This is a genomic window from Stenotrophomonas sp. YJH_SMC_36, from assembly GCF_059369935.1.
In genome coordinates, this window is sequence record NZ_JCAFTD010000007.1 from 1 (window position 1) to 110,340 (window position 110,340).

At 66.2% G+C, this 110,340-nt stretch carries 112 protein-coding genes, 13 tRNA genes and 1 other RNA gene; 91 read left to right on the top strand and 35 right to left on the bottom strand.

Annotation, left to right across the window (positions count from 1 at the left end):
- The 29 genes from AC5P76_RS13925 to AC5P76_RS14065 all read left to right on the top strand — a co-directional run.
- On the top strand, window positions 1-141 hold a 141-nt coding region (locus AC5P76_RS13925), incomplete at its 5' end, for an EF-Tu C-terminal domain-related protein (protein WP_495206049.1).
- Between the two features lie 333 nt (window positions 142-474).
- Window positions 475-786: a 30S ribosomal protein S10 gene (gene rpsJ / locus AC5P76_RS13930; RefSeq protein WP_005408208.1), complete on the top strand. Its 312-nt coding sequence runs from the start codon at window positions 475-477 to the stop codon at window positions 784-786.
- Between the two features lie 11 nt (window positions 787-797).
- Window positions 798-1,448, top strand: a complete 651-nt coding sequence (gene rplC, locus AC5P76_RS13935) for a 50S ribosomal protein L3 (RefSeq protein ID WP_004145336.1) — start codon at window positions 798-800, stop codon at window positions 1,446-1,448.
- Window positions 1,449-1,460: 12 nt separating this feature from the next.
- Window positions 1,461-2,066 (top strand): 50S ribosomal protein L4, encoded by a 606-nt coding sequence (rplD, locus tag AC5P76_RS13940; RefSeq protein WP_053519740.1) that lies wholly within the window; start codon window positions 1,461-1,463, stop codon window positions 2,064-2,066.
- Complete coding sequence (gene rplW, locus AC5P76_RS13945; protein ID WP_004145338.1) at window positions 2,063-2,362, top strand: 50S ribosomal protein L23; 300 nt, start codon at window positions 2,063-2,065, stop codon at window positions 2,360-2,362. Before rplD ends, rplW begins: the two co-directional genes overlap by 4 nt.
- A gap of 10 nt (window positions 2,363-2,372) precedes the next feature.
- Window positions 2,373-3,200: a 50S ribosomal protein L2 gene (gene rplB / locus AC5P76_RS13950; RefSeq protein ID WP_053519741.1), complete on the top strand. Its 828-nt coding sequence runs from the start codon at window positions 2,373-2,375 to the stop codon at window positions 3,198-3,200.
- Between the two features lie 6 nt (window positions 3,201-3,206).
- Window positions 3,207-3,476 carry a 30S ribosomal protein S19 gene (gene rpsS, locus AC5P76_RS13955; RefSeq protein ID WP_005415413.1) on the top strand — a complete coding sequence of 90 codons (270 nt, stop codon included), beginning with the start codon at window positions 3,207-3,209 and terminating at the stop codon, window positions 3,474-3,476.
- A gap of 12 nt (window positions 3,477-3,488) precedes the next feature.
- Complete coding sequence (gene rplV / locus AC5P76_RS13960; RefSeq protein ID WP_080375339.1) at window positions 3,489-3,824, top strand: 50S ribosomal protein L22; 336 nt, start codon at window positions 3,489-3,491, stop codon at window positions 3,822-3,824.
- 18 nt (window positions 3,825-3,842) lie between these two features.
- Entirely contained in the window at window positions 3,843-4,577 is a 735-nt protein-coding gene (gene rpsC / locus AC5P76_RS13965; RefSeq protein ID WP_004145350.1) for a 30S ribosomal protein S3, read from the top strand.
- A gap of 5 nt (window positions 4,578-4,582) precedes the next feature.
- Window positions 4,583-4,996 carry a 50S ribosomal protein L16 gene (rplP, locus tag AC5P76_RS13970; RefSeq protein WP_053519743.1) on the top strand — a complete coding sequence of 138 codons (414 nt, stop codon included), beginning with the start codon at window positions 4,583-4,585 and terminating at the stop codon, window positions 4,994-4,996.
- Window positions 4,996-5,181, top strand: a complete 186-nt coding sequence (rpmC, locus tag AC5P76_RS13975) for a 50S ribosomal protein L29 (protein ID WP_004154487.1) — start codon at window positions 4,996-4,998, stop codon at window positions 5,179-5,181. The genes rplP and rpmC overlap by 1 nt, the downstream gene beginning before the upstream one ends.
- An 11-nt stretch (window positions 5,182-5,192) precedes the next feature.
- Window positions 5,193-5,462: a 30S ribosomal protein S17 gene (gene rpsQ, locus AC5P76_RS13980; RefSeq protein WP_053519744.1), complete on the top strand. Its 270-nt coding sequence runs from the start codon at window positions 5,193-5,195 to the stop codon at window positions 5,460-5,462.
- 12 nt (window positions 5,463-5,474) lie between these two features.
- A complete protein-coding gene (gene rplN / locus AC5P76_RS13985; protein WP_010483978.1) occupies window positions 5,475-5,843 on the top strand; it encodes a 50S ribosomal protein L14 in 369 nt (122 codons plus the stop codon).
- A 16-nt stretch (window positions 5,844-5,859) separates the two neighbouring features.
- Window positions 5,860-6,177, top strand: coding sequence for a 50S ribosomal protein L24 (rplX, locus tag AC5P76_RS13990; protein WP_053519745.1), 318 nt, complete (start codon window positions 5,860-5,862; stop codon window positions 6,175-6,177).
- 11 nt (window positions 6,178-6,188) lie between these two features.
- Window positions 6,189-6,731 carry a 50S ribosomal protein L5 gene (gene rplE / locus AC5P76_RS13995; protein WP_053519746.1) on the top strand — a complete coding sequence of 181 codons (543 nt, stop codon included), beginning with the start codon at window positions 6,189-6,191 and terminating at the stop codon, window positions 6,729-6,731.
- Window positions 6,732-6,749: 18 nt separating this feature from the next.
- On the top strand, window positions 6,750-7,055 hold the full coding sequence (gene rpsN / locus AC5P76_RS14000) for a 30S ribosomal protein S14 (RefSeq protein ID WP_053519747.1): 306 nt from the start codon (window positions 6,750-6,752) through the stop codon (window positions 7,053-7,055).
- 257 nt (window positions 7,056-7,312) lie between these two features.
- Window positions 7,313-7,711 carry a 30S ribosomal protein S8 gene (rpsH, locus tag AC5P76_RS14005; protein WP_005415417.1) on the top strand — a complete coding sequence of 133 codons (399 nt, stop codon included), beginning with the start codon at window positions 7,313-7,315 and terminating at the stop codon, window positions 7,709-7,711.
- Window positions 7,712-7,729: 18 nt separating this feature from the next.
- A complete protein-coding gene (gene rplF / locus AC5P76_RS14010) occupies window positions 7,730-8,254 on the top strand; it encodes a 50S ribosomal protein L6 (protein WP_053519748.1) in 525 nt (174 codons plus the stop codon).
- 31 nt (window positions 8,255-8,285) lie between these two features.
- Window positions 8,286-8,639: a 50S ribosomal protein L18 gene (gene rplR / locus AC5P76_RS14015; RefSeq protein ID WP_053519749.1), complete on the top strand. Its 354-nt coding sequence runs from the start codon at window positions 8,286-8,288 to the stop codon at window positions 8,637-8,639.
- A 160-nt stretch (window positions 8,640-8,799) separates the two neighbouring features.
- Window positions 8,800-9,342 (top strand): 30S ribosomal protein S5, encoded by a 543-nt coding sequence (rpsE, locus tag AC5P76_RS14020; protein WP_005408213.1) that lies wholly within the window; start codon window positions 8,800-8,802, stop codon window positions 9,340-9,342.
- Entirely contained in the window at window positions 9,335-9,526 is a 192-nt protein-coding gene (gene rpmD / locus AC5P76_RS14025) for a 50S ribosomal protein L30 (RefSeq protein WP_004145412.1), read from the top strand. The genes rpsE and rpmD overlap by 8 nt, the downstream gene beginning before the upstream one ends.
- 6 nt (window positions 9,527-9,532) lie before the next feature.
- A complete protein-coding gene (gene rplO, locus AC5P76_RS14030; protein WP_053519751.1) occupies window positions 9,533-9,976 on the top strand; it encodes a 50S ribosomal protein L15 in 444 nt (147 codons plus the stop codon).
- A gap of 7 nt (window positions 9,977-9,983) precedes the next feature.
- Entirely contained in the window at window positions 9,984-11,351 is a 1,368-nt protein-coding gene (secY, locus tag AC5P76_RS14035; protein WP_005415420.1) for a preprotein translocase subunit SecY, read from the top strand.
- Window positions 11,352-11,698: 347 nt separating this feature from the next.
- Window positions 11,699-12,055, top strand: coding sequence for a 30S ribosomal protein S13 (rpsM, locus tag AC5P76_RS14040; RefSeq protein ID WP_004154500.1), 357 nt, complete (start codon window positions 11,699-11,701; stop codon window positions 12,053-12,055).
- A gap of 11 nt (window positions 12,056-12,066) precedes the next feature.
- Window positions 12,067-12,456 (top strand): 30S ribosomal protein S11, encoded by a 390-nt coding sequence (gene rpsK / locus AC5P76_RS14045; protein ID WP_004145443.1) that lies wholly within the window; start codon window positions 12,067-12,069, stop codon window positions 12,454-12,456.
- A 15-nt stretch (window positions 12,457-12,471) separates the two neighbouring features.
- Window positions 12,472-13,101, top strand: coding sequence for a 30S ribosomal protein S4 (gene rpsD / locus AC5P76_RS14050; protein ID WP_004145446.1), 630 nt, complete (start codon window positions 12,472-12,474; stop codon window positions 13,099-13,101).
- Window positions 13,102-13,156: 55 nt separating this feature from the next.
- Window positions 13,157-14,155 (top strand): DNA-directed RNA polymerase subunit alpha, encoded by a 999-nt coding sequence (locus AC5P76_RS14055; protein ID WP_004145453.1) that lies wholly within the window; start codon window positions 13,157-13,159, stop codon window positions 14,153-14,155.
- Between the two features lie 191 nt (window positions 14,156-14,346).
- Complete coding sequence (gene rplQ / locus AC5P76_RS14060) at window positions 14,347-14,730, top strand: 50S ribosomal protein L17 (RefSeq protein ID WP_053519752.1); 384 nt, start codon at window positions 14,347-14,349, stop codon at window positions 14,728-14,730.
- 231 nt (window positions 14,731-14,961) lie between these two features.
- Entirely contained in the window at window positions 14,962-15,468 is a 507-nt protein-coding gene (locus tag AC5P76_RS14065) for a disulfide bond formation protein B (RefSeq protein ID WP_053519753.1), read from the top strand.
- A 63-nt stretch (window positions 15,469-15,531) separates the two neighbouring features.
- Here the strand turns inward: AC5P76_RS14065 and AC5P76_RS14070 are convergent, their stop codons facing one another.
- Complete coding sequence (locus AC5P76_RS14070; protein ID WP_253118857.1) at window positions 15,532-17,658, bottom strand: TonB-dependent receptor; 2,127 nt, start codon at window positions 17,656-17,658, stop codon at window positions 15,532-15,534.
- Window positions 17,659-17,877: 219 nt separating this feature from the next.
- Here AC5P76_RS14070 and AC5P76_RS14075 point away from each other — a divergent pair, with 219 nt between their 5' ends.
- Entirely contained in the window at window positions 17,878-19,269 is a 1,392-nt protein-coding gene (locus AC5P76_RS14075) for a class II 3-deoxy-7-phosphoheptulonate synthase (RefSeq protein WP_053519755.1), read from the top strand.
- Window positions 19,270-19,779: 510 nt separating this feature from the next.
- Entirely contained in the window at window positions 19,780-20,922 is a 1,143-nt protein-coding gene (locus tag AC5P76_RS14080; protein ID WP_053520335.1) for a mechanosensitive ion channel family protein, read from the top strand.
- A gap of 61 nt (window positions 20,923-20,983) precedes the next feature.
- On the opposite strand, the gene AC5P76_RS14085 is transcribed toward AC5P76_RS14080, so the two are convergent.
- The 3 genes from AC5P76_RS14085 to typA are packed head-to-tail and all read right to left on the bottom strand — an operon-like array spanning window position 20,984 to window position 24,971.
- Window positions 20,984-22,606: an amidase gene (locus AC5P76_RS14085; protein ID WP_065176005.1), complete on the bottom strand. Its 1,623-nt coding sequence runs from the start codon at window positions 22,604-22,606 to the stop codon at window positions 20,984-20,986.
- Between the two features lie 41 nt (window positions 22,607-22,647).
- Complete coding sequence (locus tag AC5P76_RS14090; RefSeq protein ID WP_065176006.1) at window positions 22,648-23,115, bottom strand: DUF2127 domain-containing protein; 468 nt, start codon at window positions 23,113-23,115, stop codon at window positions 22,648-22,650.
- 8 nt (window positions 23,116-23,123) lie between these two features.
- Complete coding sequence (gene typA, locus AC5P76_RS14095; RefSeq protein WP_053520332.1) at window positions 23,124-24,971, bottom strand: translational GTPase TypA; 1,848 nt, start codon at window positions 24,969-24,971, stop codon at window positions 23,124-23,126.
- Window positions 24,972-25,220: 249 nt separating this feature from the next.
- On the opposite strand from typA, the gene AC5P76_RS14100 reads away from it, so the two are divergent.
- The 6 genes from AC5P76_RS14100 to AC5P76_RS14125 all read left to right on the top strand — a co-directional run bounded on the left by AC5P76_RS14100 (window position 25,221) and on the right by AC5P76_RS14125 (window position 31,728).
- Window positions 25,221-25,712 carry a peptidylprolyl isomerase gene (locus AC5P76_RS14100; protein WP_053520333.1) on the top strand — a complete coding sequence of 164 codons (492 nt, stop codon included), beginning with the start codon at window positions 25,221-25,223 and terminating at the stop codon, window positions 25,710-25,712.
- 118 nt (window positions 25,713-25,830) lie between these two features.
- Window positions 25,831-26,817, top strand: a complete 987-nt coding sequence (locus AC5P76_RS14105; protein ID WP_005415428.1) for a malate dehydrogenase — start codon at window positions 25,831-25,833, stop codon at window positions 26,815-26,817.
- A gap of 90 nt (window positions 26,818-26,907) precedes the next feature.
- Window positions 26,908-27,522 (top strand): RluA family pseudouridine synthase, encoded by a 615-nt coding sequence (locus AC5P76_RS14110; RefSeq protein WP_053520334.1) that lies wholly within the window; start codon window positions 26,908-26,910, stop codon window positions 27,520-27,522.
- A gap of 561 nt (window positions 27,523-28,083) precedes the next feature.
- Window positions 28,084-29,964 (top strand): propionate--CoA ligase, encoded by a 1,881-nt coding sequence (prpE, locus tag AC5P76_RS14115; protein WP_065182872.1) that lies wholly within the window; start codon window positions 28,084-28,086, stop codon window positions 29,962-29,964.
- 159 nt (window positions 29,965-30,123) lie between these two features.
- On the top strand, window positions 30,124-30,627 hold the full coding sequence (locus tag AC5P76_RS14120) for a hypothetical protein (protein WP_053520034.1): 504 nt from the start codon (window positions 30,124-30,126) through the stop codon (window positions 30,625-30,627).
- 45 nt (window positions 30,628-30,672) lie between these two features.
- On the top strand, window positions 30,673-31,728 hold the full coding sequence (locus tag AC5P76_RS14125; protein WP_065176008.1) for a suppressor of fused domain protein: 1,056 nt from the start codon (window positions 30,673-30,675) through the stop codon (window positions 31,726-31,728).
- 88 nt (window positions 31,729-31,816) lie between these two features.
- On the opposite strand, the gene AC5P76_RS14130 is transcribed toward AC5P76_RS14125, so the two are convergent.
- The 5 genes from AC5P76_RS14130 to AC5P76_RS14150 all read right to left on the bottom strand — a co-directional run bounded on the left by AC5P76_RS14130 (window position 31,817) and on the right by AC5P76_RS14150 (window position 37,170).
- Window positions 31,817-32,428, bottom strand: coding sequence for a glutathione S-transferase N-terminal domain-containing protein (locus AC5P76_RS14130; protein WP_053520032.1), 612 nt, complete (start codon window positions 32,426-32,428; stop codon window positions 31,817-31,819).
- 85 nt (window positions 32,429-32,513) lie between these two features.
- Window positions 32,514-32,972: a cell wall hydrolase gene (locus tag AC5P76_RS14135; protein WP_053520031.1), complete on the bottom strand. Its 459-nt coding sequence runs from the start codon at window positions 32,970-32,972 to the stop codon at window positions 32,514-32,516.
- Window positions 32,973-33,273: 301 nt separating this feature from the next.
- Window positions 33,274-35,304 (bottom strand): NADPH-dependent 2,4-dienoyl-CoA reductase, encoded by a 2,031-nt coding sequence (locus AC5P76_RS14140; protein WP_253118858.1) that lies wholly within the window; start codon window positions 35,302-35,304, stop codon window positions 33,274-33,276.
- 102 nt (window positions 35,305-35,406) lie between these two features.
- Window positions 35,407-36,051: a membrane protein YczE gene (yczE, locus tag AC5P76_RS14145; protein WP_065182876.1), complete on the bottom strand. Its 645-nt coding sequence runs from the start codon at window positions 36,049-36,051 to the stop codon at window positions 35,407-35,409.
- A gap of 99 nt (window positions 36,052-36,150) precedes the next feature.
- Complete coding sequence (locus AC5P76_RS14150) at window positions 36,151-37,170, bottom strand: zinc-binding alcohol dehydrogenase family protein (protein WP_253118859.1); 1,020 nt, start codon at window positions 37,168-37,170, stop codon at window positions 36,151-36,153.
- 357 nt (window positions 37,171-37,527) lie between these two features.
- Here AC5P76_RS14150 and AC5P76_RS14155 point away from each other — a divergent pair, with 357 nt between their 5' ends.
- The 4 genes from AC5P76_RS14155 to AC5P76_RS14170 all read left to right on the top strand — a co-directional run bounded on the left by AC5P76_RS14155 (window position 37,528) and on the right by AC5P76_RS14170 (window position 40,598).
- On the top strand, window positions 37,528-38,619 hold the full coding sequence (locus tag AC5P76_RS14155; protein ID WP_053520027.1) for an OmpA family protein: 1,092 nt from the start codon (window positions 37,528-37,530) through the stop codon (window positions 38,617-38,619).
- Between the two features lie 220 nt (window positions 38,620-38,839).
- Window positions 38,840-39,346: a hypothetical protein gene (locus tag AC5P76_RS14160; protein WP_065182879.1), complete on the top strand. Its 507-nt coding sequence runs from the start codon at window positions 38,840-38,842 to the stop codon at window positions 39,344-39,346.
- Between the two features lie 20 nt (window positions 39,347-39,366).
- A complete protein-coding gene (locus AC5P76_RS14165) occupies window positions 39,367-40,173 on the top strand; it encodes a pseudouridine synthase (RefSeq protein ID WP_414488243.1) in 807 nt (268 codons plus the stop codon).
- Between the two features lie 86 nt (window positions 40,174-40,259).
- Window positions 40,260-40,598 (top strand): hypothetical protein, encoded by a 339-nt coding sequence (locus tag AC5P76_RS14170; RefSeq protein WP_253118860.1) that lies wholly within the window; start codon window positions 40,260-40,262, stop codon window positions 40,596-40,598.
- Between the two features lie 109 nt (window positions 40,599-40,707).
- On the opposite strand, the gene kbl is transcribed toward AC5P76_RS14170, so the two are convergent.
- Window positions 40,708-41,916, bottom strand: a complete 1,209-nt coding sequence (kbl, locus tag AC5P76_RS14175; protein ID WP_065175932.1) for a glycine C-acetyltransferase — start codon at window positions 41,914-41,916, stop codon at window positions 40,708-40,710.
- A 199-nt stretch (window positions 41,917-42,115) separates the two neighbouring features.
- On the opposite strand from kbl, the gene AC5P76_RS14180 reads away from it, so the two are divergent.
- Complete coding sequence (locus AC5P76_RS14180) at window positions 42,116-42,808, top strand: TorF family putative porin (protein WP_053520023.1); 693 nt, start codon at window positions 42,116-42,118, stop codon at window positions 42,806-42,808.
- 169 nt (window positions 42,809-42,977) lie between these two features.
- On the opposite strand, the gene tdh is transcribed toward AC5P76_RS14180, so the two are convergent.
- Window positions 42,978-44,000 carry an L-threonine 3-dehydrogenase gene (tdh, locus tag AC5P76_RS14185; protein WP_053520036.1) on the bottom strand — a complete coding sequence of 341 codons (1,023 nt, stop codon included), beginning with the start codon at window positions 43,998-44,000 and terminating at the stop codon, window positions 42,978-42,980.
- Window positions 44,001-44,335: 335 nt separating this feature from the next.
- Between tdh and AC5P76_RS14190 the strand changes: the two genes are divergently transcribed.
- The 7 genes from AC5P76_RS14190 to AC5P76_RS14220 all read left to right on the top strand — a co-directional run bounded on the left by AC5P76_RS14190 (window position 44,336) and on the right by AC5P76_RS14220 (window position 52,882).
- Window positions 44,336-46,498: a S46 family peptidase gene (locus AC5P76_RS14190; RefSeq protein WP_253118861.1), complete on the top strand. Its 2,163-nt coding sequence runs from the start codon at window positions 44,336-44,338 to the stop codon at window positions 46,496-46,498.
- Window positions 46,499-46,691: 193 nt separating this feature from the next.
- Window positions 46,692-47,336, top strand: a complete 645-nt coding sequence (locus AC5P76_RS14195; protein ID WP_053519451.1) for a histidine phosphatase family protein — start codon at window positions 46,692-46,694, stop codon at window positions 47,334-47,336.
- A 45-nt stretch (window positions 47,337-47,381) separates the two neighbouring features.
- Entirely contained in the window at window positions 47,382-48,653 is a 1,272-nt protein-coding gene (gene folC / locus AC5P76_RS14200; protein WP_253118862.1) for a bifunctional tetrahydrofolate synthase/dihydrofolate synthase, read from the top strand.
- A gap of 81 nt (window positions 48,654-48,734) precedes the next feature.
- Window positions 48,735-49,745 carry an SPOR domain-containing protein gene (locus tag AC5P76_RS14205; protein ID WP_253118863.1) on the top strand — a complete coding sequence of 337 codons (1,011 nt, stop codon included), beginning with the start codon at window positions 48,735-48,737 and terminating at the stop codon, window positions 49,743-49,745.
- 43 nt (window positions 49,746-49,788) lie between these two features.
- On the top strand, window positions 49,789-50,550 hold the full coding sequence (locus tag AC5P76_RS14210) for a CvpA family protein (protein ID WP_053519448.1): 762 nt from the start codon (window positions 49,789-49,791) through the stop codon (window positions 50,548-50,550).
- 30 nt (window positions 50,551-50,580) lie between these two features.
- Window positions 50,581-52,047, top strand: coding sequence for an amidophosphoribosyltransferase (gene purF, locus AC5P76_RS14215; protein ID WP_065175938.1), 1,467 nt, complete (start codon window positions 50,581-50,583; stop codon window positions 52,045-52,047).
- Between the two features lie 10 nt (window positions 52,048-52,057).
- The gene (locus AC5P76_RS14220; protein WP_180875754.1) at window positions 52,058-52,882 is read left to right on the top strand and encodes a ferritin-like domain-containing protein; all 825 of its coding nucleotides are present in this window, start codon (window positions 52,058-52,060) and stop codon (window positions 52,880-52,882) included.
- A gap of 42 nt (window positions 52,883-52,924) precedes the next feature.
- Here the strand turns inward: AC5P76_RS14220 and AC5P76_RS14225 are convergent, their stop codons facing one another.
- Window positions 52,925-54,382 (bottom strand): T6SS phospholipase effector Tle1-like catalytic domain-containing protein, encoded by a 1,458-nt coding sequence (locus AC5P76_RS14225; protein ID WP_253118864.1) that lies wholly within the window; start codon window positions 54,380-54,382, stop codon window positions 52,925-52,927.
- Between the two features lie 225 nt (window positions 54,383-54,607).
- Between AC5P76_RS14225 and AC5P76_RS14230 the strand changes: the two genes are divergently transcribed.
- A complete protein-coding gene (locus AC5P76_RS14230) occupies window positions 54,608-55,861 on the top strand; it encodes a M12 family metallo-peptidase (RefSeq protein WP_053519444.1) in 1,254 nt (417 codons plus the stop codon).
- 54 nt (window positions 55,862-55,915) lie between these two features.
- Here the strand turns inward: AC5P76_RS14230 and lpxH are convergent, their stop codons facing one another.
- The 9 genes from lpxH to AC5P76_RS14275 all read right to left on the bottom strand — a co-directional run bounded on the left by lpxH (window position 55,916) and on the right by AC5P76_RS14275 (window position 69,642).
- The gene (gene lpxH, locus AC5P76_RS14235) at window positions 55,916-56,656 is read right to left on the bottom strand and encodes a UDP-2,3-diacylglucosamine diphosphatase (RefSeq protein WP_053519443.1); all 741 of its coding nucleotides are present in this window, start codon (window positions 56,654-56,656) and stop codon (window positions 55,916-55,918) included.
- Window positions 56,657-56,714: 58 nt separating this feature from the next.
- Complete coding sequence (locus AC5P76_RS14240; protein WP_053519442.1) at window positions 56,715-57,254, bottom strand: phosphatase PAP2 family protein; 540 nt, start codon at window positions 57,252-57,254, stop codon at window positions 56,715-56,717.
- Entirely contained in the window at window positions 57,235-58,380 is a 1,146-nt protein-coding gene (locus AC5P76_RS14245; protein ID WP_065182471.1) for a glycosyltransferase family 4 protein, read from the bottom strand. The genes AC5P76_RS14240 and AC5P76_RS14245 overlap by 20 nt, the downstream gene beginning before the upstream one ends.
- A 166-nt stretch (window positions 58,381-58,546) precedes the next feature.
- Window positions 58,547-61,477: a TonB-dependent receptor domain-containing protein gene (locus AC5P76_RS14250; protein WP_111186885.1), complete on the bottom strand. Its 2,931-nt coding sequence runs from the start codon at window positions 61,475-61,477 to the stop codon at window positions 58,547-58,549.
- Window positions 61,478-61,771: 294 nt separating this feature from the next.
- Window positions 61,772-63,298 carry an exopolyphosphatase gene (ppx, locus tag AC5P76_RS14255; protein ID WP_053519439.1) on the bottom strand — a complete coding sequence of 509 codons (1,527 nt, stop codon included), beginning with the start codon at window positions 63,296-63,298 and terminating at the stop codon, window positions 61,772-61,774.
- A 364-nt stretch (window positions 63,299-63,662) separates the two neighbouring features.
- Complete coding sequence (ppk1, locus tag AC5P76_RS14260) at window positions 63,663-65,750, bottom strand: polyphosphate kinase 1 (RefSeq protein ID WP_253118865.1); 2,088 nt, start codon at window positions 65,748-65,750, stop codon at window positions 63,663-63,665.
- Window positions 65,751-65,754: 4 nt separating this feature from the next.
- A complete protein-coding gene (gene phoR / locus AC5P76_RS14265) occupies window positions 65,755-67,083 on the bottom strand; it encodes a phosphate regulon sensor histidine kinase PhoR (protein ID WP_053519437.1) in 1,329 nt (442 codons plus the stop codon).
- Between the two features lie 106 nt (window positions 67,084-67,189).
- On the bottom strand, window positions 67,190-67,879 hold the full coding sequence (gene phoB, locus AC5P76_RS14270; RefSeq protein WP_053519436.1) for a phosphate regulon transcriptional regulator PhoB: 690 nt from the start codon (window positions 67,877-67,879) through the stop codon (window positions 67,190-67,192).
- Between the two features lie 116 nt (window positions 67,880-67,995).
- Window positions 67,996-69,642 carry a M48 family metalloprotease gene (locus AC5P76_RS14275; RefSeq protein WP_459062702.1) on the bottom strand — a complete coding sequence of 549 codons (1,647 nt, stop codon included), beginning with the start codon at window positions 69,640-69,642 and terminating at the stop codon, window positions 67,996-67,998.
- Between the two features lie 142 nt (window positions 69,643-69,784).
- Between AC5P76_RS14275 and grxC the strand changes: the two genes are divergently transcribed.
- The 4 genes from grxC (at window position 69,785) to AC5P76_RS14295 (ending at window position 72,655) form a co-directional block, all read left to right on the top strand.
- The gene (gene grxC, locus AC5P76_RS14280; RefSeq protein WP_253118867.1) at window positions 69,785-70,075 is read left to right on the top strand and encodes a glutaredoxin 3; all 291 of its coding nucleotides are present in this window, start codon (window positions 69,785-69,787) and stop codon (window positions 70,073-70,075) included.
- Window positions 70,072-70,464, top strand: coding sequence for a carboxymuconolactone decarboxylase family protein (locus AC5P76_RS14285; protein ID WP_053519434.1), 393 nt, complete (start codon window positions 70,072-70,074; stop codon window positions 70,462-70,464). The genes grxC and AC5P76_RS14285 overlap by 4 nt, the downstream gene beginning before the upstream one ends.
- Before the next feature lie 227 nt (window positions 70,465-70,691).
- Window positions 70,692-71,696 carry an isocitrate dehydrogenase gene (locus AC5P76_RS14290; RefSeq protein WP_053520418.1) on the top strand — a complete coding sequence of 335 codons (1,005 nt, stop codon included), beginning with the start codon at window positions 70,692-70,694 and terminating at the stop codon, window positions 71,694-71,696.
- Window positions 71,697-71,893: 197 nt separating this feature from the next.
- Window positions 71,894-72,655, top strand: a complete 762-nt coding sequence (locus AC5P76_RS14295; protein ID WP_053520419.1) for a sulfite exporter TauE/SafE family protein — start codon at window positions 71,894-71,896, stop codon at window positions 72,653-72,655.
- 3 nt (window positions 72,656-72,658) lie between these two features.
- Here AC5P76_RS14295 and AC5P76_RS14300 read toward each other — a convergent pair whose 3' ends face one another.
- Window positions 72,659-73,279 (bottom strand): flavin reductase family protein, encoded by a 621-nt coding sequence (locus AC5P76_RS14300; RefSeq protein ID WP_253118868.1) that lies wholly within the window; start codon window positions 73,277-73,279, stop codon window positions 72,659-72,661.
- A gap of 75 nt (window positions 73,280-73,354) precedes the next feature.
- Window positions 73,355-74,110, bottom strand: a complete 756-nt coding sequence (locus tag AC5P76_RS14305) for a Bax inhibitor-1/YccA family protein (RefSeq protein ID WP_053520416.1) — start codon at window positions 74,108-74,110, stop codon at window positions 73,355-73,357.
- Window positions 74,111-74,291: 181 nt separating this feature from the next.
- Here AC5P76_RS14305 and AC5P76_RS14310 point away from each other — a divergent pair.
- The 5 genes from AC5P76_RS14310 (at window position 74,292) to AC5P76_RS14330 (ending at window position 75,129) form a co-directional block, all read left to right on the top strand.
- A tRNA-Pro gene (locus AC5P76_RS14310) sits at window positions 74,292-74,368 on the top strand.
- Window positions 74,369-74,407: 39 nt separating this feature from the next.
- A tRNA-Arg gene (locus AC5P76_RS14315) sits at window positions 74,408-74,484 on the top strand.
- A gap of 173 nt (window positions 74,485-74,657) precedes the next feature.
- Window positions 74,658-74,734 (top strand) — tRNA-His (locus tag AC5P76_RS14320).
- Between the two features lie 79 nt (window positions 74,735-74,813).
- Window positions 74,814-74,889, top strand: a tRNA-Lys gene (locus AC5P76_RS14325).
- Between the two features lie 164 nt (window positions 74,890-75,053).
- A tRNA-Lys gene (locus AC5P76_RS14330) sits at window positions 75,054-75,129 on the top strand.
- Window positions 75,130-75,173: 44 nt separating this feature from the next.
- Here AC5P76_RS14330 and AC5P76_RS14335 read toward each other — a convergent pair.
- Window positions 75,174-75,833 (bottom strand): DUF2306 domain-containing protein, encoded by a 660-nt coding sequence (locus tag AC5P76_RS14335; RefSeq protein WP_080375359.1) that lies wholly within the window; start codon window positions 75,831-75,833, stop codon window positions 75,174-75,176.
- A 144-nt stretch (window positions 75,834-75,977) separates the two neighbouring features.
- Between AC5P76_RS14335 and AC5P76_RS14340 the strand changes: the two genes are divergently transcribed.
- The 12 genes from AC5P76_RS14340 to AC5P76_RS14395 all read left to right on the top strand — a co-directional run bounded on the left by AC5P76_RS14340 (window position 75,978) and on the right by AC5P76_RS14395 (window position 85,533).
- A tRNA-Leu gene (locus tag AC5P76_RS14340) sits at window positions 75,978-76,062 on the top strand.
- A gap of 189 nt (window positions 76,063-76,251) precedes the next feature.
- A complete protein-coding gene (gene tig / locus AC5P76_RS14345; RefSeq protein WP_053520350.1) occupies window positions 76,252-77,547 on the top strand; it encodes a trigger factor in 1,296 nt (431 codons plus the stop codon).
- A gap of 76 nt (window positions 77,548-77,623) precedes the next feature.
- A complete protein-coding gene (gene clpP, locus AC5P76_RS14350; protein WP_053520351.1) occupies window positions 77,624-78,250 on the top strand; it encodes an ATP-dependent Clp endopeptidase proteolytic subunit ClpP in 627 nt (208 codons plus the stop codon).
- A 126-nt stretch (window positions 78,251-78,376) separates the two neighbouring features.
- Window positions 78,377-79,666 (top strand): ATP-dependent Clp protease ATP-binding subunit ClpX, encoded by a 1,290-nt coding sequence (clpX, locus tag AC5P76_RS14355; protein ID WP_053520352.1) that lies wholly within the window; start codon window positions 78,377-78,379, stop codon window positions 79,664-79,666.
- Window positions 79,667-79,808: 142 nt separating this feature from the next.
- On the top strand, window positions 79,809-82,259 hold the full coding sequence (gene lon / locus AC5P76_RS14360; RefSeq protein WP_053520353.1) for an endopeptidase La: 2,451 nt from the start codon (window positions 79,809-79,811) through the stop codon (window positions 82,257-82,259).
- Window positions 82,260-82,476: 217 nt separating this feature from the next.
- A complete protein-coding gene (locus AC5P76_RS14365) occupies window positions 82,477-82,749 on the top strand; it encodes an HU family DNA-binding protein (protein ID WP_005408270.1) in 273 nt (90 codons plus the stop codon).
- Window positions 82,750-82,760: 11 nt separating this feature from the next.
- Window positions 82,761-82,835: transfer RNA gene (locus tag AC5P76_RS14370), tRNA-Val, on the top strand.
- A 26-nt stretch (window positions 82,836-82,861) separates the two neighbouring features.
- Window positions 82,862-82,938 (top strand) — tRNA-Asp (locus tag AC5P76_RS14375).
- Between the two features lie 84 nt (window positions 82,939-83,022).
- A tRNA-Asp gene (locus tag AC5P76_RS14380) sits at window positions 83,023-83,099 on the top strand.
- Between the two features lie 87 nt (window positions 83,100-83,186).
- Window positions 83,187-83,263: transfer RNA gene (locus AC5P76_RS14385), tRNA-Asp, on the top strand.
- Between the two features lie 107 nt (window positions 83,264-83,370).
- A tRNA-Asp gene (locus tag AC5P76_RS14390) sits at window positions 83,371-83,447 on the top strand.
- A 130-nt stretch (window positions 83,448-83,577) separates the two neighbouring features.
- Window positions 83,578-85,533, top strand: a complete 1,956-nt coding sequence (locus AC5P76_RS14395; protein ID WP_253118869.1) for a peptidyl-prolyl cis-trans isomerase — start codon at window positions 83,578-83,580, stop codon at window positions 85,531-85,533.
- 99 nt (window positions 85,534-85,632) lie between these two features.
- Here the strand turns inward: AC5P76_RS14395 and AC5P76_RS14400 are convergent, their stop codons facing one another.
- The gene (locus tag AC5P76_RS14400) at window positions 85,633-86,838 is read right to left on the bottom strand and encodes a lytic transglycosylase domain-containing protein (RefSeq protein ID WP_111187163.1); all 1,206 of its coding nucleotides are present in this window, start codon (window positions 86,836-86,838) and stop codon (window positions 85,633-85,635) included.
- Window positions 86,835-87,599, bottom strand: a complete 765-nt coding sequence (gloB, locus tag AC5P76_RS14405) for a hydroxyacylglutathione hydrolase (protein ID WP_053519052.1) — start codon at window positions 87,597-87,599, stop codon at window positions 86,835-86,837. Before gloB ends, AC5P76_RS14400 begins: the two co-directional genes overlap by 4 nt.
- An 11-nt stretch (window positions 87,600-87,610) precedes the next feature.
- Here gloB and AC5P76_RS14410 point away from each other — a divergent pair, with 11 nt between their 5' ends.
- Genes AC5P76_RS14410 through dnaQ form a run of 3 tightly spaced genes read left to right on the top strand, consistent with a single transcriptional unit; the run spans window position 87,611 to window position 89,457 of the window.
- A complete protein-coding gene (locus AC5P76_RS14410; RefSeq protein WP_053519054.1) occupies window positions 87,611-88,255 on the top strand; it encodes a methyltransferase domain-containing protein in 645 nt (214 codons plus the stop codon).
- A 13-nt stretch (window positions 88,256-88,268) separates the two neighbouring features.
- Window positions 88,269-88,721 carry a ribonuclease HI gene (rnhA, locus tag AC5P76_RS14415; protein ID WP_053519056.1) on the top strand — a complete coding sequence of 151 codons (453 nt, stop codon included), beginning with the start codon at window positions 88,269-88,271 and terminating at the stop codon, window positions 88,719-88,721.
- A gap of 4 nt (window positions 88,722-88,725) precedes the next feature.
- Window positions 88,726-89,457, top strand: coding sequence for a DNA polymerase III subunit epsilon (gene dnaQ / locus AC5P76_RS14420; protein ID WP_053519058.1), 732 nt, complete (start codon window positions 88,726-88,728; stop codon window positions 89,455-89,457).
- Window positions 89,458-89,492: 35 nt separating this feature from the next.
- Here the strand turns inward: dnaQ and AC5P76_RS14425 are convergent, their stop codons facing one another.
- Entirely contained in the window at window positions 89,493-90,197 is a 705-nt protein-coding gene (locus AC5P76_RS14425) for a PP2C family protein-serine/threonine phosphatase (RefSeq protein WP_053519060.1), read from the bottom strand.
- Window positions 90,198-90,359: 162 nt separating this feature from the next.
- Here AC5P76_RS14425 and AC5P76_RS14430 point away from each other — a divergent pair.
- Both AC5P76_RS14430 and AC5P76_RS14435 read left to right on the top strand, forming a co-directional pair.
- A tRNA-Ser gene (locus AC5P76_RS14430) sits at window positions 90,360-90,450 on the top strand.
- A 133-nt stretch (window positions 90,451-90,583) separates the two neighbouring features.
- Window positions 90,584-90,988: a DUF6165 family protein gene (locus AC5P76_RS14435; RefSeq protein ID WP_053519062.1), complete on the top strand. Its 405-nt coding sequence runs from the start codon at window positions 90,584-90,586 to the stop codon at window positions 90,986-90,988.
- Between the two features lie 46 nt (window positions 90,989-91,034).
- Here AC5P76_RS14435 and AC5P76_RS14440 read toward each other — a convergent pair whose 3' ends face one another.
- On the bottom strand, window positions 91,035-92,081 hold the full coding sequence (locus AC5P76_RS14440; protein WP_111187162.1) for a glycosyltransferase family 9 protein: 1,047 nt from the start codon (window positions 92,079-92,081) through the stop codon (window positions 91,035-91,037).
- A gap of 20 nt (window positions 92,082-92,101) precedes the next feature.
- Here AC5P76_RS14440 and AC5P76_RS14445 point away from each other — a divergent pair, with 20 nt between their 5' ends.
- Genes AC5P76_RS14445 through AC5P76_RS14455 form a run of 3 tightly spaced genes read left to right on the top strand, consistent with a single transcriptional unit; the run spans window position 92,102 to window position 94,004 of the window.
- Window positions 92,102-92,851, top strand: coding sequence for a 3-deoxy-D-manno-octulosonic acid kinase (locus tag AC5P76_RS14445; protein ID WP_053519066.1), 750 nt, complete (start codon window positions 92,102-92,104; stop codon window positions 92,849-92,851).
- A complete protein-coding gene (locus AC5P76_RS14450) occupies window positions 92,851-93,618 on the top strand; it encodes an MBL fold metallo-hydrolase (RefSeq protein WP_253118870.1) in 768 nt (255 codons plus the stop codon). Before AC5P76_RS14445 ends, AC5P76_RS14450 begins: the two co-directional genes overlap by 1 nt.
- Window positions 93,615-94,004 (top strand): nuclear transport factor 2 family protein, encoded by a 390-nt coding sequence (locus AC5P76_RS14455; RefSeq protein ID WP_053519070.1) that lies wholly within the window; start codon window positions 93,615-93,617, stop codon window positions 94,002-94,004. The genes AC5P76_RS14450 and AC5P76_RS14455 overlap by 4 nt, the downstream gene beginning before the upstream one ends.
- Window positions 94,005-94,079: 75 nt before the next feature.
- On the opposite strand, the gene ffs is transcribed toward AC5P76_RS14455, so the two are convergent.
- Window positions 94,080-94,176: signal recognition particle sRNA small type (gene ffs / locus AC5P76_RS14460), an RNA gene on the bottom strand.
- Between the two features lie 300 nt (window positions 94,177-94,476).
- On the opposite strand from ffs, the gene AC5P76_RS14465 reads away from it, so the two are divergent.
- Window positions 94,477-94,794: a DMT family transporter gene (locus AC5P76_RS14465; protein ID WP_053519073.1), complete on the top strand. Its 318-nt coding sequence runs from the start codon at window positions 94,477-94,479 to the stop codon at window positions 94,792-94,794.
- A 77-nt stretch (window positions 94,795-94,871) separates the two neighbouring features.
- On the opposite strand, the gene AC5P76_RS14470 is transcribed toward AC5P76_RS14465, so the two are convergent.
- Window positions 94,872-94,964, bottom strand: a tRNA-Ser gene (locus AC5P76_RS14470).
- 132 nt (window positions 94,965-95,096) lie between these two features.
- On the opposite strand from AC5P76_RS14470, the gene dnaX reads away from it, so the two are divergent.
- The 4 genes from dnaX (at window position 95,097) to AC5P76_RS14490 (ending at window position 98,523) form a co-directional block, all read left to right on the top strand.
- Window positions 95,097-97,112, top strand: a complete 2,016-nt coding sequence (dnaX, locus tag AC5P76_RS14475) for a DNA polymerase III subunit gamma/tau (protein WP_253118871.1) — start codon at window positions 95,097-95,099, stop codon at window positions 97,110-97,112.
- Window positions 97,113-97,118: 6 nt separating this feature from the next.
- Entirely contained in the window at window positions 97,119-97,439 is a 321-nt protein-coding gene (locus AC5P76_RS14480; protein ID WP_010483846.1) for a YbaB/EbfC family nucleoid-associated protein, read from the top strand.
- 60 nt (window positions 97,440-97,499) lie between these two features.
- A complete protein-coding gene (gene recR / locus AC5P76_RS14485; RefSeq protein ID WP_053519077.1) occupies window positions 97,500-98,099 on the top strand; it encodes a recombination mediator RecR in 600 nt (199 codons plus the stop codon).
- A 64-nt stretch (window positions 98,100-98,163) separates the two neighbouring features.
- Window positions 98,164-98,523: a histidine triad nucleotide-binding protein gene (locus AC5P76_RS14490; RefSeq protein WP_053519079.1), complete on the top strand. Its 360-nt coding sequence runs from the start codon at window positions 98,164-98,166 to the stop codon at window positions 98,521-98,523.
- A gap of 78 nt (window positions 98,524-98,601) precedes the next feature.
- Here AC5P76_RS14490 and AC5P76_RS14495 read toward each other — a convergent pair whose 3' ends face one another.
- Genes AC5P76_RS14495 through AC5P76_RS14510 form a run of 4 tightly spaced genes read right to left on the bottom strand, consistent with a single transcriptional unit; the run spans window position 98,602 to window position 102,965 of the window.
- A complete protein-coding gene (locus AC5P76_RS14495; protein ID WP_065175952.1) occupies window positions 98,602-99,126 on the bottom strand; it encodes a Slp family lipoprotein in 525 nt (174 codons plus the stop codon).
- Entirely contained in the window at window positions 99,123-101,072 is a 1,950-nt protein-coding gene (locus AC5P76_RS14500) for a transglutaminase TgpA family protein (RefSeq protein WP_253118872.1), read from the bottom strand. The genes AC5P76_RS14495 and AC5P76_RS14500 overlap by 4 nt, the downstream gene beginning before the upstream one ends.
- A complete protein-coding gene (locus AC5P76_RS14505; RefSeq protein WP_253118873.1) occupies window positions 101,065-102,009 on the bottom strand; it encodes a DUF58 domain-containing protein in 945 nt (314 codons plus the stop codon). The genes AC5P76_RS14500 and AC5P76_RS14505 overlap by 8 nt, the downstream gene beginning before the upstream one ends.
- Window positions 102,010-102,011: 2 nt before the next feature.
- Window positions 102,012-102,965 carry an AAA family ATPase gene (locus AC5P76_RS14510; RefSeq protein ID WP_065175954.1) on the bottom strand — a complete coding sequence of 318 codons (954 nt, stop codon included), beginning with the start codon at window positions 102,963-102,965 and terminating at the stop codon, window positions 102,012-102,014.
- Between the two features lie 42 nt (window positions 102,966-103,007).
- Here AC5P76_RS14510 and AC5P76_RS14515 point away from each other — a divergent pair, with 42 nt between their 5' ends.
- The gene (locus tag AC5P76_RS14515; protein ID WP_253118874.1) at window positions 103,008-104,849 is read left to right on the top strand and encodes a glycosyltransferase family 39 protein; all 1,842 of its coding nucleotides are present in this window, start codon (window positions 103,008-103,010) and stop codon (window positions 104,847-104,849) included.
- Window positions 104,850-104,865: 16 nt separating this feature from the next.
- On the opposite strand, the gene AC5P76_RS14520 is transcribed toward AC5P76_RS14515, so the two are convergent.
- Window positions 104,866-105,435 (bottom strand): Maf family protein, encoded by a 570-nt coding sequence (locus AC5P76_RS14520; protein ID WP_253118875.1) that lies wholly within the window; start codon window positions 105,433-105,435, stop codon window positions 104,866-104,868.
- A gap of 113 nt (window positions 105,436-105,548) precedes the next feature.
- Between AC5P76_RS14520 and AC5P76_RS14525 the strand changes: the two genes are divergently transcribed.
- The 6 genes from AC5P76_RS14525 to fabG all read left to right on the top strand — a co-directional run bounded on the left by AC5P76_RS14525 (window position 105,549) and on the right by fabG (window position 110,215).
- On the top strand, window positions 105,549-106,058 hold the full coding sequence (locus tag AC5P76_RS14525; RefSeq protein WP_049404889.1) for a YceD family protein: 510 nt from the start codon (window positions 105,549-105,551) through the stop codon (window positions 106,056-106,058).
- A 107-nt stretch (window positions 106,059-106,165) separates the two neighbouring features.
- On the top strand, window positions 106,166-106,360 hold the full coding sequence (gene rpmF, locus AC5P76_RS14530) for a 50S ribosomal protein L32 (RefSeq protein ID WP_005408308.1): 195 nt from the start codon (window positions 106,166-106,168) through the stop codon (window positions 106,358-106,360).
- Window positions 106,361-106,453: 93 nt separating this feature from the next.
- Window positions 106,454-107,431, top strand: coding sequence for a beta-ketoacyl-ACP synthase III (locus tag AC5P76_RS14535; RefSeq protein ID WP_053519093.1), 978 nt, complete (start codon window positions 106,454-106,456; stop codon window positions 107,429-107,431).
- Window positions 107,432-107,506: 75 nt separating this feature from the next.
- Window positions 107,507-108,289, top strand: coding sequence for a BUD32 family EKC/KEOPS complex subunit (locus AC5P76_RS14540; protein ID WP_065182460.1), 783 nt, complete (start codon window positions 107,507-107,509; stop codon window positions 108,287-108,289).
- Window positions 108,290-108,444: 155 nt separating this feature from the next.
- Window positions 108,445-109,389, top strand: a complete 945-nt coding sequence (gene fabD, locus AC5P76_RS14545; RefSeq protein ID WP_053519097.1) for an ACP S-malonyltransferase — start codon at window positions 108,445-108,447, stop codon at window positions 109,387-109,389.
- Window positions 109,390-109,471: 82 nt separating this feature from the next.
- A complete protein-coding gene (fabG, locus tag AC5P76_RS14550; protein ID WP_053519099.1) occupies window positions 109,472-110,215 on the top strand; it encodes a 3-oxoacyl-ACP reductase FabG in 744 nt (247 codons plus the stop codon).
- The last annotated feature ends 125 nt before the right edge of the window (window positions 110,216-110,340 follow it).

Below are 110,340 nucleotides of genomic sequence, written 5' to 3' on the forward strand. Positions count from 1 at the left end.
GAAATGGTGATGCCGGGTGACAACGTCAAGATGACCGTGACCCTGATCAACCCGGTCGCGATGGACGAAGGCCTGCGCTTCGCCATCCGCGAAGGTGGCCGCACCGTCGGCGCCGGCGTGGTCTCGAAGATCATCAAGTAATCTGTTAGACTCTGCGCCCCGATGTTGCCTGGGTAGGGCATCGGGGCGTATCAAAATGGGAAAGCAGGCACAGGATGTGCCTTGTGTTCCCCGGACCAGGAAGGGTCAAGGCCATTCAGGCGGCGTCAACAGGAGACTGTTGACAGCTGCCTGGCGTGCCATTATGCTTCTACGTCTGGGCAGGCCGGGAGACTGGTCTGCCTACGTTTTTGAGGTCTACGGATTGACCTTGTCGGCCTGCAGGAGTGCGGGCCGTCCGTATGCAGGAATTTCATGGGGCAAAGCAACCCAGAGGCTTTGTCTGTCGCTCTTTTAACGAAGGAACCTACCGCCATGGCGGACCAAAAGATCCGGATCCGGCTGAAAGCGTTCGATCATCGTCTGATCGACCGTTCGGCCAGCGAGATCGTTGAAACGGCAAAGCGGACCGGCGCGCAAGTGCGTGGCCCGATCCCGCTGCCGACCAAGATCGAGCGTTACACCGTTCTCGTTTCCCCGCACGTCGACAAGGACGCGCGTGACCAGTACGAGACCCGCACGCACAAGCGCGTGCTCGATATCGTTGACCCGAATGACAAGACCGTGGACGCGCTGATGAAGCTCGAACTGGCTGCCGGCGTCGACGTTCAGATCAAGCTGACCTGAGGACTACGACCATGACGAAGAAGTATTCGTTGGGCTTCGTGGGCCGCAAGGCCGGCATGAGCCGCGTGTTCACCGAAGATGGTCGTTCCATCCCGGTGACCCTGATCGAAGCCACCCCGAACCGCATCGCGCAGATCAAGACCGTCGAAACCGACGGCTACAGCGCCGTGCAGGTGACCGTCGGCGCGCGTCGCGCTGCCCTGGTCAACAAGCCGGAAGCCGGCCACTTCGCCAAGGCGAAGGTGGAAGCGGGTCGTGGCCTGTGGGAATTCCGCGTTGAAGACGCGCAGCTCGGCGATTTCGCCGTTGGCGGCGAAGTCAAGGCGGACATCTTCGAAGTCGGCCAGATCGTCGACGTCCAGGGTGTCACCAAGGGTAAGGGTTTCCAGGGCACCATCAAGCGCCACAACTTCCGTATGGGCGATGCAACCCACGGTAACTCGCTGTCGCATCGCGCGCCGGGTTCGCTGGGTCAGCGCCAGACCCCGGGTCGCGTTTTCCCGGGCAAGAAGATGTCGGGCCACATGGGCGCGGTGCAGCAGAGCACCCAGAACCTGGAAGTGGTCAAGGTCGACGTCGAGCGCGGTCTGATTGCGGTTCGCGGCGCCGTTCCTGGCGCGGCGGGTGGCGATGTGATCGTCCGTCCGGCGAGCAAGGCATAAGGAGAGATGACGATGGAACTCGTTATCACGGGTAGCAACAACAAGGTCTCGGTCTCCGACGCCGTGTTCGGTCGCGATTTCAGCGAAGATCTGGTCCACCAGGTCGTCGTTGCTTACCGCAACGCCGGTCGCGCCGGCACCAAGGCACAGAAGACTCGCTCCGAAGTGGCTGGTACCACCAAGAAGTCGAAGAAGCAGAAGGGCGGCGGCGCGCGTCATGGCGCACTGACGGCTCCGATCTTCGTCGGCGGCGGTGTCACCTTCGCGGCCAAGCCGCGCAGCTTCGAGCAGAAGGTCAATCGTAAGCAGTACCGTGCCGCCATGTGCGCGATCCTGTCCGAGCTGAACCGTCAGGGCCGTCTGACCATCGTGGAGGCCTTCGATGTCGAAGCGACCAGCACGAAGGGTCTGATCGCCAAGCTGGCCGGCCTGGAAGTGGGCAAGCGCCCGCTGATCGTCACCGAGGAAGCCTCCGAGCACCTGTACCTGTCCGCCCGCAATCTGCCGTACGTGCAGGTGCGTGACGTGCAGGGCCTGGACCCGGTGTCGCTGGTCGGTGCCGACACGGTCGTCATCACCGCTGACGCGGTCAAGAAGGTCGAGGAGTGGCTGGCATGAACAGCAACGAAAAAATCTTCAGCGTGCTGCGTGCCCCGCGTGTCTCCGAAAAGACCGCGCGCCTGCAGGAACTCTCCAACCAGTATGTCTTCGAAGTTTCGAACGAAGCCACCAAGGCCGATGTAAAGGCCGCGGTTGAGCAGCTGTTCGACGTCAAGGTCGAAGCCGTCAACGTGGTCAACGTCAAGGGCAAGAACAAGTCCTTCCGTAACCGTGCTGGCCGCCGCGGCGATTGGCGCAAGGCGTACGTTCGCCTGGCCGATGGCCAGTCGATCGATGTAACGGCCAAGGCCTGAGGTACATCCCATGCCATTGATGAAATTCAAGCCCACTTCCCCCGGCCGCCGTTCGGCCGTGCGCGTGGTTACGCCCGACCTGCACAAGGGTGCTCCGCACGCTGCGCTGGTCGAGTCGCAGAGCCGCTCGGGTGGTCGTAACCACCACGGCCGCATCACCACCCGTCACGTCGGTGGTGGCCACAAGCAGCACTACCGCATCATCGACTTCAAGCGCAACAAGCTGGGCATCCCGGCGCGCGTGGAACGCATCGAATACGATCCGAACCGCACCGCCCATATCGCCCTGCTGTGCTACGTCGACGGCGAGCGTCGCTACATCATCGCCCCGAAGGGCCTGAAGGCCGGTGATCAGGTGATCGCTGGTTCGGATGCCCCGATCAAGGCGGGCAACACCCTGCCGCTGCGCAACATCCCGGTCGGTACCACCATCCACTGCATCGAGCTGAAGCCGGGCAAGGGCGCTCAGATCGCCCGCGCTGCAGGTGCTGCCGTGCAGCTGGTCGCCCGCGAAGGCATCTACGCCACCCTGCGCCTGCGCTCGGGTGAAATGCGTAAGGTTCCGGTCGAGTGCTGCGCCACCATCGGCGAAGTCGGCAACGACGAGCACAGCCTGGAAAAGCTGGGCAAGGCCGGTGCCAAGCGCTGGCGCGGCGTCCGCCCGACCGTTCGTGGTGCTGCCATGAACCCGGTTGACCACCCGCACGGTGGTGGTGAGGCCAAGGCCGGCCAGGGTAACCCGCATCCGGTCACCCCGTGGGGTGTCCCGACCAAGGGTTACAAGACGCGCCATAACAAGCGCACTCAGCAGTTCATCGTCCGCGATCGTAGGGGCTAATCGACCATGGCACGTTCACTCAAGAAGGGCCCGTTCGTCGATCACCACCTCGTCAAGAAGGTGGAGGCCGCTGCGGGCAGCAAGAAGCCGATCAAGACCTGGTCGCGCCGTTCGATGATCCTGCCTGACATGGTAGGCATCACCATTGCCGTGCATAACGGCAAGAACCACATCCCGGTTCTCGTCAACGAGAACATGGTCGGCCACAAGCTCGGCGAATTTGCCATCACCCGGACCTTCAAGGGTCACGGTGGTGACAAGAAGTCGGGCAAGTAAGGAGAGATGACAATGGAAGCGAAAGCCATCCTGCGCACTGCGCGCATCTCCCCGCAGAAGGCTCGCCTGGTCGCTGACCAGGTGCGCGGTCTGCCGGCCGAACGTGCGGTCAATCTGCTGAAGTTCTCGGACAAGAAGGCTGCCCACCTGATCAAGAAGGTGGTGGAGTCGGCTATTGCCAACGCTGAGAACAACCAGGGCGCCGACGTCGACGAGCTGAAGGTTCAGACCATCATGGTTGATGAAGGTCCGACCCTGAAGCGTTTCATGGCGCGGGCGAAAGGCCGCGGTACCCGCATCCTCAAGCGCACCAGCCACATCACTGTGGTTGTGGGCGCCGGCAAGTAAGCGGATAAGGAAAAGACCATGGGTCATAAAGTTCATCCGATTGGTATCCGTCTCGGTATTTCCAAGGACTGGAACTCCAAGTGGTACGCCAACAAGGCCGAGTTCGCTGGTTACCTGGCAGCCGACCTGAAAGTTCGCGAAATGCTGCGCAAGAAGCTGGCTCAGGCCGGCATCAGCAAGATCCTGATCGAGCGTCCGGCCAAGACCGCGCGCGTGACGATCCACACCGCCCGTCCGGGCGTGGTGATCGGCAAGCGTGGTGAGGACATCGAGAAGCTGCGCAAGGAAGTGAGCGAGATGATGGGCGTTCCGGCGCACATCAACGTCACCGAAGTGCGCAAGCCGGAACTGGACGCGCAGCTCGTTGCCGAGTCGATCGCCCAGCAGCTGGAGCGTCGCATCATGTTCCGCCGCGCAATGAAGCGCTCGGTGGGCAACGCGATGCGCCTGGGTGCCCTGGGCATCAAGGTCAACGTGGGTGGCCGCCTCAACGGTGCTGAAATCGCCCGTTCGGAGTGGTACCGCGAAGGCCGCGTGCCGCTGCACACCCTGCGTGCCGACATCGACTATGGCTTCGCTGAAGCCAAGACGACCTACGGCATCATCGGCATCAAGGTCTGGATCTACAAGGGCGAGGTCTTCGATTTCTCCCAGGTTGGCCAGGAAAAGCAGGACGACACCCCGTCGCGCAACGATCGTCACGATCGCGGCGACCGTGGTGACCGTCAGCGCCCGGCCCGTGAAGCGAGGTAACGACAATGTTGCAACCCAAGCGAACCAAGTACCGCAAGGTACACAAGGGCCGTAACGAAGGCCTGAGCTGGAGCGCCAACGCTGTCAGCTTCGGCGAATACGGCCTGAAGGCAACCGCACACGGTCAGCTGACCGCGCGTCAGATCGAAGCGGCTCGCCGCTCGATCAGCCGCTACGTCAAGCGCGGCGGCAAGATGTGGATCCGCGTGTTCCCCGACAAGCCCATCACCAAGAAGCCCATCGAAGTTCGAATGGGTTCGGGTAAGGGTAACGTGGAATACTGGGTGGCCCAGATCCAGCCCGGCCGCATGATCTATGAAATCGAGGGTGTTTCCGAGGAAGTGGCTCGCGAGGCGTTCCGTCTGGCCGCCGCCAAGCTCTCGGTCACCACCACTTTCGTGACCCGTACGGTGCGCTGATGGATATCAAAACTCTCCGTGAAAAGTCGGCTGACGAACTCAAGGCCCACCTGATCGACCTGCGTAAGGAACAGTTCTCTGTCCGTATGCAGCAGGTCACCGGCCAGCTGCCGAAGACCCACGACATCCGCCGGGTCCGTCGCGAGATTGCTCGCGTCAAGACCCTGCTCGGCAGCACGAAGTAAGGATGGCCGCTATGAGCGACAATACTGAAAACAAGACGCTGCGCACGGTCGAAGGCCGTGTCGTCAGCAACAAGATGGACAAGACGGTTACCGTCCTGGTTGAGCGTCAGGTCAAGCACGCACTGTACGGCAAGTACATCAAGCGCTCGACGAAGCTGCACGCCCACGATGCCGACAACGCCTGCAAGGAAGGCGATGTCGTCCGCGTGACCGAGATTGCTCCGATGTCCAAGACCAAGAACTGGCGCGTGGTGGAAGTCATCACGCGTGCGGCTGAATAAGGAGTCTGAATCATGATCCAGATGCAGAGCTACCTTGACGTCGCGGACAATTCGGGTGCCAAGCAGGTGATGTGCTTCAAGGTGCTGGGTGGTTCCAAGCGCCGTTACGCCGGCATCGGCGACATCATCAAGGTCACCGTGAAGGATGCGATTCCGCGCGGCAAGGTCAAGAAGGGTGAAGTGTATGACGCCGTCGTGGTGCGTACCCGCAAGGGTGTGCGTCGCGCCGACGGCTCGCTGATCCGCTTCGACGGCAACGCTGCCGTCCTGCTGAACAACAAGCAGGAGCCGATCGGTACCCGTATCTTCGGGCCGGTGACCCGTGAACTTCGTTCGGAGAAGTTCATGAAGATCGTCTCGCTCGCTCCCGAAGTGCTGTGAGCGACAGGAGATAATCATGGCTAACCGTATCAAGAAGGGCGACCAGGTCGTCGTCAACACCGGCAAGGACAAGGGCAAGCAGGGCGAAGTCGTCCGCGTCGACGGCGACCGTGTGGTCGTCGCCAACGTGAACATCGTCAAGCGCCACACCAAGCCGAACCCGCAGGCAGGCGTTGCCGGCGGCGTGGTCGAGCGTGAAGCTTCGATCCATATCTCCAACGTGAATGTGCTGAACCCGGCTTCGGGCAAGGGCGAACGCGTTGGCTTCAAGGTGCTGGAGGATGGACGCAAACTGCGTGTGTTCCGCTCCAGCGGTGAGGCGCTCGACGCCTGAGGAATGAGAAGATGACTTCCCGTCTCGAAAAGTTCTACAAGGACGAAGTGGTGCCGGCGCTGATGAAGCAGTTCGGCTACACCAATCCGATGGAAGTGCCGAAGCTCGTCAAGGTCACCCTGAACATGGGTGTCGGCGAAGCGGCCACCAACAAGAAGATCCTGGAAAACGCCGTCGGCGACATGACCAAGATTTCCGGCCAGAAGCCGGTTGTCACCAAGTCGCGTATTTCGGTTGCGTCGTTCAAGATCCGTGATGGTTGGCCGATCGGCTGCAAGACCACGCTGCGTCGCCACAAGATGTACGAGTTCCTGGATCGCCTGATCAACATCTCGCTGCCGCGCGTGCGCGACTTCCGTGGTGTCTCTGGTCGTTCCTTCGACGGTCGCGGCAACTTCAACATGGGTGTGAAGGAACAGATCATCTTCCCGGAAATCGACTTCGACGCTGTCGACGCGATCCGCGGTATGGATATCGCCATCACCACCACTGCGAAGACCGACGCGGAAGCGAAGGCGCTGCTGGCAGCGTTCAAGTTCCCGTTCCGTAACTGATCCGTCGAGGAAACCGAAATGGCAAAGACCTCCATGGTCAACCGCGACATCAAGCGGGAAAAGCTGGCCAAGAAGTACGCTGAGAAGCGTGCTGCTCTGAAGAAGATCGTGTCCTCGGTGGACGCGAGCTACGACGAGAAGATCGAAGCTGCTGCCAAGCTGGCCAAGCTGCCGCGCGATTCGTCGCCGAGCCGCCAGCGCAACCGCTGCGAACTGTCCGGCCGTCCGCGTGGCGTCTACAGCAAGTTCGGCCTGGGCCGCAACAAGCTGCGTGAAGCCACCATGCGTGGCGACGTCCCGGGTCTGCGCAAGGCCAGCTGGTAATCGCAGCCGGTCCTGCGATCAGGCGCCCCTCCGGGGGTTCCTGAACCGGGGAGGGGAGGCATTCAGCCTCCCTTTCGCAAAAAACCCGAAGAGCCCGACGCAAGTCGGGCTCTTTTGGCGTATACTCCCGCGTCTTGCCCTGTGCAGACGGGGTTGTAGGGCGGGCCACAGGTCCGCTGCATCAAGGGACCTGGCCCGTTTCCAGGAGACAACAGATTTTCGCGAAAGCGGATATCGGTGCACTCAAAGGTACTCATATGAGCATGACTGATCCCATCGCCGACCTGCTGGTCCGCATCAAGAATGCGGCCGCGGTTGGCAAGCAGACGGTGAAAGCCCCGTCGTCCAAGATCAAGGTTGCGATCGCCCAGGTCCTGAAGGACGAGGGTTACATCACCGACCTGCGCGTTACCCAGCTGGAGAACAACAAGGCCGAGCTGGAAATCGTGCTGAAGTATTTCGAAGGCAAGCCGGTCATCGCGACCCTGAAGCGCTTCTCGCGTTCGGGCCTGCGCCAGTACCGCGGCAAGAGCGAGCTGCCGAAGGTCATGAACGGCCTGGGCATCTCCATCATTTCCACCTCCAAGGGCATCATGACTGATGCGCAGGCGCGCCAGCTGGGCGTCGGCGGCGAAGTCCTGTGCTTCGTGGCCTAAGGCGAAAGGAGTAGAACTATGTCCCGCGTAGCCAAGAAGCCGATCGACCTGGGTAAGGTTGAACTGAACGTCCAGTCGGAAAGCGTCACCGCCAAGGGCCCGAAGGGCACCCTGTCGCTGGCCAAGCCGGCCGGTATTGCCATCAACGTCGACAACGGCGTTGCCACCCTGAGCACCGAGAACGTCGAACTGGTCGCACTGACCGGTACCGTGCGTGCGATCCTGGCCAACATGGTCAAGGGCGTGTCCGAAGGCTTCGAGCGCAAGCTGGAGCTGGTCGGCGTGGGTTACCGCGCTGCCATGCAGGGCAAGGACCTGAGCCTGTCGCTGGGCTTCTCGCACCCGGTCGTGTTCGTGGCGCCGGAAGGCATCACGCTGTCCACTCCGACCCAGACCGAGATCCTGGTCCAGGGCGCGGACAAGCAGGCCGTCGGTGAAGTTGCCGCCAAGATCCGTGCGTTCCGCAAGCCGGAGCCGTACAAGGGCAAGGGCGTGAAGTACTCCGACGAAGTCATCATCCGTAAGGAAGCCAAGAAGGCCTAATAGGCGCTTCCGCTTTCATAGGAAAAACATCATGAACAAGAACATCGCCCGCCTGCGTCGCGCCAAGTCGACCCGCGCCCACATCCGTGAGCTCGGCGTCGCCCGCCTGTCGGTGCTGCGCACCGGCCAGCACCTGTATGCCCAGGTCTTCACCGCCGACGGTTCCAAGGTGCTGGCTGCCGCCAACACCACCCAGACCGACGTCAAGGAAGGCCTGAAGAGCGGCAAGAATGTCGATGCCGCCGCCAAGGTTGGCCGCATCGTCGCTGAGCGTGCCAAGGCCGCCGGCGTCGAGAAGGTTGCCTTCGATCGTTCGGGTTATCGTTACCACGGCCGTATCAAGGCCCTGGCAGAGGCTGCCCGCGAAGCCGGCCTGCAGTTCTAAGGGATCGGGGCAGGGGGCCGATGGCCCCCTGTCCGCCTGCTCGCCAGCCTGAGCGAGGCTGGACGGCGCCATTCTTCTGTAGTGGCCCACCGGAACGACGCGTCATTCCACAACCATAAGCGGCCCTGAGCCGTACATACCCAACAACCAAGGAATCAACATGGCAGAAGAGCGTCAGCAGCGGGGTCGCGATCGCGACCGTAACCGCGAAGAGAAGATCGACGACGGCATGATCGAAAAGCTGGTCGCGGTCAACCGCGTCAGCAAGACCGTCAAGGGTGGTCGCCAGTTCACCTTCACCGCCCTGACCGTGGTCGGCGACGGCGAAGGCAAGGTCGGTTTCGGTTATGGCAAGGCCCGCGAAGTGCCGGTCGCCATCCAGAAGTCGATGGAACAGGCCCGCAAGAACCTGGTCAGCGTTGACCTGAACAACGGCACCCTGTGGCACACCATCAAGGATGGTCATGGCGCAGCCCGCGTGTTCATGCAGCCGGCTTCGGAAGGTACCGGCGTCATCGCCGGCGGTGCCATGCGCGCCGTCCTGGAAGCGGTTGGCGTGAAGAACGTGCTGGCCAAGGCCACCGGTTCGCGCAACCCGATCAACCTGGTGCGTGCCACCGTGAAGGGCCTGTCTGCAGCGCAGTCGCCGGCCCGCATCGCGGCCAAGCGCGGCAAGAAGGTGGAGGAACTCAACCATGGCTAATGAGTCCAACAAGACTGTGAAGGTGCGCCTGGTGCGCGGCCTGCGTGGTGCTCAGTCGCGTCACCGCCTGTCGGTGCGTGCCCTGGGTCTGAACAAGCTCAACGATGTGCGTGAACTGAAGGACAGCCCGCAGGTTCGCGGCCTGATCAATACCGTTCACTACCTCGTCAAGGTTGAGGAGTAATCGATCATGACTCTGCGTCTCAATGAACTGAGCCCGGCACCGGGCGCCCGTACCGAGCGCACCCGCGTCGGTCGCGGTATCGGCTCGGGCCTGGGCAAGACTGCCGGCCGCGGCCACAAGGGTTCGTTCGCCCGCAAGGGTGGCGGCAAGATCAAGGCCGGCTTCGAAGGCGGCCAGACCCCCATGCAGCGTCGTCTGCCGAAGATCGGCTTCCGTTCGCCGATCGCCAAGGACACCGCTGAAGTGCTGCTGTACCAGCTGGACAAGCTGCCGGCCGGCGAGATCGACTTCGCCGCCCTGCGTGCCGCCAAGCTGGTCCCGAGCACTGCCAAGAAGGCCAAGGTCGTCGTCAAGGGCGAAGTGACCAAGGCGTTCACCCTGAAGGGTGTTGCTGCCACGGCCGGTGCCAAGGCTGCGATCGAAGCTGCCGGCGGCAGCGTAACGGAGTAAGAAAATCATGGCGCAAGCTGGCATCGGTAACCTCGCGGGCGGAATGGGCAAGTTCACTGAACTTCGCCAACGTTTGCTGTTCGTCGTCGGGGCTTTGATCGTCTATCGCATCGGCTGCTACGTGCCGGTGCCGGGCGTCAATCCCGATGCCATGCTTGCCATGATGCAGCAGCAGGGCGGCGGCATCGTGGACATGTTCAACATGTTCTCGGGCGGCGCCCTGCACCGTTTCAGCATCTTCGCGCTGAACGTGATGCCGTACATCTCGGCATCGATCGTGATGCAGCTGGCCGTGCACATCTTCCCCGCCCTGAAGGCGATGCAGAAGGAAGGTGAGTCCGGTCGCCGCAAGATCACCCAGTATTCGCGCATCGGCGCCGTGCTGCTGGCAGTGGTGCAGGGCGGTTCGATCGCTCTGGCCCTGCAGGGCCAGGTCTCGCCGTCGGGCGCTCCGGTCGTGTACGCGCCGGGCATGGGCTTCGTGCTCACCGCCGTGGTCGCGCTGACCGCCGGCACCATGTTCCTGATGTGGGTCGGTGAGCAGGTCACCGAGCGCGGCATCGGCAACGGCGTGTCGCTGATCATCTTCGCCGGTATCGTGGCGGGCCTGCCGGGCGCGGTCATCCATACCTTCGATGCCTACCGCGACGGCAACATCCAGTTCATCCAGCTGCTGCTGATCGCCATCGTCGTTCTCGCCTTCACCTTCTTCGTGGTGTTCGTCGAGCGCGGCCAGCGCCGGATCACGGTCAACTACGCGCGCCGCCAGGGCGGTCGCAATGCGTACATGAACCAGACCTCGTTCCTGCCGCTGAAGCTCAACATGGCCGGCGTCATCCCGGCGATCTTCGCCTCGAGCCTGCTGGCCTTCCCGGCCACCCTGGCCATGTGGTCCGGCCAGGCGGCCAACCAGAGCAGCTTCGGCCAGGTCCTGCAGAAGGTCGCCAACGCGCTGGGTCCGGGCGAGCCGCTGCACATGATCGTGTTCGCTGCGCTGATCACCGGTTTCGCGTTCTTCTATACCGCGCTGGTGTTCAACTCGCAGGAAACCGCCGACAACCTGAAGAAGTCGGGCGCGCTGATTCCGGGCATCCGTCCGGGCAAGGCCACTGCCGACTACATCGACGGCGTGCTGACCCGCCTGACCGCAGCCGGCTCGGCCTACCTGGTGATCGTCTGCCTGCTGCCGGAACTGATGCGCACGCAGCTGAACGCCTCGTTCTACTTCGGCGGTACCTCGCTGCTGATCGTGGTGGTGGTGGTGATGGACTTCATCGCCCAGGTGCAGGCGCACCTGATGTCCCACCAGTACGAGAGCCTGCTGAAGAAGGCCAACCTGAAGGGTGGCAACCGCGGCGGTTTTGCCCGCGGCTGATTCGCCTGTTATACTTTCGTCTTCCTGACGTGATGGTCCCTCCGCTTCGCGGACTCCGGCCACACAAACGAATGGCGGCCCCCGCAGCGGTTCCGGGTGGGGGTGTGATGAGGTGGTCCCGCGCAGGAGTAGCGCGGGCGGCCCCGGGAGACCTCCCGGGATCAACCCCATCCGGCGCCGGAGCCTGGGCACACTCCCCAGGCCGGGTTCATGAAACCTCTGGTTTCACGGGCTTCCATGTAAACCGGAACCTTGTTAGTATCGCTAGTTCACTTTTTTGATCCATCCTGCCGGATTGGCGTGCCCGAGGCGCGCTGTCGGCCATCACTCAGCTGGAGAACCGCGTCATGGCGCGTATTGCAGGCGTCAACCTGCCAGCCCAGAAGCATGTCTGGGTCGGGTTGCAAAGCATTTACGGCATCGGCCGTACCCGTTCGAAGAAGGTCTGCGAAGTCGCAGGCGTCGCTTCGACCACCAAGATCCGCGATCTGTCGGAGCCGGAAATCGAGCGCCTGCGCGCCGAAGTCGGCAAGTACATCGTGGAAGGCGATCTGCGCCGTGAGATCGGCATCGCGATCAAGCGCCTGATGGACCTGGGCTGCTACCGCGGCCTGCGTCACCGTCGTGGCCTCCCGCTGCGTGGCCAGCGCACCCGTACCAACGCCCGCACCCGCAAGGGTCCGCGCAAGGCGATCAAGAAGTAAGGGACTGAGAAATGGCTAAGCCCGCTGCTAAGACCAAGAAGAAGATCAAGCGCGTCGTCACTGACGGCGTTGCCCACGTCCACGCTTCGTTCAACAACACCATCGTCACCATCACCGACCGCCAGGGCAATGCTCTGTCGTGGGCGACCTCCGGTGGCGCTGGCTTCCGCGGTTCGCGCAAGTCGACCCCGTTCGCTGCCCAGGTGGCTGCCGAGAAGGCCGGTCGTGCTGCGCTGGACTACGGCGTGAAGTCGCTGGAAGTCCGCATCAAGGGCCCGGGTCCGGGCCGTGAGTCGGCCGTGCGTTCGTTGAACAACGTCGGCTACAAGATCACCAACATCATCGACGTGACGCCCATCCCGCACAACGGGTGCCGTCCGCCGAAGAAGCGTCGCGTCTAAAGGGAGCGATAAGAAATGGCTCGTTATATCGGTCCTACCTGTAAGCTCGCCCGCCGCGAAGGCGCCGACCTGTCCCTGAAGAGCCCGGCGCGTGCGCTGGACTCCAAGTGCAAGCTGGAGCAGAAGCCCGGCCAGCACGGCGCCACTGCCCGCAAGGGCAAGCTGTCCGACTACGCCACCCAGCTGCGTGAAAAGCAGAAGGTCAAGCGTATCTACGGCCTGCTGGAGCGTCAGTTCCGCAACTACTACAAGAAGGCCTCGACCAAGAAGGGCAACACCGGCGAGAACCTGCTGCAGCTGCTGGAAACCCGCCTGGACAACGTCGTCTACCGCATGGGCTTCGCCGTGACCCGTCCGGCTGCCCGCCAGCTGGTGTCGCACCGCGGCGTCACCGTGAATGGCAAGTCGGTCAACCTGGCTTCGTACCAGGTCAAGGCTGGCGATGCCATCGCGCTGTCCGAGAAGGCTGCCAAGCAGCTGCGCGTCCAGGAAGCCCTGACCGTCGCCGCACAGCATGACCTGAGCCCGTCGTGGGTTGAAGTGGATTCCGGCAAGTTCACCGGCATCTTCAAGGCTGTTCCGGATCGTTCGGATCTGCCTGCGGACATCAACGAAGCGCTGATCGTCGAGCTGTATTCGAAGTAATTCACATTGGAGAGCCCCCGGCGACGGCCGGGGGTTCACTAGGAGAACCCGCAACATGACGGTTACCGCCAACCAGGTTCTGCGTCCTCGCGGTCCGCAGATCGAACGCCTTACCGACACCCGTGCAAAGGTCGTTATCGAACCTTTGGAGCGGGGTTACGGGCATACGCTGGGCAACGCCCTGCGTCGCGTGCTGCTGTCGTCCATCCCGGGCTTCGCCATCACGGAAGTCGAAATCGACGGCGTGTTGCATGAGTACACCACGGTCGAAGGTCTGCAGGAGGACGTGCTCGAAGTCCTGCTGAACCTGAAGGACGTGGCCATCCGTATGCACTCCGGCGACAGCGCCACCCTGTCCCTGTCCAAGCAGGGCCCGGGCGTTGTCACCGCTGCCGATATCAAGGTCGACCACAATGTGGAGATCCTGAACGGCGACCATGTGATCTGCCACCTGACCAAGGATACGGCAGTGAACATGCGTCTGAAGATCGAGCGTGGTTTCGGCTACCAGCCGGCTGCTGCGCGTCGTCGTCCGGACGAAGAAACCCGTGCCATCGGCCGCCTGGTCCTGGATGCCTCGTTCTCGCCGGTCCGCCGCGTCGCCTATGCCGTGGAAGCGGCCCGCGTCGAACAGCGTACCGACCTGGACAAGCTGGTCATCGATATCGAGACCAACGGCACCATCGATGCCGAGGAAGCCGTGCGCACCGCCGCCGACATCCTCAGCGATCAGCTGTCGGTGTTCGGTGACTTCACCCACCGCGACCGCGGTGCGGCCAAGCCGGCCAACAACGGCGTGGATCCGGTGCTGCTGCGCCCGATCGACGATCTGGAGCTGACCGTGCGTTCGGCCAACTGCCTGAAGGCTGAAAGCATCTACTACATCGGCGATCTGATCCAGAAGACCGAAGTGGAGCTGCTGAAGACCCCGAATCTGGGCAAGAAGTCGCTCACCGAGATCAAGGAAGTGCTGGCCCAGCGTGGCCTGTCGCTTGGCATGAAGCTGGAGAACTGGCCGCCGGCCGGCGTCGCCAGCCACGGCATGCTGGGCTGATAAAGCCTCCTGCTGTACCCGGAGGCTCCACCGTCAGCGGTGGAGCCTTCACCGCAAGATGCCATGACGAACCCCAGGTTCGCGGGCAGGGCGTCCAGGACGGGCGGCCAGGACCATCCGCAGTCCGTGCAGCAACGCCAGGATGGCGACAACGATCCACACAGCCACATCATTAATCAAGGAACATCACCATGCGTCACCAGAAGTCTGGCCGTAAGTTCAGCCGTACCAGCGCCCATCGCGAAGCGATGTTCAAGAACATGGCCGCCTCGCTGTTCAAGCACGAGCTGATCAAGACCACCCTGCCGAAGGCCAAGGAACTGCGCCGCGTCGCCGAGCCGCTGATCACCCTGGCCAAGGTCGATTCCGTTGCCAACCGCCGTCTGGCCTTTGCCCGCCTGCGTGACAACGAAGCCGTCGGCAACCTGTTCACCATCCTGGGCCCGCGCTATGCGAACCGTCCGGGTGGCTACCTGCGTCTGCTGAAGTGCGGCTTCCGCGCCGGCGACAATGCTCCGATGGCCTACGTCGAGCTGGTCGACCGTCCGGCCGTGGCCGAGGAAGTGGCCGAGTAATCGGACCGCTCCAACGCGACACAGTGAAAGCCCGGCATCTGCCGGGCTTTTGCGTTCTGGTAGCGCCGGGCGATGCCCGGCGTTTACGTTTCCGCTGCACTCGCCGGGCATGGCCCGGCGCTACCTGCGAAGGGAAGTGGCCCGCACCGTTCCGACGAGCGTCACCGGCAGCGGTTCGAATGGCAGGCGCGGTCGGTTACGCTTGGCGCCTGATCCATTCGAGCATTCACGATGAATCCTCTGCGCTGGCCCTTCCGCGCCCAGTTCCTGCTGGGCTTCCTGATCTGCGTGGGCCTGCTGGGCTATGCGATTTTTCTGCAGCTGAAGATGGGGCTGGAGCCGTGCCCGCTGTGCATCTTCCAGCGGCTGGCCTTTGCCGCGCTCGGCCTGCTGTTCCTGCTGGGCGCACTGCACGGCCCGTCGAACCGGCCGGGACGGGTGACGTACGGCATCCTTGCCTTCATTGCGGCAGCCGTCGGCGTCGGCATCGCCGCGCGCCATGTCTACGTGCAGATGCTGCCGCCGGAAATGGGTGCCACCTGTGGTCCGCCGCTGAGCTTCCTGCGCGAGACCATGGGCCCGTTCGAGGTGTTCCGCACGGTGCTGACCGGTACCGGCAACTGCGGCAACATCGACTGGACCTTCCTCGGACTGACCATGCCGATGTGGTCGGGCGTGTGGTTCGTGCTGCTGGGGCTGTGGGCACTGCTGGTGCCGCTGCGCAGGGTCAGGCGCTGAGTAACTGACGCGCCCCAGCAGAGCCGGGCATGGGCTCGGCTCTGCCGGGGGCAGCGACATCGATCAGAAATCCTGTTGCAGGCTGAGATAGGCGCCGCGTCGCGGCCCCCACTGGGGGGCGAACACGCCTACGCCGCCGCCATCGCGCAGCTGATAGCTGCGATCCAGCGCGTTGACCAACGCCAGCTGTGCATGCAGCGGATGGCCGCTGTCGGGCTTGAAATCGTGGCCAGCACTGAGGTTCACCTGCAGGTAGGACGGCAGCTCGCCCCCATTGGGTACGCTTTCGGTGTCCGAGCGCAGGCCACTGCCGAACACGTAGTTGGCACCGATCCGGTTGTGTCCGGCGAAGGCATAGCTGACGCCGCCCGACGAGGTCAGCTTCTGGTCGTGGTCCAGGTGGATCCAATGGTCGGCCACGTAGGCCAGGGCGTCCGGGTCGAGGTTGTACTGGCCGGTGATCACCTGGGTGCCGATCGCCTTGTTGTATGCAGCGTTGAAGTACGCGCTGAACGGTCCGTCGCTGTAGTCGGCGCTGAACTCCAGGCCGCGGATGTGGCCGCGACGATAGTTGAACGTTGAATAGAGGTAGGCGGCGCCGAACTGGCCTTCATCCTGCAGGCGGGCGACACGCCGGTCATACGCATCCACGCCGAGTGTCAGGTGCTCGCCGATCTGCTGCGAGATGCCGAGGTCGTAGTAGTCACTGCGCTCGGCCAGTGGCGTGGCGTTGCCATCACTGGGCTGCTGGTTGCTGGTGCCGTCGTACAGCGCGATGTCGTCGGAGGCGATCAGCTCGCTGGCCGGTGGTGTGAAGTAGCGCGCATAGCCTGCGTGCAGGGTGGTGCTGTCGCCGGCATTCCAGACCACGCCCAGGCGCGGGCTGAGCTGGCCTTCGGTCCGCCCGAAGGCCGTGTAGCGGTCGCCGCGCAGACCATAGTTGACCGTCCAGTTGTCTCCGATCTTCCACTCGTCCTGCACGTAGAGCGCCAGCGTGCTGGCGTGGAAAGCACTGCGGTCGGGAATCAGCAGGGGCGTGGTGCTGGCCTGCTGGCCGGCGTCGTCAACCGGGAACACCCAGCTGCTGCTGTGGGCCCGCGCGGTCTCATGATTGCCGTACAGGCCATAGCGCAGCGTGTGATCGCTGCCCAGCGGGGTGGAAACGTCGGCCTGCACGGTGTTGGCGCGGTTGCTGCGCTGGACCTGTGAAGCAACACCGCTGAATACCAGATCGCCCGCCACATCGGGATTGAACCCGACATCGCTGTAGCGTTGGCCGGCCGACAGCTGGTACGCGCTGGCGCCCAGCGTCCCCTGCAGCACCAGCATGCCGAAGCGCGTGGTCTCGCGCTGGGTCTCATCCAGCTGGCTGGAGTCGAACGTGGAGGTATCGAGGTAGCCGAACTGCGGTGTCTGGCCCGGGTTCACCGGAATCTGGAAGCGGTTGTTGGCAATGCCGGCAAACACGCTCACGCGCGTGTTCTCGTCCAGCAGATAGGTGAGGTCGGCGAACGCCTTGCCCTGGTGGGTGTCGTCGTGCAGCGGCCGGCGCGAGTTCGTCGGGTTCTCCAGGCCGACCTCGTTCTGGTCGTAGTTGCCGGTCAGGAACCAGCTCCAGCGTCCCTGGTTGCCCCACCAGGAGGCGTTGGGATTGACCTTGCCGAACGACCCGGCAGTCAGTCCGGCGCTGCCGCCGTTGCCCAGTTCGGCGCCACTGCGGGTGGTGATGTCCACCACTGCGGCGGTGCGTTCGCCGAACTGCGCCGGCAGTGCGCCATCCATCAGCCGGATGCTCCTGATGGTTCGCGTATCCAGGGTCTGGCCGAAGCCGGAGATCGATTCGGGCAGCAGCACGCCGTTGATGCGGTACTGCAGGTTGGCGTGATCACCACGCACATGGACACCGCCGTAGGAGTCCTGGACCACGCCCGGGGCCTGCAGCAGCACCTGGCTGAGTGGGGCGGAGGCGCCGAGCGGCTGCTTCTGGATGTCCTCGGCGGTGATCTGGTACTGGCTGCTGCCGATGTCCGGCGATAGCGCGTTGCGGGCCTGGTCGAGGTGGGCGCTGACGGTGACCGCATCCAGGTTCTTCACTGCGGGCCCGGCGTCATCCGCGGCCGCGGCAAGGGGGGGCATGCTGGCCAGGGCCAGGGCGAAGGTGATGCTGGTAGCGAGGCGTGAGGGCTTCATGGGAGAGAGCAGGGCCTGGGGCGTGGAGGGGGCCGGTCCATGACGGTGAGTGTTACTCCGTAACAGATCATGCGCCTCTGGCGGCGCCGCCGACCATGCGGTCTGTGGCTGCTCGGCGCGTGCTTTCCCTGGCGTTCAGGCATCGGGCCGGAAGGGCTGGCCCTTTGCGGCGGCGGCCGGCTCTGCGACCATGACCGTCCCCCACCCCGGAAGTCTGCAATGAGCCTGTCCGCCGTTTCACCGGTTCCCGATCCTGCCGCAACCGCTGCGGGTGCTGCCTGGTCGCCGGAGAGCTGGCGCGGCAAGACCGCACTGCAGATGCCGACCTATCCCGACCCGGTGGCGCTGGATGCTGCCCTGCATGAGCTGAAGCGGCTACCCCCTCTGGTGACCTCGTGGGAGATCCTGGCGCTGAAGCAGCAGCTGGCGGAGGCGCAGGAGGGCAAGCGCTTCCTGCTGCAGGGCGGCGATTGCGCCGAGAACTTCAGCGACTGTGAGTCCGGCACCATCTCCAATCGCCTAAAGGTGCTGCTGCAGATGAGCCTGGTACTGGTGCATGGCCTGCGCCAGCCGGTGATCCGCGTCGGCCGCTTCGCCGGCCAGTACGCCAAGCCACGCTCGGCTGATACCGAGACCCGTGATGGGGTGACGCTGCCCAGCTACCGGGGCGATGTGATCAATGCGCCGGCCTTCACCGAAGCCGCGCGCCTGCCCGACCCGAAGCGGATGCTGCAGGCCCACGCACATTCGGCGATGACGATGAACTTCGTGCGGGCGCTGATCGATGGCGGCTTCGCCGACCTGCACCACCCCGAGTACTGGAACCTGGACTGGGTGCGGCATTCGCCGCTCGCCGCCGAGTACCAGAAGATGGTGGCATCGATCGGCGATGCCGTGCACTTCATGGAAACCCTGGCCGGTGCCCGGGTGCACAACCTCAACCGCATCGACTTCTACACATCGCACGAGGCCCTGCTGCTGCCCTACGAGCAGGCGCTGACCCGGCAGGTGCCGCGCCAGCAGGGCTGGTTGAACCTGAGCACGCACTATCCCTGGATCGGCATGCGCACGGCGGCGCTCGACGGCGCGCACGTGGAGTACCTGCGGGGCGTGCGAAATCCGATCGCGATCAAGGTGGGGCCGTCGGTTTCGCCGGACCAGCTGCTGCGCCTGATCGATGTACTCAATCCGGACGACGAGCCCGGGCGCCTGACCTTCATTCACCGCATGGGCGCGACGCAGATAGCCGAAAAGCTGCCGTCGCTGCTGGAAGCGGTCAAGCGCGACGGCCGCCGCGTGCTGTGGGTGTGCGATGCCATGCACGGCAACACCGAGAGCACCGCCAATGGGTTCAAGACGCGCCGCTTCGACAACGTGCGCCGCGAGGTGGAGTTGTCGTTCGATCTGCACGCCGCGGCAGGTACGCGCCTGGGCGGCGTGCACCTGGAGCTGACCGGCGAGGACGTGACCGAATGCACCGGTGGCGCGCGCGAGCTCACCGAGCGTGATCTTGAGCGCGCGTACCGTTCCACGGTCGATCCGCGGCTGAACTACGAGCAGTCGCTGGAGATCGCGATGGCGATCGTGCGCAAGCAGGAACAGGTGCGCTAAGGCTTTTTCGGCAGGGCTTGCAGCCCTGCACCTACGGAGTCAACGTCAACGTCAAATGCGGGCATTCCTTGGGATGGCGGATTCCCGGTGTCTGTCAGATCCACGCCATGCGTGGATGAATCTCTGTCCGACGTCGAAATCAATCTGGGGTCAGATCCGTTTTCCGCAGGAAAACGGATCTGACCCCAAGAGCCATTCCGACAGATCCCGAAAATATGTCGAAGGCGGGGTGGGGCCGGTTGCGGGGGCGTAAGCCACATGGATGCGGCGACCGAGCCTCCATGGACGGATTCACGGCGTCCCCCGCAACCGGCCCCACCCCGCCATCCCACGGAATGCCAGTTTCTGCTGCTGCTTTTGCTGTTGCTTCTGCAGTTGCTGTTGCTCCAGCCCGCAGCAGGTGCAGGGCTGCAAGCCCTGCAGGCCAACACCCTGCTTACGAACGGCTGACGTGACGCTCATGCGCCATGCGCGAGGCTGTCCGCTGCTGTTCGAGTGGAGGTGGCAACCGTGCACTGGCAAAGCGCACAGGCATATGCATGGCCGCTGGGTCTGGCGGCACTGGTGGGTGGCATCGGTGCCTGGCTGATCCTGTGGATCTATCACCGGCTGAAAGGGCGTGATCGCCGGCGCGCGCGCATCGGTCGTGTGCTCGGTCTGCCAATGGCGACCGCATGGCCCTTGCTGCTGCTGATCCCGGCGCTGCAGGCCACGCCACTGCAGGAGCCTCTGCTGGGGCATCTGCAGCACGGGCTGCACATCGCGCTGACGGCCTGTTTCATCTGGCTGCTGGTGCGCGCGGTGGCCGCCGGCGAGCGTGCGATCCTGCGCAGTCATCCCATCGACGTCTCGGACAATCTGGAAGCCCGACGCATCCAGACCCAGACGCGGGTGCTGAGCCGCGTGCTGATGGGCGGCATCATCGTGCTCGGTGCATCGCTGGTGCTGCTGACATTCCCGATGGTGCAGAAGATCGGCGCCGCCCTGCTGGCCTCGGCCGGTCTGATCGGGCTGGTCGCGGGCATCGCCGCCAAGCCGGTGTTCGGCAACCTCATCGCCGGCCTGCAGATCGCAGTGACCCAGCCGATCCGGCTGGATGATGTGGTGATCGTTGAAGGCGAGTGGGGGCGCGTGGAGGAGATCGGCAGCAGCTATGTGGTGGTACGCATCTGGGACGAGCGGCGGATGGTGGTGCCGCTGACCTGGTTCATCGAGAACCCCTTCCAGAACTGGACCAGGCGCAGCGCCGATCTGCTCGGCACGGCGTTCCTGTGGCTGGACTACCGTGCGCCGATCGCGGCGATCCGCAGTGAACTGGAGCGCATCTGCCGCGGCGAGGCGCTGTGGGATGGACGGGTCTGCGTGACCCAGGTGACCGAAACCAGCGAGCGGGCAATCCAGGTGCGCCTGCTGGTCAGTGCACGCAGCTCCGGCGATGCCTTCGATCTTCGCTGCCTGGTGCGCGAGCGCATGCTGGATTTCCTGGCGCGCGAGCATCCGCAATCACTGCCGCAGCTGCGCGCGCGGTTGCAGCGCGAGGATGAGCTGGACATGCCGCGCGCACCGCGCGCACGTACGGCAGATGTGCGTTCACCCGGGGCGGAGGACGGCGAGGCCGCGATCGCGCCGGTGGAACCGGACCCCGACCGCTAGCGCCGGGACGTGCCCGGCGAGCGCAGCGGTACCCCCGGTCCGCCGGGCAACCCGGGGCCGATCAAGGCTCGCCAGTGTCGATCAGGGTGTCGGTTTCGAAATGAGGCGGGCGACGCGCACGTGTGCGTTGCTCGTAGGCATAGGCCATTTCGATCAGCTTCGGCTCGCTCCAGGCTGTGCCCATGAACAGCAGGCCGACCGGCAGGCCGTTGATCTGTCCCATCGGCACGCTCAGGCTGGGGTAACCCGCGACCGCTGCCACGCTGTAGCTCTCACCCGGGAAATCGTCGCCTTCGCGGCGGATGGGCCAGGCTGTGCCGGTGGTCGGTGCAACCAGCGCATCCAGCTGGTTGGCAGCCAGGACGGCGTCGATGCCCTCCGGGCCGGCCAGGCGTCGCGCATCGCTGCGCGCACGGATGTAGGCAGGGTCGGCCAGCCCGGCAGTGGCGTTGGCCTCCAGCAGCAGTTCCTGGCCGAACAGGCCCAGTTCCTGTGGCGCCTGGGCCTGGTTGAAGGCGATGAGCTCGCCAAGACTGCGCAGGGGCGCTCGGTAGGTCTTGAAGTAGCGCTCCAGCCCGGCCTTGAACTCATGCAGCAGCACGACCCGCTCGGCTTCGGCCCAGGCGCCCGGGTCGGGCAGTTCCACCGGCACCACCACCGCGCCCGCACGGCGCAGTTCGGCGGCGGCCTGATCGATCAGCGGTGCCATGCCACGGTACGTCAGCAGAGGCGTCTGCAGCAGGCCGATGCGCTTGCCGCGCAGGCCTTCGGGGTCCAGGCGCGCGGTGTAGTCGTAGACCGCGCGGCCGGGCATGGTGGCCGTGGCGGGGTCGGCATCGTCCCGGCCCGCGATCGCCGTCAGTACGGCCGCGGCGTCGGCGACGCTGCGCGTCATCGGCCCGGCGGTGTCCTGGCTGAAGGAGATCGGGATGATGCCTTCGCGGCTGACCAGGCCGACCGTCGGTTTCAGGCCGACGATGCCGTTGATCGCGGCCGGGCAGACGATGCTGCCGTCGGTCTCGGTGCCGATCGCCACACTGGCCAGATTGGCGGCCACCGCCACCGCGCTGCCGCTGCTGGAGCCACAGGGCGAATGGCTGAGACGGTACGGATTGCGGGTCTGGCCACCGCGCGCGCTCCAGCCCGACACCGAATCGTTGCCGCGGAAGTTGGCCCACTCGCTGAGGTTGGTCTTGCCCAGCACGACCGCGCCGGCCTCGCGCAGGCGTCTTACCAGATAGGCATCGGCGGGGCGGAAACCCTGCAGCGCGAGCGATCCGGCGCTGGTGGTCATGGGTGCGGCGTTGATGTTGTCCTTCAGCAGGACCGGAATGCCATGCAGCGGCCCGCGCAGATGGCCGTCCCGGCGCTCGCGATCGCGTTCACCGGCTTCCCGCAGGGCATCCGGGTTGAGTTCGATGACGGCACGCAGGCGCGGCCCGGCGCGATCCAGCGCAGCGATGCGCTGCAGGTAGGCGTGGGTCAGCGTGGTGCTGTCCAGTTCGCCGGCCACCATGCGTGCCTGCAGGTCGGCCAGGTCGGTCTCGGCGTAGGGGAAGGGCACGTTGCGGCTCGCGGGTTCGGCGGCGTGGGCGCTGGTCGTGGCCGGGCTGCAGCCAACAATGAACAACGCGGGCAGCGCGATGAGCAGGCAGGTCAGCAGAGGCGGCAAGGACGGGCGCATGGGGCGGCTTGGTCGGCTCCAATGCCCAGTGTAGCTGCTGCTCAGTGGTGGCGCTTGCGCAGGTCGCGGGCCAGGACGTAGACCACGAGCAGGTTGATCGCCAGGATCGTCCAGGAGGGCCAGCCGGGGTGGCGGACGATGGCGAAGACATCGAAGGGCAGATACAGCGCGGCGGTCAGGCAGCCCAGCCAGGAGGCCCAGGCCCTGGCCCGCCAGAGGCCCCAGGCTTCCACCAGGTGCAGCAGGCCGTAGCCGATCATCGCCGCCGCCGCCAGGTGCACGGCGTCGGGATTGATCATGTTCAGGAGGGAGGGCAGGGTGCCGTGATCCGGGTCCAGGCTGAAACGCCGGATCAGGGCATTGACCCCATCGCGGAGCGGCTGCGGACCGAGCACTTCAAGCCCGGTCGCAGCCAGCAACGCCAGCACCGCCTTGCTCGCTTCGAGCAGGGCGATGACGTGGAGGCCCGGATGCCGGTGTGGATCCGGGTTGTAGCCGCTCTGGCTCACGGTCCGGCTCAGCCGCCGCGCGAAGCCTTCTTGCGGTCGCTTTCGGTCAGGAACTTCTTGCGCAGCCGGATTTCCTTCGGAGTGATCTCGACCAGCTCGTCGTCCTCGATGAAGTCCAGCGCCTGTTCCAGCGAGTACTTGATCGCCGGGGTCAGCTGGATCGCATCGTCCTTGCCCGAAGCGCGCATGTTGGTCAGCGGCTTGGTCTTGATGGCGTTGACGGTCAGGTCGTTGTCCTTGGAGTGGATGCCGACCAGCTGGCCTTCATACACATTGTCGCCTTCAGCAGCGAACAGCTTTCCGCGTTCCTGCAGCGGGCCCAGGGAGTAGGCCGGAGTCACGCCCGGGGCATTGGCGATCATGACGCCGTTGATGCGCTTGGCGATTGCGCCCTGTTCCTTCGGACCGTAATGGTCGAACACGTGGAACAGCAGGCCCGAACCCTGGGTCAGGGTCTTGAATTCGTTCTGGAAGCCGATCAGGCCACGGGCCGGGATCGAGTATTCCAGGCGCACACGGCCCTTGCCGTCCGGTTCCATGTTCTTCAGCTGGCCCTTGCGGGTGCCCAGCTTTTCCATCACGCCGCCCTGGTGCACTTCTTCCACGTCCACCACCAGCTGTTCGATCGGCTCCATCTGCTGGCCGTCGATTTCCTTGATGATCACTTCCGGGCGCGACACGGCCAGCTCGTAGCCTTCACGACGCATGTTCTCGATCAGCACCGACAGGTGCAGTTCGCCACGGCCGGAGACCAGGAACTTGTCGGCGTCTTCCAGCTGTTCGACCTTCAGCGCCACGTTGTGGACCTTTTCACGGTCCAGGCGATCCTTGATCTGGCGGCTGGTCAGGAACTTGCCACCGGACAGGTCCTTGTTGCCCGCGAACGGCGAGTTGTTGACCTGGAAGGTCATCGAGATGGTCGGCTCGTCCACGGTCAGCGCCGGCAGCGCTTCGGGGGTGTCCGGGTGGCAGAGGGTGTCGGAGATGGTCAGCTCCGGAATGCCCGAGATCGCCACGATGTCGCCGGCTTCAGCGGTGTCCTGCTCGATGCGCTCCAGGCCCAGGAAGCCCAGCACCTGCGCGACCTTGCCGTTGCGCTTCTTGCCTTCACGATCGATCACCGTGACCTGCATGTTCTTCTTCAGGGTGCCACGCTGGATGCGGCCGATGCCGATCACGCCCACGAAGTTGTTGTAGTCCAGCTGGCTGATGCGCATCTGGAAGGCACCTTCCGGATCCACTTCGGGCTTCGGCGCGTGCTTCATGATCGCTTCGTAGAGCGGGGTCATGTCGCCATCGCGGACGGTGTCTTCCAGGCCGGCATAGCCGTTCAGGGCCGACGCGTAGACGATCGGGAAGTCCAGCTGCTCGTTGGTCGCGCCGAGCTTGTCGAACAGATCGAACACCTGGTCGATCACCCAGTCCGGACGCGCGCCCGGACGGTCGATCTTGTTGACCACCACGATCGGCTTGAAGCCCATCGCGAAGGCCTTCTGGGTGACGAAGCGGGTCTGCGGCATCGGGCCGTCCATCGCGTCGACCAGGATCAGCACGGTGTCGACCATCGACAGCACGCGCTCGACCTCACCGCCGAAGTCGGCGTGGCCGGGGGTGTCGACGATGTTGATCCGGTTCTTGATGCCGGTCTTCTTGTCTTCCCAGGTGATGGCCGTGTTCTTGGCCAGGATGGTGATGCCGCGTTCCTTTTCCTGGTCGTTGCTGTCCATCACGCGCTCGGCGAGGACGGTACGCTCGGACAGGGTGCCGGACTGCTTCAGCAGCTGGTCGACCAGGGTGGTCTTGCCATGGTCGACGTGGGCGACGATGGCGATGTTGCGAAGATTTTCGATGGACATACGAAAGGGGGCCAGTCGGCGCCGGATTTGGAAAAAGAAGTCCAACATTATACGTCGAACTTGACGATTCGCGAAAAGCTGGATTCCGGCTCGCCCGGGAGCCCCATTCAGCTGGCCGTCGGGGCCCCGCCGGCGGCGACCCTCCAGAGCCTGAAGCGTCGCCCTGCGCCGATGGTCGAAGCCGCCGCCGCCACGTGCCGGGTGTAAACTAGGTGGCTAGACGCCTTTCCCTTTGCAACAAGGATCTTCATGTCCCTCATCGCCACTTTCGACACCACCCAGGGCCCGATCAAGGTCGAGCTGTTCGCTGACAAGGCGCCGCTGACCGTTGCCAACTTCGTGAACCTGGTCAAGCACGGCTTCTATGACGGCCTGATCTTCCACCGCGTGATCGCCGACTTCATGATCCAGGGCGGTTGCCCGCAGGGCCGTGGTACCGGTGGCCCGGGCTACAAGTTCGAAGACGAGAAGAACGGCGTGAAGCATGAGGTCGGCTCGCTGTCGATGGCCAATGCCGGCCCGAACACCAATGGCAGCCAGTTCTTCATCACCCACATCAAGACCGATTGGCTGGATGGCCGCCACACCGTGTTCGGCAAGGTTCTGGAAGGCCAGGCCATCGTCGATTCGGTCAAGCAGGGCGACGTGATCCATTCGATCACCCTGGAAGGCGACGTCGACGCCGCGCTGGCCGCACAGGCCGACCGCGTGGCCGAGTGGAACAAGATCCTCGCCGCCTGACCCCCTTCCGAGACGGCCACCCACGGGTGGCCGTTTCCCTGTTCTCCGCCGCCTGCCAGGCCCGCCGGGCCACGCCCGCGGCGTCCCATCAAACGCTTGCAAGCAAGAGGAAACCCCCATGAAAGCACCCGTTCGTGTTGCCGTGACCGGCGCCGCCGGCCAGATCGGTTATGCCCTGCTGTTCCGCATCGCCTCCGGCGAAATGCTGGGCAAGGACCAGCCGGTCATCCTGCAGCTGCTGGAGCTGCCGGTGGACAAGGCCCAGGCCGCCCTGAAGGGCGTGATGATGGAACTGGAAGACTGCGCCTTCCCGCTGCTGGCCGGCATGGTCGGCACCGACGACGCTGAAGTGGCGTTCAAGGATGCCGACATCGCCCTGCTGGTCGGCGCGCGTCCGCGCGGCCCGGGCATGGAGCGCAAGGACCTGCTGCTGGAAAACGCCAAGATCTTCACCGCGCAGGGCGCGGCGCTGAACAAGGTCGCCAGCCGTGACGTGAAGGTGCTGGTGGTCGGCAACCCGGCCAACACCAACGCCTACATCGCCATGAAGTCGGCACCGGACCTGAAGCCGGAAAACTTCACCGCCATGCTGCGCCTGGACCACAACCGTGCCCTGAGCCAGCTGTCGGCCAAGCTCGGCAAGCCGGTCGGTGGCATGGAAAAGCTGGTGGTGTGGGGCAACCACAGCCCGACCATGTACCCGGACTACCGTTTCGCCACCGCCGATGGTGCTTCGATCGCCGATGCGATCAACGACCAGGAGTGGAATGCCAACACCTTCATTCCGACCGTCGGCAAGCGCGGCGCGGCGATCATCGAAGCCCGTGGCTCGTCCTCGGCGGCTTCGGCGGCCAATGCCGCGATCGACCACGTGCGTGACTGGGTGCTGGGCAGCAACGGCAAGTGGGTCACCATGGGCGTGCCGTCCGATGGTTCCTACGGCATCCCGGAAGGCGTGATCTTCGGCTTCGCCGTGACCACCGAGAACGGCAAGTACACCCTGGTCAAGGATCTGCCGATCGACGACTTCAGCCAGAAGTACATCGACAAGACCCTGGCCGAGCTGGAAGAAGAACGCGCCGGCGTTGCCCACCTGCTGGGCTGATGCCGCGGGTGCCGGTCTGGCCGGCACGCAGCTGACAGAAACGGGGAAGCTTCGGCTTCCCCGTTTTCATATGGAGTTCCGCAGAACCGCATGATCCACCTGCATTACATCGATGACGCGCTGCTGGTGGTGGAAAAGCCCGCTGGCCTGCTGTCCGTGCCTGGCCGTAGCGCGGAGAACCAGGACTGCGTGGTGGCCCGCCTGCAGGTGCTGTACCCGGACGCGCTGACCGTGCATCGGCTGGACCAGGTCACCTCCGGTCTGCTGCTGCATGCACGGGGCAAGACGACGCAGGCCGCGTTGTCGATGCAGTTCGAGCAGCGCAGGGTGGGCAAGTGCTACGAAGCCGTCGTGCAGGGTGTGATCGAAGGTGATGCCGGTGAAGTGGATCTGCCGCTGATCGTGGACTGGCCGAACCGGCCGAAACAGAAGGTCGACCATGAACACGGCAAGCCGGCGCTGACGCGCTGGCGCGTGCTGGCCCGCGATGTTGAAGCGCAGCGCACGCGCGTGGCGCTGGAGCCGGTGACCGGGCGCAGCCATCAGTTGCGCCTGCACATGGCCAGCCTGGGTCATCCGATCGTCGGCGATGTGCTGTATGGCGCCGCACCGGCGCAGCGCGTGCATCTGCATGCGCGCAGCCTGCACTTCACCCACCCGGTGACGGGCGACGTGCTGGCGTTCGAGTCCGCCACTCCGTTCTAAGCAGGGCAAGGGGGGCGGCAGGGCTGCGCCCTGCACCTGCTACGAGCCAGGGCAACGTCAGATTCAACGTCAAAAGCGCGCTGTCCGTGGGGTGGCGGGGCGGTGTCGGAGTGCGGGGACGCCGCAAGTACGTCCCTGTAGGCTTGGCCGCGGCATCCATGCCGCGGACACCCCGCACTCCGACACCGCCCCACCTTCGGCAGAATGCCGCGATCTGATGGATTCACGCCACGTGTGGATGAAATCTGTCAGATATCGGAATAGATATTGGGTCGGATCGTTCCGACAGATCGCAGGAAACTGTCGAAGGCGGGGTGGGTCCGGTTGCGGGAGTGTCCGCGGCATGGATGCCGCGGCCAAGCCCCCATGGATGGGTTTACGGCGTCTCCCGCAACCGGACCCACCCCGCCATCCCTCAATAGTCCAGCTGTTGACGTTGCCTCTGCAGGTGCAGGGCGGCAGCCCTGCATGGAAAACCCACCCCCCTACCAAGGTAGGGCGGAACGCGCGGCAACGCGGCACTATGCTCGAACCCATGACTTCGTCTGGGAGGGCTGCGTCATGAACTACGAGGAAACCTACCGCCGCTCGATCGACGAGCCGGAGGCGTTCTGGGGCGAGGAAGCCAAGCGCATCCATTGGCACAAGCCGCCGCAACAGGTGCTCGACTACAGCAATCCGCCGTTCCGGCGCTGGTATGTGGGCGGCGAAACCAACCTCTGTTACAACGCGGTCGATCGCCATCTGGACACTCGGCCCGACCAGCTCGCGCTGGTGGCCATTTCCACCGAAACCAACAGCACCCGCGAGATCACCTACCGCCAGCTGTACCGTGAAGTGAACGACTTCGCTGCCGTGCTCCAGCGCCTGGGCGTCGGCCATGGCGACCGCGTGGTCATCTACATGCCGAACATGGCCGAAGCCGTCTTCGCGATGCTGGCCTGCGCGCGCATCGGGGCCGTGCACTCGGTGGTGTTCGGTGGATTCGCCGCGCACAACCTTGCCCTGCGCATCGATGACGCCAGACCCAAGCTGCTGATCGCGGCCGATGCCGGCATGCGCGGAGGCAAGCTCATTCCCTACAAGCCGATGGTGGACGCCGCCTGTGCGGAAGCCGGGCATCCACCGCCGCACGTGCTGATCGTTTCGCGCGGGCTGGATCCGGCCGAGCCGCGCATCGAGGGCCGCGACGTCGAGTACGCGACGCTGCGCGCGGAAGTCGGTGCCGTCGATGTTCCGGTGCAGTGGCTGGAAGCGAGCGAGCCGAGCTATCTGCTGTATACCTCCGGCACCACCGGCAAGCCCAAGGGCGTGCAGCGTGATGTGGGCGGATACGCGGTGGCGATGGCACAGTCGATGGAGACCGTCTTCGACTGCAAGCCGGGGCAGGTGATGTTCTCCACCTCCGATGTCGGCTGGGCCGTAGGACATTCCTACAACGTGTATGGACCGCTGATCGGCGGTTGCACATCGCTGTTGTACGAAGGCCTGCCGACCCATCCGGATCCGGGCATCTGGTGGGCCCTGTGCGAGCAGTACAACGTGCGCACGATGTTCTCCTCTCCCACCGCGATCCGCGTGCTGAAGAAGCACGACGCGGATTTCATCCATCGCCACGACCTGCGCGCGTTGAAGTACCTGTTCCTGGCCGGCGAACCGCTGGATGAGCCGACCGCGCACTGGATCAATGAAGCGCTGGGCAAACCGATCATCGACAACTACTGGCAGACTGAAACCGGCTGGCCGGCCTTGACCCTGTTGCCGGGCCTGGAGATGAAGCCGGTGCGCTTTGGTTCGCCGGGCTTCCCCAACCTCGGTTACCGCATGAAGGTGATCGACGAGAACACCGGCGAAGAAGTCGCACCCGGGCAGAAGGGAGTCCTGGTGGTCACCCCGCCATTGCCGCCGGGCTGCATGAGCACGGTGTGGAACGACGACAGCCGCTTCCTGCAGAGCTACTTCAGCCATTTCAAGGAGCTGCTGTACAGCTCGCTGGACTGGGCGATCCGCGACGATGACGGCTACACCTTCATCCTCGGCCGTACCGACGATGTCATCAACGTCGCCGGGCATCGCCTGGGGACACGTGAGATCGAGGAAGCGATCTCCAGCCACCCGCGTGTGGCGGAGGCCGCGGTGATCGGCGTGAAGGATGAACTGAAGGGACAGGTGCCGCTGGTCTTCGTCACCCTCAAGCAGGGGCTGGGGGGCGAAGACCCTGCACCGGTGGTGGCGGAGATGATGGCAACGGTGACCACGTCGCTGGGGGCGGTTGCACGGCCGGCGCACGTGCACGTGGTCAACGCGTTGCCGAAGACGCGCTCGGGCAAACTGCTGCGGCGCTCGCTGCAGGCGCTGGCCGAGCAGCGCGATCCCGGCGATCTGTCGACCCTGGATGACCCGGCCGCCCTGGAGGAGATCCGCCGCGCGCTGGGACGCTAGACCGGTCCTGTATTGCCGGGGCCGCGTGCAGCGGGCCGAGGCAAGGGATGCAGCGGTGCTGCACCGCAGCGTTCACCGTACCAGCGGTGCGTTAAGCTCGATGCCGGGGAGCGCGTCCGTCAGGGCGCGCAGGCATGCGCATCATGGAACGGGGGAGCTATGGCACTGCTGCACGCCAAGACGGCCGCTGGCCGCCAGGAAATCGAGGATCGTGCGCGGCGCCTGCCGGCCGCGCTGCGCTCGATCCTGCTGATGGTCGATGGTCGCCGCGATGACACCGAACTGCGCAGTCTGCTCGAAGGACTGCGGGCGCCACCCGATGCGCTGGAACAGCTGGCCGCGATGGAGCTGATCGAAGTGGTGGGGGGCAGCGCCGATGCGGTGCCGGTCGCTGGCCTCAGCAATGGTCGCGAACAGGACCCGGCGCTGTATCAGCAGCTGTACGAGGCGATGAGCGAAGCCGTGCGGCGCCACCTCGGGCTGAAGGGCTACTTCATGCAGTTGAAGATCGAGCGCTGCACCGATGCCTCGGCCCTGGAGCGCCTGTGCCCGGAACTGCTGGCGGCGGTAGGCAAGGCACGCAGCCCGGCACTGGCACAGCGCTGGTGGCAGGAAACGCAGGCATCGCTGGCAGCCGGCGATCGCGGAGTCGTGCAGGCCTGACGCAGCGCGTAGAGTGGATGGTTTCATTCCCATCAGGAGCCTCTCGTGCAGGACGACCACGACGACACCGACACCCCGGGCTGGGACGCGATCAATGCGGCGTTGGCGCCGCTGTACGCGGGCCAGGAGCCCCTGCATTTCGGAACGGCATTGCCGTACACGCTGGGCGGCCAGGATCCCCTCGATGGCATCAGTGTCTACCGTGCGGAGGCGCCGGTACCGCACTGGCACTACATCACCTATGGCCTGTCCGAGCTGTACGCCAAGGAGAGCAGTGACGCCGAAGCAAGCGGCTACGGATTCGAGCTGACCTTCCGTCTGGCAGCAGGCGAGGGCGTGCACGCCGAACAGGCACCGCCCACATGGCCGATGAACCTGCTGCAGAACCTGGCGCGCTACGTGTTCGGCAGCGGCAACGTGTTCGAGGATGGCCACCACCTTGACGCGAACGGCCCGATTGCCCTCGAGTCCGACACCCGCCTGCGCCATCTGGCTTTCATCGCCGACCCGCAGTTGCCGGCGCGCGAGACGGCCAACGGCCGCCTGCAGTTCCTGCAGCTGGTCGGGCTGACGGATGGGGAAATGGCTGCAGTGAAACGCTGGTCGACCCGCGGGGTGCTGCACGTGCTGGAGCCGGCGATGCCCCTGTGGATCACCGATCTGCATCGGGGCGACCTGCTGGATGATCCGGCACTGGCGGCGCAGGTGCAGGCGGGCAGTGCGCGGGAGGGTTCCAGCACCGGCATGTTGTTCATTGAAACGCTGGACTGGCGACAGGTCTCGGGCGTGACCACGCTGGTGCTCGGCGCCGGCCAGGTGCCGAGCGTGCGCGAGCTGCTGCCGCTGCGCCTGCACCATGGCGCATCACTGGTGCTGGTCAGCCGTGAGCGCCAATGGGAGTTCACCCCGGCTGCGGGCGGCGGCGCCAACGACGTCGATGCCGACAGCGCGCGCTGGGCATTGGATGCACAGGGGGTCCAGGCGTGGCAGGACGTGCGTGCCGAGCGCGGGATCTACCCGCTGGGCGGTCAGCTGCAGGTCGAGGTGGTGCCGACGCTGCTGCGTGACGCCAAGGGTGCCGTGATCCGCGAGATCGGTTGAACGGTGGACACGGGGCGCCGGCGATGCCCGGCGCCGGGCCGGGACGCCGGATCGGAGCCGCCTGCGCTGCCGGCGGCTCCGTGTGCGGTCAGGCCAGGCCTTCGGCCTTCAGTGCGGCCTGTACGCCGGCATCGGCGTCCATGCGCGCCTTGTAGGCGGCCAGATGATCCAGCCCCGACAGGTCGACCTTGGCGCCGGCTGCCCAGCGCAGGGTGATGTAGAAGTACGGGTCGGCGAAGCTGCGGAAACCGGCCAGCCAGGGCTTGTCCGCCAGCTGCCGGTCGGCCGTCTCGAACAGGCCGCGCAGGCGCTTCCGGGCGGCCGCGCGGATCGCGTCGTACTGGCTCTCATCGCCTATGAACTTGCCCGGTGCGAACAGCGGCGAGAACGCCGGGTGCACATCGGAGTTGACGAAGGCCAGCCAGCGGGTGGCCTCGGCACGCTGGCGCGGGCTGCCGTCGCCGGCCAGGCCGGCCTGCGGGAAGCGGTCGGCGATGTAGCCCATGATGGCCGCGTTCTGCAGCAGGATGAAGTCGCCATCGACCAGCGCCGGAACCGAGCCGGCCGGGTTGATCTTGAGGAATTCCGGCCCCTTCAGGGTGTCCTTGTCGAGCAGTTCGACCTCGAACGGCTGGCCGGTCCACTGCAGGGCGATGTGGTCGGCGGTGGAGCAGGCACCGGGCTTGCTGTACAGCTTCATGGGAACTCCAGGCGGGGTGTGCGGGAATCGCCCACTATCCCAGAGGCTGCCGGCGCGCGGCAACGCTGCCGCCGGCAACAGTTCGTTACGACTGCCGGGGCTTGAGGTTCTGCACCTTATAGAAGGTGTGATCACCGATGGTGGCCACCTGGTAGGCATTGCGCCAGTTCGGGCTGGCGATGGCCAGGGCGGCGAAATGGCTGGCACCGGGGACGATCTCGCGGCGCTCGCCGGCCGGCAGCGCCCAGTTGCGCTCCGCATCGAAGGCCACGCTCATGGCCTCGCTCCAGGCCGCGTCGTTGCCCAGCTGGGTGCCGGGGGAGACGATGGTCGGGGCGAACTGCTTGCGTGCGGTCACCACCTGGCACATCGAGTCTCCCCACAGGCCGCTGTCGAGGCGGCGCAGTGCCACTTCGGCCACGGCCTGCTGGCCGCGCAGGGTCTGGTCGCGGGCTTCCAGGTACACGGTGGTGCTCAAACACAATGAATCAGCCGCCGGCTGGGGCAGCAACTGCGACAGCCAGAGAATCCAGGCCAGTTTCATATAACTCCTTGCTCCGTATGGGCCGCACCACGGGGTTCCGGCCGAAGAGAGGGCAGGAGGCGGGGTACGACTTGGCGTCATGGGGAGGCGGCCATCGGGGCCGCCCCGTGGGCGGCCCGGGAAAAGAGGATCGATGAACGATCCGGGAGGGCCGCACCGGCTCACCGGAAACTGGGTGGTGAGCGGAAAGTTGGCGCAAGGTAGGGGGGGCTGGCCGAACGCATCATGAATCGCCCAGCTTGACATTCAGCTTCGAGGCGGGTGACGGAAATCACATTCCCGCCGCCCATTCAGGTGTGGATCAAAGGGCGGCTGCCACCCGGCTGCCCTGATCGATGGCGCGTTTGGCGTCCAGTTCGGCGGCCACATCGGCACCGCCGATCAGCTGTGCGCTGATGCCCGCCGCCTGCAGTTCGGCCTGCAGCGCGCGGTTCGGTTCCTGCCCTGCACAGATCACCACATGATCCACCGGCAGCAGCTGTTCGCTGCCTTCCACGCGGATGCGCAGCCCCTGGTCGTCCACGCCGAGATACTCGACGCCGCCCAGCATCCGCACGCCCTTGGCCTTCAGCGTGGCGCGATGGATCCAACCGGTGGTCTTGCCCAGGCGCGCACCCGGCTTGCCGGGGCTGCGCTGCAGCAGCCACAGCCGGCGTGGCGAAGCGTCCACCTGCGGACGGGCCAGCGAGCCGCGGGCCTCGAAGGTGGCGTCCACCCCCCATTCGGCCATCCAGCGCTGCGGGTCCAGCGACGGCGATGGGCCCTCGTGGCTGAGGAATTCCCCGACATCGAAGCCGATGCCGCCGGCACCGATGATGGCCGCGCTGGCGCCCACCTCGACCCGGCCCTGCAGCACGTCCAGGTAGCTGACGACCTTGGCGTGGTCCGCGCCGGGGAAGTCGACCCGGCGCGGCGTGATGCCGGTCGCCAGCACGACCTCGTCGAAGCCGGCCAGACAGGTCGCATCTGCCCGGGTACCCAGGCGCAGCTGCACGCCGGTGTCCTGCAGCTTGTGGCGGAAATAGCGCAGCGTCTCGTGGAACTCTTCCTTGCCCGGGATGCGCTTGGCCACATTGAACTGGCCGCCGATCTCGTCGCTGGCGTCGAACAGGGTGACCTGGTGACCGCGCTCGGCGGCCACCGTGGCGCAGGCCAGGCCGGCCGGGCCCGCGCCCACCACCGCCACCCGCTTCGGTGTGGACGTCGGGCGGTAGACCAGTTCGGTTTCGTGCGCGGCCCGCGGATTGACCAGGCAACTGGCCAGCTTGTTCTCGAAGACGTGATCCAGGCATGCCTGGTTGCAGGCGATGCACGTGTTGATCGTGTCGGTCCGGCCGGCGCGCGCCTTGTTCGGCCATTGCGGGTCGGCCAGCAGCGGGCGCGCAAGCGACACCATGTCCGCACCGCCGTCGGCGAGAATGCGCTCGGCAACCTCGGGCATGTTGATGCGGTTGGTCGCCACCAGCGGCACCGCCACATGCGGCTTCAGCTTGGCGGTGACCCCGGCGAAGGCGGCGCGGGGCACCGAGGTGGCGATGGTGGGAATGCGCGCCTCGTGCCAGCCGATGCCGGAATTGATGATCGTCGCGCCCGCGGCCTCGATGGCCTGCGCCTGCTGCACGATTTCCTCCCAGTTGCTGCCGTCCTCAACCAGATCCACCAGTGACAGCCGGTAGATGATGATGAAATCCGGGCCGCAGGCTTCGCGGATGCGGCGCACGATCTCCACCGCGAAGCGCATGCGCTGGGAGGCATCACCGCCCCAGCGGTCCGTGCGCGTGTTGGTGCGGGGGGCGATGAACTCGTTGATGAGGTATCCCTCCGAGCCCATCACTTCGACACCGTCGTAGCCGGCTTCGCGTGCCAGCCTGGCGCTGCGCGCGTAATCGGCGATGTGCCGTTCGACGCCGCTGGCCGACAGTGCGCGCGGGGTGAACGGATTGATCGGCGCCTTGAGCTTCGAGGGCGCCACCGACAGGGGGTGGTAGGCATAGCGGCCGGCGTGCAGCAGCTGCAGACAGATCTTCGCGCCATGCTGGTGGGCGGCGGCCGTCAGTTGCCGGTGCGGACGCACTTCCCAGGGCCAGGACAGCTTGCCGCCGAAGGGTTTGAGCCAGCCGACCACGTTGGGGGCGAAGCCGCCGGTGACGATCAGGCCGACGCCGCCTTCGGCGCGCTCGGCGAAGTAGGCGGCCAGGCGCGGGAAATCGCGCGCGCGATCTTCCAGCCCGGTATGCATCGAACCCATCAGCACCCGGTTGCGCAGCTGGGTGAAGCCCAGATCGAGCGGGGCGAACAGGTGGGGATAGGCGCTTTCGTTGGCTGGCGACATGGTCGATACGCTTGCGTACGGAAGCGCGAAGCGTGCCGCGAAACGGCGGTCGGGGCAAGGGGCGGGCGAATCGGTAGCGCCGGGCCATGCCCGGCGATGCGGCTACCCGTGGCCGCGCTGCGCGCTCGCCGGGCGTGGCCCGGCGCCACCCGCCGGCAGGGGCCGGCCGATGCCGAACCAGCCCAGCGTCACCCCGCACAGCGGGCCGATCAGCAGCGCAAAGGCCAGGGTGCCGACGCCCACGTTGCCTCCCAGCCACCAGCCCAGCAGCAGGACGCTGCCTTCGATCAGGCTGCGCACCTTCCAGATCGGCCAGCCGGTGCGGGCATGCAGGCCGGTCATCAGCCCGTCGCGCGGGCCGGGGCCGAGCCGCGCGCCGATGTACAGGCCGGTGGCCAGTGCCACCAGCAGCATGCCGGCACCGAACATCGCCACCTGCCAGACCAGGCCGACAGCCGGCGGCAACAGCCACAGGCCAAACTGCGCGGACGGACCGATCAGCAGCACGTTGAGCACGGTGCCGACGCCCGGCTTCTGCCGCAGGGGCCACCACAGCAGCAGGACCAGCGCGCCGATCACGTTCGTGGCCAGGCCGAAGGACAGCGGGGTCTGCGCCGCGACGCCCTGTGACAGCACGTCCCAGGGCGCGACACCGATCGCGGCACGGATCATCAGCGAGGCGCCAAAGCCGTACAGGAACAGGCCGACGATCAGTTGCAGCAGGCGCAGGGGCAGGGCAGTGGGCATGGGAGCGCTCGGGGGGAGGGAATCTGTCTCCACCGTAATCCCGAATCGCCAGCTTCCATAGATACAGATCCGGGTGAATCCTGCGCCACAGCGCGCGCGTCAGTCGTCCCAGCCTGCCAGGGCCAGCTTGCCCAGCGTGCGGCCGCTGGCCAGCCGCTCATGCGCCGCCTGCAGGTTGGCGGCATTGATCGTGCCGAGTGTCTCGCTGAGCGTGCCACGCAGCTGGCCTGCATCGATCATGCTCGCGGCGCGGCTCAGGATGCGGTGCTGCTCGATGCGGTCGGCGGTATCGAAGCGCGATCGCGCGAACATGAATTCCCAGTGGATGCCGATGCATTTGGCCTTGTACGGGTCGCCGATGCGCAGCGCGCCACGGGGTTCGACGATCAGCCCGACGTGCCCCTGCGGCGCCAGCAGCTGGCCCAGTTCATCCCAGTAGTGATCGGTGTCGGCCAGGTTGAGCGCGATCTGCACGGCGCTGACGCCCAGTGCCTGCAGCTGCGGCTGCAATGGCTGGCGATGGTCGATCACGTGATGGGCGCCCATCTGCCGGCACCAGTCGGCCGACTGCTCGCGGGAGGCGGTGGCAATGACCGTGAAGCCGGCATGGCGGGCCAGCTGGATGGCCATCGAGCCGACGCCGCCGGCGCCGCCGATCACCAGCAGGTGCTGCCCGGCGTGGCGGCGGTCATCCAGATGCAGCGGCATGCGCTCGAACAGCAGCTCCCATGCGGTCAGCGTGGTCAGCGGCAGCGCCGCTGCCTCGGCGAAATCCAGCGTGGTGGGCTTGCGTGCGACCAGCCGCTCATCCACCAGCTGATACTGGGCATTGCAGCCGGAGCGGGTGACATCGCCGGCGTAGTAGACCTCGTCGCCGGAGGCGAACAGGCGGGCGTCCTCGCCGATGGCCTCGACCACGCCCGCCGCATCCCAGCCGAGCACCCGCGGCGTGTCCAGCGTGGCCGGATCGGTGGCGGCACGCTGCTTGCCGTCGACCGGATTGATCGAAACCGCCTGCACGCGGACCAGCAGATCGCGGCCGGCTGGCGGCAGCGGCGGCGGCAGCCGGAGATCCTGCAGGGCGGGGGCGGATTCACGACTCAGGGCGACGGCTTTCATCTCGGCTCCGGCTCGGTTTCCCTTTTCATCATAAGGTTCCTCACGTTTCCGGGGGCGCGCTGAATCTCCTTCGCCGCGCGTTCCGCAGAATGTCGCCTGCGTTGCCTAAACACCGTCAAACCCTTATGGGGTGAGGGTCTTGCGGATTTTCATCATCCTGTATAGGGTTTCAACGTCGGACCGGTGGCCGGTCGGGCGCAACACTTCACATGTTACGGGACTGTTAACATGGCCTTCACCCGCCTGAGCATAATGTTCGCGGCGGTGGCGTGCTGAATCGGCTGTCTGAACATCGACGCAGTAGTGCTGGCCCATGCCTCTACCGGTTTCATACCCCCGAAATAGGAGCTGTACTCAATGAACAAGAAGATCCTTACTGCCGCGCTGCTGGGTGGTCTGGCTTTCGCCCAGGCTGCTTCTGCGCAGGAGTTCGATGACCGCTGGTACCTGACCGGTTCGGCCGGCTTCAACTTCCAGGACAGCGACCGTCTGACCAACGACGCTCCGTTCGTGACCCTGGGCCTGGGTAAGTTCATCAGCCCGAACTGGTCGCTGGACGGTGAGCTGAACTACCAGAACCCGAACTTCGACAGCAATCAGGACCTGAACTGGTCGCAGTACGGCATCTCGCTGGACCTGCGTCGCCACTTCATCAAGGAAGGCCGCGGCTGGAACCCGTACATCGTCGGTGGCCTGGGCTACCAGAAGTCGGAAGAAGAGTACCCGGCGATCAGCGTCAATGGTCCGCGTGAGCGCAAGGACGGCAACGTTGCCGCCAAGCTCGGCGTCGGCCTGCAGACCACCTTCGACAAGCGCGTTGCTGTCCGCGCCGAAGTGGCCTACCGCGCTGACTTCGACGACAAGAGCTACCACGCTGCCAGCGAAGACTGGTTCGGCGACGTGCTGGCTTCGGTCGGCGTCGTGATCCCGCTGGGCCCGGCTCCGGTCGCGGCTGCTCCGGCTCCGGCTCCGGTTGCCCCGAGCTGCGCCGACCTGGATGACGACGGTGACGGCGTCAACAACTGCGACGACAAGTGCCCGAACTCGCAGCCGGGTCAGACCATCGGTCCGGACGGTTGCCCGGTGCCGGTCTCGATCGACCTGAAGGGCGTGAACTTCGACTTCGACAAGTCGAACCTGCGTCCGGACGCCGTGGCCATCCTGAGCGAAGCCACCGAGATCCTGAAGCGTTACCCGGATCTGCGCGTTGAAGTCGCCGGTCACACCGACTCGAAGGGTACCGACGCTTACAACCAGAAGCTGTCGGAGCGCCGCGCCACCGCGGTGTACAACTACCTGACCAAGAACGGCGTGGACGCTTCGCGTCTGGTCGGCCCGATCGGCTACGGCGAGAGCCGTCCGATTGCTCCGAACACCAACCCGGATGGTTCGGACAATCCGGAAGGTCGCGCCAAGAACCGTCGTACCGAGCTGAACGTCCAGAACTAAGTTCTGACGTTTCGCCCGCAAGACACAGCAGGACCCGGCTTCGGCCGGGTCTTGTTGTTTCTGCGGCGGGAAAAGCCGGAACGGGCCTTGATGGACCAACCGTTTGTCGGCTTTTTGTCCAAAAAACCAATGAGTTGGCGCATTCATTGAAAGTGGCGCTTGAAAGCTGTCGCCGCATTGCTACACTCGCCGCGTCACCTTCCTTCCGTGGATGCCTCTCATGCTGCGCTCTGCATCGGCCGCCGTCCTGGCGCTGGCCCTGGTTCCTGCCGCTCACGCTGCGGTCGATTGCTCGGTCAATACCAGCGCTTCGCCGCTGCCGCTGCCGGCCACGACCATCGCGCCGGTGGCCGACGAGCTGTACATCCGTGGCAACCAGCTGGGCATGCCGGCCGGTGTGCTGAGCAGCAGCTACGATCCTTCGCAGTCGCTGGACCAGGTGCTGCAGCGCCTGCGCATCGACGGCTGCCAGAACATCGCCAAGGCGATTCCGAGCGCGCCGGCGGTGAAGCCGAACGATCCAGCGGCGTACAAGCCGCAGACCGAATTCGACAATACGCCGTGGCGCTTCGACATGAGCCAGAACGGCAAGCGCATGACCGCCGAGGAATTCGATGCCTGGATGAAGGCGCGTGGCGTCCGCGTGGTCAAGGCGCGCCCGGCACCGGTGGCCACCCCGGCCGCGGCCGAAGCACCGGCTGAGACCAAGCCGGTCGATAAGAAGTAACCGTCGCGGGGAGCAGAGGCTTGCGTACGCGCCGCCCACCTGCCGCCCCCGCCGCCCGCTCCCACGTCCTGCGTGGGCGCGCGGATCCGGATGCATCCAAGGGTGTGCGCCATGGCCTGGCGCGTGTGCTCTCCAAGGCCGGCGTGTGCTCGCGCAGCGAAGCCGCGCGCTGGATCGCCGAGGGCCGCGTGCGCGTCTCCGGCCGCATCGTCCGTGACCCGGAGTTTCCGATCGGCAGCCCGGCACCTCCCATCGAGGTCGATGGCCTGCCGCTGGCGCCGCCGCAGCGGCTTTACCTGATGCTCAACAAGCCGCGCGGGGTGGTGACCACCGCGCAGGACGAGCGCGGCCGTGACACCGTATACCGCTGCTTCGACGGCGCCGGCCTGCCCTGGATCGCGCCGGTCGGCCGGCTGGACAAGGCCAGTGAGGGCCTGTTGCTGTTCAGCAACGATCCGCAGTGGGCGGCGCGCCTGACCGATCCGCAGACCGGGCCGGACAAGACCTACCACGTGCAGATCGATCGCCTGCCCGATGCGGCCACGCTGGCGGCGCTGCAGGCCGGGGTGGACGACGAGGGTGAATTCCTGGCCGCCCGGGCCGTGCGCGTGCTGCGCAGCGGCGACAAGACCGCGTGGCTGGAGGTGGTCCTCGACGAGGGCCGCAACCGCCACATCCGCCGCCTGCTGGCGGCCTTCGACCTGCAGGTGCTGCGCCTGGTCCGGGTCGCGATCGGCGACCTGGCGCTCGACGATCTCGGCAAGGGCCAGTGGCGGATGCTGGAGGTCAATGACCAGCAGCGGCTGGGGGCCGCTGCACCGGGCTGAGCGTCATGCCCGCGGCCGGCGGATGCCGGTCACCGTTCCAGGCGTAGGGGGCGCCTGGTCGTCGAAATCCCGAACGGAGCCTGCCCATGTACCACTCGTCCCTCAACCGAACCCTGCGCTGTGCCGGCCTGCTGCTGCCGATCGTGCTGCTGGCCGCCTGCGGTGGCCACAAGAAAATGGCCAAGACGGAAACGCCTGCCGAAACCCCGGTGGTGGAAGTGAAAACCCCGGAACTGGATGGTCGCGGCAGTTACCGCTTCCTGATGAGCGACGGTGACAGGAAGATGACCGCCGACGAGTTCGATGCATGGATGAAGGCCAATGGCATCCGCGTCGCCCGTGGCAATACCCAGGACGCTGCCGCCAAACCGGTCGTGGTGGCCAGCAAGGATGAGCCGAAGGACAAGAAGAAAAAGAAGAAATGACGCAGGGCGGCGCGCTACGCCCCTGGTAGGTGCCGACCTTGGTCGGCACGCTTTTGGGTGCTGGGGTCAGAGCCCTTTCCTGCGCAAAGGGATCCGACCCCGGGCATCATCAACCCTTGATCACGCCCAGCTCGACGCCGATGCGGGAGAAGGCGTCGATCGCGCGGTCCAGCTGCTCGCGGCTGTGCGCGGCGCTGATCTGGGTGCGGATACGTGCCTGTCCCTTGGGCACCACCGGGAAGAAGAAGCCGATCGCATAGATGCCTTCCTCGAGCAGGCGCTCGGCGAACTTCTGCGCCAACGGTGCGTCGTACAGCATCACCGGGCTGATCGGATGCACGCCCGGCTTCACGTCAAAGCCGGCGGCGGTCATCTTCCCGCGGAAGTACGCGGTGTTCTCGGCCAACCGGTCGCGCAGGTCGTCGGCGGCAGCCAGCATCTCGAAGGCCTTGATGCCGGCGGCGACCACATGCGGCGGCAGCGAGTTGGAGAACAGGTACGGGCGCGAGCGCTGGCGCAGCAGTTCGATCACTTCGGCGCTGGCGCAGGTGAAGCCGCCCAGTGCGCCCCCCATGGCCTTGCCCAGAGTGCCGGTGATGATGTCGATCTTTTCCAGCACACCCTTCACTTCGGCCGAGCCACGACCGGTGGCGCCCAGGAAACCCGTGGCATGGCATTCGTCGATGTGCACCAGCGCGTTGTACTTCTTCGCGAGCGCGGTGATCTCGTCCAGCGGTGCAATGAAGCCGTCCATCGAGAACACGCCGTCGGTGGTGATCAGCTTGGTCCTGCAGCCGGCGGCGTCGGCGGCCTGCAGCTGCGCTTCCAGGTCGGCCATGTCGCAGTTGGCGTAGCGGAAGCGCTTGGCCTTGCACAGGCGCACACCGTCGATGATCGATGCGTGGTTCAGTGCGTCCGAGATGATCGCATCGTTCTCGCCGAGCAGCGGCTCGAACAGGCCGCCGTTCGCATCGAAGCAGGCCGCATACAGGATGGTGTCCTGCTTGCCGAAGAAATCGGCGATCTGTTTCTCGAGCTGCTTGTGCAGGTCCTGGGTGCCGCAGATGAAGCGCACCGAGGCCATGCCGAAGCCGTGGGTATCCAGAGCATCCTTGGCGGCCTGGATCAGGTCGGGATGATCGGCCAGGCCCAGGTAGTTGTTGGCGCAGAAGTTCAGCACCTTGCGGCCATCGGCCAGCGTGATCTCGGCCGATTGCGGACTGGTGATGATCCGCTCGGACTTGAACAGGCCCTGGGCGCGGATGGCGTCCAGTTCCTCGGCATAGTGGCGGGTCAGGGCGGAGGAGGCGTCGGTCATGGCGTGGGCACGGCTCAGCACGGGAAACCGACGATTCTACCGGGCATCGATGGCTGGCGACCGGCGGCAGGCAGGCACCGCCATGGCCGGCACATGTTGCAATGCAATAGCAAACGGGTTAAAAAATCGTGAACCGGCCCGTTCTGGCTCCGGTTCCCGCAACTGCCCTGCACGCCACCGCCCCCCACCGGAGACGACCATGAAGCACGCTCGTGCCTGCCTCGCCCTTGCCGCCGCCCTGACCTTGGCCCCGTTTGCCGCCAGCGCCCAGGACAGCGAATCGCCGTACAGCTGGAACGTTACCGCCGTGTCGGATTACCTGTTCCGTGGTGTGTCGCAGACCGATGAGGATCCCACCCTGCAGGCCGGTTTCACCTATACCAGCCCGGTTGGTCTGTATGCCGGTGTCTGGGGATCGGGCGTGGACTTCGGCCCGGGCGACCCGAGCGTTGAAGTGGATTACCAGATCGGCTACGGCGTCGACGCCACCGAGCGCGTGAACTTCGATGTGCTGCTGAACCGCTACACCTACCCCGGCGCCAGCGAGCTGAACTACAACGAGCTGATCACCACCACCACGTTGGATGACACCTACAAGCTGACGGTGGCCTACAGCAACGACGTGTGGAACAGCAGCACCGATGGCTGGTATTACGCGCTGGGCGGCGAGTGGGGCCTGCCGCAGGATTTCACGCTGAGCGCCAGCGTCGGCCGCAGCACCTTCGAAAAGGGTATTGCCAAGGATTACACCGACTGGAACGTTGGCGTGGCCCGTACCTGGGGTCTGTTCACCCTCGGCCTGGGCTACTACGGCACCGACGGCAACGGCCGCGACAACAGCGGCAAGCTGGCCGACAACCGGGTGGTGTTCACGGTGGCGGTAGGCCAGTAACCGGCATATGACATCAAACGAAAAAGGCACCCCTGGAGGTGCCTTTTTCGTGTCTGGCGTCGGGAACCCTGTGCCGGCCAACGGTCGGCGCTACCGCATCCTGGCTGGAGGGGAGCCCCCTGGCAGTTCAAGGGGGCGCGCCAACGGCGCGGGGTTCAGGCACGAATGGTCAATTCCAGCTCAGTACCACCTTGCCGGCCTTGCCTTCTTCCATCAGGTCGAAGCCCTTCTGGAAGTCGTCGATCGGCAACTGGTGGGTCATCACCTTGCCGAGCGGGAAACCGGACAGCACCAGCTGCGTCATCTTGTACCAGGTCTCGTACATCTTGCGGCCGTAGATGCCCTGCACGGTCAGGCCCTTGAAGATGATCTTGTCCCAGTCGCAGCCGGCACCCTTGGGCATGATGCCGAGCATGGCGATCTTGCCGCCGTGGTACATGCAGTCGAGCATGTCGTTGAAGGCGCGCGGATTGCCGCTCATTTCCAGGCCCACGTCGAAGCCCTCCATGTGCAGTTCCTTCATCACGTCCTTCAGCGAGGTGTTGGTGACATTGACCACGCGCGTCGCGCCCATGTCGGCGGCCAGCTTCAGGCGGAAGTCGTTGACGTCGGTCACCACCACGTTGCGCGCACCGATGTGCTTGCAGATGCCTGCGGCGATGATGCCGATCGGGCCGGCGCCGGTGATCAGCACGTCCTCGCCGATCACGTCGAACTCCAGCGCGCAGTGCGCGGCGTTGCCGTACGGGTCGAAGAAGGCCGCCAGTTCGGACGGAATCTGGTCGGGGATCGGCCACAGGTTGCTGGCGGGCATCACCATGTACTCGGCGAAGGCGCCATTGACGTTCACGCCGATGCCGACGGTGTTCGGGCACAGGTGCGGGCGGCCGCCACGGCAGTTGCGGCAGTGGCCGCAGACGATGTGGCCTTCGGCCGAGACGCGCTGGCCCACTTCATAGCCGGTCACCGCCGAGCCAAGCGCGGCGATGCGACCGACGAATTCGTGGCCGATGGTCAGGCCCGGCTTGATGGTGCGCTGGCTCCACTCGTCCCACAGGTAGATGTGCAGGTCGGTACCGCAGATGGCGGTCTTTTCCAGCTTGATCAGGACCTCGTTCGGGCCCGGGGTCGGCACCGGGACCTCTTCGAGCCAGATGCCCTTGGCCGCTTCGCGCTTGACCAGGGCCTTCATCGTTTGCTGCGCCATCGGGGTGGAACTCATCAGGGGGAAAGCGCGGATTATAGAGGTCTGCGCGGAATTCCAATGTTGCGCTGCGGGCGCGCTGGCGGAACGAAAGGCGTGCGCCGGCGGGCGTTTCGAACGTGACCGGCGTGCTCGCCGGGCATGGCCCGGCGCTGCCGGGAAATCGGGCGGCTCGCGCTCGCGGGGCATGGTCCCGCGCCATCGGGAAATCGTGCGGGTAGCGCTGGGCCATGCCCGGCGGGCCGGGGGCCATGACTTCCGGGGTTCGGGACAGGGCAGGGGGGCGGGCTACAATCGAAGGTTCCACTACCAGGGGCCGCTCCATGCGCTCGAACCTGCTTGCATTCTCCGTCGTCGCCAGCCTTGGGCTGGTCCAGGTCGCCCATGCCGCCGAAGGCATGTGGGTACCGCAGCAGCTGCCGGAGATCGCCGGCCCGCTGCAGAAGGCCGGCCTGAAACTGTCGCCGGAACAGCTGTCCGACCTGACCGGCGACCCGATGGGCGCGGTGGTGGCGCTGGGCGGCTGCACCGCCAGCTTCGTTTCCCCGCAGGGCCTGGTGGTCACCAACCACCATTGTGCCTACGGCGCGATCCAGCTCAACTCCACCGCCGAGAAGAACCTGATCAAGGACGGTTTCAACGCGCCGACCCTGAAGGACGAACTCAGCGCCGGTCCCAACGCCCGCGTGTTCGTGCTGGACCGGATCACCGACGTCACCGACCAGGCCAAGGCCGCCATCGCCGCCGCCGGCAAGGACCCGCTGGCCCGCACCCGTGCGCTGGAAGCGTTCGACAAGGCCCAGACCGCCGCCTGTGAAGCCGACGCCGGTTTCCGCTGCCGTCTGTACAGCTTCTCCGGCGGCAATACCTACCGCCTGTTCCGCAACATGGAAATCAAGGACGTGCGCCTGGTCTATGCGCCCCCGGGCAGCGTCGGCAAGTTCGGCGGCGACGTCGACAACTGGATGTGGCCGCGCCACACCGGCGACTTCTCGTTCTATCGCGCCTACGTGGGCAAGGATGGCAAGCCGGCCGCGTTCTCGGCCGACAATGTGCCGTACCAGCCGAAGCACTTCCTGAAGTTCGCCGACCAGCCGCTGGGCGCGGACGACTTCGTGATGGTGGCCGGCTACCCGGGCCGCACCAACCGCTATGCGCTGGCCGGCGAATTCAATGAAACCGCCGAGTTCACCTACCCGACCATCGCCCGCCATTACAACGAAGTGCTGGCGCTGATCGACAAGGCCGGCAAGGCCGACGCCGACGTCAAGGTCAAGTACGCCAACACGGCGGCCAGCATGAACAACGTGGCCAAGAACTACGTCGGCCAGCTGGAAGGCTTCAAGCGCATCGACGCGGCCGGGCAGAAGCGGGCCGAAGAGGCCGCCGTGCTGGCCTGGCTGAAGCAGCAGGGCGCAGCCGGCAAGCCGGCCCTGGCCGCACACGCCCAGTTGCTCAAGCACCTGGATACCAGCAAGAGTACCCGCGAGCGCGATCTGTTCGTCGGCCAGTTCAACAACACCTCGGCCGTGGGCGCCGCGCTGTCGCTGTACCGTCTGTCGATCGAACGCGCCAAGCCGGACGCCGAGCGTGAAGCCGGTTATCAGGAGCGCGACCTGCCGACCCTGGAAGGCAATCTGCGCCAGATGGACCGTCGCTACGTTGCCGGCATGGACCAGCAGCTGCAGCAGTACTGGCTGGACCAGTACGTCGCGCTGCCGGCGGCACAGCGCAACAACGAGGTTCTCAACCAGTGGCTGGGCGGCAGCGATGCCGGGGCCGTCAACGGCCTGGTGAAGAAGCTGGCCGGCACCGGGCTGGGCAGCCTCGATGCACGCCTGAAGTGGTTCAAGGCCGACCGTGCTGCCTTCGAGGCCAGCACCGATCCGGCCATCCAGTACGCCGTGGCCGTGATGCCGGCCCTGCTGAAGCAGGAAGAACAGAGGAAGATCCGCGAAGGTGAATCGCTGACGGCCCGTCCGCTGTACCTGCAGGCGGTGGCGGACTACAAGAAGAGCAAGGGCGAGTTCGTCTATCCCGATGCCAACCTGTCGCTGCGCATCACCTTCGGCAATGTCATGGGCTATGGCAAGGACGGTGTCCAGTACACCCCGTTCACCACGCTGGAAGGCGTTGCGGCGAAGGAAACCGGCGTCGATCCGTTCGACTCGCCGAAGGCACTGCTGGATGCGGTCAAGGCCAAGCGGTATGGCGGCCTGGAGGACAAGCGGATCGGCTCGGTGCCGGTGAACTTCCTGTCCAACCTGGACATCACCGGTGGCAACTCCGGTTCGCCGGTGCTCGATGCGCGCGGCAAGCTGGTCGGCCTGGCCTTCGACGGCAACTGGGAATCGGTCAGCTCCAACTGGGTATTCGACCCGGTGATGACCCGCATGATCGCGGTGGACAGCCGCTACATGCAGTGGATCATGCAGGAAGTGGCCCCCGCGCCGCAGCTGCTGAAGGAATTGAACCTGGCGCAGTAAGGTTCATGCTGGCGCCGCCGGGCCATGCCCGGCGGAATCCGTCTGCAATCCCGAAACCCCGCGATCCCCGTCGCGGGGTTTTTTCATGTCCCGACCGGCGCGATGCGCCGAACAGGTATCATCCCTGTTCCGCGTACTTCACAGGATGTGAACGAAACGCGGCCCTCTCCTCCCCCCAGGACTCCTTGCACGCATGCGCATCCTGCTTGCCCGCCACGGTGAAACCCCGTGGAACGCCGAAGGCCGCTACCAGGGCCAGATCGACATCCCGCTTTCGCCCATCGGCGAAGCCCAGGCCCAGGCGCTGGGCGCCCGCCTGGCATCCGTGGACATCACCCGTGCGGTGGCCTCGCCGCTGTCGCGCGCCCAGCGCACCGCCCAGCTGGCCCTCGGCGCCGACCGTGCCGGCACGCTGCAGACCGAACCGGATCTGCAGGAAATCGCCCATGGCGAGTGGGAAGGCCTGCTGGCCAGCGAGATCAACGAGAAGGACCCGTCGCGGTTGAAGGCGTGGCGTGAGGAACCCGATACCGTGCTGATGCCGGGCGGCGAGTCGCTGCGTCTGGTGCTCGAGCGCAGCTGGCGCGGCCTGGCACGCGCCAGCGAGGGCCTCGGGGAGCACGACACGCTGCTGGTGGTCGCACACGATGCCGTCAACCGGGTGATCCTGTGCAGGGTGCTGGGCCTGCCGCTGTCGCGGCTGTGGACCTTCCGCCAGGCACCGACCACGTTGAACCTGCTTGAAGGTCCGGACCTGGAGAGCCTGGAGGTCGTGCGCCTCAACGACTGCGCCCACCACACCCCGTTCTTCGGCGAAGCCAAGCACCGCGCCCTCTGATCCCTGTCCACATCGAACCACCCTGCTTCTGCTGGAACCGCTGCCGTGACGAACCTGCCGACCACCCTGGCCGAATGGCTGGATTACATTGAACGCCAGCACCCGGCGACGATCGACATGGGCCTGGAGCGCGTCCGCGCCGTGGCCACGAGGATGGGACTGGGCGCGCCGGCCAAGCGCACCATCGTGGTCGGTGGGACCAACGGCAAGGGCTCCACGGTCGCCTTCATCGAGGCCATCGGCCGCGCTGCAGGCTGGAAGGTGGGGGCCTACACGTCGCCGCACCTGCTCCGCTACAACGAACGCGTGCGCATCGATGGGCAGGATGCGGAGGATGCCGCTCTGGTGGCGGCATTCAACGCCGTCGAAGCTGCGCGTGGCGACATCACCCTGACCTACTTCGAGTACGGCACGCTGGCCGCCCTGCAGCTGTTCGCGGGGGCGGCGCTGGATCTGGCGGTACTGGAAGTCGGGCTGGGCGGGCGTCTGGATGCGGTCAACATCGTCGACGCCGACGTGGCCGTGATCACCACGGTGGACATCGACCATGCCGAGTGGCTGGGCGAGGACCGTGAAGCGATCGGTGCGGAAAAGGCCGGCATCATCCGCGGCTGGAAACCGGTGATCCTGGGCGAGACCGACCCGCCGTCGAGCGTGCTGGCACGGGCCTATCTGCTGGGCGCGAACGCCATCCGCGGCGGCAGCGACTACTTCTACGAGCCGATCGATGCCCAGCGCTGGCGCTGGCGCGATGTCGGCCTGCGCATGGAACTGCCGACCCCCGCGCTGGCCGGTCCGATCCAGCTGGCCAATGCGGGTGCGGCCATTGCCGCGCTGCGCGCGCTGGACCGGCCGCTGCCACGCGCGGCGTGGGCGGCTGGCATCGCCGCGGCCCGCATCAACGGTCGCCTGCAGGCATTCGATCGTGATGGCGTGCAGGTGCGGGTCGATGTGGGTCACAACCCGCAGGCGGCCGGCCAGCTGGCACGCGCGCTGAAGGCCGAAGCTGTCCCGGGCCGGACCCTGGCGGTCTATGCCGCGTTGCAGGACAAGGATGCGGAAGGCGTGGTGCAGGCGCTGCAGGAGGTGGTGGACGAGTGGACGCTGGCCGGCCTGGAAGGTCCGCGCGGACAGAGTGCGCAGCAGCTGCAGGCACGTCTGCATGGCACCGCTGCGGTCACCGCACGGCTGGTCGGCACTGTCGAGCAGGCACTGACGCAGGTGCTGGCACAGGCCCAGCCAGGCGACCGCGTACTGGTATTCGGTTCGTTCCACACGGCCGCTGCGGCCCTGCAGTGGTTGCAGCCCGCGCCCTGATCCACGTTCAGCCAACGCCGACGCCGTCCGGTCCGGCACCCGTATAATCGACCGCAACCCCCGGACAGTTGCCTGCCTCACGTGGATACGCCTCTGAAACAGCGATTGATTGGTGCCATCGTGCTGGTGGCACTCGCCGTGATCTTCCTGCCGATGCTGGTGAAGGGGCCGGCGCCGGACAGTGGCGTCGCCAGTGTGCCGATCGCAGCGCCCAATGCGCCCGCCGACGGCCAGTTCGAGACCCGTGAGCTGCCGCTGGTCGCCCCGGCCGGGGGGGCCACCGGCCTGCAGAGTGGGCAGGCCGCACCGCTGCAGGACGCAGCCACGCCCGCCACGCCGCCGACCGTGGACACCTCGCCGGCGGTGGCTGCCGGCAACTATGCGGTGACATTCGGCGCCTATGGCAGCAAGGCCGACGCCGATGCGGTGATCGCCTATCTGAAGCGTTCGCAGCTGCCGGGCTTTGCCGAGGCGGCGACCATCAACGGCCGGCAGGCGTGGCGCGTGCGCGTCGGACCGTATGCCGATCGCGCCCAGGCCGAGGCGGCCCGCCTGCAGGCGGTGAAGATCCGCTCCGACGTCCATGCCGAGGTGATCACGCTGGATGCGCCCGCAGCTGCGGCTGCACCGGCCGCCGCTGCTCCGGCGCCGGCGGCACCGTCGGCCAGCACCCCGGCGGCGGCGTCCACGCCGTCGGCCACGGGCAACCCGGTGCGCAGCGAGAGCCTGCCGCCCAGCACGCCGGTCGCCAAGCCTGAAGCACCGAAGGCAACGGCGACGCCGGAGGCGACGAAGCCGGTCGCCAAGCCCGAGCCAAAGCCGCAACCGCAAACCCCGGCCGCGCCGGCGGCGGGCGGTGTTGGTTTCGCGGTCCAGCTGGGGGCGTTCGGCCAGGCCAACGACGCCAACGCGCTGCGCGACAAGGTGCGCGCTGCCGGATTCAGTGCCTTTGTCGAGCAGGTCCGCACCGAAAAAGGCACCCTGCATCGCGTGCGCGTCGGGCCGGTGGCCAACCGCGCCGATGCCGAGCAGCTGAAGGCCCAGGTGGCGGCCAAGGTCGGCGTGGCCGGCATGGTCCGACCGCACCCGTGATCACGCGCGCTGTCCGCCGCTGTCGTCGGCAGGAGCGGGCAGCGTGATCGACATCGTGCTGGGCGTGCTGATCGGTGCGTCGGTGCTGTTCGGCTTCATCCGCGGTTTCGTCGGCACCGTGGTCGCGCTGGTGTCCTGGCTGCTGGCCGGCTGGATGGCGTTCACCTTCGGCAACGAGGCATCGCACTGGTGGGCGGCGCCCCAGCCACCCGGCACGGGTCACTATCTGGCCGGCTATCTGGGGGTGTTCGTGCTCACCGTGGTGGCGGTCGGGCTGGTCGGGCTGTTGCTGAAGGCAGCGATCAAACTGACCCTGCTGGGCGGCGTGGATCGCCTGCTGGGCGGTGCCCTGGGCCTGGTCCGCGGCCTGTTCTTCGCCAGCGTGCTGTTGCTGCTGGCCGGTTTCACCGCGTTGCCGGCTGAGCCGGCATGGCAGCAGTCGCAGGTGCGGCCGTTGCTGCAGCCGGCGGTGGCCTGGATGCAGGCCCAGCTGCCGCAGCTGGACGGCATGCTGCCACAGGCGCTGCCGCTGGACGGCCTGCTGCCGGGGGCACTGCCCTTGCCCCTGCTCGAGAATGCCCCCACCTCCTCGCAGGTATTGGGCAAGCCGGCGCCGACAGGCGATAATGGCGTTCTCAACGAGGTAGTGGCGGGCGGCGGATGGCCGCGGCCCGTGGACGTGGAGCGGGAGCCCCGGCCGGCCCCCACACTGCCCAGCAACATCGAGCCGGCGCCCGCGCGTCCGGCCCGGCCCGCGCCTGCCGCGGGCGGGACCCCAGGCCAGGCACGGCCACCTTCCTTGTAACTGGGCACAGCCCAGCGGAGACCTCGCACCATGTGTGGCATCGTCGGAATCGTCGGCAACCAGAACGTCGCCGGGCAGTTGTATGACGGCTTGACCGTCCTCCAGCATCGCGGCCAGGACGCGGCAGGCATCGCCACCGCCAACGGCAGCCGCCTGCGGGTGCAGAAGGCCAACGGCCTGGTCCGCGACGTGTTCGACGCACGCACCATGTCCACCCTGGAGGGCAGCGTCGGTATCGCCCACGTGCGGTATCCCACGGCCGGTTCGGAAGGCATGGACGAGGCCCAGCCGTTCTACGTCAATTCGCCGTATGGCATCGCCCTGGCGCACAACGGCAACCTCATCAACACCGAGGCTCTGCGCCAGCAGGTGTTCGAGCAGGACCGCCGCAACGTCAACACCGATTCGGACAGCGAAGTGCTGCTGAACGTGTTCGCCTACGAACTGGAACAGCAGCGCCAGCTCAGTCCGGAAGCCGCCATCCGCGCGGTGGCCGGGGTGCATCGTCGCTGCAAGGGCGGCTACGCGGTGGTCAGCGTGGTGCTGGGCCTGGGACTGGTTGCCTTCCGCGATCCGCATGGCATCCGTCCGCTGGTGCTGGGCAAGCGCAGCCATGCCGAGGGCGACGAGTACATCGTCGCTTCCGAATCGGCCGCACTGGACGTGCTCGGCTTCCAGCGCGTACGCGACGTGCAGCCGGGCGAAGCGCTGGTCATCACCGCGCGTGGCGAGCTGTTCTCGGAAATCTGCGCCGAACCGGCCGAGCATACGCCGTGCATCTTCGAGTACGTGTACTTCGCCCGCCCGGATTCGATGATCGACAATGTCTCGGTGCACAAGGCGCGCATGCGCATGGGCATCAAGCTGGGCGAGAAGATCCTGCGCCTGCGCCCGGACCACGACATCGACACCATCATCCCGATTCCGGACACCTCGCGCGATGCGGCGCTGGAAATCTCCAATGTGCTCGGGGTGAAGTACCGCGAAGGCTTCATCAAGAACCGCTATATCGGCCGCACCTTCATCATGCCGGGGCAGGGTGAGCGGGTGAAGTCGGTGCGGCGCAAGCTCAACCCGATCCACCTGGAGTTCCGCAACCGGGTGGTGCTGCTGGTGGACGACTCGATCGTGCGTGGCACCACCAGCCAGCAGATCGTGCAGATGGCCCGTGATGCGGGCGCACGCAAGGTCTACCTGGCCAGTGCCGCGCCGCCGGTGCGCTTCCCGAACATCTACGGCATCGACATGCCGGCCGCCGAAGAACTGGTCGCGCACAACCGCAGCGTTGAAGAAATCGAGGCCCACCTGGGCTGCGACTGGCTGATCTACCAGGATCTGGAAGACATGGAAGCGGCCGTGAGCGAGGGCAACCCCGCACTGCGCAACTTCGACTCGTCCTGCTTCAACGGCCACTATCCCACCGGCATCGAACCGGGCTATTTCGAGCGCATCCAGCAGCTGCGTTCGGACGACGCCAAGCACAAGCGCCGCGCCTGAGGCCAAGGGCGTGGTCGAGCTGGCCGACGTCGGTGGCGACCTGCTGCGTGCCGCGCAGCAGTGCCTTGCAGAAGCCGATCCGCTGCGCAAGGTGGCCCTGACCCAGGCTCATGCCGCGGCATTCCGCGGGGGGCGGCTGAAGGTGGCGGTGGATGCGCCGCCACCGGAGCCGATCCGGATGCCGGGCAGGCCGGACCGCTTGGTACTGGTCCATCCGCGCGAGGTGCCGCGGCGTGGCCTCGGTGGCGTGGAAGGGCGCGCCGCCTTCATCCATGCCATCGCCCACATCGAACTCAATGCGATCGATCTGGCCTGGGATGCCGTGTATCGCTTCCGCGGCCTGCCCGCAGCCTTCCATGCCGACTGGGTCAGTTGTGCCGATGACGAGTCGCGGCATTTCATGCTGTTGCGTGAGCGCCTGCTGGCACATGGCCACGACTACGCCGACTTCCCTGCGCATAACGGCCTGTGGGAGATGTGCGAGAAGACCGCACATGACGGCCTGGCACGCATGGCGCTGGTGCCCCGCGTACTGGAAGCGCGCGGCCTGGACGTGACACCGGGCATGATCGACAAGCTGCGCAACGTCGGCGATGGCGAGACCGCGGATGTGCTGGAGATCATCCTGCGCGAGGAAGTGGCGCACGTCGCCGCAGGTTCGCGCTGGTACCGCTGGTACTGCGAACGTGCCGGCGTTGAACCGCGCGCACGCTTCAAGGCACTGCTGGTCGAGTTCGCAGGCGGTTACCTGCATGGTCCGTTCAACCTGGAAGCCCGCCTGCTGGCGGGCTTCGATGCCGACGAACTGGCCAACCTGGTCGAACAGGCCGGCTGACCGGCAACGCGGGAGCCCAGTCCCGCCCTGCGCGGGCGCGTCTCATGTGTTCGGCAGCACCACCCGCTTGCCATCCACGGTGGGGCGGTTGATGTAGAACAGGCCGGGACCGGGTCGATACGGCAGCTCGCTCACGCCGGCATCGGCCGCATAGGTCAGCGCGGTATCGCCCAGTGCGTCGAAATTCCAGTGTGCCGACTGCATCAGGTAGCGCCTGCGCAGCAGTGCTTCCTGGGCCGGGGTGAGGGCCTGGCCGGCCATCAGCCGGCGCGCGATCGGCAGCAGTGCGTCGGGCAGTTCCCAGCCGGCAACCGCGTTGGCATCTGCGCGCCAGCGTACGCCGGCGGCGATGGCCTGCTGCTGCATCACCTGCAGGGCCACCAGCTGGTAACGCCAGTCGATGCGCCGACGCAGCACCACTGCCGCGGTGACGTACAACACCGGCGACAGCAGCACGCTGCGGCTGCCGGCGCGGCGTTGCTGCTGCCACTGGTGCCAGACATCGACCCACACTTCCTTTTCGCCCAGCCCGAGCTGCTGCCGCCAGCGTTCGGCATCCGCCTGCGCCTCGGCGTACACCGTCGTGGCCTGAAGCTGTGCCAGCGGGGGGATTTGGTAGTCGGCCACGCCTGGTCGGCGCAGCTGCTGCCGGCGTGGGCGACTGAGCAGCTTCGGTCCTTCCTCTGTGTGGTTGTAGCCACCGCCGATGTTGGCGTGCACGCCGGGCAGTGCGATCTCCACGTGCGCTGCGGCCACCCGCGTGAGCGGGTAGTGCTGGCGATGTTCGTCGCGTGCGACCAGTTGCACGACACGTCCGGCGATGTCGGCGGCGAGGGCGACGCGTGGTCGCTCTTCGGCTCTTCCCCCGCTTACGGCGACGACCGTGTCGAACAGGCCGATGAAGCGCAGCAGCGGCCGTGCCGGCGCGAAGCCGGCGGCGCACACCAGCCCCGCGTCCTGCAGCAGTTGCTGCCAGCGGGCCGTATCCCAGGCCTGCAAGCGGTTGGCGGCATCGCGCGCCGCCGCCGCCCCGCGCGAGTATCCGAACAGATCCAGCTGCACGGCCTGCACGGGCCTGTGCCAGCGCGCGGACACGCTGGTCAATGCTGCCGGCAACAGCTCGTTGAGCGCGCGCTCGACCTTGGCACGCACACCGCTGGCGCCGATGCCGAAGGCCAGTCCCAGCAGATCGTCTTCGGCATCATCGCGGGTGCCCACCCCTTCCACGTAGATGGCCAGCGAGGGGAACGGCAGCGTCTCCTGGCGGCTGTCCGGATACAACCGGTGCAGCCGTGCGACGTTGGTCAGGCCATTGTCGTAGCTGCTGGTCAACCGGCTCTGATAGGTCGAATCATCGTCGGCGCGCAGCACGGCAGGGCGGGGTTGCGGCACCTGGACGTGTCCGCGCGCCAGGTTGTGCGCGTTGTTGCGGGTGCCATCGAAGAACAGACCAATCCGCAGCACGGCGGCATCGTCATGGGTGTCCTGCGCTGGTGCCATGTGCATTCCCCGTCGTGGCTACGTCACGGTAGCGCGAAAGCGGTGTGTTGGCGAAGTGTAGCGACGCTGTTGACCTGACTGAACGCAGATGCGGTCGATCACAGATCCAGATTCTCATTCCCACCGCCTATTGAATTCACACGACCTGCGCAGGCCAGATGGCCGGACCCGACACAACGGGTCGTGCTGCATCACTGCTGTTCACTTCATTCAAGGAGCGACGAAATGATGTCCAGATCGATTGGCAAGACGGCGGGTGGCCTGTTGCTGGGAATGTCGGTGGTTGCGGCCGCCGGTGCTGCACCGTTGTTCGAGCCGGTGACGGTACTCAGTCGTGCATCGGCAAGCAGTGAACCTGCGCTGGGCCGGTTGCTGGCGACGCCGTCCACGGCCGCCGTGCAGGAGGTGCGGGTCGATGCCGCTGCCACCGCGCAGCCGCAGCTGGAGTTCGAGCTGCTTGGCCAGCGGGTGCAGGCGGTACGCAGCAAGGTCGAAACGCTGCCCGACGGCGGCTCTGTCTGGTACGGCCAGCTCCGCTCCGCGTCGGGCAGGCTGCAGGCGGCCACCTCCAATGGACAGGATGACCCTGGCAATTCGGTGATCCTGGTCCGCTCCGGCGACACGCTGACCGGCTCGATCCGCAAGGACGGCAAACTCTACCGGTTGCGTCCGCTCGGCAACCGCCACGTCCTGGTGGAAGTGGATGAATCGCGGATGCCGGCCGACCACCCGGCCGACTACAACCAGTTGCCGAAGATTCCGCTGCCGGCCGATGACCGCATCGGCATTGCCCAGGCGTCTTCGGGAACGCCGGCGACCATCCGCGTACTGGTGGTGGCCACCAATGCCGCCGTCGCCGCCTATGGCGGCAACATGCAGTCGCTGGTGCAGCTGGCGGTCGCCGAGTCGAACCAGGGCTACACCAACAGCAATGTCGGCCTGACGCTGCAGCTGGCCCGCTACGAGACCACCAGTTACAGCGAATCCGGCGACTTCAATACCGATCTGGCACGTTTCCGCGGCACCAGCGACGGCTACATGGACAGCATCCACAGCAGCCGCAATACCTACACGGCCGATGTCGGCGTGCTGCTGATCAACAACGCGTCGTACTGCGGCCTGGCCTCGGGCATCGGCTCAAGCGCATCCACCGCATTCGCGGCGGTGTACTGGGATTGCGCGACCGGCTACTACTCGTTCGCCCACGAGATCGGCCACCTGCAGAGCGCGCGGCACGATCTCGCCAACGATCCGAGCACGTCGCCGTACGCCTATGGCCATGGCTATCGCTATGAGCCGTCCAGCGGTACCGGCTGGCGCACCATCATGGCGTACAACTGCACCCGCAGCTGCCCGCGCCTGAATTACTGGTCCAATCCGAACATCAGCTACAACGGCATCCCGATGGGCACTGCCAGCACCGCCGACAACCAGCGCGTGCTGGTCAATACCAAGCACACCATCGCCGGCTTCCGGTAACCGGTACTCGGGGCGCACGACCCGGGGTCGTGCGCTGCCGTGGATGGACGGGCCTCAGGTCAGCGAATCCAGCGTCCAGCCCTGTGGGGTCACGCGCAGTACCGAGCCCTGCTCGTACCAGTCACCCAGAACGATGCGGGTGCAGCTGCGTCCGCCGGCCTGCAGCGCATGGATTGCAGGGCGGTGAGTGTGGCCGTGGATCATGGTGTCCACGCCGTGACGGATGAAGGTGGCCTCCACTTCGGCCGGGGCCACGTCGGTTACTGTCTCGAACTGCGCGCGGTCGCCCTGTTTCATTTCCGACTGCCGTGCCTGGCTCGCTTCACGGGCCTTCTGTGCGAAGGCAATGCGTGCGGCCAGCGGTTGCGAGAGGAACTGCGCCTGGAATGCCGGATCACGCGTCTGCGCGCGGAACTGCTGGTAGGGAATGTCGTCGGTGCACAGCAGATCGCCGTGCTGCAGCAGCACGGCACGGCCGTACAGCTCGATCACGCAGGGGTCGGGCAGGATGCGCAGGCCGGCGCGGCGTGCGTAGTCTTCGCCAAGCAGGAAATCGCGGTTGCCGCGGATGAAGTACACCGGCACGCCGCTGTCGGCGAGCGTCCTCAACGCGTCCGCCACCGCATCGGCGGCGGGTGAGGGCGTGTCGTCGCCGATCCAGGCCTCGAACAGATCGCCCAGGATGTACAGCGCGTCCGCGCCGGGCGCCTGTTCGCGCAGGAAACGCAGGAACAGGTCGGTGATTTCCGGACGGCTCGGGTCCAGGTGCAGGTCGGAAATGAACAGCGTGGTCATGCCTGCATTCTAGGTCATCGCGGATACCGGTAGCGCCGGGCCATGGCCGGCGAGCGCATCACACCGGCAGCGGCAGCCAGGCCAGGCTGGCCGACGCCAGCAGTGCGGCGATGCCGGTGGCGGCCAGCACATCGCTGGGGTAATGCAGGCCCAGCACGACCCGCGACAGGCCCACGCCGAGGGTGAACGGCACCAGCAGCGGCGCCAGCCAGGGGTAATAGGCCAACGCCACGATGGTGAACGACACCGCGTGCAGGGTATGCCCGGACGGGAAACTGAACTCGTCCAGCGGGGCCACCCAGGCCCGGATGCGCAGATCGGCGGCATACGGGCGGGGGCGCCGGGTCCAGCGCTTGAGGCCCTTGTACAGCAGCAGCGCGGCCAGGCCGGTGGCGGCCATGTGCACCGATGCGCGCAGCCCGTCGAAGCCATCGATCGCCACCAGTACACCCATCAGCACGTACCAGAACACGCCGTCGCCAAGCCGGCTGATGATCGAGAACAGACGGCGCACGCGGCGGCGCCGGCAATAGTGGTTCGCCCGCCGGCACAGGCGTGTTTCGCTGCCGCGCAGCAGTTCAAGCGGCGTGGTGCGCATGGCCAGTCCTCCGGGTGTTCGCCAGCTCGGCCAGCAGCGCATCGAACTCGGCCACCACCTGCTGCGGATGCAGCCGCTTCATCGCCCGTGCGGCCTGGCTGCCCAGTTCGCGGCGCAGCGTGTCATCGCTGGCCAGCTGCACGGCCGCTTCGACGAATTGCTCGTCGTTGTCCACGGCGGCACCGTTCTCGCCGTTGCGCAGGTACTCACGCGCCGCGCCGTAATCGAAGGCCACCGTGGCCAGGCCGCTGGCCATGCTTTCCAGGGTCACGTTGCCGAAGGTCTCGCTGCGGCTGGGGAACAGGAACAGATCGCCGCTGGCGAAATGGCGGGCCAGCGCTTCGCCGCGCTGGATGCCGCAGAAGATGAAGTCGGGGTTCTCATGCGCCAGCTTCTCCCGTGCGGGCCCGTCGCCGACCCAGACGAAGCGTGCCTTCGGCCGTATCTGCTGCAGGCGGCGGAACGCCTTCACGGCCAGTCCGAGGTTCTTCTCGGCGGCGATGCGGCCAACGTAGATCGCTGCCAGGCCGTTGCCGTCGATGCCCCATTCCTCGCGCAGGGTGGGGTCACGCCGGCCCGGGTCGAACTGCTGGCTGTCGACCGCGCGGGCCAGCAGCCGGACGCGCTCGAAGCCCTGTTCGGCAAGGAACTGTTGGAGCTCGCGGGTGGGCACGAGGGTGGCGTCGGCCTGGTTGTGGAAGCGGCGCATCCAGCGCATCGCGGCGGCCTGCAGCCAGGCGACCCCGTAGTCGGGCAGATACTCGTCGAAGCGGGTGTGGAAGCCGCTGGCTACCGGGATGCCGAGGCGTCGCGCGGTACGCAGCGCCGACCAGCCCAGCGGGCCTTCGGTAGCGACATAGATCGCATCCGGGCGCTGCTGCTGCCAGTGGCGACCGAGCCGGATCGGGGCCGGCAGGCCGAACCGCAACCCGGGATAGCGGGGCAGGGCGGCGCCGGGCACCAGCAGGGTACCGGGAGCGGAATCCAGCGCTTCACTGGCCTGGCGTGGCCGGATCAGGTCGATCTCGTGCCCGGCCGTCCGCAGGCCCTGTTCCAGTCCCTGCACGGTCAGTGCGACGCCGTTGACTTCCGGCGGATACGTCTCGGTGACGATGGCATAGCGCATGGCGGGCCTCCGGTTTCCCGGCATGCTCGGGCCTGGCGATGTAGCCGACATGACGGCTTGACGACACAGGCATGACAGACGCGCAGGAGTGCCGGCGGCGGGGCCGGGGCCAGAAAAAACCACGGCCCCGAAGGGCCGTGGTCGTGGAGCGTCGCAGTGCGATCGATCAGAAGCGCTGCTGGTACTTCATGTAGATGAAACGACCGATGTCGTAGCCACCGTAGTACGAGAACGCGGAGTTCGGCTTGCTGTACATGATCGGGCCGGACTTCTCGAACACGTTGTTGGCGCCGACGGCGACGGTCGCATCCCACGGCAGGTTGTAGCGGAACTGCACGTCGTGGAAGGTCACCGAACCACGCTCGTTGTAGTTGCGCGAGCCCTTGTACCACGGTGCATACACGCCCGGATCGGAGCACTCGTCCGGATACAGACCGATGTTGGAGCAGGTCTCCTTCACGCCCGAGTAGTAGCGCGCGGTCCAGGTCACGCCGAAGTCACCCAGATCGTAGCCCAGCGCCAGGTTCGAGCGGACGCGGAAGGCGCTGCCGATGCCGTTGGTGACGATCGGAACGATCGAGCTGTCGTTCGAGGTGCGGTAGGTCGCACTGGACACGTAGGTGGTGGCCGAATTCACGTTGAACTTGCCGAACCGGGTGTCCAGACGGTAGCTCACATCCAGGTCGTAACCTTCGGTTTCCATGAAGCCCGCATTGCGGTTGCCGAACTTCAGGTTGGTCACGATGCCCGTCACCGGGTCACGCTGGAAGCGCGTGCAGCGCGAATCGATGCCTGCTTCGTAGCAGTCCTGCAGGATCTGGGTCGGCGTATCGGCAATGATCGTGTTGTCGATGCGGATCTTCCACCAGTCCAGCGAGGCGTTGAAGCCCTGGATGAAGCTCGGGCTCCAGACCAGGCCCAACGTCTTGCTGGTCGAGGTTTCCGGAGTCAGCAGCGGATTCGAGCCGGAAGTGAACGGCACCGGCGTGGCATCGGTGGAGGTGTTCACCGGAGTGCCGCCCTGGCGCAGCTGGCGGAAGGTATCGGCATTGGCGATGTCGCGGGCGCAACGCGAACGGACTTCGGCGCTGGAGGCCGAGGAACCGAAGCGGGTGTCGCACGGATCGCTGAACTGCGCGAAGGTCTCGGAGCCACCACCGAAAAGATCGTTGATGGTCGGGGCGCGGAAGCCCTCCGCCCAGGTGCCACGCACCATCAGCGAGTCGATCGGCTTCCACTTGAAGCCGAACTTGCTGTTGAGGGTGTTGCCGAAGGTGTTGTAGTCCGAGAAACGGGTAGCACCGTTGAAGCTCAGTTCCTTCGCGCCCGGCAGATCGGCCAGCACCGGAACGTTCACTTCCAGGTAGGCTTCATTGACGGTGTAGTCGCCACCGGTCGGGCCAGCCGCGAGGTTGGTGGTGGCGCCGGTCTGGGCCAGGGCATCCGGGGTGTACTTGCCTTCTTCCTTGCGGCTTTCCACGCCGAAGGCGAAGCCGAGGTCACCGGCCGGCAGGGTCACGATGCTGCCCGCGATGCTGGCGAAGAAGTTCTTGGAGGTGGTGCGGCCCTTGGTGATCTCATCCGGGAACAGCCACGCCTGCAGTTCTTCGTTGCCATAGATGCCATCGGCAGCGGTGGTGCCGTACGGAACCAGCGGGTTCCACGGCTTGCAGACGTCGTAGGAGATCGGAGCAGCGGCCGTGCCGCACTGCACCTTGCCGGTGGCGGCGTTGAAGAAGGACGGACCTACGCCGGCCGCTACGCGACCCTTGTGCAGGTTGCCGGTCGCCACCGATTCCAGCTCGTTGCGGTTGTACTGGTAGCCCACTTCCCAGTCGAAGTAACGCTCGCCGATATCGAACGAGCCGTCGAACGACGCCACCGCGCGGTAGGTCTTCAGCTCGCTGGTGGTCACGCGCGGCACTTCCCAGGTGCGGCGGTTCCAGGCCACCGCAGTCGGGGTGGCGAAGCCGTGCTGGTTGCCGAACGGGTTGAAGTAGCTGTCGATCGACATGGAGCCGACACCGGCGGTGCTCGACTGCAGCGGATAGCCCGCGATCTGGCGGGTGGACTCGCGCTGGTTGTAGCCCAGCTCGGTGCGGAAGTTGACGTTGTCGGTGATCTTGAACCGGCCGTCGAAGTAGATCGAGTCGCGCTTGACCGGGTACATCACGTGCATCTGGTCGTTGGCGTTGCTCACGTCACCGGTGAAGGGCGTGGAGTTGGTGAGGTGGTAATTGGCCGGATTGGTCGGGTCCGTGCCACGGTTGAGAGAGTAGCCACAGCCTGCCGGAGGCGTCGCATTGCAGCCGGGACCGCGCACGCCGGTGAACTGGCCGTACTGGCTGATGGTGGTCCAGTTGCTGCTGTCGTTCGGGTGGCGATCGGTCATGCCGTACTGGCTGAAGCCGCGGTCACGTGCCCACACGCCCTTCTCTTCTGCATGCTCGGCCGACAGGGTCAGCGAGATGCGGTCGTTGTTCCAGCCGGCGACCACGTCGAAGCGGTCGCGCGCGCCGTCACCCTCGCTGTACTGGCCGTGGTAGACGTTGGCGGTCACGCCGGTGACGTTGGAGCGGGTGATGATGTTGACCACGCCAGCCATGGCATCCGAACCATAGATCGCAGAAGCGCCGTCCTTCAGCACCTCGATGCGCTCCACTGCCGACACCGGCAGCGAGGAAACGTCCTGGTAGCCGGACGTGCTGATGCCCAGGCGCTTGCCGTTGACCAGCACCAGCGTGCGCTGCGTGCCCAGGTTGCGCATGTCGATGTAGGTGCCGCCCGCGTTCTCGCCCGCGGTCAGCGCGTTGGCGCGGCTGATTGCCGGGCTGCCCATCGCAGTGACGTTCTGCAGGATGTCGGCAACCGAGCTGAAGCCCTGGCGCTCGATATCGTTGCGGCTGATCGCGAACACCGGCTGGGCGGTTTCCACGTCGACCTGACGGATACGCGAACCGGTGATCTCGATACGGTCCAGGTTGGTCGGCGAAGCAGTGCTTTCGCTCTGGGCGAACGCGGGCAGTGCCGCCAGCGTTGCAGTGGTAGCCAGGGCATAGCGGATCGCCTGCCCCAGGGCGGTGGTGCGTGAAGTCATACGAGCTCTCTCTCTCTCAGGTCGTGCAACGGACGCCAAAAAGGGCGTCGAAGAAGCCGGAAGGTCGTGCGACCGGACCAGCAACCCGATAGTAGTCTCGTTGGTTAATGCTGTGTAAAGAGGGTGTGTCGAACAAATTAACGCTTTGTCACAAATCCTCACAAAAAATGAACAAAAGCAATCGCTTACGGTGCCGTCGCGGATGGACCGCCAACGACCGGCTGACGCGATGCAGCAGGAAAAGCCGCCAGATTGCGCAAAGTGTCACCGAATGTAACGCCGAGGCGCGCGTATTCAGGCAACGAAGGGACGGAACTGGATGCCGAGGCCGGCGATGCCGTCGGTCTCGCCGATCAGGTCGGCGCGCAGCAGCGGCCGGGCGTCGATGAACGCCTGCGGCACGATCAGCGACAACCGGTTGTCATCGGCGGTCAGTTCCAGCGGCGGCAGCGGAGCGTCCTCATGGGCACGGTTGAGCAGCACCGCCAGGCGCAGCAGCGCGGCCAGCCGCCGCGCGGTCAGCAGCAGGCGCTCGGGCAGGGCGTCGAACGCGGTCTTGCCCACGCTGCGGCGATGGCTGCGGACCAGGGCCGCCAGCATCTGCTGCTCCTGCCGCGAGAAGCCGGCGATGTCCGAGTGTTCCAGCACGTAGCTGCCATGCACGTGATAGCCGCTGTGGGCGATCATCAGCCCCAGCTCATGCAGGCGTGCCGCCCAGCCGAGCATGCGGGCATCGTCAGCGTCGAGCTTCCAGCGTTCCTGCACCTGCTCCAGCAGCGACAGGGCGGTGTCCTGCACGCGGTCGGCCTGGACGGTGTCGATGCCGTAACGGTGGGTGAGCGCAGCGACCGATTCGTCGCGCAGGTCGTTCTCGCCGGCACGGCCGACGATGTCGTAAAGGATGCCTTCGCGCATCGCGGCCTTGCTGACCAGCAGCTTCTGCAGGCCCAATGCCTGGAAGGCCGCCTCCAGCACCAGGATGCCGCCCGCGATGATCGGGCGGCGATCGCTGGACAGGCCCGGCAGCACGATGTCGTCGATCTTCTTGGCCTTGAGCAGCTCGTCGCGCAGCTGTGGCAGGGCTTCGGCGGTGATCGCCCCCTTGCTCAGCTTCATCGTCGCGCAGATCTCGCTGATCGCCTTGTGGGTGCCCGAAGAACCCAGTGCCTCCTGCCAGCCCAGCGCACGGTACTTGCTGGCGAAGGGCTGGAACTCGCGACCGATCTCGGCCAGTGCATCCTTCCAGCGCTTCTTGCTGAGCTTGCCGCCCGGAAAGAAGCGGCGGGTGCTGGCAATGCAGCCGGCCTGCAGGCTCTCGCGCTCGAGGGTCTGCATGCCCATGCCGATGATGAACTCGGTCGAGCCACCGCCGATGTCGATCACCAGCCGGCGCTCGCCCGGTTTGGGCGGCTGGGCATGGGCGACGCCCAGGTAGATCAGGCGCGCCTCCTCCCGGCCGCTCACCACTTCAATGGCATGTCCCAGCGCGGTTTCGGCGGGAACCAGGAACGACTGCGGTGAACGCAGCTGGCGCACGGTATTGGTGGCCAGTGCACGCACGCGGTGCGACGGGACATTGCGGATGCGCTGGCCGAAGCGGGCCAGGCATTCCAGTGCGCGTTGCCGTGCCGCAGCCGACAGGCCCCCCTTGCCATCCAGACCGTCGGCCATGCGCACGGTTTCGCGCAGGCGGTCGATCACCCGCAGCTGGCCGAGCGTGTAGCGCGCGATGACCATGTGGAAACTGTTGGAGCCAAGGTCGATGGCGGCCAGCAGGTCGCCATCCTGCAATGCGGGCGGAGTCGTGGTGGTATGCGGCATGGGCGAATGTTAGCCGAAGGGGCGGTGTGCTCGTCACCGCATGGCCTTCACATTTTGTCGGGGGGCGTTCGGTAGTGCCGGCCGCTGGCCGGCAAGGTCAACGTCAACGTCAACGTCAAAAGCGGGTTTTCTGAGGGATGGCGGGGTGGGACCGGTTGAGGGGGACGCCGTCAACCCATCCATGGGGGCTTGGTCACGGCATCCATGCCGCTCACACCCCCTCAACCGGACCCACCCCGCCTTCGACAGTTGGCCGCGGCCTGCCGGAACGACACGGGGTCGGATCCCGTTGCTGCGCAACGGGCTCTGACCCCGGTGTTCTACATTGGACGCATTGTGCCGACCAAGGCCGGCACCTACCGGGTCAGAGACCCTGCATCAATGCCATCTGCGCCGAATGCGGGGCCTCGTCGTGGGCCGGGGCACGCTTGCGGTAGATGCCATCGGCATCCAGTTCCCAGGCGTTGAGGTTGTCGTCCAGGTAGTTCTGCAGGACTTCGCGGTAGACCCGCTTGGCCAGCGTCGGATCCAGGATCGGGAAGCAGGTCTCGACCCGCCGCAGCAGGTTGCGCTCCAGCCAGTCGGCGCTCGCGCAGTACAGTTCGGGCGCACCATCGTTGCCGAACCAGTAGACCCGGCTGTGTTCCAGGAAGCGGCCGACGATGGAGCGGACACGGATGTTGTCGGACACGCCCGGGACGCCGGGACGCAGGGTGCAGGCGCCACGGATGATCAGGTCGATCTGCACTCCGGCCTGCGAGGCGGCGTACAGCGCGCGGATTACCTGGGCCTCGTTGAGGGCGTTCATCTTGGCGATGATGCGTGCCGGGCGGCCGGCGGCCGCGATGCGCGTCTCGCGCTCGATCCGCGCCAAGATGCCGGTATGCAGGGTGAAGGGCGACTGCAGCAGGCGCTTGAGCTTCATCTTCGAGGCCAGCCCGGACAGCTGCTGGAACAGCAGGTGCACATCATTGCCGATGTCCGCATCGGCGGTGATCAGGCTGATGTCGGTGTACGCGCGCGCCGTACCGCTGTGGTAGTTGCCGGTGCCCAGGTGCACGTAACGGCGCAGCTTGCGGCCTTCGCGACGCACGATCAGCAGCATCTTGGCATGGGTCTTGTAGCCGACCACGCCATACACCACCTGTACGCCGGCTTCCTGCAGGCGATCGGCCAGCCCGAGGTTGGCCTCTTCATCGAAGCGTGCGCGCAGCTCGACCACCACGGTCACATCCTTGCCGGCACGTGCAGCCTGGATCAGCGCATCGACGATCAGCGAATCCTTGCCCGTGCGGTACAGGGTCTGCTTGATCGCCAGCACGTTCGGATCCAGCGCCGCCTGGCGGATCAGGTCGAGTACGGCGGCGAACGCATCGAAGGGATGGTGCAGCAGCAGGTCCTGGCGCGCCACGGTCTCGAAGATGCCATCGGTGTCGCGCAGCGTGCGCGGCGTCATCGGCGGATATTTCAGGTCTGGCTGCGCGATGAGGTCGTACAGCTGGATGATGCGGTTGAGGTTGACCGGGCCGTCGATGCGATACACCGCGTTCTCGGTCAGGCCGAAGTTCTGCAGCAGCGTACGCACGATCTCGCGCGGCATGTCATGGGCGATTTCCAGCCGCACCGCCGGCCGGTAGCCGCGGTCGACCAGTTCATCGCGCAGTGCCAGCGCCAGGTTCTCCACTTCCTCCTCGTCCACCACCAGCTCGGAATTGCGGGTCACGCGGAACTGGTAGGCGCCCTGGACTTCCATGCCCGGGAACAGTTCATCCACGAAGGTGGACAGCACCGAGGACAGGAACACGAAGTTCTGCGAGCCACCGAGTTTTTCCGGCAGCTGGATGATGCGCGGCAGCGAGCGCGGTGCGCGCACGATGGCCAGGTGGCCGGCGCGGCCGAATGCATCGGTGCCCTTCAGCACGACGACGATGTTCAGCGACTTGTTGAGGATCTTCGGGAACGGATGCACCGGATCCAGGCCCAGCGGCGACAGCACCGGCATGATCTCGTTGCGGAAGTAGGCCCGCAGCCAGCGCTTTTGCCGATGGTTCCACGAATGGCGGCCGAGCACGCCGATGCCGGCATCCATCAGGGCCGGGCGCAGTGTTTCGTTCCAGCAGCGGTACTGCTGGTCCACCAGTTCGGCGGCGCGTTCATGGATGGCGTTGAGGATGGCCTGCGGGCTCATCCCGTCCGGAGCCGGCGGCAGACCGTATTCCTGTGCGTGGCGGACAGCGGCGGCCCGGATCTCGAAGAACTCGTCGAGGTTGGTGCAGGAGATGCACATGAAGCGCAGGCGCTCCAGCAGGGGCACCTGCGGGTCCATGGCCTGGGCCAGCACGCGGAAGTTGAAATCCAGCTGCGACAGTTCGCGGTTGATGTACAGCGCCGGATCGCGCAGCGGATCGTTGTCCGGGCTCACGGGGAGAGGGAGGGATCCGAGGCTGCTCATGGCTTCATTCTTCGACGGAGGTCAGGGGGGCGGACTCGCGCGGGCGCACGTGGTCGGCATCGAAATGACAGGAGAACACCGATCCTTTGCCGACCTCGCTTTCGATCTCCAGCCGCGCATGGTGCAGGCCGAGGATGTGCTTGACGATGGACAGGCCGAGGCCGGTGCCGCCGCTCTCGCGCGAGCGGCTGCTGGAAACGCGGTAGAAGCGCTCGGTCAGCCGCGGCAGGTGGGTTGCCGGGATGCCATAGCCGGTATCGCGCACGGCCAGCACCGCGCCGTCGCCTTCGCGACGGAACTCGACGGTGATGCGGCCGTCGGCCGGCGTGTAGCGCACTGCATTGGTGACCAGATTGGAGAAGGCGCTGTGCAGCTCCTTGGTCGAGCCCTGCAGGTCGACGCCGGCAAGGTCCTCGATGCTGATCTGGTGGCGACCCTGGCTGTGGGCCTCGGCTTCGCGACGCAGCGTGGCCAGCATCGGCTGCATGGCCACGACTTCCTCTTCGGTGTGCTCCTGCGACTCCAGCCGCGACAGGGTCAGCAGGTCTTCCACCAGCTGGGCCATGCGCTGGCTCTGCTTGCGCATCTCTTCAAGCATCGGGCCGGTGCCGGGGAAATCCTCCGGATCCATCATGTCCAGGTAGCCGTGCACCACGGTGAGAGGGGTGCGCAGCTCATGTGAAACATTGGCGACGAAATCGCGGCGGACCTGCTCCAGGCGCAGCAGCTTGCTGACATCACGGGCGATCAGCAGCCAGTAGTCCGACGAATACGGAATCAGGCGGAGGTTGAGGCGGATCGCTGGATCGACCGGCGAGGGCACGTCCAGGATCGGCTCGGCGTTGCGACCGCCGGCCAGCCAGTGGGCCAGCGGCATCGGCTGCAACCGCTCGACAAGGGCCTCGCCCAGGTCGCCCGGATGGTGCAGGCCAAGCAGGGCCGTGGCCGCTTCGTTGAACCACTGCACGCGCTGGCTGTTGCGGTCGAGCACCACCACTGCGTCGGGCAGCGCGGCGGCCGCGGCGCGGTAGCTGCGCAGCATGTCCAGCAGGCGCCGCTTGCGCACGCGCATTTCGACCTGGTTGCGGTACAGCAGGCGATCCAGTTCATTCCACACGCCCGTGCCTTCGGCGGTATCCCAGCGCTGGCGCGCGGTCAGCCGGCGCAGCACGCTGCGCAACCGCCAGTAATGCCAGGCCAGCGTCGCCAGCGCGCCCAGTGCGACGCACAACCACAGATGGCCCGTGAACCATCCCACCAGTCCGGCGAACAGCAGTACCGCGGCGACGGTAGCCAGCGTCTTCAACCAGGCAGAGCGGATGTGGCGGGGCATTGCGGTCTCGTCGATGAGGTGCGGTGGTTCACTGGAATGAACCAAGGGTTATAGCAGAGTTGCCGGCATCGGCACCCGTGGGTGCGCGATGCCGGCACGACGGGACTCAGGTGGCGGTCGAGAAGCGGTAACCCGCGCCGCGCACGGTCTGCACCATGTTCTCGGCATTGAACGGTTCCAGCGTCTTGCGCAGGCGGCGGATGTGCACGTCGATGGTGCGCTCCTCCACGTACACGCTGCCGCCCCACACGTGGTCGAGCAGCTGGGCGCGGGTGTACACGCGCTCGGGGTGGGTCATGAAGAAGTGCAGCAGGCGGTATTCGGTCGGGCCGATCGGCACCGGCTGTTCGTTGGCGAACACGCGATGCGCGGCACCGTCGATGCGGATCGGACCGACCGCCACGCTGCCGTCCTCGTCGTCTTCGCGGGCGCGGCGCATGACCGCACGGATGCGGGCCAGCAGCTCCCGGGCCGAGAACGGCTTGACCACGTAATCGTCGACGCCGGCTTCCAGGCCGCCGACACGGTCGTTCTCCTCGCCACGCGCGGTCAGCATGATGATGGGCACCTCGCGGGTCAGCGTCTCCTTGCGCCAGCGGCGCGCCAGGTCCAGGCCGCTGGTGCCGGGCAGCATCCAGTCCAGCAGGATCAGGTCGGGAACACGGTCGGCGATCGCGGTCTGGGCTTCGCGGGCATCACCGGCATGAACCGGCTCGTAGTCACCCTTGCGCAGGGCGAAGGCGACCATTTCGCGGATCGCGGGCTCGTCATCGACGATCAGGATACGTTTCTGCACGAGGGCACCGTAGGGCTCGGTTACTGGACGGGTGCCAGTAGACTACGGTTTGATGACATGTTTGTGACCATCGGGCCGGAACCGCTCCCGATTGCCACGGACCGGTCATGCAGCGCTCAGCGGCGGTCCAGATCGGGGTCCTGCACGCCCTGCCGGCGCAGCTCCAGCACGGTCGGGGTGATCGATTCGATGCGCGCGTCGACCCGGGCCCGTCCCACGTAGTCCAGTGCAGGATTGCGCTTGAGCGCCTGCAGCTGCATCAGCGCCTGCTCCGGCCGGCCGCTGAGGAAGGCGGCCTCGGCGTAGGCCTCGCTGGCACGGACGCTGTCCCCGGCCAGCTCGCTGGCACGGGCGTAGCGCTGCTGGAACACCGGATCGTTACCACTTTGCGACAGCAGCGGCCGCAGCATGGCCTGCGCGCGCTGCCCCGCCTCGCGGTTGCCCTGTTCGTTGAGGATCTCGGCGTAGGTCAGCGCGACGGGCCGGCTGTTGGGATGCTCACGCAGCAGCTGCTCGAAACGGGCATTGGCCTGCGTGGCCTGGCCCGAGCGCGATTCGGCCTCGGCCAGGGCCAGGGCTACCCACAGGCTGTCCGGATGGGCCTGCAGCAGGCCGTTCAGGGTCTGCCGCGCCTCGCCGGCACCGCTGCGTCCCCCCCGCATCACCGCCAGGGCCTGGCCGTAGCGCTGGGCATCGTTCAATCCACTCTTCTGGCGTTTGCCCAGGTCGGCGTACTCGCGCTCCACCTCGCCGGTGGAGTCGGCACTGAGCACCCGCAACCGTTCACGTGCCCAGTCGAAGTCGCCGCTGGGGCCCCGGCTGAGCTGGCCAACCGGCACCCGCAGCACACTGCTTGGCAGCAGCGGGTTGCTGCCGCGCAGCAGCGGTTCGGACAGGGTCGGGTCGGCCGGGTCCACCCGTTCCCTGCGCTCGCCGCTGGGCGTGGTGGTGGTCAGCAGCACCGTGTCCTTCTTCATCTGCTCGGCGCGGGCCTTCGCTTCGCTGATGCGGGTGATGTTGACCGGGTGCGTGCGCAGGAACTCCGGCACGCTGTAGCCGCCCTCGTTGCCGCGCATGGCCGTCGACATCCGCTCGAAGAAGCCGGCCATCGCGTCCACGTCGTAACCGCTGCGTGACAGGGTGCGTATGCCCAGCCGATCGGCTTCCGATTCGTTGGAGCGGGTGTAGTTGATCTGCCGCTGCTGCATCAGGCCCATGCCCGAGCTGATCGCGGCCATGGTCGCATTGCCTGAAGAGGTGCTGTTGCTGGCCTGTGCCGCCACCACCGCCGCCAGCATGCCCAGCAGGATCGGGATCTGGTCGCGCTGGGCGCGCTCGACCCCGCGCAGCACGTGCTGCTGGGTGACGTGGGCGATTTCGTGTGACAGCACCGCGGCAACCTCGTCTTCGCGTTCGGCCGTCAGCACCAGCCCGGCGTTGACCCCGATGTAGCCGCCCAGGGTCGCGAAGGCGTTGATCTGGCGGTCCTTCATCACGAAGAAGGTGTAGGGCTGGCGCGGCTGGTCGCTGTTGGACCCCAGGCGGGTGCCCATGGTCTGCAGCCAGTCATTGACCAGCGGATCGTCCAGCAGGTAGTCATAGTTGCGCAGCTCGCGCAGCATCATCGCGCCGTACTCGGCCTGGCGGGCCGGGGTCAGCAGCTCGCCGGCCGAGGAGCCGATGTCGGGCAGCTTCTCCTGGGCCTGGGCCAGCGGCATGGCCAGGGCGAAGGTGACGGCGGTCGAAAGCAGCAGGGCTCGCAAGCGGAAGGTCCTCGGGCGGGGCGCGCCAAGCGTGGCAGGGCAGGGGGCAACCATTCGTTAATCCACAGTGTTGCGGTGGTAGCGTGGAAATTCCAGCGCACCGGTACCATATGTAGACCGTCGATCCATCGTGGAGTTTCCCGTGACAGCCCAGACCGCCGGCGGTGCCCCCGCCATCACCATCTATTCCACTGCCGTCTGCCCGTACTGCGTGGCCGCCAAGAACTTCCTCAAGAGCAAGGGCCAGCAGTGGACCGAGGTCCGCATCGACCTGGACCCGGCCGAACGCGAGAAGATGATGGCGCTGACCCGCCGCACCAGCGTGCCGCAGATCTTCGTCGGCGACCTCCATGTCGGTGGCTATGACGACATGATGGCGCTGCACCGTGAAGGCAAGCTTGAGCCGCTGCTGGCCGGGCAGGGCCAGGCATGAGCGCGGCCGACGACGGCAGCAAGGACCGCATCGCCGAGTTCACCGCGTTCCGCAAGCGCATGAACGAGCGCATCCTGGGCGAGCCGAACCAGGTGGTGCGCCGGTTCTTCGCGCTGGATACGCAGACCTACCAGGCCGGCGCGCTTGATGTGAAGACCAAGGAGCTGCTGGGGCTGGTGGCCTCGATGGTGCTGCGCTGCGACGACTGCATCAGCTACCACGTGGCCCAGTGCAAGGAGGCCGGGGTGACCCGCGAGGAGTTCTTCGAGACCTTCTCGGTCGGCCTGGTGGTCGGCGGCTCGATCGTGATCCCGCACCTGCGCCGCGCGGTCGATTTCCTCGACCAGCTCGAAGGCGGTGCCGCCGCCCCGGAAGCCCACGAGCACTGAGGGTAACGCCGGGCCATGCCCGGCGAATGACCGGACGCCCACCCGCCGGGCATGGCCCGGCGCTACCGCAATACGCGGGCAATTCTGCCTGAGCCGGGGACTGGGACCATGGTCTATTTGGGACCTCGGCCCCGGCTCAGGCATAATTGCCGGTGAAACTTCCTTTGCGCCGGCGTTTCCGGGCACGTCCGGACGGCGTTTTTTCCCCCTGTTCGGAACATCGATCAATGACGCAGAAAATTACGGTCATCCGCGGCGACGGCATCGGCCCGGAGATCATGGACGCCACCCTGTACGTGCTCGACCAGCTCAATGCCGGCCTGGAGTATGAAGAGGCCGACGCCGGCCTGGCGGCGCTGGAGAAGCACGGCGACCTGATGCCGGCGGTCACCCTGGACTCGATCGCGCGTAACAAGGTTGCCCTGAAGAGCCCGCTGACCACGCCGGTCGGTGGTGGCTTCACCTCGATCAATGTCAGCCTGCGCCGCCATTTCGACCTGTACGCCAACGTGCGTCCGGCCCACACCTTCCCGAACACCAAGTCGCGTTTCGACAACGTCGACCTGATCACCGTGCGTGAGAACACCGAAGGCGCCTACCTGGCCGAAGGCCAGGAAGTGTCGGCCGACGGCGAGACTGCCTTCTCCGGCACCCGCATCACCCGCAAGGGCTCGGAGCGCATCGTGCGCTACGCCTTCGAACTGGCCCGCAGCGTCGGCCGCAAGAAGGTCACCGCCGTGCACAAGGCCAACATCATCAAGTCGACCTCGGGCCTGTTCCTGAACGTCGCCCGTGAAGTGGCCGCGCAGTATCCGGACATCGAGTTCCAGGAAATGATCGTCGACAACACCTGCATGCAGCTGGTGATGCGCCCGGAACAGTTCGATGTGATCGTCACCACCAACCTGTTCGGCGACATCATTTCCGATCTCTGCGCCGGCCTGGTCGGCGGCCTGGGCCTGGCCCCGGGTGCCAACATCGGCAAGGACGCGGCGATCTTCGAAGCGGTGCACGGCACCGCGCCGGACATCGCGGGCCAGGGCAAGGCCAATCCCTGCGCGCTGCTGCTGGCGGCGGCACAGATGCTGGATCATATCGGCCAGCCGCAGAATGCCGAGCGCCTGCGCAAGGCCATCGTGGCGACCATGGAAGCCAAGGACTCGCTGACCGGCGACCTGGGCGGCACCGGCACCACCATGAGCTTCGCCAAGGCCATCGCCACGCGCCTGTAAGCGGTGGCTGGACCTTGTCTGGATTTCCAGCGGGGCGCCTTCGGGCGCCCCGTTGCGTTTGGGTGCCTGCGCATGCTCTGCGCAGCTTATGTGGTGTGGCGGCACCGAAAGTGCGCGCGCTGGTCGGGTACCTTGCCACGCACTACGCTGCCCAGGCCGGCGTGGCAGCGTAGCCACGGGGTCGCAGCGAGGTGATGATGGATTCGGTGTATCTGCTGGTCGCGCTTGGAGCGATCGTGGCGGGATTCGTGCAGGGACTGTCCGGCTTTGCGTTCGGAATGGTCGCCATGTCGTTCTGGGCGTGGGGGCTGGAGCCGCGCCTGGCGGCTACGCTGTCGGTGTTTGGCGCGCTGGTGGGTCAGCTGGTGGCCGTGTTCACCGTGCGGCGCGGATTCAATCTGCGTCTGCTGCTGCCCTTCGTCTTCGGTGGCCTGGCGGGCATTCCGCTGGGCGTGATGGTATTGCCGCAGCTGGACATGGACTGGTTCAAGGCCCTGCTGGGAGGCTTCCTGGCACTGTGGTGCCCGGTGATGCTGATGGCCCGTTCGCTGCCGCCGATCACCACGGGCGGGCGCATCGGCGACACCGTGGCGGGCATGGCCGGTGGCGTGCTCAGCGGCATCGGCGGCTTCGCAGGTCCCGTGCCCACGCTGTGGAGCACGCTGCGTGGTTTCGGCAAGGAGGAGCAACGCGCGGTCATCCAGAACTTCAACCTGGCGATGCTGTCGGTCACCATGGCCACCTACGTCGGCAGTGGCCTGGTCACCCGGCAGATGCTGCCGTACTTCGCTGTCGTCGCCCCGGCCATGCTGGTTCCGGCGCTGCTGGGGGCCCGGGTCTACATCGGCATCAGCGAGGCGCGGTTCCGCCAGATCGTATTGAGCCTGCTGACGCTGTCGGGCATCGCGCTGCTCGCCTCGTCGCTGCCGGCCCTGTTGGCGCGCCCGGTTGCCGGCTGAGATTCAGGCCGGCCGGAACATGCGGAAACGCTGCTCGGCACTGACGCGGAAATAGTCGGCCGGTCCACCGCCGCGCAGGATCGGGTCGGCGGCTGCAGTGTCGTAGATGCCATCGACCAGCAGTCGTGCCTCGATATGTACGGCGACCACCTCGCCGAGCACCAGCCAGCCGTTGGTGTCCTGTCCGGCGGCATCGCGCAGGCGGACGATCTGGGTGCAGCGGCATTCCATGCTGACCGGGCTTTCTGCAACACGCGGCGGCTTGACCTGCCCGGAAGCCAACGGCGTCAAGCCGGCCAGCGTGAACTCGTCGACGTCCGGCGTGACCGCCCGGCAGCTCTCGTTCATGGCTTCGGCCAGGTCGAAAGTGGCCAGGTTCCAGACGAACTCGCCCGTCGCTTCGATGTTGTGCAGCGAGTCCTTGCGGCCCTGGCTGGAGAAACCAATGATCGGCGGCGTGTAGTTGAAGGCGTTGAAGAAGCTGTAGGGCGCCAGGTTCAACGCGCCGTCGGCAGCGCAGCTGGAAATCCAGCCGATCGGGCGGGGTCCGATGATGGCGTTGAACGGGTCATGCGGTAGGCGATGGCCATCAGCGGGGCGATAGCTGTGGAAGAGAGCAGGCATGGCGGGGTCGAAAGGGGGAGGGGAACAGAAAGGGCGCCACGGAGGCGCCCTTTGTCGTTTTCAGCCTGACCGGAATCAGCGCTGCTGAATCTTTGACAGCAGGCGCAGGAACTCGACGTACAGCCAGACCAGGGTCACCATCAGGCCGAATGCGCCATACCACTCCATGTACTTGGGCGCGCGCTGGGCCACACCGCTCTCAATGAAATCGAAATCCAGCACCAGGTTCAGCGCGGCGACCACGACCACGAACAGGCTGAAGGCAATGCCCCAGCCGCTGGAGGAGTGGATCAGCGGGACTTCGATGTTGAAGAACGACAGCACGAACGACGCCAGGTAGAGCAGGGCGATGCCACCGGTGGCGGCGACCACGCCGAGCTTGAAATTCTCGGTGGCCTTGATGACGCCGGTGCGGTAGGCCACCAGCAGGGCAGCCAGCGTGCCGAAGGTCAGCAGCACGGCCTGGAATACGATGCCCGGGAACCGCAGCTCGAACACGGCGGAAATGGCGCCGAGGAACAGGCCTTCCACCAGCGCGTACAGCGGTGCGGTGACCGGCGACCATTGCTTCTTGAACACGGTGACCAGCGCCAGCACCAGGCCGCCGATCGCGCCGCCCATGGCATACAGTTTGGCGGCCGGCAGCACCTGGCCGAAGGCCACGGTCTGGTTCCAGGCGAAGGCTGCGGTCAGCACGGTCAGCAGCAACAGGATGCCGGTCTTGTTGACGGTGCCGTTGAGGGTCATCGCCTGGTCGGGGCGGGTCACCACCGAGCCGTTGGCGAGGTCGAGGAAAGTCGACTCGGAAAGAGCCGGGTTGCCGCTGCGCATGCGCGTTCTCCGTGCGAATGAGGGATCAGGAAGGCCATCCGGCCGACGATGTCGAGCATAGCCGATGGCCACTGCCACTGCCGTGACCGCGCGCCCGGGACAGATCGCTGCGTTGACAGTTCGCCGCGTGCTTGGCGACAATGACCAACTCCCCGGGCCTGGCTCGAGGGGATTGCAAGACCGGGGTATAGCGCAGTCTGGTAGCGCGCCTGCTTTGGGAGCAGGATGTCGGGGGTTCGAATCCCTCTACCCCGACCAATCCCACGCCACGTCGGATTGGACGCCGTTCCGGTTCGGGCGCCCGTAGCTCAACTGGATAGAGCACCGGCCTTCTAAGCCGGCGGTTACAGGTTCGATTCCTGTCGGGCGCGCCATTGGCGAGGCACCGGGACCGCGTCGGCGGATGTGAAGAAAGGCTTGCAAAAGCGTGAGGACTCCACCAGAATATCGGACTCGCTTCGGCGGCCCGAACTTCGGTGACGGTCTCCAGGCAAGGCTTCAAAGCTCCAGCGCCAGCAGCATTGGCGATGAAGCGAATGTTTCAGTGGTGGCTGTAGCTCAGTTGGTTAGAGTACCGGATTGTGATTCCGGTGGTCGGGGGTTCGAATCCCCTCAGCCACCCCACTGATTCAACCGCATCGGCACAGCCGACACGGTGTTGCAATAAACAGAATGCACGCTATAATATGCGTCTGAGTTTCACGGGCCGTTAGCTCAGTTGGTAGAGCAGTTGACTCTTAATCAATAGGTCCAAGGTTCGAATCCTTGACGGCCCACCAAGACAGAAGCCACCTGGTACCCCAGGTGGCTTTTTTCTTGCCTGCAGGCCGCGCAAAGGGCATGCGAAGCACCTTGGGTCGTGGCACGCATGCATCGATCAACGATGTTGAAAAAAAGCTTGCACCCCGTGTGCGCATCAGGTCATAATTCGCGCCCCGATTTCGGGCTGTTAGCTCAGTTGGTAGAGCAGTTGACTCTTAATCAATAGGTCCAAGGTTCGAATCCTTGACAGCCCACCAGACGAAAGCCACTTGGTCCTCCAGGTGGCTTTTTTCTTGGGTGTTCAGCGGCTGCCGGACGGCTCTGCGAGTGTGCCGATGGACACCACGCGCCTTCCTGCTTCATGCACCAGCAACGGCAGGGCCCAGCTCAGTACCAGCAGGCTCGGCACCATCACCAGAGGCGATGCCAGCTGCATGAGCGCAGGCACCAGCAGCGCCAGGCGGAACACCGCGGGTGACAGCGTCACCAGGTAGCTGCGCAGCATCCATCGCCGGTGCTGCTCGACGTCGCCACGCCGGATGCTGCGATAGCCGCAGAATGATGTGACCAACCACGCCAGGCCGGTGGCAGCGAACGCCATTTTCAGTGCCAGCCAGCCCTGGGTGGTGGCGATCAGGCCGGCGACAGCGGCACTCCCCAGCAGGATGCCGGCCAGGTAGATCCGTCCCAGCCAGCGATGCAGCCGGGGCCGGTGTCTCCGCAGGGGACCGATGAACTGCGTGGCGCCGGCCAGCATGGCCAGGCTGCCGCCGGCGACATGCAGCCACAGCCAGTTGCGACGCTCCCAGAACATGCCATAGGCCTCGGCGCTGACCTGCCCGTAGCGCTGTGCGGTGACCCACAGGAAGTGCAGCGCTACTGCAAGACCGAGCAGCCAGACGAGTGTGGACCAGCCGGGCATCCGGGCCTGCAGGGGCGTGCGGAGTGGGGTGCGTTCCATCGGGGCAGACCGGGTGGCGGCAACGGCACGAGTCTACGCGCACGTGCCGGCGCCTGCGCGTGGGCGCCTCGACTACGTATTCAGGTTTGTCACGCCTTCCGCTTTGTGCACCCGCCTGCGACAATGACGGCCTGTGCCGGCCACGCGAAAGTGGCGGAATTGGTAGACGCCCTGGATTTAGGTTCCAGTGCCGCAAGGCGTGGGGGTTCGAGTCCCCCCTTTCGCACCAGTGCCGGCCTGCCTCCGCCCCCGCCGGGCGTTCCCGAGGCGCTTGCCCGGCCTGCGCTGGCAGTGCACGCCGAATTGGGCGAAACTAAAGGGCTGCGGCAAGCAGGCGCGTCCCGGACGCCGTCACCTTACAACCGTTTCATCCATCATCGAGCCGGAGGCCAGAGCGCCACCGGTGGCAGGAGTCAACATGCAAGCTTCGATCGAATCCATCGGCAACCTGGAACGCCGCCTGAGCTTCTCGCTGCCGGAAGACCGTCTGCAGAGCCACATCAACGGCCGCCTGGGCGAAATCGCCCGTACCACCCGCATCAAGGGTTTCCGTCCGGGCAAGGTGCCGGCCAAGGTGATCGAGCAGCGCTTCGGCGCGCAGGTCCGTGGCGAGGCGCTGGACGGCCTGCTGCGTGAAACCTTCGACGCGGCCGTGCGTGAGCACGATCTGCGCATCGTCGGCAGCCCGCGCATCGACAAGGGCGACGAGGGTGAGTTCTCCTTCGTGGCCACCGTGGAAGTGGTGCCGGACTTCGGTGACATCGACGTCAGCAAGCTGACCGTGGTGCGCCACACCGCCGAGATCACCGACGCCGACATCGACCAGATGATCGAGAACCTGCAGAACCAGCGCCGCACCTGGGCACCGGTTGCGCGTGGCGCGCAGGATGGCGACCTGGTCGCGGTCGAAACCTGGTCGCAGGCCGGCGAAGAGCGCCTGCCGGCCGAAGGCACCGAGAAGGGTTCGATCGTGCTCGGCCAGGGCATGATGTTCGAGACCATCGAAAAGGGCCTGGTCGGCCTGGCCAAGGGCGAGGAAAAGACGCTGGACGTCGATTTCCCGGCCGACTGGCGCGTGCCGGTGCTGGCCGGCAAGACCGTGCAGGTCACCGTCAAGGTTGCCGAAGTGTCCGAGCCGGTGGTGCCGGCGGTCGATGAGGCCTTCATCAAGAGCTTCGGCGTGAAGGGCGGTGATGTCGAGCAGTTCCGCAGCGACATCCGCGCCAACCTGGAGCGCGAGCTCAAGGGCGCGCTGATGAACCGCCTGCGCCGTGAAGTGGGCGAGCAGCTGATCGCCGCCTATTCCTCGGTGGAAATGCCGCCGCGCCTGGTCGAGAACGAAGCCCGCGCGATGCTGGCCCAGCAGGTCGAGCAGATCCGCCGCAGCGGCCGCAACCCGGGCGAGATCCCGGCCGATGCCCACGAAGGTTTCAAGGACGCCGCCGCCAAGCGCGTGCTGGTCGGCCTGCTGGTCGGCGAAGTGGCGCGCACCAACGATCTGCGCCTGGAGCCCAAGCGCCTGAACGAAACGCTGCGTCTGATCGCCTCGACCTACGAAGAGCCGGAGCAGGTCATTGAGATGTACCGCAACGACCCCCAGCTGATGTCTGGTCTGCAGAACCGTGTGATGGAAGAGCAGGTGATCGACTGGATCGCCGAGCGCGCCCAGCACACCGAAGAGAAGCTGTCGTTCCAGGACGCGATCCGCCAGTAAGTCCGGGCGGATCACCGTATGCCCCGCGCCCCTGCCGGCGCGGGGTTGTTTCCCCCCAAGATAGGTACCTCACGTAATGGACAACCGAACCAAAGCCCTGAACCTGGTTCCGATGGTGGTCGAGCAGACCAGCCGCGGCGAGCGTGCCTACGACATCTATTCGCGCCTGTTGAAGGAGCGCCTGATCTTCCTCGTGGGCCCGATCGACGATCACATGGCCAACGTGGTGGTGGCGCAGTTGCTGTTCCTGGAATCGGAGAACCCGGAAAAGGACATCAACATCTACATCAACTCGCCGGGTGGCGTGGTCACCGCCGGTATGGCGATCTACGACACCATGCAGTACATCAAGCCGAATGTGAGCACCACCTGCATCGGCCAGGCGGCCTCGATGGGTGCCCTCCTGCTGGCTGCAGGTGAAGCCGGCAAGCGCTATGCGCTGCCCAATTCGCGCGTGATGATCCACCAGCCGCTGGGGGGTTACCAGGGCCAGGCGACGGACATCGACATCCACGCGCGCGAGATCCTGACGCTGCGTTCGCGCCTGAATGAGATCCTGGCCCGCCACACCGGCCAGTCGCTGGAAACGATCGCTCGCGATACCGAGCGCGACAACTTCAAGAGTGCGGTCGAAGCGCAGGCCTACGGCCTGGTCGACCAGGTCCTGGAGCGTCGCCCGGATGAGTCGGTCCAGGCGGGTTGAGCCGCCTTCACGGGGCCAGGCAGGCCTCGTTCCTGCAGGGTCGGGCGGGACTGGTGTCCCTCCGGCCCTGTGCTATTCTCGAATCGAACCCCCGTTCAGCGGGTGGGGTAACTGGGTAAGCGAAGCATGAGCGAAGACCGCCAAGGTCGTTCCACGGACACCGGCAAGATCCTCTACTGCTCTTTCTGCGGCAAGAGCCAGCATGAAGTGCGCAAGCTGATTGCGGGTCCGAGCGTGTTCATCTGCGATGAATGCGTGGAGCTGTGCAACGACATCATCCGCGAAGAACTTGAGGAAAAGGCGCAGTCGGCGCGCAGCTCGCTGCCGAAGCCGCGCGAGATCCTCGAGGTCCTCGACCAGTACGTGATCGGCCAGAACCGTGCCAAGCGCACCTTGGCCGTGGCCGTATACAACCATTACAAGCGCATCGAGAGCCGGCAGAAGAACGACGACGTCGAGCTGGCGAAGTCGAACATCCTGCTGGTCGGTCCGACCGGTTCGGGCAAGACCCTGCTGGCCGAAACCCTGGCCCGCCTGCTCAACGTGCCGTTCACCATGGCCGACGCCACCACGCTGACCGAAGCCGGTTACGTGGGCGAGGACGTGGAGAACATCATCCAGAAGCTGCTGCAGAAGTGCGACTACGACGTCGAGAAGGCGCAGCAGGGCATCGTCTACATCGATGAGATCGACAAGATCTCGCGCAAGAGCGAGAACCCGTCGATCACCCGCGACGTGTCCGGCGAAGGCGTACAGCAGGCCCTGCTGAAGCTGATCGAAGGTACCGTGGCCAGCGTGCCGCCGCAGGGCGGTCGCAAGCATCCGCAGCAGGAGTTCCTGCAGGTGGACACCAAGAACATCCTGTTCATCTGCGGCGGCGCGTTCGCCGGCCTGGACAAGGTGATCCAGGCCCGTTCCACCGACGTGGGCAGCATCGGCTTCGGCGCCAAGGTGAAGAGTGCCGAGCGCAAGCAGGAAGTGGGCAAGCTGCTGGCAGAAGTCGAGCCGGAAGATCTGATCAAGTTCGGCCTGATTCCCGAGTTCGTCGGCCGCCTGCCGGTGGTGGCGACCCTGGAGGAGCTGGACGAGCCGGCCCTGATCAAGATCCTGACCGAACCGAAGAACGCCATCACCAAGCAGTTCAAGAAGCTGTTCGAGATGGAGAACGTCGAACTGGAGTTCCGTCCGGACGCCCTGTCGGCCATCGCCCGCAAGGCGCTCAAGCGCAAGACCGGCGCCCGTGGCCTGCGCACCATCGTCGAATCGGTGCTGCTGGACACCATGTACGACCTGCCTTCGCAGGAAAACGTCAGCAAGGTGGTGGTGGACGAATCGGTGATCGAGCACAAGTCCGAGCCGTACCTGATCTACCAGACCCCGGCGGCCCCTGAACAGAAGGCCGCAGGCGCCGAGTGATTCTTCCAAGTTGTTGATTGGAAAGAATTTTAAAGGAATGCCTTGCATCTGAAAGCCGATGGCCCCATAACGGGGCCATCGGCTTTTTTTGTCTCCGGAAGATGTCCTCCCGGAGGCGGTTTTCCCCTTCCCTGGAGCCCCCATGGCCCGTTCCCCAAGTGAAACCCTCGACCTGCCGGTCCTGCCGCTGCGCGACGTAGTGGTGTTCCCGCACATGGTCATCCCGCTGTTCGTCGGCCGTGACAAGTCCATGCACGCGCTCGAACAGGCAATGGAGGCAGACAAGCGCATCCTGCTGCTCGCGCAGAAGTCCGCCGAGACCGACGACCCGCATGCGGCCGATCTCTACCAGGTCGGTACGCTGGCGCAGGTGCTGCAGCTGCTGAAGCTCCCCGATGGCACGATCAAGGTGCTGGTCGAAGGCCTCTCGCGCGTGCAGGTGACCCATGTCGACGAACGCAACGGTTCGCTGCACGGCCAGGCCGTGGAGATCGACGCTGCGGACGAGCGCGAGCCGCGCGAGATCGAGGCGATCGCCCGCTCGCTGATGTCGCTGTTCGAGCAGTACGTGAAAACCAACCGCAAGCTGCCGCCGGAGCTGCTGCAGACCCTGGCCGGGATCGACGAGCCTGCGCGCCTGGCCGACACCATCGCCGCCCACATCAGCGTGCGCCTGGCCGACAAGCAGCGCCTGCTGGAAACGCTGGCCGTCGGCGAGCGCCTGGAGATGCTGGTCGGCCTGGTCGACGGCGAGATCGACGTGCAGCAGATGGAAAAGCGCATCCGCGGCCGCGTGAAGTCGCAGATGGAGAAGAGCCAGCGCGAGTACTACCTCAACGAACAGATGAAGGCCATCCAGAAGGAACTGGGTGACCTCGACGACGCGCCGGGCGAGCTGGAAGAGCTGGCCCGCAAGATCGCCGAAGCGGGCATGCCGAAGGCCGTGGAAGCCAAGGCGCGCAACGAACTGAACAAGCTCAAGCAGATGTCGCCGATGTCCGCTGAGGCGGCGGTCGTGCGCAATTACCTGGAGTGGCTGCTGGGCGTGCCGTGGAAGAAGCGCACCAAGGTGCGCAAGGACCTGAAGGCCGCGCAGGACACACTCGATGCCGACCATTACGGCCTGGAGAAGGTCAAGGAGCGCATCCTTGAATACCTGGCGGTGCAGTCGCGGGTGAAGCAGATGAAGGGCCCGATCCTGTGCCTGGTCGGGCCCCCGGGCGTGGGCAAGACCTCGCTCGGCCAGTCCATCGCCAAGGCCACCAACCGCAAGTTCGTGCGCATGTCGCTGGGCGGCGTGCGTGATGAGGCCGAGATCCGCGGCCACCGTCGCACCTACGTCGGCTCCATGCCGGGCCGCATCGTGCAGAACCTCAACAAGGTCGGCAGCAAGAACCCGCTGTTCGTGCTCGACGAGATCGACAAGATGTCGATGGACTTCCGTGGTGATCCCTCCTCGGCGCTGCTGGAAGTGCTCGATCCGGAGCAGAACAACGCATTCAACGATCACTACCTGGAAGTGGACCTGGATCTGTCGGAAGTGATGTTCGTGGCCACCTCGAACTCGCTCAACATTCCGGGCCCGCTGCTGGACCGCATGGAAGTGATCCGCATCCCCGGTTACACCGAGGATGAGAAGCTCAACATCGCGACCCGCTACCTGGTGCCCAAGCAGATCAAGGCCAATGGCCTTAAGCCGGAGGAACTGGAAATCGGCAGCGATGCGATCCAGGACATCGTGCGCTACTACACCCGCGAGTCGGGCGTTCGCAATCTGGAACGCGAGATCGCCAAGATCTGCCGCAAGGTGGTGAAGGAGATCGCGCTGGCAGGCCCGCAGCCGGTGAAGGCCAGGAAGGGCGCGAAGAAGGCCAAGGCGCTGGTCACGGTGACCGGCAAGAACCTGGACAAGTACCTGGGCGTGCGCCGCTTCGATTTTGGTCGCGCCGAGGAAGAAAACGAGATCGGCCTGGTCACCGGCCTGGCCTGGACCGAAGTCGGTGGCGACCTGCTGCAGATCGAATCGACGCTGGTACCGGGCAAGGGCCAGTTGATCCTGACCGGCCAGCTCGGCAACGTGATGAAGGAATCGGCTTCGGCGGCGCTGTCGGTCGTGCGTTCGCGCGCCGATCGTTTCGGCATCGACAGCGACTTCCTGCAGAAGCACGACGTGCACCTGCACGTTCCGGACGGTGCCACGCCGAAGGACGGCCCGAGCGCCGGCGCGGCGATGGTGACGTCCCTGGTCTCGATGCTGACCAGGGTGCCGGTGCGTGCCGATGTGGCGATGACCGGCGAAATCACGCTGCGTGGGCGGGTCACCGCCATCGGTGGACTGAAGGAGAAGCTGCTGGCTGCACTGCGTGGCGGTATCCGCACGGTCATCATTCCCGAAGAGAACCGCAAGGATCTGGCCGACATCCCGGCCAACGTCACCCGTGATCTGAAGATCGTGCCGGTGAAGTACATCGAAGAAGTGCTTGATCTGGCATTGGAGCGTCCGCTGGCACCGAAGAAGGCGCGCAAGAGTGCGCAGCGCGTCACGGTACGTAGCAAGGCGAAACCGAGTGGAAACGCGCGCGTCAAGCACTGACGCGCGTTGCCGAATGGCCTGAAACCCGCGTCGTTGCTGGCTTTCCAGCTTGCGTGGGGGTAGGGCCACTGGTATAAAAGCAGCACTCGCAAATGAGTGATCGCTGTTGGCGATCTCTGAATCGGCGAACCGTTTCCACATGGCGATCGCGCGCAGATGGCGTGCGGTTGCTTCCCTGTCGAATCCGCGGAACCCACCGCCAAAGGAGTTGTAGAGAATGAACAAGACCGAATTGATCGACGCCGTTGCTGAAGCTGCCGACCTGACCAAGGCCGAGTCCAGCCGCGCTGTCGATGCCGTCGTTGCTGCCATCACCAAGGCGCTGAAGGACGGCGATGCGGTCACCCTGGTCGGCTTCGGTACCTTCCAGGTCCGCGACCGTGCAGCCCGCACCGGCCGCAACCCGAAGACCGGCGACACCATCAAGATCGCTGCTTCGAAGAATCCGTCCTTCAAGGCTGGCAAGGCCCTTAAGGATGCTGTAAACTAAGCGGCTCGCTGGGGTGCTTAGCTCAGCGGTAGAGCGTCTCCTTTACACGGAGAGGGTCGGGGGTTCGAAACCCTCAGCACCCACCACAGCACCGCGGTAAAAGTTTGAGTGTGGAGCGGTAGTTCAGCTGGTTAGAATGCTGGCCTGTCACGCCGGAGGTCGCGGGTTCGAGTCCCGTCCGCTCCGCCACTTCAACGAGGCCTCCGGCCAAAAGCTGGAGGCTTTGTTTTCTCCCTGATCCTGATCGGGAAGAGAACACAAGCAGTACAACGCGGAGCGGTAGTTCAGCTGGTTAGAATGCTGGCCTGTCACGCCGGAGGTCGCGGGTTCGAGTCCCGTCCGCTCCGCCATTACATCGAGGCCCCCGGCCCAAAGCTGGGGGCCTTGTCTTCTCCCCGGCCTGTCCGGGACGAAGGCAGAAGGGTTGTCGCAAGCACGGAGCGGTAGTTCAGCTGGTTAGAATGCTGGCCTGTCACGCCGGAGGTCGCGGGTTCGAGTCCCGTCCGCTCCGCCATTGCGAAGTTCTTAAGTCCCTGTGAGAAAACTTTGAAAAAAGTGTTCATCGGGCTGGGTTTCCAGGGTGTCTTCGGATATACTGGGCGCCTGCAAAGTTTCAAGCGCGGAGCGGTAGTTCAGCTGGTTAGAATGCTGGCCTGTCACGCCGGAGGTCGCGGGTTCGAGTCCCGTCCGCTCCGCCAACTTTCAAAAGCCCTCGGCGAATGCCGGGGGCTTTTTCTTTGCGCGCATGTCGCCCTTGGCGTTTTTGGTCCCTGCGACGAAGCGGGTTACACTGCCGGGCTCGCCAATCAGGCCTTGTGATTCCTCACCATGCTGCAGAAACTCCGCGACAAGACCTCAGGCTGGATCGTCACCGTGATCCTGGGGCTGCTGATGATTCCGTTCCTGTTCGTGATCGACAACAGCTACCTGGGTGGCGTTGGCGCACAGAACGTGGCCAAGGTTTCCGCACCGCCGACCTGGTGGCGTTCCGCGCCGTCGTGGTGGCCGGTACGCATGCTGTGGCAGCACCATGAGATCAGCGCGCAGGATTTCCGCACCCGTTTCGAGCAGGAGCGCATGCGTGAGCGCCAGCAGCAGGGCGAGAACTTCGACCCGCGCGCGTTCGAAAGCACCGAGAACAAGCTGGCGGTCCTGGATCAGCTGATCGACGAGCAGGTCGTGCGCCTGGTCGGCGAGCAGGCGGGTGTGGTGATTGGCGATGGCGCCGTGCGCGAGTACATCACGTCCATGCCGGCGTTCCAGGGGCCGGATGGCAAGTTCAACGAAAACAGCTACCGCCTGGCGCTGGCCGGCGGCAATCCTCCGCGTACCCCGACCCAGTTCCAGGAACTGGTGCGCGAGAGCCTGCAGCAGTCGGTGATTCCGGCCGGACTGCAGAACTCCGGTTTTGTCACCCAGGCCGAGACCGAACGCCTGTTGAAGCTGCTGGGCGAAACCCGTGATGTCGAGCTGGCTGCGCTGCCGCCGGTGCCGGCTGACACGGCCCCGGTGACCGATGCGCAGATCAAGCAGTGGTACGACAGCCATGGCAAGGATTTCCGCCAGGCCGAAACCGTTTCGCTGGAGTATGTCGAGGTCAACGGTGCCAACCTGCCGGCGCCGACGCCGGCCGACGAAGCCACCCTGCGCAAGCGCTACGAGGAAGAGAAGGCCAAGTTCACCTCTCCGGAGCAGCGCCAGGCCGCCCACATCCTGATTACCGGCGACGGTGCTGAGGCCAAGGCGAACAAGCTGGCGGCCCAGGCAAAGGCGGCCGGTGCCGACTTCGCAGCCCTGGCCAAGGCCAACTCCGAGGATCCGGGCTCCAAGGACCAGGGCGGTGACCTGGGCTGGGTGGAGCGTGGCGCGATGGTCAAGCCGTTTGACGATGCCCTGTTCGCGGCCAAGGCCGGCGATGTGATCGGTCCGGTCAAGACCGAATACGGATACCACATCATCAAGGTGGCCGCGGTACGCGGCGGCGAAGGCAAGTCGTTCGAGGACGTGCGCGATACGCTGGCCGCCGAACAGCTCAAGGCCGACGGTGAGCGCGGTTTCAACGAGCTGGCCGGCCGTCTGGTCGATGCCATCAACAAGAGCCCGAGCGACCTGGCTGCCGCAGCCAAGGAAGTGGGGCTGCCGCTGCAGACCCTGGGACCGATCACCCGCGCTACCGCCAGCGGCATCGCCAGCGACCCGGCCGTGCTGCGCGCCGCGTTCTCGGACGTCCTGGTGCAGGACGGGACCGCCAGCGATCCGATCGCCCTGGGAGGCGCCACCAACCACAGCGTCGTGATCCGCGTCGCGGCCCACACGCCGGAGCAGGCGCTGCCGCTGGAGAAGGCCCGCGAGCAGGTGATTGCCGCGATTCGTGCCGACCGCCAGCGCCAGGCCAGCGACAAGGCGGCCGAAGCGCTGCTGGCCAAGTTGAAGGGCGGTGCCACCCTGCAGTCGCTGGCTGCCAGCGAAAAGCTGCAGCTGAGCCCGATGCCGGGCCTGCCGCGTGGCCAGCCGGTGCCGACCCCGGAAATCAACAGCGCGATCTTCAGCGCGCCGGTACCCACCGCAGGCAAGCCGACCTACGGCAAGGTCGACGTCAACGGCCGTGCGCTGGTGTTCGCGGTGAACAAGGTCAATCCGGGCGACATCAAGGACGTGACCGCCGAGCAGCAGAAGCAGCTGAAGGAACAGCTGAGCCAGATCGACGGCATGGCCGCAGCCAAGGCCTACATCGACGCGATGCGCAAGAAGTTCGTGGTGCAGACCACCGAAGCGAATCTGTAAGCCCACGGCGGGCAGAACGGAAAGGCCCGGCATTGCCGGGCCTTTTTCGTGGGCGGGTGCCCGGTAGCAGGAGGATCGCGCGGTGCTGCTGTGCGCCGGTCAGTCTTCCAGGCGAAGCACCGCGCCCGGCTTGAGCACGCTGCTGCCACTCAGGCCATTCATCGACAGCAGCGCCTTGACCGGCATGCCGTAGCGACGGGCAATGGTCCAGGCCGACTCGCCGTTGCGCACCGTATGCCGACGGCTGCGCGGACGGTCGACGGCGGCGGCGACGGTGCGGGCAACCTGCGGCGCTGGCGAGGCAGCGGGGGCAGAGGTGGGCGAAACCGAGGCCGCCAGCGCCGTCGTGCTGTCCACCACGTCGGCGGTCGCCGCTGCGACAGGGGCCAGCACCCGGGTGGTGCCCGTGGGGCGGCCACCGGCGGCCAGGGCGGGATTCAGGCGGGCGATGCGTGCCGGGTCCAGTGAGCGCTGGGCGGCCCACTGCTGGACGCTGGTGCCGGCCGGCAGGGCATGATCCTTCAGCACCGGCACGGTGCGGTCCAGCGAGGCCATGACGCCCGGCTGTTCTTCCACGTCTTCCAGCACGCAGGCCAGGGCGTGAAGCTTCTCGACGTAGGCATAGGTGACCGGCGACAGGCCGGGCAGGGCTGAGGGCGTGGCGTTCTGCGCATTCATGCCCGCCTTGCGCAGCGCCTGCAGCACGCGATATTCGCCAGCGTTGTAGGCCATGGTGGCCAGCCGCCAGTCGCCGCCGAACATGCCGTGCAGGGTTTTCAGGTAGCGCACCGCAGCCTGGGTCGAATCCACCGCCGACAGGCGGCCGTCGTAGCCGTTGGCCATCGGCACGCGATGGTTGCGGGCGGTGGTGGCGATGAACTGCCACAACCCGGTCGGTCCGCTGCCATTGCGGGCATTGGGCCGGTAGCCGCTTTCCACGAAGGGAATCAGCGCGAATTCGGTCGGCAGGTTGGCCTTGCGCAGTTCTTCGACCACATAGCCGAACAGGACCAGTGCATCGTCATCCTGGTTGGCCAGGCGCGAAGGGGCGTGCGCGAACTGCTTCTGCCAGCGCGGGCTGGTGGCCTCGGCGTCGCAGGTGGGTTCAGCCAGGCCATCGCGGAAGCTGGAGAAGATCTCCTGGCCATTGCGCACCGATGCAGGTGGCAGCGAAGAGGCGTCCAAGGGCAACGCAGCAGCGGCGGTGAGATTCTGGCCGATGCCAGCGCCCAGCGACTGCGCGCCTGCGGTTCCAGCCAGCCCCAGAGCGATGCCCAGGGCCAGCGGCAGACTTCGGCGCATCATGCGCGGAAGCCGTCTTTCCAATGCCGGAGACCGGCCATGACATCGACATCGTCAACGACGTCGCGCCCCAGGTGCGCCGACACCGCCGCGCGGATCGGCGCGGTGTGCACACGCAGGAACGGATTGCAGTCCAGTTCGTTGGCCAGGGTTACCGGCAGGGTGGAACGGTCATCGCGGCGCATGGCCAAAGCCTCCTCTTGGCGCTGCCGCAGGGCAGCGTTGGCGGGGTCGACATGCCGCGCGAAGACGGCATTTGACACGGTGTACTCATGGGCACAACAAAGCAGCAGTCGTGCAGGCAAGGTACCCAGCGTGCGCATCGATGCCAGCAGCTGGGACGGCGTACCTTCGAACAGGCGTCCACAGCCCAGGCTGAACAACGAATCTCCGCTGAAAAGATGTTCAGCAGTGTGAAACGCGATGTGGCTGCGGGTATGCCCGGGCACGGATAGTACGTGGAACGTCCGGCCCAGTGCCTGAACGCGTTCACCTTCGCCGACGCGTTCGGTGGCGGTGGTGATGCGTTCCTCCACCGGTGCGACCACCCGCGCGCCGGGAAAACGGGCACGCAGGGCCGGCACGCCACCGATGTGGTCGTCGTGATGGTGGGTCAGCAGGATGGTATCCACGCGCAGGCCCTGTTCGGCCAGCGCCAGCACCGGCGCGGCATCACCGGGATCGACGACGATGGCAGCGCCTTCATCATCGATCAGCACCCAGATGTAATTGTCCGCAAATGCGGGCAGGGCAGTCAGTCGCATAGAATTGGACCATGCCCGCGCTGCAGAGCACCCGTCAAGCGAGCCTGGCCCCGTGGTTCGACAGCGAGCCGGCGGCGGCCCTGCGCGTGCTGGAGCGGCAACTGCTGTTGCCACAGCTGTCGGTGCTGCCCGCACAGCCCTGGATGTGGATCGCGCCGAGCGCTGCCTGGCTGGAAGATGCGCAGCCGGGCGGGCGCGGCCTGCGCCTGTACCGCAACGGCGGCCGCTATGCCGGCGACGCGTGCTGCGGCCTGCCGCTGCCGCTGGCCACCGAAAGCGTCAATGCCATCGTGCTGCAGCACGTGACGGCCGCTGATGCCGACCAGCTGCTTGACGAGTGCGAGCGGGTGCTGATGCCCGGCGGCCATCTGTGGTTGAGCAGCCTTAATCCGTTCAGTCCGTTCCGCACCCACTGGCGCCAGCATGGCCTGACGGTGCGTACGCCGCAGCGGATCCGCCAGCTGCTGGGTCGTCACGGGCTGGACTGCGACGACATGCGCTACCTGGGCCCGCTCTGGCAGGGCGCAGGCAGTCGTGGCCGCGGGGGTTGGGCCCCGCTGCGCGCGGCCTGCCTGTTCCATGCCGAAAAACGTACGTTGGCCCTGCCCGGGCCGACACCGCTGCCGGTGCGCTGGCATGGCACCGTTGCTACCTGATTCTGGAGCTGTATTGAAAACCATCGAAATCCATACCGACGGATCCTGCCTCGGCAATCCCGGTCCCGGCGGCTGGGCCGCGTTGCTGCGCTACAAGGACCACGAGCGTGAACTGAGCGGCGGCGAAGCGCATACCACCAACAACCGGATGGAACTGATGGCGGCCATTTCCGGCCTGGAGGCGCTGACCGAGCCCTGCAACATCGTGCTGTTCACCGACTCCCAGTATGTGCGGCAGGGCCTGACCCAATGGATGCCGGGTTGGATCCGCAAGAACTGGAAGACCGCCGGCGGTGATCCGGTGAAGAACCGCGAGCTGTGGGAGCGGCTGCATGCGGCCACGCTGCGGCACCAGATCGACTGGCGCTGGGTGAAGGGGCATTCCGGCGATCCGGACAATGAACGCGTCGATACGCTGGCGCGCAATGCCGCCATCCAGATCCGCGATGCCAGCCCGGTAAACTGAGCCCATGCGTCAGATCATCCTTGATACCGAAACCACCGGCCTGGAGTGGAAGAAGGGCAACCGCATCGTCGAAATCGGCTGCGTGGAGCTGTTCAAGCGTCGCCCCACCGGCAACAACTATCACCAGTACATCAAGCCGGACTGTGAGTTCGAACAGGGCGCGCAGGAGGTCACCGGCCTGACCCTGGACTTCCTGGCCGACAAGCCCGAGTTCGCGCAGATCGCCGATGAGTTCCTGGCGTTCATCGACGGTGCCGAGCTGATCATCCATAACGCGGCATTCGACCTGGGCTTCCTCGACAACGAGCTGTCCCTGCTGGGGCCGCAGTACGGGAAGATCACCGATCGCTGCACCGTGATCGATACCCTGGCGATGGCGCGCGAGCGTTTCCCGGGCCAGCGCAACTCGCTGGACGCGCTGTGCAAGCGGCTGGGCGTGGACAATTCGCACCGTGCACTGCACGGCGGCCTGCTCGATGCGCAGATCCTGGGCGATGTCTACATCGCGCTGACGTCAGGGCAGGAAGAGATCGGCTTCGGTCTGGGCGAGGACGAGGCCGGCGCGGGTGGCGCGGTGCTGCAGGCGTTCGATGCTGCCAAGCTGCTGCCGCGTCCGCGCGTGGTCGCCACCGCATCGGAACGTGAAGCGCACGCCGCGCGACTGGAACGCCTGCGCAAGAAGGCCGGTCATGCGCTGTGGGACGGCCCGAAGGTGGAAGAGCCCGCCAGCGCGTAGACCCTCGGCGCAGGGTGCGCGTGCGGTCCGCTGGCTCAGTGGCAGCGGACCAGGATCACGCTGATGTTGTCGCGGCCGCCGCCATCAAGCGCGGCGGCGACGAGCGTATCCACGCATTCCTGTGCGCTGGCGTCGTCGAAGGCCAGCGTGCGGGCGATGCCACGATCATCGACCTCCTCGGTCAGGCCATCGCTGCACAGCAGCAGCTGCATGCCGGGACGAAGTTCGCCACGGGTGGTGGCCACGTTCAGGTGCGCCGGATCGGTCACGCCCAGCGCCTGGGTGACCACATTGCGGTGCGGATGCGCGCGCGCCTGCTCCGCGGTCAGGTTGCCCTGCGTGACCAGTTCCTGCACCACGCTGTGATCCTGGCTGAGCTGGGCCAGCTGGCCGTCGCGCCACAGGTAGGCCCGGCTGTCACCGACCCAGGCCACTTCGTAGCGATTGCCCTGCACGCGCGCGGCGACCACGGTGGTGCCCATCGGCAGCGTATCGTTGCGTCGCCGCGAAGCGCGGATGATCTCTTCGTCGGCCGTGCGGATGGCCTGCTCCAGCGACGCGCCGCGGCGGATCTCGCGGACGATGGCTTCGCGCGCCAGCGCGCTGGCGACCTCGCCGCAGGCGTGCCCGCCCATGCCATCGGCCACCAGCCACACGCCCAGCTCGCTGTCACCGTAATAGGTGTCCTCGTTGAGCTCGCGGCGCAGGCCGGGATGGGTGAGATGTCCGAATTCGATCATGGTGTGCGGGGCGGAGTAGCGCGGGGGAGAGGGCATCATCACGGCGTGACCGGCATCCGGCAAGGCATGGCGGCAGGAAAATTGCGCCGCAGGCCCCAGGAGACTTGTCGGCAGCCTCACTTCCTCGTATGATGCGCGTCCCCGGTTCGCCGGGGACCACCCGGAGAGGTGGCAGAGTGGTTGAATGTACCTGACTCGAAATCAGGCAGGCGTTTATAGCGCCTCGGGGGTTCGAATCCCCCCCTCTCCGCCAGATGAAGAAGAAAGCCGCCCCCCGGGCGGCTTTTTTCGTTGTCCGGCTGGCCGCGCGCGTTGCGGGGCGGCAATGGATCTCCCCTCGGGGTGCTGCGGGTTAACATGTACGCATCACCTGCTGGAGCTCCCCCATGACTGCTGAAATCCTCGTTCCCGTGTCCTTTGGCGAACTGCTCGACAAGATTTCGATCCTGCAGATCAAGTCCGAGCGGATCAGCGACGAGGGCAAGCTGGCCAACGTGCGCAAGGAGCTGTCGGCGCTGGAGCAGACCTGGATGGCGCACCCGGCCGCGGTCAAGGACATCGCCAAGCTGCGCGGTGAACTCAAGGCCGTCAACGAGCAGTTGTGGGACATCGAGGACGACATCCGCCTGAAGGAGAAGGCGCAGGCGTTCGACCAGGGCTTCATCGACCTTGCACGCAGTGTGTATCTGCGCAACGACGAGCGTGCGCGCATCAAGAAGGCGATCAACCTGGCACTGGGCTCTGCCTACGTGGAAGAGAAGTCGTACCAGGATTACGCACAGCGCGGGTGAGATGGATCCGCCGGGCGTGGCCCGGCGCTACCGATGATCCATCGACTCAGGTGAGGTGGTCGGTCACGTAACGTTCGAAGGCGGCGATGCCGTCCTCGACCGTGATCAGTTCCATCACATCATCGAACTCGATCTTGGTGCCCCACTTGAGGTCGGCGGCCTGCTTGCCGAGATACTTGCGTGCGGCGTCGTCATAGCGGTCCACGCAATAGCGGCGATCCGAATACGGGCCGCTGCGGTGCGGGTTGCTGGCCGCGTGCAGGCCCAGCACCTTCGCTCCCATGGCATTGGCGATATGCATCGGTCCCGAATCGGGTGTCATCACCAGATTGGCGCGTGCCAGCAGCGCAGGCAGCTGCTTGAGCGTGTCCTTGCCGACCAGGTCCAGCGCCGGCGTGTGCAGCTGGGCCTGGATCGCGTCGGCCATGCTGCGTTCCAGTTCACTGCGGCCACCGCACAGCACCACCTGCCAGCCGCGCTGCGTGGCATGGTTGGCGACGGCCGCGTAGCGGTCGGCGTACCAGTTGCGGCGGACGTGGCTGGAGCAGGGCGAAATCATCAGTACCGGCCGGCCATCATCCTGCCACTGCGCCGCGGCCCACTCGAAGGCCGACTGCGGCACGGCCAGGTCCCAGCTCACGTCGGTCTGGTGCAGGCCCAGCGGCTCGCAGAAGCTGCCGATCGCATCCAGCACGTGGATGCCGGGGCGGTCCGGAATGCGTTCGTTGATGAACAACCCATGCAGGTCCTTCGAGCGGCTGCGGTCGTATCCGATGCGGCGTTCGGCCGGGATGAACGCCGACAGCAGGTTCGCGCGGAAGGCCACCTGCATCTGCAGCAGCGCCTCGAAGCGCCCCGGTGGCAGCTGCTTGCGCAGCTCCTTGACGCCGGCCATGCCGCTCTTCTTGTCGTAGGCGTGGAAGGTCACGCCCGGCAGACCCTCGAGCAACTTCTGCCCGGCCTTGTCGATGATCCAGTGGATCGGCGTGTCCGGGCGTGCGGCCTGCAGCGTACGCACCAGGGGCACCACGTGGGTGACATCGCCAAGTGCGGACAGGCGCAGAAGGCACAAGGATGAGGACGCTGATGCCATGTGTTGTTAGACTCAAAGAAATGGTCGCATTCGACGCCAATGAAGCGCTGACGCCATGCCGCGAGGGTCGCGGCATCGGGGCCATTCTGTTCGACCGCGAGCGCCTGCGGCAAGCCGACATCGGCCTGTTCTCTCCCCAGCACTGGGGCAGCCGGGCCCGGCCGGTGGGCGAGGGGGGGCGTGGCAGCGCCTGGTTCGTGGACGCGCCGTTCGGCCCCAGCGTGCTGCGCCACTACCTGCGAGGTGGCCTGGTGGCCAGGATCAGCCACGACCAGTACCTGTGGCGGGGCGCCGACCGGACCCGCAGTTTTGCCGAGTTCCGGCTGATGCGGGCCCTGCGCGCGCTGAAGCTGCCGGTTCCCCGGCCGGTGGCGGCTTTCTACATGCGGCAGGGCATGCGCTACCGGGCGGCGATCCTGATGGAACGGATCGAAGGGGTGCGTTCGCTGGCCGACCGCGCGCTGGTTGCCGGACGTGGCGCGCCGTGGGAAGAGACCGGTCGGCTGATCGCCCGCTTCCACCGTGCCGGCCTGGACCATGCCGACCTCAACGCGCACAACATCCTGTTCGACAGCAACGGCCATGGCTGGCTGATCGACTTCGATCGTGGCGTCATCCGCATTCCGGCCACCGCCTGGCGGGAGCGCAACCTCAAGCGCCTGCTGCGCTCGTTGATCAAGCTGCGCGGCGAGCGCAGCGTAGAGGACGTGCAGAAGGACTACGCGCGGCTGCGCCGCGCCTATGACATGGCCTGGAACCGGGGCACCTGATGGACTGGTCGTTGCGTTTCCTCGGCGTCGGCAATGCGTCGGCGGTCGAGTTGGGATCACCGATGTCGGTGATCGAGCGCGAAGGTCGGCCGTGGTTGACGATCGACTGTGGCGGGGAAGGCCTGACCGCCTTCAGGGCGCACTACGGCCACATGCCGCAGGCGCTGTTCATCACGCATGTCCACCTGGACCATGTGGCCGGTTTCGAGCGGCTGTTCGTGGATACCTACTTCAACGCGCAGCGGCGTGGGAAGGTGCGCCTGTATGTGCCGGCCACCGTGGTGCCGCTGCTGCACAGGCGCATCGGCGATTACCCCAATGTGCTGGCCGAGGGCGGTGCCAATTTCTGGGATGCGTTCCAGTTGGTCGTGGTCGGCGACGCGTTCTGGCATGAAGGCGTGCGCCTGGAAGTATTCCCGGCACGCCACCACTGGCCGGAGACCGCCTATGGGTTGCGCCTGCAGGGCGCGCTGACTTGGAGCGGTGATACCCGGCCGATCCCGGAGATGCTGGCGCGGTACGCCAGTGACAACGAGCTGATCGCCCACGACTGCGGCCTGCACGGCAATCCATCGCATACCGGGGTCGATGATCTGGAGCGCGAGTACAGCGCTGAGCTGCAGGCGCGGATGATGCTGTACCACTACGCCAGCGTGGCCGATGGTGCTGCGCTGGCCGCGCGCGGACACCGCGTGGCACAGCCGGGCCAGTGCGTGCCGCTGGCGACCCCGACCGCGCCGCACGTGCTGGCGCAGGATCCGCCGTGAATACCTCTGGCCAGCCTGCCGACGCGGCGCTGGCGGCCGAGCTGGAACATCTGGAACGCGCGCTGCACACCCCGCAGGTGCGCGGTGATCGCGCGCGGCTGTCGGAACTGCTGGATGAGGATTTCAGCGAGATCGGCAGCTCCGGCCAGTGCTATGGCCGTGCGGCTGCGCTGGCGGAGATTCCGCTGGAGCGGGCGCAGGTGCAGATCGAATCGGAGCAGTACGCGGTCTCGTTGCTGGCACCAGACCTGGCCCAGGTGCGTTATCGCAGCCGCTACCACCTGGATGGCCAGCCGCAGCGCTGGGTGCTGCGCAGTTCGTTGTGGCGCAGGCATGGGCAGGGATGGCGGGTGGTATTCCATCAAGGGACGCCCGAAGCACGGTAGCGCCGGGCCACGCCCGGCGAGGGGGCCAACCAGGGTTGACCTCTACCAGAGCGCGGCACTGCCAGAAAGGCGATGGCCCCGCCGGCTGACCTCGGCGCCCGCGTCGATCGATACCGTTGCTGCCTTCCGGCCCTGGCGGGGTTTTCGACCTAGCGTCGCGAGGGGCCGACGGGGCCACCATAGAGACGTTGGCCGCCCGGAGGCGGCCTGTTCACGGATCAGGGGAAGCAGCGCAGGGTGCGCCGGAGACCACAGCCGGACTGCACATCGGCTGGCCGATGGCAGGCGCGCATTCTAGCGCAGGCATGCGTATCGACGCCAGCGCCATGCGCTGAATCTGCTGTAACCCGCGGCGCGTATTCGCGGCCGGGCGGCGCGGGCGTTGCTAGAATCCCGGGCCAGGAGGAACGACCTCCCCCGCATCGGGAATCAATGACCAGGACGGCCTGGCCCTGCCAAGAGGAGGGCCGTCATGGCCTGGATCTATCTGTTGTTCGCTGGCCTGCTGGAAATCGTATGGGCCGTGTCGATGAAGCAATCGGAAGGCTTCACCAGGCTCACTCCCACCCTGGTCACTCTCGCCGGCATGATCGCCAGTTTCTGGCTGCTGGCCGTGGCCATGCGCAGCCTGCCGCTGGGAACGGCTTACACGATCTGGACAGGCATCGGCGCGGTCGGTGCCTTCGTGGTCGGCATCGTGTTCCTGGGTGAACAGGTCAGCCCGATGCGGATCGGCGCGGCGGTGCTGATCGTGTCGGGGCTGGTGCTGATGAAGCTGTCCAGCAGCTGAGATTGGGCGCAGTTTCCTGGACAACCGACTGCCCACCAAATAAAAAAGCCGCCCGATGGGCGGCTTTTTCATTCATCTGGCGGAGAGAGGGGGATTCGAACCCCCGAAGCGCGGTTTAGACGCTTACACACTTTCCAGGCGTGCTCCTTCAACCACTCGGACACCTCTCCGGATCCCTGCCATCGGCAAACGCCTCAGCAGGGGCGCAGATTCTAGCGGGCGGCGCGGCAGGACACAAGCACCCATTCAGGGCGCGTCGCAGGCGGAGGGGGATGGACAGGCGTGGCACAATGGAGCATCCGATGGAAGACGGTGGCCTGATGTCCTATCTCGTCCTTGCCCGCAAGTGGCGTCCGAAGCGTTTTGCCGAGCTGGTGGGCCAGGAACACGTGGTCCGTGCGCTCAGCAATGCGCTGGACAGTGGCCGGGTCCACCACGCGTTCCTGTTCACCGGTACCCGCGGTGTGGGCAAGACCACCATCGCGCGCATCTTCGCCAAGTCGCTGAACTGCGAGCAGGGCACCAGTGCCGATCCGTGCGGCCAGTGCCCGGCCTGCCTGGACATCGATGCCGGTCGTTACATCGACCTGCTGGAGATCGACGCCGCGTCCAATACCGGCGTGGATGACGTCCGCGAGGTGATCGAGAACGCGCAGTACATGCCCTCGCGCGGCAAGTACAAGGTCTACCTGATCGACGAAGTGCACATGCTCTCGAAGGCGGCGTTCAACGCGCTGCTGAAGACGCTGGAAGAGCCGCCGGAGCACGTCAAGTTCCTGCTGGCCACCACCGATCCGCAGAAGCTGCCAGTCACCGTGCTCAGCCGCTGCCTGCAGTTCAACCTCAAGCGCCTGGATGAGGACCAGATCCAAGGGCAGATGACCCGCATCCTGGCGGCCGAGGAGATCGAAGCCGACGGCAGTGCCATCGTGCAGCTGGCCAAGGCCGCCGACGGCAGTCTGCGCGACGGTCTGTCGCTGCTGGACCAGGCCATCGCCTACGCCGGCGGTGCGCTGCGCGACGATGTGGTGCGCACCATGCTGGGGACCGTCGATCGCACCCAGGTGGCAGCGATGCTCGATGCCCTCGCCGAAGGTGACGGGTCGCGCCTGTTGCAGGTGGTGGCGGCACTGGCGGAATTCTCGCCCGACTGGAGTGGCGTGCTGGAGGCCTTGGCCGAAGGCCTGCATCGCATCCAGGTGCAGCAGCTGGTACCCGGTGTTGCCGCCGCGGCTGAAGGCCTGGACGCGGCAGCGTTCGCCGGGCGGCTGCGTCCGGAGGTGGTGCAGCTCTGGTATCAGATGGCCCTGAACGGCCGTCGCGACCTGTCGCTGGCGCCGAGCCCGCGCGCGGGCTTTGAAATGGCCGTGCTGCGCATGCTGGCGTTCCGCCCGGCAGCGTCGGTGCCGCCGGTGCCGCGTTCGGTGGATGCCGCCGGCGGTGCCGCCGGGGGGGCGATGCCCGGTGGTGGGGCGGGTGCTGGCAGCCAGGAAACGGCCCCGGTGGCCGCCGCTGCCGCGATCCCCGCCCGCGTGCCTGCGCAGGCCGCCCCACGCGAACCCGACCCGGAGCCAGAGCCGGCGCCCGAACCCGAACCTGATCCGGCGCCTGAGCCGAAGCCGGTTCCGGTCGAAGAACCGGTGTCGCCGCCGCCGGTCAAGGCCGACGGCATCCCGGTGCCGGTGGCCGTCGATGATCTTCCGCCGTGGGCCACGGACGAGGCCGAGGCCCGCGACCAGGCACTGGCTGCGGATGTCGCCACGCCGGACGCGGCCATGGTCGCGCCCTGGCATGAGCCGTCGCCTCCGGTCGCTGCATCAGCCGCGCCCGAGCGTCCGTTCCGTTCCGAGGGCATCGTCATCGCTCCACCTGCGCCCGTCGCGTCGGCGGAGACGGGCGCGCGGGCTGACATCGGCGAGCTGGCGACGGCGGAAGACTGGCTGGACCTGGTCGCCAACAGCGGCCTGAGCGGGCCTTCACGGCAGCTTGCGGCCAATGCCGCCTTCATCTCCTGCCGGCAGGGGACCTTGAAACTGGGGCTTTCGCCCGGATTTGAGTACCTGCGCTCGGAACGCGCGCTGGCCGCTCTTGGCGAAATGCTGGAAAAGGCCTTGGGGCACGCGCTGAAGATCGTGGTCGAGACCGTGGAAAACGAACACGTTCCGGCCGAGACCCTGCACCAGCGCGCCGATCGCCAGCGCGGCGAGCGGCAACAGGTGGCAGAGGCTGTTTTCATGGACGATCCGGAAGTGCAGGTGCTGATCCAGCAACACGGCGCCCGGGTCGTTTCCGATTCCATCCGTTCTTTTGACGAGTAAGACACTATGCGCGGCAACATCGCCCAACTGATGCAGCAGGCCCAGAAGATGCAGGAGAACCTGCAGAAGGCCCAGGAAGAAATCGCCAGGATCGAAGTGACCGGCAGTGCCGGCGGTGGCATGGTCAGCGTGACGCTGACCGGTGCCAAGGAGTGCCGCAAGGTGCGCATCGACCCGTCGCTGGCCAGTGACCCGGAGATGCTGGAAGACCTGATCGCCGCGGCGTTCAACGATGCCTCCAACAAGATCGATGCCGAATCGAAGTCGAAGATGGGTTCGGCTACCGCCGGCATGCAGCTTCCGCCGGGCATGAAGCTGCCGTTCTGATCGTCGGCGCGGTGCCCGCGTTGCCGGGTGCCGCGCACACCCATAAAGCCAGAAGCTGCCGTGTCCGCACCCCTGCTTGAACAATTGATCGATGCGCTGCGGGTGCTGCCTGGCGTGGGCCAGAAGACCGCGCAGCGCATGGCCTACCACCTGCTGGAACGCGAACGCGACGGCGGCCAGCGCCTGGCCGAGGTGTTGGCGCTGGCCGTAGAGCGCATCGGCCACTGCGCGCAGTGCCGCGATTTCAGTGAAACCGAACTGTGCCCGACCTGCGCCAACGGCAGCCGCGAGCGCAGCCAGCTGTGCGTGGTGGAATCGCCCGCCGACCGCCTTGCCATCGAGAATGCCACCGGCTTCCGGGGTGTCTACTTCGTGCTGCAGGGGCGTCTGTCGCCGCTCGACGGCATCGGTCCGCGCGACCTGGGCCTGGAGCAGCTGGAGCAGCGCCTTGGCGAAGGCGAAGTGCAGGAGCTGATCATCGCCACCAGCGCCACCGTCGAGGGAGAGGCCACCGCGCATTATCTGGCGCAGCTGGCGCGGGCCCGCCAGGTCCGGCCGAGCCGGTTGGCGCAGGGGCTGCCGCTGGGGGGCGAACTGGAGTACGTGGATCGCGGCACGCTGTCGCACGCGTTCGGCACCCGCAGCGAATTCCGCGATTGACGGCCTGGCCCTTTGAAGGGCGGGGGTTGCCTACAATGCAGGCGACATTTCACCGAGGCCGACCATGAGCAACGAAACCCTTTTCAGCAGGATCATCCGTCGCGAGATTCCGGCCACCATCGTCTATGAAGACGAAGACGTGCTGGGCTTCAAGGACATCGCGCCGCAGGCGCCGGTGCACGTGCTGTTCATTCCGAAGAATGAAATCATTCCGACCCTGGACGACCTGCAGCCTTCGCAGGCGCACCTGATCGGCAAGCTGGCCCTGGCGGCGGCCGACTATGCGCGCCGCGAGGGCTTTGCCGAGCAGGGCTACCGCATCGTGATGAACTGCCGTGAGGATGCGGGGCAGACCGTGTTCCACATCCACATGCATCTGCTGGCCGGCGCGCCGCTGGGCCATTTCGGCGCGCCCGGGAAGTAAGCGCCCGCCGGCGCGATGCCGTGCAAGCAGAAGGCCGCCCGGTGGGCGGCCTTCTGCGTCATGCGTACCGGAGGGGGGTTACCACCAGCCCCAGCGGCCGTAGCCCCAGTACGGGCCATACGGGCCCGGGCCCCAGGGGCCATAGGGGTAGGGCACGACGTCGACCTGTCGCTGCTCCGGCCACAGGTAGATCACATCGGCCGACAGCTTCGGCAGGCGATAGTCGTACTCGCCGATGCGGGTGTTCTGGTAGCCATCGATCTTGCCGATGAAGGTCACGTCACGGCCGGGCTCAAACACCGCCGGATCGTAGAAGCCGGAGCGGCAGGCGATGAAGCGGCCGTCGCTGGCATCGGACGAGGTGGTGTTCGGGCGGCCGGAGGCGTTGAGCGGGCGCGAGATCATCTGGAAGCAGGTCTCGCCCTGGCCGGGCTTGGTTTCGATGATGCGGCCGCCCCAGCGCACGGGCGTGCCGACCTGCTGGGTGGCGACTGAATCGCGCGGGGAGACCAGGCTGAACTGTCCCTGCAGCGGCTTTGGGGCCGTGGCGCAGGCCGACAGGGCCAGCGTGGCCACAGCGGTGAGAAGGAACTTGGTGTTCATGGGGAGGCTCCGGAAGTCGGGCGATGCCTGCGCAGGTCCCGCAATAATGAAGCGAGGTCGGTGCAAGTTCCAGCGTAGCGCGCGTCGGCGAAACGCTGGCTGAGTGCCAGCAGGGCCGGATCGGGCCGGCACGCATGGACGCGACGGGCCCAGAGCAGTGCCGGCTCGTGCGGTTCGCGGGCCAGGCCGAGCCGGGCGTAGCGCCGGCCCAGGCGGTGCCAGGCGCGCAGCAGCGGGTCGCGTTCGCGCTCGCCACGGGCCAGCAGCCATGCCATCCACAGCACGGCTGCCAACGCGGCCATCACGAAGCCTGACAGCAACTGTCCCGGCTTGATGTCGTCCAGGCCCAGGGGCTTGAACAGCTGCTGCTGGCGGCGCGCATCGAAGGACAGCACCAGGTCGTTCCAGCCACGGCGCAGCCAGTCGCCCATCTGACCCAGCTGCAGCCAGCGCTGCTGCAGCGGATTGCCGGCGTCTGCCAGCAGGCGATCGTCGAGGGTATCCAGGATGCGTTCTGGGGCGACGGCCGCCGTTGGATCGACCCGCACCCAGCCCCGTTGCGGCAGCCAGACCTCGGCCCAGGCGTGGGCATCCATCCGCCGCACAACCCAGTAGTCGCCCACCCGGTTGCGCGTGCCGCCGGCGAAGCCGGTCACCACGCGGGCCGGAATGCCTGCGTTGCGCATCAGCACCACGAAGGCCGAGCTGAAGTGCTCGCAGAAGCCTGCCTTGTAGCCGAACAGGAATTCATCGATGGGGTCGCGGCCGGCCACGGGCGTGTCCAGCGTGTAGGAGAAATCGGTGGTGATCCACTGCAGTGCGCGACGTACCACGGCCTCATCGTTGCTGCCCGCCTCCTGCCGCCACTGCCGGGCGAGGGTGGCGGTGCGTGGATTGAAGCCGGCCGGCAACTGCAGCGCTGCGCGTCGCAGGTAGGGGGGGAGCGCGCTGTCGAAGTGCTGCGGCGGCGCCGAGTGCAGGCGCCACCGGCTCAGCGCCGACAGCGTGCGGTCGCTGAGCAGGCTCATGTCCGCATCCAGCGTGCTGCCTTCCGGCGCACGGGTGGGCAGATCCAGTGCCACCAGCTGGCGGCGGTCGGTCGGCTCGTAGTCGATCTGGTAGTCCCAGCCGCGCGCACCGGCATCGACGATCGCGGGTGGGCGCTGCGTGCGGGCACGGTCACGGGTCCAGCGTCGGCCATCGAAGTCGGTCAACACCGGTCCTCGCCAGTAGCGCTGGTCCGGCTCGGGTACGGCGCCGAAGAACTGCACCCGCAGCGCAGGTGTGTCGTCGGCCATCAGGTCCAGCCACTGCCCCGGCTCCATGCTGTCGGACAGGCCCGGCGTACTGACCGCGCGTTCGGGTACGCCCCACAGCGGCGTGGACAGACGCGGAAACAGCCAGAACGACGCCAGCGCCAGTGGCAGGCCCAGCGCCAGCAGCCGGCCGACGCCCTTCAGCTGGCCGCGCAACGGCAAGGCGTCGGCGTGGCCCTCGCCCTGTGCCAGGCGCTGCAGGGCCAGCAGTGCACAAAGGCCGGCCAGCGCCGCCAGCAGCGTGGTCAGCGGGCCCTGGTCCAGCAGGAAGGCGGCGAATGGCGAGAACAGCGCAAAGCCCAGCAGGCTGCGTGCATCGCGCAGGCCGCGCAGCTCGCTGGACTTGATTGCAAGCATCGCGGCGAGCAGTGCGCAGCCGGTATCGCGTCCGGGACGGACCAGGCCCATCTGCCAGACGATGGCGGCCAGCATGCCCAGCACGAGCAGCAGGCGCACCGGCATCGGCAACACGCGTCGCCACGACAGCGCGGCCGTCAGCAGCGCAGCCAGCGCGATCACCGTGGCCAGCATCGGCGGCAACTGCAGCAGCAGTGGCAGCAGCGCAAGCGCAGCGCTGGCCAGGGTCCAGGTGCGGGCGTTGCGGTCGAGCGTGGGCGCGGCGTCAGTCATGCGGCATCAGCGCCAGCGCGCGCAGGCAGAGATGGTGATGGCTGGCGCCCTGTCCCGGCCCCAGTGGCGGATGCGAGGGCAGCAGCAGGGTGTAGCGGCGACCGCCGCGTTCGGCCATGTCGATCCAGCGCGCCAGGCGTGCGATGCGCGCTTCGGTCGGCAGTGGCGCCAGCGTGTGCCAGTCCAGCACGACCTCGATGCCGACCGGCTTTTCGTACTCACGGACCAGCAGGCTGTCGCGGCGCGCGGAGTGCTTCCAGGCAATGCTGCGTGGCGCGTCTCCGGCGCGGTAGGGGCGCAGCTGGTGCAGCTCTTCGCCGCTGGCGTGGGCGCGGGTGTGCAATGGATCGTTGCCGCGCTCCGGCAGCGCGGGGGCCAACGCTTCGGCCAGGGGATACACCAGCAATGGCTGTTGCGGCCACACCCACGACCACGCACGGACCAGGCCCAACGGTTGCGTGGTGGACAGGCGGATGCGCGACAGCTCCCGCCAGCCGCGACGTTCGCTGGGGACGTCCAGCTCCACTTCGCCGCGCCCCTGTGCCGGCAGCGAGGTCCAGGCCTGGCTGTCGCCCAGTTGCAGGTGCAGCCCCTGTCGTGGCCGCGGATCACGCAGCGACAGGTCCACGCGCAGCCGCAGCGGCTGGCCGGCAGGCACCGGCTCGGCGGAGATCGCATCGATCTGCACGCCCGACAACTGCAGGTGCGCGGCAATGGCGCTGGCGATTGCCGCCGCCGCCAGCAGCAACGCCAGCAGCAACGCGGGGTTGTTGTTGTAGTTCAGCGCACCCAGCAGCATCGCTGACAGCAGCGTGGCGACGAACAGGCCGAAGCGTGTAGGCAGCACGTAGATGCGGTGGCGGTTCAACCGCTGCGGCAGTGCTTCCGGCGCACGCGGGCGTGCCAGCAGCTGCAGCCGCGCCCAGCGCGAGGCCACGCTCAGTCCACCGTGACGGTCTGCAGGATCGCGCGTGCCAGCGCAGGCCCGGAGCTGGACTCGGCTTCGGCCACCAGTCGATGCCCCGCCACCGCCACGAACAGCGTCTGCACGTCTTCGGGAATGACATGGCTGCGGCCGAGCAGCAGCGCATGCGCCCGGGCTGCACGCAGCAGCGCCAGTCCGGCACGAGGCGACAGCCCTACGCGCACGCCTGCATGCTGGCGGCTGCGGGTCAGCAGGGCCTGCACGTAGTCGACCAGCGCGTCGCTGGCGTGGACCTGGCCTACGGCCTCACGCAATGCCCGCACCTGCACTTCGTCCAGTTTCGGCATCGCACGTGCGATCAGGTCGCGGCGATCGGTGCCGCGCAGCAGCTCGCGCTCGGCCTGCGGGCTGGGATAGCCCATCGCCAGCCGCAGCAGGAAACGGTCCAGCTGCGAGTCGGGCAAGGGGAACGTGCCCGACAGGTCCACCGGATTCTGGGTGGCGATCACGAAGAAGGGGTCCGGCAGCGCATGCGTCTGTCCATCCAGTGTCACCTGCTGTTCGGCCATGGCCTCCAGCAGCGCGCTCTGCGTGCGTGGTGGCGCGCGGTTGATTTCATCGGCCAGCAGCACATGGGTGAACACCGGGCCGGGATGGAACTGGAACTGGCGACTGCCTGCCTCATACACCGATACGCCAAGCACATCGGCCGGCAACAGGTCCGAGGTGAACTGCACGCGCTGGAATCCCAGGCCCAGACTGCTGGCCAGCGCGTGGGCCAGCGTGGTCTTGCCGAGGCCGGGCAGGTCCTCGATCAGCAGATGTCCACCGGACAGCAGAGCGACGAAGGCGAGCCGCACTTCCGGAACCTTGCCCAGCACCAGCGCGTTGACCTGATCCTGGGCCTCCCGCAGGGACTGGCGCAGTTGATCGGTTAGCATGCTGGGACTGGGGGACGAAGCTGGCATGATCGTCTCTGATCTGGAATCTCCTCGATTATCCATAGAGCAATGCAGGGCGAACAGCGCGCACGGACGATTTTTCTCTGGTTATGGACGCTGGTCACAGCGGCCAAGCTGGTGGTGGCCGCGCGCCTGCCACTGTTCGTCGATGAAGCGTTCTACTGGCAGGAAGGCCAGCACCTGGCGGCGGCCTATTCCGATCTGCCGGGCCTGACCGCGTGGATGGCGCGGCTGGGCGTGGAGATCGGCGGTCATCACGTGCTGGCCCTGCGCCTGCCGTTCCTGGCGATAGGTGCATTGCTGCCCTGGCTGGTTTCGCGCATCGCCACGCGCTGGTTCGGTGCCGTGGCCGGTTGGCAGGCAGGCAGCCTTACTCTGCTGATGCCACTGTCGGCCACGCTGGGGCTGCTGGCGGTGCCGGACGTACCCATGGCGCTGGCGGCCGTGCTGTGCCTGCACGCGGGTGCGCGCCTGCTGCACAACGTGGACGCATCATCGGCGATGAAGCTGGCGTTGGGCCTGCTGATCGGTGCGCTCAGCCACTATCGCTTCATCGGCGTGATCGGCGTCGGCTTCATCGCGTTGCTGGCGTTGCCGCAGGGCCGGCGCATGCTGGCCGATCCGCGGGTCTGGGTCGCGCTGGCCATCGGTGTACTGGCCTGGTTGCCGTTGCTGGCGTGGAATGCGGACAACCACGATGCCGGGCTGAAGTTCCAGGTGGTCGAGCGCCATCCCTGGGCGTTCGAGTGGGGTGGGCTGTGGTTCCTGGTGATCCAGCCGATGCTGGTCACCCCCATCCTGTGCATCGCGATGTGGAAGGTGGCGCTGGCCGGCACGCGCAGCGGTGGTGGTGCGCGCGTGCAGTGGCGCTACTTCGGGCTGGTGGGCGGCGTATCGACGCTGGGCATCTTCCTGCTGGGGTTCTTCACCGATGTCGAGCGCATCAGTTTCCACTGGCCGCTGCCGGGCTACCTGGCGCTGCTGGTCGCGGTACCGGTGGTGCTCAATGGATGGCCGCGCTGGCTGCGCAGGACAGGGTGGTGGCTGGCAGGGCTGGGCATGGTGCTGGCGTTCGGCTACTACCTGATGGCATCCACGCCGGCACTGCGCGAGCAGATGGCCGGCAGCAAGTACTACCCGCGCAATTTCGCCGGCTGGGAGCCGTTGGCCAAGGCGGTCCGCGAGGAACTGCAGCAGATGCCGGAAGGCACGCGTGTCCTGGCCGGCAACTTCAAGGTGGGGGCCGAGCTGGGCTTCCAGCTGGGCGATGGCGATATCGAAGTGTTGCCGCACCCGCTCAACGACAAGCATGGCCGCACGGCGCAGCTGGCGCAGTGGAACCTGGTGCATGCCGGTGAGCGCACCGCGCCCATGCTGCTGGTGCTGTCACCCAGCGACCAGCGGTACCGCGAGCTGCTGGACCGCTATCACGCGGTCTGCGAACAGGTGGGGCCGCTGCCGGCACCACGGATTGTCAGCAGTGACCACGGCTTCCAGCGCTTCCTGCTGTTCCGCCTGCCGGCGCAGCGCGCGCCGGGGCCCTGCGTGACGCCGGCGATGGCGTGGCTGGATGCGCCGTCCAATGGCGAGAAGGTGTCCGGCACGCTGGCGATCCGGGGCTGGGCCTTCAAGGATGGCGTCGGCCTGGCGCGCGTGGAGGTGCTGGTCGATGGCCGTTCGATCGGCGATGCACGCTACGGTCGCGAGTTCGACCTGCGCCCGGCCTGGCCGGACAGCACCGATCCGCAGCATCCGGCCGTGGGCTTCGATGCCAGCCTCGATACCTCCGTGCTGGCACCGGGCAAGCACTGGCTGGGCCTGCGCCTGTACGGCCACGACGGCAGCGTGGAAGCATGGCAGGAGCAGCCGTTCGTGGTGGAGAAGCGCTGAAGGCGCTACCCGGGGCTCAGGGCACCCGGAATCCGGCCCTGCGCAGCAGGCCGCACAGAGCGATCAGGGGCAGGCCGACCAGCGCAGTGGGATCGCGGCTGTCGATGGCTTCGAACAGGCTGATGCCCAGTCCTTCGCATTTGAAGCTGCCGGCACAGTCAAGGGGCTGCTCGGCAGCGACATAACGGGCGATTTCCGCGGCATCAAGATGACGGAAGCGCACTTCCGTCAGATCCAGCGCTGCGAAAGATTCTCCGTCCCGTGTGAGATTGAGGGCGGTGTGGAAGCGTACGGTGCGTCCGGCCATGGCCGCCAACTGCGCACAGGCGGCATCGACCGTGCCTGGCTTGCCCAGCGGCCGGCCTTCCAGATCGGCGACCTGGTCCGAGCCGATCACCCAGGCGCCCGGGTGGCGGGCGGCCACATCGGCCGCCTTGGCCGCGGCCAGGCGTACCGCCAGATCCAGCGGGGCTTCACCGCTCAACGGCGTTTCATCCACCTCCGGGCGCGCGCACTCGAACGGCAGGGCCAGCCGCTGCAGCAGTTCGCGGCGGTAACGGGAGGTGGAGGCCAGGACCAGGGTCATGCAACAATACCGGGGCAGGGTGCGGCAGTCTGGCCCGGCCTGACTGCCAGCGGCAAGCCTCATGTGGCGGGCATTTGACAGCCGCCGCCCGGATCCTTAGTATTCAGCGGCTTATGTCCGCGAACGTGCCCGAAACGCTGGATGCCTGGCGGATGGTTGTAGCGCGAAGGCGCTTCGACGGTCAGGTGTCCCTGGCTGAATTGACCCGCCTGCAGGGGTTGGTCGCAGATACCGACGGCGAGTGCGTGTACTCGCTTGAGTTCGGTCGCGACGACGTCTTGCGGGTATCCTATGTGGAACTGACCATCGACACCGCGCTGCCGCTGACCTGTCAGCGCAGCATGCAGCGATTCCTGTTGCCGGTGAAGGTGACCCAGAGGCTTGGCCTGATCCGCGACGAGGACGAGGAATCGTCCCTGCCGGAGGAATACGAGGCGTTGCTGGTGCCGGAAGATGGCCAGCTGCGTCCGCTGGACCTGGTCGAGGACGAACTGGTGCTGGCGGTGCCGGTGGTACCGCTGTCACCCGACGGTGAAGCAGTCGACAAGGACTGGGCACCGAGCGAAGAAGAAACGAAGAAGGCCAACCCGTTCGCGGCGTTGGCGGCGTTGAAGAAACAATAGCAGCCGGTTGTCGTCGGCGGCTGCGGCGAAAGCGAAAAGTGTGCTGGGCGCTGGCGTCCTGTGCGACGAAACGACGAAGCAAAACGAACCGAGTTTGGAGCAATCCCATGGCTGTCCAGAAATCCCGTGTTACCCCGTCCCGTCGCGGCCAGCGTCGTTCGCATGACGCCCTGAGCGCCAAGCAGCTGTCGACCGACCCGACCACCGGTGAAGTGCATCTGCGTCACCACATCACTGCCGACGGTTTCTACCGTGGCAAGAAGGTCATCCAGACCAAGACCTCGGCCGTCGAAGAAGATTGATGTGCCGGGAAGGCCGCTGCCCGACGGGCAGCGGCCTTTGCCTTCTTTCCCCGGGCGTGCCGGTGATCGGCGGCCCGCGCAACAGGAAACATGATGAGCAAGCGGATCTACTCGAGGATCGCGGGCACCGGCAGCTATTTGCCGGAAAAAGTCCTGACCAACGCCGACCTGGAAAAAATGGTCGAAACCTCGGACGAGTGGATCCAGACGCGCACCGGTATTCGTGAGCGGCACATTGCGGCCGAAGGCGAGACCACCAGCGATCTCGGCTACCAGGCTGCGCTGCGTGCGCTTGAAGCGGCGGGCATCGACGCTTCCCAGCTCGACATGATCGTGGTCGGCACGACCACGCCTGATCTGATTTTCCCGTCCACCGCGTGCCTCATCCAGGCCAAGCTCGGTGTGGCCGGTTGCCCCGCCTTCGACGTCAACGCGGCCTGCTCGGGCTTCGTGTTCGCGCTGAGCGTGGCCGACAAGTTCATCCGTTCCGGCGACTGCAGGCACGTGCTGGTGATCGGCGCGGAAACCCTGACCCGCATCGTCGACTGGAACGACCGCACCACCTGCGTGCTGTTCGGTGATGGTGCTGGCGCCGTCGTGCTCAAGGCCGACGAGGAAACCGGCATCCTCAGCACGCATCTGCACTCTGATGGCAGCAAGAAGGAACTGCTGTGGAATCCGGTCGGCGTTTCGGCCGGTTTCAAGGACGGCGCCAATGGCGGCGGCACCATCAACATGAAGGGCAACGACGTGTTCAAGTACGCCGTCAAGGCGCTGGACTCGGTCGTGGACGAGACCCTGGCCGCCAATGGCCTGGACAAGTCGGACCTGGACTGGCTGATCCCGCACCAGGCCAACCTGCGCATCATCGAAGCCACCGCCAAGCGGCTGGAAATGTCGATGGACCAGGTCGTGGTCACCGTCGACCAGCATGGCAACACCTCGTCCGGCTCGGTGCCGCTGGCGCTGGACGCTGCGGTCCGCTCGGGCCGCGTCGAGCGCGGTCAGCTGCTGCTGCTGGAAGCCTTTGGTGGCGGCTTCACGTGGGGTTCGGCCCTGTTGCGCTATTGATAGTGCAAGTTACGACAACGTGAAGTCTGTCGTTGCGGCCCTCCGGGGCCGTAACGCGTTTAAGGAGGTCCTGTCATGGTTGAGCCCATCGTCATCGACGGGCAGCGCGCCTGGCTGAAGCAGTACGGCAAGGGAAGCCGAGCCATGGCCCTGGGCCTGCTCAATTTCGTCGCCCGCCGGTTCCAGCTGGACGCGCTGCGCCCGCCGCCGCACCGGGGCGGAGACGCCGCACGCGAGGTCGAGGCCCGCCGCCTGGGCGAACTGCAGGCACAAGGGGTGAACGTGCCCGACGTGATCGGCAGCGGCCATGCCGCGCTGGTGATCGGGGACAACGGCAGCTCGTTCAACACCTGCCTGCGCGAGGCCGACGACGCCGGGCGGGACCGGCTGGTGATGGCCGCAATGCGGGCACTTGCCGAAGCACACAGCCGTGGCGCCTATTTCGGCCAGCCGCTGCCGCGCAACCTCACCTGGGATGGTGAGCGGGTCGGTTTCATCGACTTCGAGGAAGATCCGCTGGAAGTGATGGATCTGGCCGAAGCCCAGGCGCGCGACTGGCTGATGTTCGGCTATGGCGTGGCCAAGTACTACGCCGACCGGCCCGACTGCCTACAGGCGATGATGGCCGAGGCGATCGGCACCGTGCAGGCGCCGGTACGCGAGCACGTGCACGCTGTGAGCGGCCGCCTGCAGCGCCTGGCCCGGGTCTGCATGAAGCTCGGACGCTCGGCGCGCACGCTGGCCCATTCGATCTTCATCGCGCACGGCGCCACCACCATGGGGGTGCTGATGGTGGTCGGGCTGTGCATGGACTTCTTTGCCGATGGCGAACTGGACATTCTGCAGTTGTTCTGCTGATTGCATCCGCCGGGCATGGCCCGGCGCTACCGGAATCGTTCGCCGGCCCGGCATTGCTGGCGCGCTCCATACGCCCTGCATACGCGCACGTACAGACGACACGGCGGATTCACCCTTATCATGGCCCGCTTCGATTGCAACAAGCGGATGACCGCGTGACCGTATCCACCCTCGCTTTTGTCTTCCCCGGCCAGGGCTCGCAGTCTGTGGGCATGGTGGCCGAGCTGGCCGAGCTGCACCCGCAGGTGCGTGAGGCCTTCACCGAGGCATCCGATGGTGCCGGCGTCGACCTGTGGGCGCTGTCCCAGGGTGGCCCGGAGGAAATGCTCAACCGTACCGAATACACGCAGCCGGCCCTGTTGGCGGCGAGCATCGGCGTTTGGCGCGCCTGGAACGCCGTGGGTGGTCCGCGCCCGTCGGTGCTGGCCGGCCACAGCCTGGGCGAGTACACGGCGCTGGTCGCCGCTGGCGCGCTGAGCCTGCATGACGGTGCGCACCTGGTGCGCCTGCGCGGCCAGCTGATGCAGGACGCGGCTCCGGCCGGCGTGGGCGCCATGGCCGCCGTGCTCGGCGCCGAAGACCAGCTGGTGCTGGACGTCTGCGCCGAAGCAGCGGGCAGCCAGGTGGTGGTACCGGCCAACTTCAACTCGCCCGGCCAGATCGTGATCGGTGGCGATGCGGCAGCAGTCGACCGCGCGCTGGCGTTGCTGGCCGAAAAGGGCGTGCGCAAGGCAGTGAAGCTGGCCGTCAGCGTGCCCTCGCATACCCCGTTGATGCGCGAGGCCGCCAACCGTCTGGCCGAAGTGATGGCCGGGCTGTCCTGGCAGGCTCCGCAGCTGCCGGTGGTACAGAACGTCGATGCCCAGGTGCACGACGGCGTGGATGCCATCCGCACCGCGCTGGTCCAGCAGCTGTACCAGCCGGTGCAGTGGACCGGTTGCGTGCAGGCCCTGGCCGCCCGTGGCATCACCCAGGTTGCCGAATGTGGCCCGGGCAAGGTGCTGACCGGCCTGGTCAAGCGCATCGACAAGGCCATCGACGGCCGTTCGCTGGCCACCCCGGGCGACTTTGAAAGCGCCCGCGAGGCATGGTCGGCCTGATCGCCCCTGTTCCTGCCGACCCTGCCAGTGGCCGCTGCACGCGGCGCGGGTGGGGCGGCTGCCCCCGTCTGAGGAAACCATCATGAGCAAGCCCCTGCAGGGTGAAATCGCACTGGTCACCGGCGCCAGCCGTGGCATCGGTGCCGCCATTGCCGATCTGCTGGCCGCCCAGGGCGCCACCGTCATCGGCACCGCCACCACCGAGTCCGGCGCTGCGGCGATCGGCGAGCGCCTGGCGGCCCACGGTGGTCACGGCCGCGCGCTGAACGTTACCGATGCCGCCGCACTGGACAGCGTGCTGGATGGCATCGCCAAGGAATTCGGCCCGATCTCGATCCTGGTCAACAACGCCGGCATCACCCGCGACAATCTGCTGATGCGCATGAAGGACGATGACTGGGCCTCGATCATCGACACCAACCTGACCAGCGTGTTCCGCACCAGCAAGGCGGTCATGCGCGGCATGATGAAGGCACGCAAGGGCCGCATCATCAACATCGCCTCGGTGGTGGGCGTGACCGGCAATGCCGGCCAGGCCAACTACGCTGCAGCCAAGGCCGGCATCATCGGCTTCAGCAAGTCGCTGGCCAAGGAGATCGGCTCGCGTGGCGTCACCGTCAACGTGGTCGCGCCGGGCTTCATCGACACCGACATGACCAAGGCACTGCCGGAAGAAGCGCGCACCGCGCTGATCAACGACATCGCCCTCGAACGCCTGGGTTCGCCGGAAGACATCGCCCATGCGGTGGCCTTCCTGGCCAGCCCGGCTGCCGGCTACATCACCGGCGAAACCCTCCATGTGAACGGCGGCATGTACATGCCGTAAGCAAGGGGCGCACGGATTGCGCCGCAAGTGGTTGATCTGCGTGGATTTTTGCTGCAATGCAAGGGCGCGCCGGTTTCCACTACACTATCCCACGGCCATCGCCCTTGATGGCGACCACTTTTGAA

Coding starts and splice junctions, on each gene's coding strand:
- rpsJ (WP_005408208.1), top strand. CDS start 475: ATGGCGGACCAAAAGATCCGGATCCGGCTGAAAGCGTTCGATCATCGT.
- rplC (WP_004145336.1), top strand. CDS start 798: ATGACGAAGAAGTATTCGTTGGGCTTCGTGGGCCGCAAGGCCGGCATG.
- rplD (WP_053519740.1), top strand. CDS start 1,461: ATGGAACTCGTTATCACGGGTAGCAACAACAAGGTCTCGGTCTCCGAC.
- rplW (WP_004145338.1), top strand. CDS start 2,063: ATGAACAGCAACGAAAAAATCTTCAGCGTGCTGCGTGCCCCGCGTGTC.
- rplB (WP_053519741.1), top strand. CDS start 2,373: ATGCCATTGATGAAATTCAAGCCCACTTCCCCCGGCCGCCGTTCGGCC.
- rpsS (WP_005415413.1), top strand. CDS start 3,207: ATGGCACGTTCACTCAAGAAGGGCCCGTTCGTCGATCACCACCTCGTC.
- rplV (WP_080375339.1), top strand. CDS start 3,489: ATGGAAGCGAAAGCCATCCTGCGCACTGCGCGCATCTCCCCGCAGAAG.
- rpsC (WP_004145350.1), top strand. CDS start 3,843: ATGGGTCATAAAGTTCATCCGATTGGTATCCGTCTCGGTATTTCCAAG.
- rplP (WP_053519743.1), top strand. CDS start 4,583: ATGTTGCAACCCAAGCGAACCAAGTACCGCAAGGTACACAAGGGCCGT.
- rpmC (WP_004154487.1), top strand. CDS start 4,996: ATGGATATCAAAACTCTCCGTGAAAAGTCGGCTGACGAACTCAAGGCC.
- rpsQ (WP_053519744.1), top strand. CDS start 5,193: ATGAGCGACAATACTGAAAACAAGACGCTGCGCACGGTCGAAGGCCGT.
- rplN (WP_010483978.1), top strand. CDS start 5,475: ATGATCCAGATGCAGAGCTACCTTGACGTCGCGGACAATTCGGGTGCC.
- rplX (WP_053519745.1), top strand. CDS start 5,860: ATGGCTAACCGTATCAAGAAGGGCGACCAGGTCGTCGTCAACACCGGC.
- rplE (WP_053519746.1), top strand. CDS start 6,189: ATGACTTCCCGTCTCGAAAAGTTCTACAAGGACGAAGTGGTGCCGGCG.
- rpsN (WP_053519747.1), top strand. CDS start 6,750: ATGGCAAAGACCTCCATGGTCAACCGCGACATCAAGCGGGAAAAGCTG.
- rpsH (WP_005415417.1), top strand. CDS start 7,313: ATGAGCATGACTGATCCCATCGCCGACCTGCTGGTCCGCATCAAGAAT.
- rplF (WP_053519748.1), top strand. CDS start 7,730: ATGTCCCGCGTAGCCAAGAAGCCGATCGACCTGGGTAAGGTTGAACTG.
- rplR (WP_053519749.1), top strand. CDS start 8,286: ATGAACAAGAACATCGCCCGCCTGCGTCGCGCCAAGTCGACCCGCGCC.
- rpsE (WP_005408213.1), top strand. CDS start 8,800: ATGGCAGAAGAGCGTCAGCAGCGGGGTCGCGATCGCGACCGTAACCGC.
- rpmD (WP_004145412.1), top strand. CDS start 9,335: ATGGCTAATGAGTCCAACAAGACTGTGAAGGTGCGCCTGGTGCGCGGC.
- rplO (WP_053519751.1), top strand. CDS start 9,533: ATGACTCTGCGTCTCAATGAACTGAGCCCGGCACCGGGCGCCCGTACC.
- secY (WP_005415420.1), top strand. CDS start 9,984: ATGGCGCAAGCTGGCATCGGTAACCTCGCGGGCGGAATGGGCAAGTTC.
- rpsM (WP_004154500.1), top strand. CDS start 11,699: ATGGCGCGTATTGCAGGCGTCAACCTGCCAGCCCAGAAGCATGTCTGG.
- rpsK (WP_004145443.1), top strand. CDS start 12,067: ATGGCTAAGCCCGCTGCTAAGACCAAGAAGAAGATCAAGCGCGTCGTC.
- rpsD (WP_004145446.1), top strand. CDS start 12,472: ATGGCTCGTTATATCGGTCCTACCTGTAAGCTCGCCCGCCGCGAAGGC.
- AC5P76_RS14055 (WP_004145453.1), top strand. CDS start 13,157: ATGACGGTTACCGCCAACCAGGTTCTGCGTCCTCGCGGTCCGCAGATC.
- rplQ (WP_053519752.1), top strand. CDS start 14,347: ATGCGTCACCAGAAGTCTGGCCGTAAGTTCAGCCGTACCAGCGCCCAT.
- AC5P76_RS14065 (WP_053519753.1), top strand. CDS start 14,962: ATGAATCCTCTGCGCTGGCCCTTCCGCGCCCAGTTCCTGCTGGGCTTC.
- AC5P76_RS14070 (WP_253118857.1), bottom strand. CDS start 17,658: ATGAAGCCCTCACGCCTCGCTACCAGCATCACCTTCGCCCTGGCCCTG.
- AC5P76_RS14075 (WP_053519755.1), top strand. CDS start 17,878: ATGAGCCTGTCCGCCGTTTCACCGGTTCCCGATCCTGCCGCAACCGCT.
- AC5P76_RS14085 (WP_065176005.1), bottom strand. CDS start 22,606: ATGCGCCCGTCCTTGCCGCCTCTGCTGACCTGCCTGCTCATCGCGCTG.
- typA (WP_053520332.1), bottom strand. CDS start 24,971: ATGTCCATCGAAAATCTTCGCAACATCGCCATCGTCGCCCACGTCGAC.
- AC5P76_RS14100 (WP_053520333.1), top strand. CDS start 25,221: ATGTCCCTCATCGCCACTTTCGACACCACCCAGGGCCCGATCAAGGTC.
- AC5P76_RS14105 (WP_005415428.1), top strand. CDS start 25,831: ATGAAAGCACCCGTTCGTGTTGCCGTGACCGGCGCCGCCGGCCAGATC.
- AC5P76_RS14110 (WP_053520334.1), top strand. CDS start 26,908: ATGATCCACCTGCATTACATCGATGACGCGCTGCTGGTGGTGGAAAAG.
- prpE (WP_065182872.1), top strand. CDS start 28,084: ATGAACTACGAGGAAACCTACCGCCGCTCGATCGACGAGCCGGAGGCG.
- AC5P76_RS14120 (WP_053520034.1), top strand. CDS start 30,124: ATGGCACTGCTGCACGCCAAGACGGCCGCTGGCCGCCAGGAAATCGAG.
- AC5P76_RS14130 (WP_053520032.1), bottom strand. CDS start 32,428: ATGAAGCTGTACAGCAAGCCCGGTGCCTGCTCCACCGCCGACCACATC.
- AC5P76_RS14135 (WP_053520031.1), bottom strand. CDS start 32,972: ATGAAACTGGCCTGGATTCTCTGGCTGTCGCAGTTGCTGCCCCAGCCG.
- AC5P76_RS14140 (WP_253118858.1), bottom strand. CDS start 35,304: ATGTCGCCAGCCAACGAAAGCGCCTATCCCCACCTGTTCGCCCCGCTC.
- yczE (WP_065182876.1), bottom strand. CDS start 36,051: ATGCCCACTGCCCTGCCCCTGCGCCTGCTGCAACTGATCGTCGGCCTG.
- AC5P76_RS14150 (WP_253118859.1), bottom strand. CDS start 37,170: ATGAAAGCCGTCGCCCTGAGTCGTGAATCCGCCCCCGCCCTGCAGGAT.
- AC5P76_RS14155 (WP_053520027.1), top strand. CDS start 37,528: ATGAACAAGAAGATCCTTACTGCCGCGCTGCTGGGTGGTCTGGCTTTC.
- AC5P76_RS14160 (WP_065182879.1), top strand. CDS start 38,840: ATGCTGCGCTCTGCATCGGCCGCCGTCCTGGCGCTGGCCCTGGTTCCT.
- AC5P76_RS14170 (WP_253118860.1), top strand. CDS start 40,260: ATGTACCACTCGTCCCTCAACCGAACCCTGCGCTGTGCCGGCCTGCTG.
- kbl (WP_065175932.1), bottom strand. CDS start 41,916: ATGACCGACGCCTCCTCCGCCCTGACCCGCCACTATGCCGAGGAACTG.
- AC5P76_RS14180 (WP_053520023.1), top strand. CDS start 42,116: ATGAAGCACGCTCGTGCCTGCCTCGCCCTTGCCGCCGCCCTGACCTTG.
- tdh (WP_053520036.1), bottom strand. CDS start 44,000: ATGAAGGCCCTGGTCAAGCGCGAAGCGGCCAAGGGCATCTGGCTCGAA.
- AC5P76_RS14190 (WP_253118861.1), top strand. CDS start 44,336: ATGCGCTCGAACCTGCTTGCATTCTCCGTCGTCGCCAGCCTTGGGCTG.
- AC5P76_RS14195 (WP_053519451.1), top strand. CDS start 46,692: ATGCGCATCCTGCTTGCCCGCCACGGTGAAACCCCGTGGAACGCCGAA.
- purF (WP_065175938.1), top strand. CDS start 50,581: ATGTGTGGCATCGTCGGAATCGTCGGCAACCAGAACGTCGCCGGGCAG.
- AC5P76_RS14225 (WP_253118864.1), bottom strand. CDS start 54,382: ATGGCACCAGCGCAGGACACCCATGACGATGCCGCCGTGCTGCGGATT.
- AC5P76_RS14230 (WP_053519444.1), top strand. CDS start 54,608: ATGATGTCCAGATCGATTGGCAAGACGGCGGGTGGCCTGTTGCTGGGA.
- lpxH (WP_053519443.1), bottom strand. CDS start 56,656: ATGACCACGCTGTTCATTTCCGACCTGCACCTGGACCCGAGCCGTCCG.
- AC5P76_RS14240 (WP_053519442.1), bottom strand. CDS start 57,254: ATGCGCACCACGCCGCTTGAACTGCTGCGCGGCAGCGAAACACGCCTG.
- AC5P76_RS14245 (WP_065182471.1), bottom strand. CDS start 58,380: ATGCGCTATGCCATCGTCACCGAGACGTATCCGCCGGAAGTCAACGGC.
- AC5P76_RS14250 (WP_111186885.1), bottom strand. CDS start 61,477: ATGACTTCACGCACCACCGCCCTGGGGCAGGCGATCCGCTATGCCCTG.
- ppx (WP_053519439.1), bottom strand. CDS start 63,298: ATGCCGCATACCACCACGACTCCGCCCGCATTGCAGGATGGCGACCTG.
- ppk1 (WP_253118865.1), bottom strand. CDS start 65,750: ATGAGCAGCCTCGGATCCCTCCCTCTCCCCGTGAGCCCGGACAACGAT.
- phoR (WP_053519437.1), bottom strand. CDS start 67,083: ATGCCCCGCCACATCCGCTCTGCCTGGTTGAAGACGCTGGCTACCGTC.
- AC5P76_RS14285 (WP_053519434.1), top strand. CDS start 70,072: ATGAGCGCGGCCGACGACGGCAGCAAGGACCGCATCGCCGAGTTCACC.
- AC5P76_RS14290 (WP_053520418.1), top strand. CDS start 70,692: ATGACGCAGAAAATTACGGTCATCCGCGGCGACGGCATCGGCCCGGAG.
- AC5P76_RS14295 (WP_053520419.1), top strand. CDS start 71,894: ATGGATTCGGTGTATCTGCTGGTCGCGCTTGGAGCGATCGTGGCGGGA.
- AC5P76_RS14300 (WP_253118868.1), bottom strand. CDS start 73,279: ATGCCTGCTCTCTTCCACAGCTATCGCCCCGCTGATGGCCATCGCCTA.
- AC5P76_RS14305 (WP_053520416.1), bottom strand. CDS start 74,110: ATGCGCAGCGGCAACCCGGCTCTTTCCGAGTCGACTTTCCTCGACCTC.
- AC5P76_RS14335 (WP_080375359.1), bottom strand. CDS start 75,833: ATGGAACGCACCCCACTCCGCACGCCCCTGCAGGCCCGGATGCCCGGC.
- tig (WP_053520350.1), top strand. CDS start 76,252: ATGCAAGCTTCGATCGAATCCATCGGCAACCTGGAACGCCGCCTGAGC.
- clpP (WP_053520351.1), top strand. CDS start 77,624: ATGGACAACCGAACCAAAGCCCTGAACCTGGTTCCGATGGTGGTCGAG.
- clpX (WP_053520352.1), top strand. CDS start 78,377: ATGAGCGAAGACCGCCAAGGTCGTTCCACGGACACCGGCAAGATCCTC.
- lon (WP_053520353.1), top strand. CDS start 79,809: ATGGCCCGTTCCCCAAGTGAAACCCTCGACCTGCCGGTCCTGCCGCTG.
- AC5P76_RS14365 (WP_005408270.1), top strand. CDS start 82,477: ATGAACAAGACCGAATTGATCGACGCCGTTGCTGAAGCTGCCGACCTG.
- AC5P76_RS14395 (WP_253118869.1), top strand. CDS start 83,578: ATGCTGCAGAAACTCCGCGACAAGACCTCAGGCTGGATCGTCACCGTG.
- AC5P76_RS14400 (WP_111187163.1), bottom strand. CDS start 86,838: ATGATGCGCCGAAGTCTGCCGCTGGCCCTGGGCATCGCTCTGGGGCTG.
- gloB (WP_053519052.1), bottom strand. CDS start 87,599: ATGCGACTGACTGCCCTGCCCGCATTTGCGGACAATTACATCTGGGTG.
- AC5P76_RS14410 (WP_053519054.1), top strand. CDS start 87,611: ATGCCCGCGCTGCAGAGCACCCGTCAAGCGAGCCTGGCCCCGTGGTTC.
- dnaQ (WP_053519058.1), top strand. CDS start 88,726: ATGCGTCAGATCATCCTTGATACCGAAACCACCGGCCTGGAGTGGAAG.
- AC5P76_RS14425 (WP_053519060.1), bottom strand. CDS start 90,197: ATGATCGAATTCGGACATCTCACCCATCCCGGCCTGCGCCGCGAGCTC.
- AC5P76_RS14435 (WP_053519062.1), top strand. CDS start 90,584: ATGACTGCTGAAATCCTCGTTCCCGTGTCCTTTGGCGAACTGCTCGAC.
- AC5P76_RS14440 (WP_111187162.1), bottom strand. CDS start 92,081: ATGGCATCAGCGTCCTCATCCTTGTGCCTTCTGCGCCTGTCCGCACTT.
- AC5P76_RS14445 (WP_053519066.1), top strand. CDS start 92,102: ATGGTCGCATTCGACGCCAATGAAGCGCTGACGCCATGCCGCGAGGGT.
- AC5P76_RS14450 (WP_253118870.1), top strand. CDS start 92,851: ATGGACTGGTCGTTGCGTTTCCTCGGCGTCGGCAATGCGTCGGCGGTC.
- AC5P76_RS14465 (WP_053519073.1), top strand. CDS start 94,477: ATGGCCTGGATCTATCTGTTGTTCGCTGGCCTGCTGGAAATCGTATGG.
- dnaX (WP_253118871.1), top strand. CDS start 95,097: ATGGAAGACGGTGGCCTGATGTCCTATCTCGTCCTTGCCCGCAAGTGG.
- AC5P76_RS14480 (WP_010483846.1), top strand. CDS start 97,119: ATGCGCGGCAACATCGCCCAACTGATGCAGCAGGCCCAGAAGATGCAG.
- AC5P76_RS14490 (WP_053519079.1), top strand. CDS start 98,164: ATGAGCAACGAAACCCTTTTCAGCAGGATCATCCGTCGCGAGATTCCG.
- AC5P76_RS14495 (WP_065175952.1), bottom strand. CDS start 99,126: ATGAACACCAAGTTCCTTCTCACCGCTGTGGCCACGCTGGCCCTGTCG.
- AC5P76_RS14500 (WP_253118872.1), bottom strand. CDS start 101,072: ATGACTGACGCCGCGCCCACGCTCGACCGCAACGCCCGCACCTGGACC.
- AC5P76_RS14510 (WP_065175954.1), bottom strand. CDS start 102,965: ATGCCAGCTTCGTCCCCCAGTCCCAGCATGCTAACCGATCAACTGCGC.
- AC5P76_RS14515 (WP_253118874.1), top strand. CDS start 103,008: ATGCAGGGCGAACAGCGCGCACGGACGATTTTTCTCTGGTTATGGACG.
- AC5P76_RS14520 (WP_253118875.1), bottom strand. CDS start 105,435: ATGACCCTGGTCCTGGCCTCCACCTCCCGTTACCGCCGCGAACTGCTG.
- AC5P76_RS14525 (WP_049404889.1), top strand. CDS start 105,549: ATGTCCGCGAACGTGCCCGAAACGCTGGATGCCTGGCGGATGGTTGTA.
- rpmF (WP_005408308.1), top strand. CDS start 106,166: ATGGCTGTCCAGAAATCCCGTGTTACCCCGTCCCGTCGCGGCCAGCGT.
- AC5P76_RS14535 (WP_053519093.1), top strand. CDS start 106,454: ATGAGCAAGCGGATCTACTCGAGGATCGCGGGCACCGGCAGCTATTTG.
- AC5P76_RS14540 (WP_065182460.1), top strand. CDS start 107,507: ATGGTTGAGCCCATCGTCATCGACGGGCAGCGCGCCTGGCTGAAGCAG.
- fabG (WP_053519099.1), top strand. CDS start 109,472: ATGAGCAAGCCCCTGCAGGGTGAAATCGCACTGGTCACCGGCGCCAGC.